This window comes from Rhizobium leguminosarum bv. viciae USDA 2370 (assembly GCF_002008365.1).
GTDB lineage: Bacteria > Pseudomonadota > Alphaproteobacteria > Rhizobiales > Rhizobiaceae > Rhizobium > Rhizobium leguminosarum.
Window position 1 is genome coordinate 55,023 of sequence record NZ_MRDL01000003.1, and the last position, 115,343, is coordinate 170,365.

99 protein-coding genes, 4 pseudogenes and 1 riboswitch (2 of these 104 cut by a window edge) are annotated in these 115,343 nt (G+C 61.0%); of the genes and pseudogenes, 50 read left to right on the forward strand and 53 right to left on the reverse strand.

What is annotated here, in order from left to right:
- The 10 genes from BS629_RS01990 to BS629_RS02035 form a co-directional block, all read left to right on the forward strand.
- A protein-coding gene (locus BS629_RS01990) for an ABC transporter permease (RefSeq protein WP_018246990.1) crosses the window boundary here: on the forward strand, window positions 1-27 show its final stretch. It extends 1,035 nt beyond the left edge of the window; 27 of the gene's 1,062 nt are visible here — the last part of the coding sequence; the start codon falls outside the window, past its left edge; its stop codon occupies window positions 25-27.
- Window positions 28-44: 17 nt separating this feature from the next.
- Entirely contained in the window at window positions 45-1,442 is a 1,398-nt protein-coding gene (locus BS629_RS01995) for an LLM class flavin-dependent oxidoreductase (protein ID WP_077987928.1), read from the forward strand.
- A 122-nt stretch (window positions 1,443-1,564) separates the two neighbouring features.
- Window positions 1,565-3,175 (forward strand): ABC transporter substrate-binding protein, encoded by a 1,611-nt coding sequence (locus tag BS629_RS02000; RefSeq protein ID WP_018246992.1) that lies wholly within the window; start codon window positions 1,565-1,567, stop codon window positions 3,173-3,175.
- A gap of 40 nt (window positions 3,176-3,215) precedes the next feature.
- The gene (locus BS629_RS02005) at window positions 3,216-4,205 is read left to right on the forward strand and encodes an ABC transporter permease (protein ID WP_018246993.1); all 990 of its coding nucleotides are present in this window, start codon (window positions 3,216-3,218) and stop codon (window positions 4,203-4,205) included.
- Window positions 4,202-5,035 carry an ABC transporter permease gene (locus tag BS629_RS02010; protein WP_018246994.1) on the forward strand — a complete coding sequence of 278 codons (834 nt, stop codon included), beginning with the start codon at window positions 4,202-4,204 and terminating at the stop codon, window positions 5,033-5,035. The genes BS629_RS02005 and BS629_RS02010 overlap by 4 nt, the downstream gene beginning before the upstream one ends.
- Window positions 5,032-5,826 carry an ABC transporter ATP-binding protein gene (locus BS629_RS02015; RefSeq protein WP_018246995.1) on the forward strand — a complete coding sequence of 265 codons (795 nt, stop codon included), beginning with the start codon at window positions 5,032-5,034 and terminating at the stop codon, window positions 5,824-5,826. The genes BS629_RS02010 and BS629_RS02015 overlap by 4 nt, the downstream gene beginning before the upstream one ends.
- Window positions 5,823-6,605, forward strand: a complete 783-nt coding sequence (locus tag BS629_RS02020) for an ABC transporter ATP-binding protein (RefSeq protein ID WP_018246996.1) — start codon at window positions 5,823-5,825, stop codon at window positions 6,603-6,605. The genes BS629_RS02015 and BS629_RS02020 overlap by 4 nt, the downstream gene beginning before the upstream one ends.
- 11 nt (window positions 6,606-6,616) lie before the next feature.
- On the forward strand, window positions 6,617-7,711 hold the full coding sequence (locus BS629_RS02025) for a pyridoxal-phosphate-dependent aminotransferase family protein (protein ID WP_018246997.1): 1,095 nt from the start codon (window positions 6,617-6,619) through the stop codon (window positions 7,709-7,711).
- A 71-nt stretch (window positions 7,712-7,782) separates the two neighbouring features.
- Entirely contained in the window at window positions 7,783-8,646 is an 864-nt protein-coding gene (locus BS629_RS02030) for a glycerophosphodiester phosphodiesterase (protein ID WP_172643996.1), read from the forward strand.
- Between the two features lie 128 nt (window positions 8,647-8,774).
- Window positions 8,775-10,433 (forward strand): tetratricopeptide repeat-containing diguanylate cyclase, encoded by a 1,659-nt coding sequence (locus tag BS629_RS02035; protein ID WP_018246999.1) that lies wholly within the window; start codon window positions 8,775-8,777, stop codon window positions 10,431-10,433.
- A gap of 75 nt (window positions 10,434-10,508) precedes the next feature.
- On the opposite strand, the gene BS629_RS02040 is transcribed toward BS629_RS02035, so the two are convergent.
- From BS629_RS02040 to BS629_RS02070, 7 genes are all read right to left on the reverse strand, one after another.
- A complete protein-coding gene (locus BS629_RS02040; protein ID WP_018247000.1) occupies window positions 10,509-11,318 on the reverse strand; it encodes an inositol monophosphatase family protein in 810 nt (269 codons plus the stop codon).
- On the reverse strand, window positions 11,318-12,322 hold the full coding sequence (locus BS629_RS02045) for a LacI family DNA-binding transcriptional regulator (protein ID WP_018247001.1): 1,005 nt from the start codon (window positions 12,320-12,322) through the stop codon (window positions 11,318-11,320). Before BS629_RS02045 ends, BS629_RS02040 begins: the two co-directional genes overlap by 1 nt.
- Window positions 12,306-13,085: a glycerophosphodiester phosphodiesterase gene (locus BS629_RS02050; RefSeq protein ID WP_018247002.1), complete on the reverse strand. Its 780-nt coding sequence runs from the start codon at window positions 13,083-13,085 to the stop codon at window positions 12,306-12,308. The genes BS629_RS02045 and BS629_RS02050 overlap by 17 nt, the downstream gene beginning before the upstream one ends.
- Entirely contained in the window at window positions 13,085-14,140 is a 1,056-nt protein-coding gene (locus tag BS629_RS02055; protein ID WP_018247003.1) for an ABC transporter ATP-binding protein, read from the reverse strand. The genes BS629_RS02050 and BS629_RS02055 overlap by 1 nt, the downstream gene beginning before the upstream one ends.
- Entirely contained in the window at window positions 14,140-14,982 is an 843-nt protein-coding gene (locus BS629_RS02060; protein WP_018448958.1) for a carbohydrate ABC transporter permease, read from the reverse strand. The genes BS629_RS02055 and BS629_RS02060 overlap by 1 nt, the downstream gene beginning before the upstream one ends.
- A gap of 2 nt (window positions 14,983-14,984) precedes the next feature.
- Complete coding sequence (locus BS629_RS02065) at window positions 14,985-16,286, reverse strand: carbohydrate ABC transporter permease (RefSeq protein WP_018247005.1); 1,302 nt, start codon at window positions 16,284-16,286, stop codon at window positions 14,985-14,987.
- Window positions 16,287-16,349: 63 nt separating this feature from the next.
- Window positions 16,350-17,696, reverse strand: a complete 1,347-nt coding sequence (locus BS629_RS02070; protein ID WP_018247006.1) for an extracellular solute-binding protein — start codon at window positions 17,694-17,696, stop codon at window positions 16,350-16,352.
- Window positions 17,697-17,942: 246 nt separating this feature from the next.
- On the opposite strand from BS629_RS02070, the gene BS629_RS02075 reads away from it, so the two are divergent.
- On the forward strand, window positions 17,943-18,401 hold the full coding sequence (locus BS629_RS02075; RefSeq protein WP_003549231.1) for a YbaK/EbsC family protein: 459 nt from the start codon (window positions 17,943-17,945) through the stop codon (window positions 18,399-18,401).
- 84 nt (window positions 18,402-18,485) lie between these two features.
- On the forward strand, window positions 18,486-19,481 hold the full coding sequence (locus BS629_RS02080) for a Tim44 domain-containing protein (protein WP_018247007.1): 996 nt from the start codon (window positions 18,486-18,488) through the stop codon (window positions 19,479-19,481).
- 131 nt (window positions 19,482-19,612) lie between these two features.
- Here BS629_RS02080 and BS629_RS02085 read toward each other — a convergent pair whose 3' ends face one another.
- On the reverse strand, window positions 19,613-20,644 hold the full coding sequence (locus BS629_RS02085; protein WP_018247008.1) for a hydroxyacid dehydrogenase: 1,032 nt from the start codon (window positions 20,642-20,644) through the stop codon (window positions 19,613-19,615).
- Window positions 20,645-20,920: 276 nt separating this feature from the next.
- Here BS629_RS02085 and BS629_RS02090 point away from each other — a divergent pair, with 276 nt between their 5' ends.
- From BS629_RS02090 to cydX, 7 genes are all read left to right on the forward strand, one after another.
- Window positions 20,921-21,520 (forward strand): HupE/UreJ family protein, encoded by a 600-nt coding sequence (locus BS629_RS02090; RefSeq protein WP_018247009.1) that lies wholly within the window; start codon window positions 20,921-20,923, stop codon window positions 21,518-21,520.
- Window positions 21,521-21,801: 281 nt separating this feature from the next.
- On the forward strand, window positions 21,802-22,380 hold the full coding sequence (locus BS629_RS02095; RefSeq protein WP_026188818.1) for a GbsR/MarR family transcriptional regulator: 579 nt from the start codon (window positions 21,802-21,804) through the stop codon (window positions 22,378-22,380).
- A gap of 4 nt (window positions 22,381-22,384) precedes the next feature.
- Window positions 22,385-24,130 carry a thiol reductant ABC exporter subunit CydD gene (cydD, locus tag BS629_RS02100; RefSeq protein ID WP_018247011.1) on the forward strand — a complete coding sequence of 582 codons (1,746 nt, stop codon included), beginning with the start codon at window positions 22,385-22,387 and terminating at the stop codon, window positions 24,128-24,130.
- Window positions 24,127-25,818: an amino acid ABC transporter ATP-binding/permease protein gene (locus BS629_RS02105; protein ID WP_018247012.1), complete on the forward strand. Its 1,692-nt coding sequence runs from the start codon at window positions 24,127-24,129 to the stop codon at window positions 25,816-25,818. Before cydD ends, BS629_RS02105 begins: the two co-directional genes overlap by 4 nt.
- A 76-nt stretch (window positions 25,819-25,894) precedes the next feature.
- Window positions 25,895-27,475: a cytochrome ubiquinol oxidase subunit I gene (locus BS629_RS02110; protein ID WP_018247013.1), complete on the forward strand. Its 1,581-nt coding sequence runs from the start codon at window positions 25,895-25,897 to the stop codon at window positions 27,473-27,475.
- 6 nt (window positions 27,476-27,481) lie between these two features.
- The gene (gene cydB, locus BS629_RS02115) at window positions 27,482-28,636 is read left to right on the forward strand and encodes a cytochrome d ubiquinol oxidase subunit II (protein WP_018247014.1); all 1,155 of its coding nucleotides are present in this window, start codon (window positions 27,482-27,484) and stop codon (window positions 28,634-28,636) included.
- A 99-nt stretch (window positions 28,637-28,735) separates the two neighbouring features.
- On the forward strand, window positions 28,736-28,858 hold the full coding sequence (gene cydX, locus BS629_RS02120) for a cytochrome bd-I oxidase subunit CydX (protein WP_017957645.1): 123 nt from the start codon (window positions 28,736-28,738) through the stop codon (window positions 28,856-28,858).
- A gap of 42 nt (window positions 28,859-28,900) precedes the next feature.
- Here cydX and BS629_RS02125 read toward each other — a convergent pair whose 3' ends face one another.
- From BS629_RS02125 to BS629_RS02145, 5 genes are all read right to left on the reverse strand, one after another.
- A complete protein-coding gene (locus tag BS629_RS02125) occupies window positions 28,901-30,904 on the reverse strand; it encodes an aldo/keto reductase (RefSeq protein WP_018247015.1) in 2,004 nt (667 codons plus the stop codon).
- A 38-nt stretch (window positions 30,905-30,942) separates the two neighbouring features.
- On the reverse strand, window positions 30,943-32,025 hold the full coding sequence (locus tag BS629_RS02130; RefSeq protein ID WP_018247016.1) for an ABC transporter ATP-binding protein: 1,083 nt from the start codon (window positions 32,023-32,025) through the stop codon (window positions 30,943-30,945).
- Between the two features lie 20 nt (window positions 32,026-32,045).
- Window positions 32,046-32,882: a carbohydrate ABC transporter permease gene (locus BS629_RS02135; protein ID WP_018247017.1), complete on the reverse strand. Its 837-nt coding sequence runs from the start codon at window positions 32,880-32,882 to the stop codon at window positions 32,046-32,048.
- Window positions 32,879-33,739, reverse strand: a complete 861-nt coding sequence (locus tag BS629_RS02140; RefSeq protein ID WP_018247018.1) for a carbohydrate ABC transporter permease — start codon at window positions 33,737-33,739, stop codon at window positions 32,879-32,881. The genes BS629_RS02135 and BS629_RS02140 overlap by 4 nt, the downstream gene beginning before the upstream one ends.
- Before the next feature lie 84 nt (window positions 33,740-33,823).
- Window positions 33,824-35,098 carry an extracellular solute-binding protein gene (locus tag BS629_RS02145; RefSeq protein ID WP_018247019.1) on the reverse strand — a complete coding sequence of 425 codons (1,275 nt, stop codon included), beginning with the start codon at window positions 35,096-35,098 and terminating at the stop codon, window positions 33,824-33,826.
- An 86-nt stretch (window positions 35,099-35,184) separates the two neighbouring features.
- On the opposite strand from BS629_RS02145, the gene BS629_RS02150 reads away from it, so the two are divergent.
- From BS629_RS02150 to atzF, 8 genes are all read left to right on the forward strand, one after another.
- Window positions 35,185-36,102, forward strand: a complete 918-nt coding sequence (locus tag BS629_RS02150; protein ID WP_018247020.1) for a helix-turn-helix domain-containing protein — start codon at window positions 35,185-35,187, stop codon at window positions 36,100-36,102.
- Window positions 36,103-36,313: 211 nt separating this feature from the next.
- A riboswitch (guanidine-I (ykkC/yxkD leader) is annotated at window positions 36,314-36,422 on the forward strand.
- A 74-nt stretch (window positions 36,423-36,496) separates the two neighbouring features.
- Window positions 36,497-37,570, forward strand: coding sequence for a putative urea ABC transporter substrate-binding protein (locus tag BS629_RS02155; protein ID WP_018247021.1), 1,074 nt, complete (start codon window positions 36,497-36,499; stop codon window positions 37,568-37,570).
- Window positions 37,571-37,635: 65 nt separating this feature from the next.
- Window positions 37,636-38,454 (forward strand): ABC transporter permease, encoded by an 819-nt coding sequence (locus BS629_RS02160; protein WP_018247022.1) that lies wholly within the window; start codon window positions 37,636-37,638, stop codon window positions 38,452-38,454.
- A complete protein-coding gene (locus BS629_RS02165) occupies window positions 38,451-39,281 on the forward strand; it encodes an ABC transporter ATP-binding protein (protein ID WP_018247023.1) in 831 nt (276 codons plus the stop codon). Before BS629_RS02160 ends, BS629_RS02165 begins: the two co-directional genes overlap by 4 nt.
- Entirely contained in the window at window positions 39,278-40,099 is an 822-nt protein-coding gene (locus BS629_RS02170; RefSeq protein ID WP_018247024.1) for an urea amidolyase associated protein UAAP1, read from the forward strand. Before BS629_RS02165 ends, BS629_RS02170 begins: the two co-directional genes overlap by 4 nt.
- A 12-nt stretch (window positions 40,100-40,111) precedes the next feature.
- Window positions 40,112-40,762: an urea amidolyase associated protein UAAP2 gene (locus tag BS629_RS02175; RefSeq protein WP_018516560.1), complete on the forward strand. Its 651-nt coding sequence runs from the start codon at window positions 40,112-40,114 to the stop codon at window positions 40,760-40,762.
- A gap of 3 nt (window positions 40,763-40,765) precedes the next feature.
- The gene (uca, locus tag BS629_RS02180; RefSeq protein WP_018247026.1) at window positions 40,766-44,305 is read left to right on the forward strand and encodes an urea carboxylase; all 3,540 of its coding nucleotides are present in this window, start codon (window positions 40,766-40,768) and stop codon (window positions 44,303-44,305) included.
- 1 nt (window position 44,306) lies between these two features.
- Window positions 44,307-46,112, forward strand: a complete 1,806-nt coding sequence (atzF, locus tag BS629_RS02185) for an allophanate hydrolase (RefSeq protein WP_018247027.1) — start codon at window positions 44,307-44,309, stop codon at window positions 46,110-46,112.
- A gap of 97 nt (window positions 46,113-46,209) precedes the next feature.
- Here atzF and BS629_RS02190 read toward each other — a convergent pair whose 3' ends face one another.
- The 3 genes from BS629_RS02190 to BS629_RS02200 are packed head-to-tail and all read right to left on the reverse strand — an operon-like array spanning window position 46,210 to window position 48,757.
- Complete coding sequence (locus BS629_RS02190; protein WP_018247028.1) at window positions 46,210-46,620, reverse strand: VOC family protein; 411 nt, start codon at window positions 46,618-46,620, stop codon at window positions 46,210-46,212.
- Window positions 46,621-46,638: 18 nt separating this feature from the next.
- Window positions 46,639-47,736 (reverse strand): Gfo/Idh/MocA family protein, encoded by a 1,098-nt coding sequence (locus BS629_RS02195; protein WP_018247029.1) that lies wholly within the window; start codon window positions 47,734-47,736, stop codon window positions 46,639-46,641.
- Between the two features lie 10 nt (window positions 47,737-47,746).
- Window positions 47,747-48,757 (reverse strand): Gfo/Idh/MocA family protein, encoded by a 1,011-nt coding sequence (locus tag BS629_RS02200; protein WP_018247030.1) that lies wholly within the window; start codon window positions 48,755-48,757, stop codon window positions 47,747-47,749.
- A 366-nt stretch (window positions 48,758-49,123) separates the two neighbouring features.
- On the opposite strand from BS629_RS02200, the gene BS629_RS02205 reads away from it, so the two are divergent.
- A complete protein-coding gene (locus BS629_RS02205) occupies window positions 49,124-50,284 on the forward strand; it encodes a fumarylacetoacetate hydrolase family protein (protein ID WP_018247031.1) in 1,161 nt (386 codons plus the stop codon).
- 63 nt (window positions 50,285-50,347) lie between these two features.
- Here BS629_RS02205 and scpA read toward each other — a convergent pair whose 3' ends face one another.
- A complete protein-coding gene (gene scpA, locus BS629_RS02210; RefSeq protein ID WP_018247032.1) occupies window positions 50,348-52,486 on the reverse strand; it encodes a methylmalonyl-CoA mutase in 2,139 nt (712 codons plus the stop codon).
- A 233-nt stretch (window positions 52,487-52,719) separates the two neighbouring features.
- On the opposite strand from scpA, the gene BS629_RS02220 reads away from it, so the two are divergent.
- Window positions 52,720-54,078, forward strand: a complete 1,359-nt coding sequence (locus BS629_RS02220) for an LLM class flavin-dependent oxidoreductase (protein WP_018247033.1) — start codon at window positions 52,720-52,722, stop codon at window positions 54,076-54,078.
- A gap of 1 nt (window position 54,079) precedes the next feature.
- Here BS629_RS02220 and BS629_RS02225 read toward each other — a convergent pair whose 3' ends face one another.
- From BS629_RS02225 to BS629_RS02245, 5 genes are all read right to left on the reverse strand, one after another.
- Complete coding sequence (locus tag BS629_RS02225) at window positions 54,080-54,733, reverse strand: methionine ABC transporter permease (RefSeq protein ID WP_032980232.1); 654 nt, start codon at window positions 54,731-54,733, stop codon at window positions 54,080-54,082.
- Window positions 54,714-55,799 carry a methionine ABC transporter ATP-binding protein gene (locus tag BS629_RS02230; protein ID WP_026188819.1) on the reverse strand — a complete coding sequence of 362 codons (1,086 nt, stop codon included), beginning with the start codon at window positions 55,797-55,799 and terminating at the stop codon, window positions 54,714-54,716. Before BS629_RS02230 ends, BS629_RS02225 begins: the two co-directional genes overlap by 20 nt.
- Window positions 55,800-55,888: 89 nt before the next feature.
- Window positions 55,889-56,728: a MetQ/NlpA family lipoprotein gene (locus BS629_RS02235; RefSeq protein WP_018247036.1), complete on the reverse strand. Its 840-nt coding sequence runs from the start codon at window positions 56,726-56,728 to the stop codon at window positions 55,889-55,891.
- A 243-nt stretch (window positions 56,729-56,971) separates the two neighbouring features.
- On the reverse strand, window positions 56,972-57,532 hold the full coding sequence (msuE, locus tag BS629_RS02240) for an FMN reductase (RefSeq protein WP_018247037.1): 561 nt from the start codon (window positions 57,530-57,532) through the stop codon (window positions 56,972-56,974).
- 219 nt (window positions 57,533-57,751) lie between these two features.
- Window positions 57,752-58,954 (reverse strand): MFS transporter, encoded by a 1,203-nt coding sequence (locus BS629_RS02245; RefSeq protein WP_026188820.1) that lies wholly within the window; start codon window positions 58,952-58,954, stop codon window positions 57,752-57,754.
- A 355-nt stretch (window positions 58,955-59,309) separates the two neighbouring features.
- Here BS629_RS02245 and BS629_RS02250 point away from each other — a divergent pair, with 355 nt between their 5' ends.
- Together BS629_RS02250 and BS629_RS02255 are read left to right on the forward strand one after the other, a co-directional pair.
- The gene (locus tag BS629_RS02250; RefSeq protein WP_018247039.1) at window positions 59,310-59,768 is read left to right on the forward strand and encodes a helix-turn-helix domain-containing protein; all 459 of its coding nucleotides are present in this window, start codon (window positions 59,310-59,312) and stop codon (window positions 59,766-59,768) included.
- A gap of 27 nt (window positions 59,769-59,795) precedes the next feature.
- The gene (locus BS629_RS02255) at window positions 59,796-60,233 is read left to right on the forward strand and encodes an AfsR/SARP family transcriptional regulator (RefSeq protein WP_018247040.1); all 438 of its coding nucleotides are present in this window, start codon (window positions 59,796-59,798) and stop codon (window positions 60,231-60,233) included.
- Window positions 60,234-61,088: 855 nt separating this feature from the next.
- Here BS629_RS02255 and BS629_RS02270 read toward each other — a convergent pair.
- Window positions 61,089-61,235, reverse strand: coding sequence for a DUF1127 domain-containing protein (locus BS629_RS02270; protein WP_003552150.1), 147 nt, complete (start codon window positions 61,233-61,235; stop codon window positions 61,089-61,091).
- Between the two features lie 816 nt (window positions 61,236-62,051).
- Here BS629_RS02270 and BS629_RS02275 point away from each other — a divergent pair.
- Window positions 62,052-62,981: a TauD/TfdA dioxygenase family protein gene (locus tag BS629_RS02275; protein ID WP_018247042.1), complete on the forward strand. Its 930-nt coding sequence runs from the start codon at window positions 62,052-62,054 to the stop codon at window positions 62,979-62,981.
- Between the two features lie 201 nt (window positions 62,982-63,182).
- On the opposite strand, the gene BS629_RS02280 is transcribed toward BS629_RS02275, so the two are convergent.
- On the reverse strand, window positions 63,183-64,559 hold the full coding sequence (locus BS629_RS02280; RefSeq protein ID WP_018247043.1) for an FAD/NAD(P)-binding protein: 1,377 nt from the start codon (window positions 64,557-64,559) through the stop codon (window positions 63,183-63,185).
- A 372-nt stretch (window positions 64,560-64,931) separates the two neighbouring features.
- On the opposite strand from BS629_RS02280, the gene cysE reads away from it, so the two are divergent.
- Entirely contained in the window at window positions 64,932-65,780 is an 849-nt protein-coding gene (cysE, locus tag BS629_RS02285; RefSeq protein WP_018247044.1) for a serine O-acetyltransferase, read from the forward strand.
- A 197-nt stretch (window positions 65,781-65,977) separates the two neighbouring features.
- Here cysE and BS629_RS02290 read toward each other — a convergent pair whose 3' ends face one another.
- From BS629_RS02290 to BS629_RS02315, 6 genes are all read right to left on the reverse strand, one after another.
- Window positions 65,978-66,265, reverse strand: coding sequence for a MurR/RpiR family transcriptional regulator (locus BS629_RS02290; protein ID WP_018247045.1), 288 nt, complete (start codon window positions 66,263-66,265; stop codon window positions 65,978-65,980).
- Between the two features lie 126 nt (window positions 66,266-66,391).
- On the reverse strand, window positions 66,392-67,384 hold the full coding sequence (iolG, locus tag BS629_RS02295; protein ID WP_018247046.1) for an inositol 2-dehydrogenase: 993 nt from the start codon (window positions 67,382-67,384) through the stop codon (window positions 66,392-66,394).
- Between the two features lie 42 nt (window positions 67,385-67,426).
- Window positions 67,427-68,230, reverse strand: coding sequence for a TIM barrel protein (locus BS629_RS02300; RefSeq protein WP_018247047.1), 804 nt, complete (start codon window positions 68,228-68,230; stop codon window positions 67,427-67,429).
- Between the two features lie 83 nt (window positions 68,231-68,313).
- A complete protein-coding gene (locus BS629_RS02305) occupies window positions 68,314-69,108 on the reverse strand; it encodes an ATP-binding cassette domain-containing protein (RefSeq protein WP_018247048.1) in 795 nt (264 codons plus the stop codon).
- Between the two features lie 2 nt (window positions 69,109-69,110).
- Window positions 69,111-70,232, reverse strand: a complete 1,122-nt coding sequence (locus BS629_RS02310) for an ABC transporter permease (protein ID WP_018247049.1) — start codon at window positions 70,230-70,232, stop codon at window positions 69,111-69,113.
- A 124-nt stretch (window positions 70,233-70,356) separates the two neighbouring features.
- Complete coding sequence (locus tag BS629_RS02315) at window positions 70,357-71,304, reverse strand: sugar ABC transporter substrate-binding protein (RefSeq protein WP_018247050.1); 948 nt, start codon at window positions 71,302-71,304, stop codon at window positions 70,357-70,359.
- Between the two features lie 175 nt (window positions 71,305-71,479).
- Between BS629_RS02315 and BS629_RS02320 the strand changes: the two genes are divergently transcribed.
- Window positions 71,480-72,475 (forward strand): LacI family DNA-binding transcriptional regulator, encoded by a 996-nt coding sequence (locus tag BS629_RS02320; protein ID WP_018247051.1) that lies wholly within the window; start codon window positions 71,480-71,482, stop codon window positions 72,473-72,475.
- Between the two features lie 164 nt (window positions 72,476-72,639).
- On the opposite strand, the gene BS629_RS02325 is transcribed toward BS629_RS02320, so the two are convergent.
- The 14 genes from BS629_RS02325 to BS629_RS02390 form a co-directional block, all read right to left on the reverse strand.
- Entirely contained in the window at window positions 72,640-73,044 is a 405-nt protein-coding gene (locus tag BS629_RS02325) for a type II toxin-antitoxin system VapC family toxin (protein ID WP_018247052.1), read from the reverse strand.
- Entirely contained in the window at window positions 73,041-73,274 is a 234-nt protein-coding gene (locus tag BS629_RS02330; protein WP_018247053.1) for an AbrB/MazE/SpoVT family DNA-binding domain-containing protein, read from the reverse strand. The genes BS629_RS02325 and BS629_RS02330 overlap by 4 nt, the downstream gene beginning before the upstream one ends.
- Before the next feature lie 452 nt (window positions 73,275-73,726).
- Entirely contained in the window at window positions 73,727-74,737 is a 1,011-nt protein-coding gene (locus BS629_RS02335) for an Lnb N-terminal periplasmic domain-containing protein (RefSeq protein WP_018247054.1), read from the reverse strand.
- Between the two features lie 520 nt (window positions 74,738-75,257).
- Window positions 75,258-76,304: an ABC transporter ATP-binding protein gene (locus tag BS629_RS02340; RefSeq protein ID WP_018247056.1), complete on the reverse strand. Its 1,047-nt coding sequence runs from the start codon at window positions 76,302-76,304 to the stop codon at window positions 75,258-75,260.
- Between the two features lie 11 nt (window positions 76,305-76,315).
- The gene (locus BS629_RS02345) at window positions 76,316-78,016 is read right to left on the reverse strand and encodes a beta-fructofuranosidase (protein WP_018247057.1); all 1,701 of its coding nucleotides are present in this window, start codon (window positions 78,014-78,016) and stop codon (window positions 76,316-76,318) included.
- Between the two features lie 2 nt (window positions 78,017-78,018).
- Window positions 78,019-78,912 (reverse strand): carbohydrate ABC transporter permease, encoded by an 894-nt coding sequence (locus BS629_RS02350; protein ID WP_018247058.1) that lies wholly within the window; start codon window positions 78,910-78,912, stop codon window positions 78,019-78,021.
- Window positions 78,905-79,837, reverse strand: coding sequence for a carbohydrate ABC transporter permease (locus BS629_RS02355; protein ID WP_018247059.1), 933 nt, complete (start codon window positions 79,835-79,837; stop codon window positions 78,905-78,907). The genes BS629_RS02350 and BS629_RS02355 overlap by 8 nt, the downstream gene beginning before the upstream one ends.
- A 72-nt stretch (window positions 79,838-79,909) precedes the next feature.
- Window positions 79,910-81,202 (reverse strand): ABC transporter substrate-binding protein, encoded by a 1,293-nt coding sequence (locus BS629_RS02360; protein WP_018247060.1) that lies wholly within the window; start codon window positions 81,200-81,202, stop codon window positions 79,910-79,912.
- Between the two features lie 40 nt (window positions 81,203-81,242).
- Window positions 81,243-82,253 (reverse strand): LacI family DNA-binding transcriptional regulator, encoded by a 1,011-nt coding sequence (locus tag BS629_RS02365; protein WP_018247061.1) that lies wholly within the window; start codon window positions 82,251-82,253, stop codon window positions 81,243-81,245.
- A gap of 412 nt (window positions 82,254-82,665) precedes the next feature.
- On the reverse strand, window positions 82,666-83,172 hold the full coding sequence (locus tag BS629_RS02370; RefSeq protein ID WP_018247062.1) for a DUF995 domain-containing protein: 507 nt from the start codon (window positions 83,170-83,172) through the stop codon (window positions 82,666-82,668).
- Between the two features lie 18 nt (window positions 83,173-83,190).
- Window positions 83,191-84,129 (reverse strand): glycoside hydrolase family 26 protein, encoded by a 939-nt coding sequence (locus BS629_RS02375; protein WP_018247063.1) that lies wholly within the window; start codon window positions 84,127-84,129, stop codon window positions 83,191-83,193.
- Window positions 84,130-84,148: 19 nt separating this feature from the next.
- Window positions 84,149-86,056, reverse strand: coding sequence for a glycosyltransferase family 2 protein (locus tag BS629_RS02380; protein WP_018247064.1), 1,908 nt, complete (start codon window positions 86,054-86,056; stop codon window positions 84,149-84,151).
- Window positions 86,053-87,039 carry a UDP-glucose 4-epimerase GalE gene (gene galE, locus BS629_RS02385; RefSeq protein ID WP_027690371.1) on the reverse strand — a complete coding sequence of 329 codons (987 nt, stop codon included), beginning with the start codon at window positions 87,037-87,039 and terminating at the stop codon, window positions 86,053-86,055. Before galE ends, BS629_RS02380 begins: the two co-directional genes overlap by 4 nt.
- A complete protein-coding gene (locus BS629_RS02390; protein ID WP_018247066.1) occupies window positions 87,039-88,085 on the reverse strand; it encodes a UDP-glucuronic acid decarboxylase family protein in 1,047 nt (348 codons plus the stop codon). Before BS629_RS02390 ends, galE begins: the two co-directional genes overlap by 1 nt.
- A 354-nt stretch (window positions 88,086-88,439) precedes the next feature.
- Between BS629_RS02390 and BS629_RS02395 the strand changes: the two genes are divergently transcribed.
- Entirely contained in the window at window positions 88,440-89,585 is a 1,146-nt protein-coding gene (locus BS629_RS02395) for a helix-turn-helix domain-containing protein (protein WP_020572886.1), read from the forward strand.
- A 16-nt stretch (window positions 89,586-89,601) separates the two neighbouring features.
- Here BS629_RS02395 and BS629_RS40435 read toward each other — a convergent pair.
- Window positions 89,602-89,944 (reverse strand): annotated as a pseudogene (locus BS629_RS40435) (helix-turn-helix domain-containing protein); the annotation flags it as partial.
- A 649-nt stretch (window positions 89,945-90,593) separates the two neighbouring features.
- On the opposite strand from BS629_RS40435, the gene BS629_RS02405 reads away from it, so the two are divergent.
- Together BS629_RS02405 and BS629_RS02410 are read left to right on the forward strand one after the other, a co-directional pair.
- Entirely contained in the window at window positions 90,594-91,511 is a 918-nt protein-coding gene (locus tag BS629_RS02405) for a recombinase family protein (RefSeq protein ID WP_018247068.1), read from the forward strand.
- Window positions 91,512-91,710: 199 nt separating this feature from the next.
- Window positions 91,711-92,576 (forward strand): annotated as a pseudogene (locus BS629_RS02410) (Fic family protein); the annotation flags it as partial.
- Window positions 92,577-92,668: 92 nt separating this feature from the next.
- Here the strand turns inward: BS629_RS02410 and BS629_RS02415 are convergent.
- The 4 genes from BS629_RS02415 to repA all read right to left on the reverse strand — a co-directional run bounded on the left by BS629_RS02415 (window position 92,669) and on the right by repA (window position 98,789).
- On the reverse strand, window positions 92,669-92,935 hold the full coding sequence (locus BS629_RS02415) for a DUF2277 domain-containing protein (protein WP_018247069.1): 267 nt from the start codon (window positions 92,933-92,935) through the stop codon (window positions 92,669-92,671).
- Between the two features lie 2,106 nt (window positions 92,936-95,041).
- The gene (gene repC / locus BS629_RS02420) at window positions 95,042-96,307 is read right to left on the reverse strand and encodes a plasmid replication protein RepC (protein ID WP_020493455.1); all 1,266 of its coding nucleotides are present in this window, start codon (window positions 96,305-96,307) and stop codon (window positions 95,042-95,044) included.
- 239 nt (window positions 96,308-96,546) lie between these two features.
- Entirely contained in the window at window positions 96,547-97,587 is a 1,041-nt protein-coding gene (repB, locus tag BS629_RS02425; protein ID WP_018247072.1) for a plasmid partitioning protein RepB, read from the reverse strand.
- Window positions 97,572-98,789 (reverse strand): plasmid partitioning protein RepA, encoded by a 1,218-nt coding sequence (repA, locus tag BS629_RS02430; protein ID WP_018247073.1) that lies wholly within the window; start codon window positions 98,787-98,789, stop codon window positions 97,572-97,574. Before repA ends, repB begins: the two co-directional genes overlap by 16 nt.
- Window positions 98,790-99,271: 482 nt before the next feature.
- Between repA and BS629_RS40440 the strand changes: the two are divergent.
- A pseudogene (locus BS629_RS40440) lies at window positions 99,272-99,322 on the forward strand (hypothetical protein); the annotation flags it as partial.
- 288 nt (window positions 99,323-99,610) lie between these two features.
- Complete coding sequence (locus tag BS629_RS02440; RefSeq protein WP_077987933.1) at window positions 99,611-99,877, forward strand: WGR domain-containing protein; 267 nt, start codon at window positions 99,611-99,613, stop codon at window positions 99,875-99,877.
- 114 nt (window positions 99,878-99,991) lie between these two features.
- Here BS629_RS02440 and BS629_RS39555 read toward each other — a convergent pair.
- Both BS629_RS39555 and BS629_RS02450 read right to left on the reverse strand, forming a co-directional pair.
- Window positions 99,992-100,132, reverse strand: a pseudogene (locus BS629_RS39555) (DUF736 family protein); the annotation flags it as partial.
- A gap of 113 nt (window positions 100,133-100,245) precedes the next feature.
- A complete protein-coding gene (locus tag BS629_RS02450) occupies window positions 100,246-100,686 on the reverse strand; it encodes an RbsD/FucU family protein (protein WP_026188826.1) in 441 nt (146 codons plus the stop codon).
- Window positions 100,687-100,885: 199 nt separating this feature from the next.
- On the opposite strand from BS629_RS02450, the gene BS629_RS02455 reads away from it, so the two are divergent.
- From BS629_RS02455 to otsA, 5 genes are all read left to right on the forward strand, one after another.
- A complete protein-coding gene (locus BS629_RS02455; protein ID WP_018247078.1) occupies window positions 100,886-101,884 on the forward strand; it encodes a LacI family DNA-binding transcriptional regulator in 999 nt (332 codons plus the stop codon).
- The gene (locus BS629_RS02460) at window positions 101,881-103,398 is read left to right on the forward strand and encodes a sugar ABC transporter ATP-binding protein (protein WP_018247079.1); all 1,518 of its coding nucleotides are present in this window, start codon (window positions 101,881-101,883) and stop codon (window positions 103,396-103,398) included. Before BS629_RS02455 ends, BS629_RS02460 begins: the two co-directional genes overlap by 4 nt.
- On the forward strand, window positions 103,398-104,441 hold the full coding sequence (locus tag BS629_RS02465; RefSeq protein WP_018247080.1) for an ABC transporter permease: 1,044 nt from the start codon (window positions 103,398-103,400) through the stop codon (window positions 104,439-104,441). The genes BS629_RS02460 and BS629_RS02465 overlap by 1 nt, the downstream gene beginning before the upstream one ends.
- A gap of 53 nt (window positions 104,442-104,494) precedes the next feature.
- Complete coding sequence (locus BS629_RS02470) at window positions 104,495-105,484, forward strand: substrate-binding domain-containing protein (RefSeq protein WP_018247081.1); 990 nt, start codon at window positions 104,495-104,497, stop codon at window positions 105,482-105,484.
- Window positions 105,485-105,968: 484 nt separating this feature from the next.
- Window positions 105,969-107,360, forward strand: a complete 1,392-nt coding sequence (gene otsA / locus BS629_RS02475) for an alpha,alpha-trehalose-phosphate synthase (UDP-forming) (RefSeq protein WP_018247082.1) — start codon at window positions 105,969-105,971, stop codon at window positions 107,358-107,360.
- Window positions 107,361-107,565: 205 nt separating this feature from the next.
- Here the strand turns inward: otsA and BS629_RS02480 are convergent, their stop codons facing one another.
- Both BS629_RS02480 and BS629_RS02485 read right to left on the reverse strand, forming a co-directional pair.
- A complete protein-coding gene (locus BS629_RS02480) occupies window positions 107,566-108,519 on the reverse strand; it encodes a sulfonate ABC transporter substrate-binding protein (protein ID WP_018247083.1) in 954 nt (317 codons plus the stop codon).
- A 330-nt stretch (window positions 108,520-108,849) separates the two neighbouring features.
- Entirely contained in the window at window positions 108,850-109,800 is a 951-nt protein-coding gene (locus BS629_RS02485) for a LysR family transcriptional regulator (RefSeq protein ID WP_018247085.1), read from the reverse strand.
- 95 nt (window positions 109,801-109,895) lie between these two features.
- Here BS629_RS02485 and BS629_RS02490 point away from each other — a divergent pair, with 95 nt between their 5' ends.
- The 6 genes in view from BS629_RS02490 to BS629_RS02515 are tightly spaced (at most 54 nt apart) and all read left to right on the forward strand, a layout consistent with a single transcriptional unit that may run on beyond the window.
- Window positions 109,896-110,759, forward strand: coding sequence for a dioxygenase family protein (locus BS629_RS02490; protein WP_018247086.1), 864 nt, complete (start codon window positions 109,896-109,898; stop codon window positions 110,757-110,759).
- Entirely contained in the window at window positions 110,756-111,814 is a 1,059-nt protein-coding gene (locus BS629_RS02495) for a maleylacetate reductase (protein WP_018247087.1), read from the forward strand. Before BS629_RS02490 ends, BS629_RS02495 begins: the two co-directional genes overlap by 4 nt.
- A gap of 54 nt (window positions 111,815-111,868) precedes the next feature.
- Window positions 111,869-113,149, forward strand: a complete 1,281-nt coding sequence (locus BS629_RS02500; protein WP_018247088.1) for an ABC transporter substrate-binding protein — start codon at window positions 111,869-111,871, stop codon at window positions 113,147-113,149.
- 51 nt (window positions 113,150-113,200) lie between these two features.
- Entirely contained in the window at window positions 113,201-113,920 is a 720-nt protein-coding gene (locus BS629_RS02505) for an ABC transporter ATP-binding protein (RefSeq protein ID WP_018247089.1), read from the forward strand.
- Window positions 113,920-114,639, forward strand: a complete 720-nt coding sequence (locus BS629_RS02510) for an ABC transporter ATP-binding protein (RefSeq protein ID WP_018247090.1) — start codon at window positions 113,920-113,922, stop codon at window positions 114,637-114,639. The genes BS629_RS02505 and BS629_RS02510 overlap by 1 nt, the downstream gene beginning before the upstream one ends.
- Window positions 114,626-115,343: the 5' portion of a branched-chain amino acid ABC transporter permease gene (locus tag BS629_RS02515; RefSeq protein WP_018247091.1), read on the forward strand. It continues 146 nt past the right edge of the window; 718 of the gene's 864 nt are visible here — the first part of the coding sequence; the start codon lies at window positions 114,626-114,628; its stop codon lies off the right edge, out of view. The genes BS629_RS02510 and BS629_RS02515 overlap by 14 nt, the downstream gene beginning before the upstream one ends.

Below are 115,343 nucleotides of genomic sequence, written 5' to 3' on the forward strand. Positions count from 1 at the left end.
TACGGCCTCGGCCGCAGCAATCCCTAATTCCAAGGAAGAAAGACATGACCCGCGAAATCAGGCTGAACGCCTTCGACATGAATTGCGTCGGACACCAGTCGCCGGGGCTCTGGCGCCATCCGCGCGACAAGTCCTGGACCTACAAGGATCTCGACTACTGGGTGCATCTGGCAAAGACGCTGGAGCGCGGCAAGTTCGATGGGCTGTTTATCGCCGACGTGCTTGGGGTCTACGATGTGCTGCACGGCAATGTCGACGCCGCACCTCGCCATTCGGCGCAGGTGCCGGTGAATGATCCGCTGCAGCTCATCCCCACCATGGCCTATGAGACCGAACATCTCGGATTCGGCCTGACGGCGTCGCTCTCCTTCGAGCATCCTTATACCTTCGCCCGCCGCATCTCGACGCTCGACCATCTGACCAAAGGCCGTGTCGGCTGGAATATCGTCACCTCCTATCTCAACAGCGGCGCGCTCAATATCGGCCAGCCGGCGCAGACGAAGCATGATGACCGCTACGACCTCGCCGAGGAATATCTCGAGGTCTGCTACAAGCTCTGGGAGGGAAGCTGGGAGGACGGCGCCGTCGTTCGCGACCGCGAAACCGGCATCTTCACCCATCCGGAAAAAGTCCATCCGATCCGCCATTCCGGCAAGCATTTCAACGTGCCCGGCATTCACTTGAGCGAACCCTCGCCGCAACGTACACCGGTGCTCTACCAGGCCGGCGCCTCCAGCCGCGGCAAGGATTTCGCCGGCGCGCATGCCGAATGCATCTTCGTAGCATCCCCTTCGAAAGCTGTGCTGAAGCGCTATGTCGCCAATGTCCGCGAGGCGGCGGAACGGGTCGGCCGCAACCCGCGCGAAATCCTTGCCTTCAATCTGCAGACCGTGATCCTCGGCGAAACGGATGCGGAGGCGCAGCGGAAGTTCAACGAATACCGCAAATACGCTTCCTTCGAAGGCGCGCTGACGCTGATCTCCGGCTGGACCGGCATCGATTTCGGCCAGTTCGGGCCGGACGAGGTGCTGCGGCACCGTCATACCAATGCGGTGCAATCGGCCGTCGAGACCTTCACGACAATCGATCCCACCAAGGAATGGACGGTGCGCGAAATGGCCGACTGGGTCGGCGTCGGCGGTTTCGGCCCGGTTTTCGTCGGCTCGCCGCAGACGGTCGCCGATCTGATGCAGGAATGGATCGAAGACACCGATGTCGACGGCTTCAATCTTGCCTATGCCGTGACGCCCGAAAGTTTCGAGGACGCGGTCGATCTGCTGGTACCGGAACTGCAAAAGCGCGGCGTCTACAAGACCGAATATGCCAAGGGAACGCTGCGCGAAAAGCTCGGGGGAGCAGGGCCGCGGCTCGTCGCGCCACATCCGGGCGCGGCCTATCGCAATCTCTTCGGCGAGCCGGCACGTGTCGCGGCCAACGGCTGAGCGAATAATGGCTGGGTGACAAAAAATATCTCGCCCAGCCCGACCATTCGAATCTAACCTCTATGACAATTTGCATTTCGCCCTGAATATGGGCACTCGAATTTCACCGATCAGGAGGGGTCATGACCGTATCATCTATCTCGCGGCGCACGCTGATGAAGGGCACCGCCCTGCTCCTTGCCTCGACGGCGCTCGCCCGGCAGGCGCTCGCGCAGACCGCGCCCGCCGGCGGCCGGCTGATCGTTGCAGCCGATTCCGAGCCGAAGAACCTCAATCCTGCCATCGTCGCCTCGAACGGCGTATTTTTCGTCGCAAGCAAGGTGATCGAGCCGCTCGCCGAAGCGTCGTTCGATGGCAAGGATGGGCTTTCGCCGCGCCTCGCCACCTCCTGGGAAGGCTCGGCCGATGGCCTCTCCGTCACCTTCAAGCTCCGCGACGGCGTCACCTGGCACGATGGCAAGCCGTTTACCTCGGTCGATGTAGCCTTCTCGGCGCTCAACGTCTGGAAGCCGCTGCAGAATCTCGGCCGCCTGGTCTTTGCCAATCTTCAAGCCGTCGATACGCCCGACGATTACACCGCCATCTTCCGCTTCTCCAAGCCGACGCCGTTCCAGCTGATCCGCAACGCGCTCCCTGTCGTCACCAGCGTCGTCGCCAAGCACATCTTCGACGGCACCGATATCGCCACCAATCCGGCGAACAACACGCTGATCGGCACCGGTCCGTTCAAGTTCGCCGAACACAAGCCCGGCGAATATTACCGGCTGACGCGCAACGAGAATTATTGGGACAAGGACCAGCCGAAACTCGACGAGATCGTCTTCCGCGTGCTGCCCGATCGCGAAGCGGCAGGTTCGGCGCTCGAAGCAGACGAAATCCAGCTTGCCGCCTTCTCCGCGGTGCCGCTCGCCGATCTCGACCGCATTTCGAAGGTCGGCGGCATCAAGGTGATCTCAAAGGGCTACGAGGCTTTGACCTATCAGCTCGTCGTCGAGATCAATCATCGCCGCAAGGAACTGGCCGATCTCAGAGTCCGTCAGGCGATCGCGCAGGCGATCGACAAGAAATTCGTGGTCGACACGATCTTCCTCGGTTACGCCGCCGCCTCGACCGGTCCGGTGCCGAAGAATGCGCCGGAGTTCTATACATCAGATGTCGCGGCCTATGATTTCAACCCCGCAGCGGCGAACGATATCCTCGATAAAGCAGGATACAAACAGGGGGCAGACGGCAACCGCTTTACGCTGAAGCTCCGCCCCGCGCCCTATTTTAACGAGACCCGCCAGTTCGGCGATTACCTTCGCCAGGCGCTTGCCGTGATCGGTATCGATGCCGAGATCGTCAATGCCGATGCGGCCGCACATCAGAAGGCAGTCTATACCGACCACGACTTCGACCTCGCCGTCGGTCCGCCGGTCTTCCGTGGCGATCCGGCGATCTCCACCACCATTCTCGTCCAGTCCGGCACCCCTGATGGTGTGCCCTTCTCCAACCAGGGCGGCTACGTCAATCCGGAGCTCGACAAGATCATCAAGCAGGCCTCCGAGACGGTCGACACTGCGGCGCGCACCGATCTCTACCGCAAGTTCCAGCAGCTCGTCGTCGGCGATCTGCCGCTGATCAACGTTGCGGAATGGGGGTTCATCACCGTCGCGCGTGAAACCGTGCTCAATGTCGCAGACAATCCGCGCTGGGCGGTCTCGAACTGGGGCGATACCGCGCTGCAATCGTGATAGAATCGGCGGCAATTCTCTTCCAGAGGCCCTGTCCGGCGTGAAACGTGCAATCATCCTCCTGAGGCGCAGGGCGATCAGCAGCATTCCGGTGCTGCTGATCGTGGTGATCTTCACCTTTTTCCTGCTCGAAACCGCCTCGGGCGATGCCGTCGACGCCTATCTCGGCTCGATCGGCGGCGGCGATGCCGCACTTAGGCAGTCGCTGCGCGAGAGCTATGGCCTCGACCAATCGATGCTCGCGCGCCTTTGGCTCTATCTTTCCTCGCTCGCACGCTTCGATCTCGGCTGGTCGGTCGCCTTCAACAGGCCGGTCGGTGCGCTCATCGCTGAACGGCTGCCCAATACGCTGCTGTTGATGGGCAGTGCGACGGCCCTTTCCTTCGGTCTCGGCTCGGCGCTCGGCATCCTTGCCGGGGCGCGGCCGGGTAGCCTACGGGACCGGCTGCTGTCGATCGGCTCGCTGATTGTTTACGCCATTCCGAGTTTCTGGCTCGGCCTGGTTCTGAGCATCGCTTTCTCGGTGAAGCTGCGCTGGTTTCCGATCGCTGGCGTCGAGACGATCGCTTCCGGCAAGACGGGTTTTTCGCGCGCGCTCGATATATCAGATCATCTGGTTCTGCCGGTGAGCGCACTGGCCCTGATCTATCTCGCCTTGTTCCTGCGGGTGATGCGCAGCGGCATGGCGGAGGCGTGGAAGCTGGATTTCGTGCTCTTCGCCCGGGCCAAGGGCCTGTCGCGCAGCCGCATCGTGCTGCGTCACGTGGCGCGTAATGCGCTGCTGCCGCTCGTCACCATGCTCGGGCTGCAATCGACCGCCATGCTCGGCGGCAGCGTGGTGATCGAGAGCGTCTTTGCGATCCCGGGTTTCGGCCGGCTGGCGCAGGAGGCGGTCAACGGCCGCGACGCGCCGCTGTTGATGGGCATCGTCGTCACCAGCGCCGTCCTCGTCATCTCGGTCAATTTCCTCGTCGATCTCGTCTATGCCGCACTCGACCCGCGCATCGGCACTTCGGAGGGCGACGTATGAGCTGGCTGCGACGCCTGTTGCGCACGCCGGAAGGTGTGGCCGGACTTGCGATCCTTTTCGTCCTGCTTGCGGTCGGGCTGCTCGCTCCCGTTATTTCGCCGGGCGATCCGCTGAAAATTGCCGGCCGCGCCCTGCTGGCGCCATTCGCCGATCCGGCTTTTCCGCTCGGCACCGACCGGCTCGGCCGCGACGTCCTGGCGGGGTTGCTCTACGGCGCGCGAACCTCGCTCGCCGTTGGTCTGGCTGCGGCGTTTTCGGCCATGGTGCTTGGGCTCTGCGTCGGCATGGCGGCGGGTTTTGCCGGCGGGCTGGTCGATGAAGCGCTGATGCGCGTGGTCGATGCCTTCCAGATCGTGCCGGCTTTCCTGCTTGCCCTTGCCTTCGTGAGCACCATCGGGGTCTCGACGCCTGTCGTCGTCCTTGCCATTGCGCTCGGCACCTGGGCAGACCCGGCGCGGTTGACGCGAGCGCAGGTGCTTGCAATCCGCGAGCAGGATTACGTCGCCTCGGCAAGGGTGATCGGCATGCATCCGGCCGAGATCGCCTTCCGGGAAATCCTGCCAAACGCGTTGCCGCCGGTGCTGGCGCTCTCCGCCACCATCGTCGCCGGTGCGATCCTCACCGAGGCGGCGCTGTCCTTCCTTGGCCTTGGCAATCCCAATATCGCCACTTGGGGTTCGATGATCGCCGAAGGTCGCAGCGTGCTGCGTTCGGCATCCTATCTTTCAGTCATACCGGGCGCTGCGCTCGCCACGACCGTGCTCGGCGTCCATCTCTTCAGCGAGGGGCTCGGCAAGGTGCTTGGCGATGACGGTGTGAGGGCGACATGAGCGGCATTTTCTGCAGCCTGCGACAGCTTTCGGTCACCTATGGGCGCGACAGGAATAGCGCGGCCGCGCTCGATGGCGTCGATCTCGATATCGTCGCCGGCGAAAGGCTGGCGATCATCGGCGAAAGCGGCTCCGGCAAGAGCACGCTTGCCCGCGCGCTTGCCGGCCTGCTGCCGGAGGGAGCGAAGGTCGGCGGCGAGATGCTCTGGCCCGGACTTGGTCGTCCGCCGCGCCCAGGCCGCGACTTCGGCTTGGTTTTCCAGGATCCAGGCTCCAGCCTCAATCCCGTCCTGACGGTCGGCGAGCAGGTTGCCGAAGGCGCCAGGCGCCATCTCGGCCTCAGCTGGAAGCAGGCCTATGTCAGGGCATGGGAATTACTCGGGCGGGTGCGAATACCGCAGCCTGACAAGGCCATGCGGGCCTTTCCGCATCAGCTTTCCGGCGGCCAGCGCCAGCGTGTGGCGATCGCGGCGGCCATCGCTGCGCAACCTGCCCTACTGATCGCCGACGAGGCGACCAGTGCGCTCGACGTCGTCGTTCAGGCCGAGATCGTCCGCCTGCTCGACGGGCTGGTACGCGAGGACGGTATGACGCTGCTCTTCATCACCCACGACATCGCGCTTGCCTCCGGATTCGTCGATCGCATCGCCGTTTTCCGCAATGCCAAGCTGGTCGAGGCGGGCCCCGTCCGTTCAGTGCTTTCGGCGCCGAAAAGCGACTATACCGCCGCCCTCATCGCCAGCCATCGCGACCTCGCAACGCCGCCGCTGATCGCGGAGGTGCCGGCATGAACGATACCTTGCTTTCCGTCGAAAACCTGTCGAAAGGTTTTTCTTCTGCCGGCAGGCAGGTTGCCGCCCTCGATAATGTGTCGCTGACGATCGCGCCTGGGGAAACACTCGGTCTCGTCGGCGCCTCTGGCAGCGGAAAATCGACATTATCGCGTATCCTGCTGCGGCTCCTCTCGTCCGATGCCGGTTCGATCCGCTTCGAAGGGGCAGACTGGCTGGCACTTGATGGTGCGCCCCTGCGCCGCAAGCGGGCGCGCATGCAGATGGTGTTTCAAGATCCCCTCGCCGCCTTCAATCCGCTGGCGACCGTCGGCACGGTGCTCGACGATCCGCTTCGCATCCATGGCATTGCGGCGAAGGACCGGCGCCCCGGCGAGATCGTCATGCTGCTGGAGCGTGTCGGCCTCACCGCCGATCATGCCGCCCGGCCGGTGCGTTCGCTCTCCGGCGGCCAGCGTCAGCGCGTCGCGATTGCGCGGGCGATTGCGACAAAGCCATCGCTGCTCGTGCTCGACGAGGCGGTGTCCGCCCTCGATGTCACCGTGCGCGGCAGAATTCTGGAGCTTCTGGTCGACCTGCAGAAAGAACAGGGCATTGCCTGTCTCTTCATCTCGCACGACCTTGCCGTGGTCCGTGCCGTCTCCCACCGCATCGCCGTCATGGATGGTGGGCGGATCGTCGAGACCGGTCCGGCAGCGGCGGTCGTTGCGGCGCCGCAATCCGAGGCTGCCCGTGCGCTCGTTGCCGCCGTCCCCCGTCTCGTGACCGATCCCTGCTGAAGGAAGTATCCATGTCCGATCTTGGTTGGAATCCCCTGCATGGCGTGCCCTCCTATCCCGCGGAGCGCTACGCCGTCCTTGCCGACAGAATCGGCGACATCTTGCGCAGCCGCAACGATATATTGCTGGTGCAGGCCGAGGCGGTGGTGGCGCTGGAGGCGGCTGCCGTCAGCCTTGCGCGCCCCGGCCTCACAGCACTCAACATCGTCACCAGCCTCTATGGCGGCTGGTTCGGGCAATGGCTGCGGCGGGGCGGTGCGACGGTCGCCGATATCGTCGCCGAACCGGGCCTGCCGATCGAGATCGAAGCAGTCGCCAAAGCGCTCGACGCCGGTCCTCGCATCGATGTGCTCGCTCTCGTTCACGCGGAATCTGCAAGCGGCATCCTCAACCCCCTGCCCGAAATACTGGCGCTTGCCCGGGCCCGCGGCATCGTCACCATCGTCGATGCAGTGGCCTCGGTCGGCGGTCATGGTTTCGAAGTCGACAATCTCGGCATCGACATTGCGGTTGTTGGCCCGCAAAAGGCGCTCGGCGGGCCTGCCGGCGTGTCCGCACTCTCGGTCAGCCACCGCGCCTGGGATCTGATCCTGACGGATGGCGCACCGTGCGATTCGATCTTGTCGTTGGCCGATCTGAAGACCTGGGTCGACAGCGGCCGACGCGGCCTGCCGGGAACGCCGGCGCCGCTGGAATTCTTCGCGCTGGAAACGGCGCTCGACCGCGTCGAGGCCGAAGGCCTGGAGAATATCGTCGCCCGCCATGCGCTGGCGGCATCGGCGACACGGGCGGGGCTTGCCGCGCTCGGCGCCCCGGACTGGGTACCGGCAGCAAGGGCTTCGAACCTGGTGACGGCGGTGCCGGTGCCGGAGGCACTGGCGCCTGCCGCGCTGATCGCAGCCGTCGGGCAGTTGGGAGTCGAGCTGACCGAAGGCGTCGGAACTGGGCCGGCCCGTCTCTTGCGGCTGAACCACACGGGTCCGCGCGCCGCATTCCAGACGGTGCTCTCGAACGTCGTGGCGTATGGCGCGGCCCTCAGGCAGGCCGGCCATCCCTCGGATATATCAGCCGCTGCGGAGGCAATATCCGCAGCCTACAGCCGATGAAAACCGTATTCGGCCCTTGATAATCATGGCTCATCAAGGCAGGAGAGTGGTATCGCGGAGACTTGGTGCAGATGACGAAATTGCTGGATGCGCAGGGCCTGGAGATTTCACATGAGGGGCATCGCACCCGCCTGAAATGGCACCGATTGCGCAAGCGGTTTGCCGATCCGTTGTTCTCAGCCGAAGTGATGACGGAGGGATTTGCGTCAGGCGCCTCGATGGAGCTCGATCTGCGCGTGCGCGCCGATGGCGGTTTCGTCGTGCTGCACGACGAGGACCTCGAAGGTGAAACGACCGGGCATGGACCGATCACCGAAAAGAGCATCGGCGACCTCGGCGATATCAGGATGCAGGAGGGCGACCGGCCGCTGATCCTCAGCGAGGATCTCGCCGCCATGATGCAATCGACGAATCCGGCCGCGCTGCTGCAATTCGATATGAAGGACGACTACGAGGCGATCGGCGCCAGGGGCATTGAGCATCTTGCCGAGCATTTCCGCGATATCGCCGCCTCGGTGATCGTCAGCGGCGACAGTCTCGATCTCATCGTCGCGGTCAAGGAGAAGCTCCCGCATCTGCTGCGTGGGATCGACCCCACCGACAAGCTCTACGATATCAGCAAGGCTCGCGGCTGGAAGGCGGTCGAGGCGGAATTGCGCGCCGACCTGCGCGGCCCGACGGAACCGGACACGATCTATCTCAATTGGCGGCTGATCCTTAATGCCGCCAATGAAGGTCTCGACATGATCGCGCTCTGCCAGGAGCAAGGCAAACGCGTCGATACCTGGACCTTCACCCTGAAGGATCCAGAGGCCGGCTTCAGTGATGAGGAATGGCTGAGCTTTTCGGCGCTGATGGCCCTGAAGCCGAATCAGATCACCACCGACGAGGCGCCGGCGACCGAACGCGCCTGGGAACGCCGCATAGCGGATTAACCGGCGGGCGTCGGCGCATGGTGTCGAAAGATATGAGAGATTTTCGATAGCCTATTTCCGGGCTTGGCGCGTACTTTTTGCAATTTGCATCATTTTAAACTTCTGATGCTATCCATACCAGCAGACAAATGTTGGTGTTCGAGATGCAAGTTGTTGATACTGAAGCAGTTACTCAGCAGGCAAATCCCAACTTACAAGAAGCGTGGCATCTTGGATGTACAGGCCATTCGCTTGAGGCACTCGCACTGGCCGGCGAAATCCTTGCTGATGCCAAGGCGCGGGGCGACGATCGGCTCGCCGCGCAATGCGACACCGACATTGCCTGGTACTGTTTTCAAATCGGCAAGGCCGAACTTGGGCTGACGCATATCCGGCGGGCGGTAGACTTCTGGAAATTGAACGGGGAGCGCAAACAGGAAGCCTGCGCCCGGGCGTATTTCGGATGGCTGCTCTTGGAATTGGGCTTGCCGGAGGAAGCGATCGAAGAAGCGACCCGCGCCTTGGATCTGGCCGACAAGACAGCAGACCCGAAAGCGCAAAGCCTGGCGACCAACGTCGTTGGAATTATCTTCTGGTACAACAAGCAGCCCGACCGGGCCATCTTGATGAGCGAGAGGTCCGTCGAACTCGCCAGGTTGATTGGCGACAGAACCTATGAATGCTGGTGGCTGATCAATCTCGGCGGCGCTCATTCGGAAGGCGGATATATCGCGGAGGCGCTCGGCCGCCCGGAGGAAGGACACCAGATGCTGGTCAGAGCACTGGAACTGACCGAACAGGCGCTCGACATCGCAACCGAGATCGGCGACAGCTGGGCTGCTCGTATCTGCCTCGGCAACAAGGCCGAGTTCCACAGCCATCTGGGCGAGCATGACAACGCGCTGCAATGCATGGAGCGCTACCGGCTGTTTCAAGAGAACAGCTATGTCCGGGACAGGCAGCAATATCTCTACACCCTGGGCCAGATCTACAACAATTCCGGAAAATTCACGGAAGCCCTGTCGCCGCTGCTCGAGGCGCTGGAGCTGATCGACGCCGGCGGCAGTTTCGATTCCTATGTTCAGATCTATCTTTATCTGTCGCAGGCCTATGAGGGGCTGGGGCAGTTCGATCAGGCGCTGGAGGCACATAAGAAATACCACCAGGCCTATTTGCGCAATAGCGCCGAGAGTACCCAGCGGCGCGCACGTCTCGCCGAAATCTACTATGAAACCAAACGGTTCAAGGAAGTTGCCGAAACGGAGTCGAAGCGCGCAGAAACGCTGGAGGCCTCCTATCAGAAATTGCAGGAGCAAACCGATATCCTTGCCAATGCCGTCTATCTGGACGCACTGACCGGGCTCTATAATCGCAAATATCTCGACAGCCGGTTTAAAGCGCTGACATCTGAGAAACGTCCATATTCGATCGCGATGCTGGATGTCGATCACTTCAAGTCGATCAACGATAACTTCTCTCACATGATCGGCGACCGGGTCCTGAGTGCCATTGGAACTATACTGCGCGGCCAGCTGCGCATTACCGATCAGGCAATTCGCTTTGGCGGCGAGGAATTCGTCGTCTTGCTCGCCGGCACTCCCCGAGGCGCTACCGATATCTGCGAGAAGTTGCGTTCGGCCATTGAGCGGTGGGACTGGTCCGAGGTCTGCAACGGGCTGCATGTGACGATCAGCATCGGTGTCGCCGGTAGTACTCTATCCACCAATTCTCCGAACGAGATTTTGGCGATCGCAGATCAGAATCTCTATGCGGCGAAAAAGAGCGGCCGCAATCGCGTTGTTGCGTAACGGGCGTTCCGTAACTTTCGGGCGAAGTTCGCAGTCTCACAAATCGGGCGGATCGCGTCTGTGGGAGAGGTGTATCTATAGCCCCTCGATGTCGAGAATGAACGCGAATTCGCCGGCAAGCCCCGGCGAGTAGGCGATGACGGGTCCGCCCTGTGCAAGCAGCCTATCGACCGGCGGCATCGCCACCACAGCGCCGGCCTCTTCGGCGATCAGCGCGCCGGCGAGCATGTCCCAGGCATTGAGGTGGCGTTCGTAATAGAGATCGGCAGCACCCTCGGCGACACGAACGAGGTCGATCGCGGCCGCGCCCATGCGGCGATAATCCATGCCGCGTTCGTGGAGCCGCCGCGAGAGCGCGAGATGGTCGTCGAAGCTCGTCTTGCGGGAATGGCCGAGAATGACAAGCGCATTGGCTGGATCGGCGGTCGCCGCCGCATGGACCGGAATCCCGTCCTTGAAGGCGCCACCGCCGCGGACGGCGTGAAAGACTTTGTCTCCGGCGGCGTCGTAGACCACGCCGACCTCCACCTTTCCGCCGACGACCAAGGCGATCGAGACACCCCAGTGCCGGAAGCCCCTGATATAGTTGGTCGTGCCGTCGATCGGATCGACGACCCAGGTGCCGCCCTTACCCGATCGTCCGCCGCTCTCTTCGCCCATGAAACTATCATCCGGAAAGCGCGAGAGCAGCCCGTCGTGGATCGCCTGCTCGGCCCTCCTGTCGGCGATGGTGACGAAATCCTGCAATCCCTTGTTCTCGACGGTGAGGGTTCCGGGGTCAGAGTCGCGCCGAAACCGGGCCGTCTCCCGTCCGACCTCGAGGGCAACTGACATGGCGACCTCCGCCCGTGCGCGGATGGCAGCGGCGTCGAATGCGGAATTCATCAGGCAGTCCTTCTTCTGATCAGTGTCACCGGCGTGAATTCGACACGCGCCGTCAGGTCCGGCTCGGCCATCCGGCTCATCAGCAGGTCGACCGTCTTTTCGGCCTGGACGTCGCAGGGTTGGCGGATGGTCGTCAGATCGTAGGCGGTCCAGCTCGCCTGAGGAATGTCGTCATGGCCGATGATGCGCAGCGGCGGCGCATCATCACGGCCGCGGCCCTGCAAGACGCGGTCGATCACGCCGCAGGCCATGTAATCGTTGGCGCAGAACAGCCCGTCGATGCCGGATGCGGCAAGTTCGGCTGCCGCATCATAGCCGCTCCGGTAATCATTGATCCTGATCTGCAGGAACTGCGCCTCGACGCCGAGCTGCTTGCAGCGTGCGATGAAGGCCTCGCTGCGCCGCCGCGCCGTATAGGATATAGCGGGGGCGGCCATTACAGCGGGCTTTCGCACGCCGCTGTCGATCAGGTGGGTGGCGGCGAGATGGCCGGCCATGCGGTCGTCCGAGATGATGCGGTCGACGAAGGGGATGTCGTTGCCCTTGTTGATCAGCACGATCGGCACGCCTTCGGCCGCGCATTGCTCGCAGATCTCGGTCGGCGGGGCGTCCGAGGTGACGATGACGCCCGACACGGCGTAATGGAGCAGCTGGCCGATGACGGTCGAGGTGTCCGCCTCTTGCGAGGTCGGCAGCAGGATGGGACGGAAATTGCGGGCGATCAGCACTCTCGCCAGATTCTCGATCTGCAACGTGCGAAACGGATTGTCGAGGCCGGCGGCGACGACGCCGACGAGATCGGAGCGTTTGTTGGTCAGGCTTCGGGCAAGATAGTTGACCCGGTAGCCAAGTTCCTTGGCGGCCTGATAGACCTTCTCGCGCGTCTTCGGCGAGACGCTGGCATCCGGGGTGAAGGCGCGCGAGACGGCAGCGCGCGAGACGCCGGCCACACGCGCCACGTCGAAGGAAGTTGCCTTGCGTGGTCCCTTATCCCTGTCTGCCAACTGCATTTTCCTTAACCGCAGGCGGCCGCATCAGATCGGGCAGATCCGTGCAGATGCCGAGAACCGGAAGCTTCATGATGTCATCGAGAATGGCCCGCCGCTCCTCGTGCCAGAGCACGATCTCGCGGCCGGCATCGAAAGCGCGGCGCATCAGCGCGTCGGTCACCAGATCCTGCGGACGCTCGCCTGCCCTCTCCCAGCAGAGGTGCAGGATATCGGCGCCGGCCTCGTCGCCGAGCGCATGCGGATCGTGGCCGACACGGATCAGCACCGAGAGCGGAAAATCGCAGGCGGCGTCGCTGAGTTCGCGCACCTGCGCCGTGTCGAAGGAGCCGAGGCAGGCGAAACGCTGGTTCATCTCGACAAGGTGCCGCCAGCAGCGCATGCCGGTTCCAGGCGCCTTCAGCTCGACATAGAGACCGGTCCCGGTCTCGCGGCCGAGTGCGGCGACCTGCGAAAAACTCGGCACGTCGACGCCGTCAAGTGCGCCAAGCTCCGCCGCCGTCATTTCGGAAATGCGGCGGTCGATGCCGAAGACACGCTCGAGATGGTCGTCATGCGAGACGACGACCACGCCGTCCTTGGTCAGTTGCGTGTCGAGCTCCCACATCTCAGCGCCGAGTTCGGCAGCGCGGCGGAAGGCGGCAAGGGTGTTCTCGCGTTCATGGCCGCTTGCGCCACGATGGCCGATGCAAAAGGGAAGCCGACCCTTGCCTGACGGCCAGCCGTAACGCTGGAAAAATGCTGAGAAATCTCGGGTCATCAGAGCCTCCTGCCATTTTCGTCGAAGACGAATATGCCGCGGCTGTCGATCGCCCACCGGACGTCGTCGCCGACGTGAACATCGCTGCGCACCGGCTGGATGGAGCGCAGCAGCGGTCCGCCGGCAAGAGCCACGTCGTAGAGGTTCTCGCGACCTTGCGTTTCGGCGAAGGTGATCTTGCCGGGCACGGTGATGTCGCCTGCCGGCGTAAAATGTTCCGGCCGGACACCGAGCATCAGCTTCGTGCCCTCGGCGGCTCCGACGGTATCGGGCAGCGGCACGCGGATCTCGCTTTGCGGGATTGTGAAGGCGCCATTGTCCACAACGCCGCGCAGGAAGGTGATCGGCGGATTACCAAGGAAGCCGGCAACGAAGGCGGTCTTCGGATCATTGTACATCTCGGCCGGCGTAGCGATCTGGACGATCTCGCCTTCCTTCATGATGGCGATGCGGTCACACATGCTCATCGCCTCCACCTGGTCATGGGTGACGAGAATGGCGGTGATGCCGGTCTCGCGCTGCAGGCGGCGGATTTCCGATCGCATTTCGAGGCGCAGCTTGGCGTCGAGATTGGCGAGCGGTTCATCGAGCAGCAGCACATCTGGCTTGCGGATCAGCGCGCGCGCCAGCGCCACGCGCTGCTGCTGGCCGCCGGAAAGCTCGGCCGGCCTGCGGCCCATCAGGTTGCCGATCTGCACGAGGGCGGCGATACGGTCGACCTCCTTGCGGATCTCGGCGGCGGGCATGCCCTTCACCTTCAGCGGAAAACCGATGTTCTCGGTAACCGTCATGTGCGGATAGAGCGCATAGGACTGGAAAACGACGCCGACATTGCGAGCCTGGCTCGGCAGGTCGGTGACGTCGCGGTCGCCGAAGAGGATGCGTCCGCCGCTCGGCCGGTGGATGCCGCAGACGGAAAAGAGCGTCGTCGATTTGCCGCAGCCGGAAGGGCCGAGCAGCGCCAGCATCTCGCCGCTGCCGACTTCGAGCCGCATGTTCTCGATGACCTTGGTGGAGCCGAAGCTCTTCGAAAAATTGTCGAGGAGGATGCGCATCAGCCTTTGCTCCCGCCGCCGTAGATGTTCATGAGATATTTGTTGAAGAGCGCGTAAACGATCAGCACGGGAACGAGGTAGAAGACGCCGACCGCCTTGAACATGTTGAAATCATAGTTGTTGTCGTCGGCAAGGAAGGCCGCGAGATAGACCGAGAGCACCTGCACCTGATTACCAGGCGCCAGCACCTGCGGCAGGATGAACTCGCCCCAGCCGGAGAGGAAAGAGAATAGGCCGAGCGCCATGATGCCGGGCTTGACCTGCGGCAGCACGAGGCTGCGCCAGACCCGGAAGCGCGAGGCGCCGTCGACGACGCCGGCCATTTCGATTTCCCACGGCACGGTGTCGTAGAAGCCCTTCATCAGCCAGATGCCGAGCGGCAGGTCAATCGCCGCCTTCACCAGGATGACGCCGATCAGCGAATTGTAGAGACCGATCATCTGCAGCACGATGAAGATGGCGATGATCAGCGTCACCGACGGGAAGGCATGCAGCACCATGACGCCGGCAAGGAAGAAGCCGCGCGCCGGGACGTTCAGCCGCGATAGCACATAGCCCGCCATCGATGAGACGATGAGCACCAGGCTGGTGGTGCAGGCCGAAAAGAGCAATGTATTCAGCGTCACCTGCCAGATGTTTGCCTTGCCCTCCGTCGTCTGCCAGAGGAATCGCCAGTGACTAAGCGTCAAGCCGGAGGGCAGCAGAGCGTCCGCCTGCTTGACGGTCACCGTGTCTAGGAAGAGATAGACATACATCAGGAGCAGCGGCAGGCTGACGATGGTCAGCGCCGATATGACAGGCCAGCTGCGATAATTTGCCGAGGGCTGCGATCGTTCGGCCATGGTCAATCCTCGATCAAGGGCTTGGCGACAAGCGTGCCGTAGTTGAAGACGCGCAGATAAAGGAGCGACAGCATGACGCCGATGACGACGAGCACCAGCGCCATGGCGGCACCCAACCCGTATTCGAGATTGCCGGCATAGTTTCTGAGCGCAGTGTGATAGGCGGAGAGCGCCCAGACCTCGGTCGCGTTGCCCGGTCCGCCATTGGTGGCAAGCAGGATTTCATTGAAGGAGGCAAGGAGCGACAAGGTCTGGTAGCAGGTAACGAAGAGGATCGGCCAACGCATCTGCGGCAGGATGATGTAGCGGATCTGCTGCCAGCGCGAAGCGCCGTCGACCTCGCTCGCATAGAACTGGCTCTTCGGAATGGCCTTCATCGCCGAGGAGAAGACCAACATGCCCATCGAGGCGCCGATGAAGCCGTTGATCAGCACGACGAAGAACCATGCGTTATAGGCGTTGTCGAGAAGGTAGTTCTTCGGCGGATAGCCGAACTTGCCCATCAGGATCGAAATGAAGCCGGTATCCCAGGCAAGCCACTTCCATAGCATGACGTAGATGACGACGGGGGTAATGCGCGGTAGGAGCCAGATGCCGCGGAAGATCGAGGCTGGCGTCGGCGGCATGTAATGCGTCCAGATGGCAAGCAGCAGCGCATAGCCGACATTGAACAGCATCAGCACCAGCGCGACGTAGAGCACGGTATTCAAGAGCACGCGCGCCATGTCGGGTGAGGTGGTCATGCGCGCGAAATTGTCGGTCGTCCAAACCCAGCCGGTATAAGTGGCCTTGGCGACCGTTTCCTTCTGCTCAGGTGTCAGTTTGAAACCCAGACCATCCAGCGCCGAAAAGAGTTGTTCCTTGCTGTCGAAGCGGGTGTTGAGGACGGAGCGGTTGAACTGTTCGGAAATCTGCTTGACGTCGCGCGTCGAAGGCCGGTCGGCGAGATCCTTGAGCATGCGCTCGACGTCGCGGCGTGCCGTGAACACCTCACCTGCATGTTTGGCGCGCAATTCCCCAGCAATCCCCGGCGCAAGCCCGAGACCTTCAACGGCCTTGAGGCCCGCCTCGTCGATCGCGTAGCGCGGTTCGGCCATCTCGGCGGCAATGTCTGGTACCGCCGATTTCAGCGCGATCAGGGAATTCGGTGCGATCTGGTAGACACCGCCGGATATGCCGGTCGCCGTCGTCATGCTGGTCATCGAGAAGACCGCCGTCAGAACGACCGGCATCAGGAAGAAGAGGATGATCATGATCGCGGCAGGCGCGATCATCACCAGTCCGAGCGTTCTGGACGATTTCATGGAAGCCCCCTCGTCGCGGACCGACCGGGCGGCGCTGCCGCCGCCCGGAAGAGTGCTTCAATCTTAACGGATGACGATCTTGTCGCCGAGCGTGCTCTTCAGCTCGCTCTCTGCATCACTGACCGCGGCGTCTACGGTCTTGGCGCCGGTCCAGGATGCTTCGAGGTTCTTCCACATGATGTTCCAATATTTGCCGAAATCGGAATTGTTCGGCATGGCATTGGCATGCGGCAGCAGGCGCTCGGTGGCTTCGCGGGTCCAGCGGTCAGCCGAGTAGAAGTCGACCGTCGATTCCGACTTGGAGATGCCGAGATGGGCTGATTTGACCGCATGCAGCGCGTTGGTGCGCGGCTCGGAGGCGATCTTGACCAGCTGGGCGGCGATCTCGGTGTCTTCCTTGTCGTGGCCTGCGGTCAGCAGGTAGACGAGTGGATGGGTCAGCGTGTTGGCCTTGCCGCCTTCGCCGGCGGGGATCAGCGTGAAGATCACGTTGCCGAAGAAGTCCTTCAGGCCTTCCTGGTTGACGAGGCGGGCATAGTGCCAAGTGCCACCATCCCAGATGCCGGCCTTGCCGGTGGCGACTTCCTTCCACCACTGGTCGCCCGGCATGCCGATGTGGTTCTTCTTGGTAACACCGGCCTTCACGGCATCGGCGAAGAACTGATAGGTGCGGGTCATCGCGGCCTTGTCGAAAACGAGCTTGCCGCCTTCTTCCATCGTGCCGCCGAAGCTGGTGTAGAACTGCCAGTAATCAGGGCCGTTGCTGGTGCGCGGATAAAATCCGTAGCCGGCCTGGACGAGGCCCTTGTCCTGCATCTTCTTGGCGTCTTCGAGCAGGTTCTTCATGGTGTACGTGCCGTCCTGGACGCTCTGCGGCAGCGCGTCCAGATCGGCATCGCTGTAACCGATCGCCTTCATGTAAGGCTTCCAGAAGAACATCGGGCGGGATTCAGCGTCCTGCGGGATACCATAGACGGTGCCGTTGTAGGACGCGATCTTCAACAGGTTTTCATAGATGTCGCTGAGCGGCCATGAATCGAGATCGACATAATCCTCGATCGGAACGATCAGTCCGGCCTGCGACCAGGGTGCGATGTCTTCATGGCCGCTGACGACGATATTCGGGGCGGTCTTGGCTTCGGCGGCAAGGGTCAGCGCCTGCTTGAAGTCCTCCCAGGCCGAATAGGGCTTCTTCTCGACAGTGATCTTCAGATCTTCGCCCTTGAGGGCGGCTTCACGCTGCAGCTGCTGGGCTGCGATCTCGATGGCGTCGAGGCGATAGACGTCGTTCGGGCCGGTGCCGCCGGCCCAGACGCTGATGTGAACGTCCTTGGCGAGTGCAATTGCAGAGGTCGACGCCAGGATGGCGGCTGCGACGGCAAAGGATTTCAGTGTCGGCAAAATGGTCATCTTCTTCGTCTCCCTAGAAGAGCAGTGTGAGGCCTCTTGACGGGTCAGCACTGCTGATGATGACCGCTCCGAAACCCCACGAAAACGTGGCGTACCCGCTCTAGGGGTTGAACGTAACGGCCGAATGACAAAATTGAGCACGTGTGCAAAATTATTATGACGATGTCTGCACGACTTGCAAGCGGCGGTTTTCGACGGGCGTCTTTTACGCTTCAAATTGCGCTTTTCCTGGTCTAGCATTGCGCCATGAGCCTTGAATCTGTCCGCGCCTTTCTCAGTGCCCACGCACCCGATATCGAAATCATCGAAACCGCCGAGAGTTCCTCGACGGTGGCACTTGCCGCCGAAGCCCATGGCGTCGAGCCGGCCCAGATCGCCAAGACGATCTGCCTGCGTGTCGGCGAGCAGATGATGCTGGTCGTTGCCGGTGGCACGGCGCGGCTCGACAATCGCAAGTTCAAGGACACGTTCGGAGCCAAGGGGCGCATGCTCGATGCCGAAGAGGTCGTAGCGGTCACCAGCCATCCGGTCGGCGGCGTCTGTCCCTTCGGCCTGCCCTCGCCGCTGCCTATCTATTGCGATATCTCATTGAAACGCTTCGATGAAGTCGTGCCGGCGGCCGGCTCGACGAACTCGGCCGTGCGCATCGAAACCGGACGGCTGGCTGAGCTGACTGGCGCCAGCTGGGTCGACGTCTGCCAGTAACGGAGCTGAAGAGCTTCACACGGAGGAAAGACTACCTATATTAGGTCTCAACATGCCGTGATTGCGCATGACAGGAGATCAGGAATGCCAAGTGCCGTTTCGCGTTTTGCCAAGATCGCGGCAATTGCCGCTCTGACGAGCGCTACCGTTTTTGCTTCCCTTGACGATGCCGAGGCGCGCCGCGCCGGAAGCGGCGGTTTCGGAAGCCGCGGCACGCGCACCTTCCAGGCACCGCCTGTCACCAGCACCGCGCCTGGAACCGCAGCACCGATCGAAAGGTCGATGACGCCACGTCCGCAGACCACCGCGCCTGCTACCGCGCAACAGCCCCTCGGCGCTCAGCGCCCCGGTTTCTTCGGCGGATTCGGCCGTTCGATGATCGGCGGCCTGATTGCCGGCGGCCTTCTCGGCATGCTGCTCGGTCACGGTTTCGGCGGCGGCTTCGGTTTTCTCGGCATGCTGCTGCAGATCGTCTTGATCGGCGGCGCCGTCATGCTCGCCATGCGTTATTTCGCCAACCGCCGCCAGCCTTCCTACGGCGTCGGCGGCCAGAGCCAGTCCTATAACATGTCGCCCACGAACAATTCGTCCTTCCAGATCCCGACGATCGGTTCGGGCGCCGGTTCCGGCCAGCCGTCGCGCGGCAATCGACCGAGCGACGAGATCGGGCTGGCGCAGGCCGATCTCGATCAGTTCGAGGAACTGCTCACCCAAGTGCAGACCGCTTACGGCGCCGAGGATTACGGCACCTTGCGCCGGCTGACGACGCCCGAGGCGATGTCCTATCTTGCCGAGGAACTCGGCGAAAACGCTACCAACGGCGTGCGCAACCGCGTCTCCGACGTCAAGCTGCTGCAGGGCGACATCGCCGAGGCCTGGCGCGAAGACGGCCAGGAATATGCGACGCTCGCTATGCGTTATTCCTCGATCGACGCCATGGTCGAACGCGACAGCGGCCGCGTGGTTTCCGGCGACGACCGCCGCCCGAGCGAAAGCACCGAGGTCTGGACCTTCGTGCGCAGGTCTGGCGCCGATTGGAAGCTTGCGGCGATCCAGGGTGTCGAACAGCGCGCCGCCTAACGCGACGCGCCAAATCAGCATTTTGCTCTAAAGCGCGTCGCAATCTTTCAGATCCGCTCCTCGCGCTTTAGATTCTAATCTTCACGCATGTCGTTATCGCAAAACCGCCGCACACTTTTGCGCGACATGCTTTAATTCACCGCGACCGGTTTGGAACGCATGCGTGAGACTGTTTCGCGTTCCGCCCGCTTGCACCGCATCGGCGGCAGGCCGCGATCCATCAGGTCCATGTCTTCGAGCACCATGTCGCCCATCTTCTTGAAGGCGCTGTCGAGTGCTCCGGCCCGATGCGCCGAGCGGATGAAACCCTTCAGGCTTCGCACCGGATGATCGGGAGGCAGCGGCTCTTGCGGGTAGACGTCGCTCGCCGCGACGATGTGGCCCGAGGAAACGGCCGCCATCAGCGCATCGAAATCGACGACATCGGCGCGGCTGAGGAGGATGAAGGCCGCGCCTTTGCGCATGCTGGCAAAGGCCTCCGTGCTGAGAAATCCCTTGTTTTCGCTGGTGACGGCGGCGACGACGAAGACGAAATCGCTCTTCGTCAGGACGTCCTCCAGGCTCGCCGGCTCGACGCCGTTTTCCTCGAGGATCGAGCGCGGCAGCCAGGGATCGAACACTCTGATACGGGCCCTGAAGCCGGACAGTAACCGGCGCAGCGCCTTGCCAAGATCGCCGAAGCCAACGATGCCGATCTCGGAACCGGCGAGCAGCCGCGCACTCGAATTGCCCTCGCCGCCCCAGAGTTCGGTGCCCTGACGGAAGGCGACGTCCGCATCGACGATGCCGCGCGCCAAGGCCAGTGCGAAGCCGAGGCCGATTTCGGCGACCGGCTCGGCAAAGACCTGGCCTGTCGTCACGACATGGATGCCGCGCTGGAAGAGCACCTCATAGGGCATGTTGTTGAGAAGATTGCTTTCGACATTCAGGATCGAGCGCAAGGCCGGCATACGTCCCAGCGTGTCGGCCGAAAGCGGCGGCTGCCCGATGATGTAGCGCGCCTTGCCGAGGATCTCGTCGCCGAGACTGGCGATGTTCTCGGGATCGGCCTCGACGATCTCATATTTCGCATGCAGTTCGGCGCGCGCGCTGTCGCTGAAGATCAGATCGAGCGTGCGCGGCTCGGGCGCGCTGATCGCCAGCGCCCGTTTGGTATTCGTCATGGCGTCTCCTCCATCACGGCGGTCTGCGCCGTCTCTGCCGGACGATTGATAGCCTCTGTGGGGGACCGTTTCCAGTTCGATCTTGAGTCGCTGGGCGTTGGAAGGAGCTATCGAAAGCGGCATCTGCCTATCAGATAAGCACTTGAATTGGCTTGTATTTCATGGAGTTTTCGTTGACGGCGAGAATTCTTTGAACTAGCGTAATGCGCGCGACTTGGAACCATGCCGGTGTTCGGCCGCCGCAGGATATTCGAAAACTCACGAGGGAATCGAGCAATGAAATCAGCAATCAAGAGCGGCCTGCTTGCCTTGGCTGCCGCAGCGCTTCCAGCCGTCGCCTCCGCCCATCCCGCCATCGGCGAAGCTGCCGGCTTCAGCCATGGCTTTGCCCATCCGATGTCTGGCCTCGATCATGTCCTCGCCATGGTGATGGTCGGTGTTTTCGCATTTCAGCTCGGCGGCCGCGCCACCTGGCTCGTGCCGACGACCTTCGTTCTGGTTATGGCACTCGGTGGTGCTCTCGGCGTTGCCGGCATTGCTGTTCCCTTCGTTGAAACGGGCATCGCGCTTTCCGTCGTCGTCCTCGGCGCCGTCGTTGCGCTCAACGTCAAGGCGCCGCTGGCCGCAGCACTCGGCATCATCGGCCTCTTCGCCATCTTCCACGGTCATGCACATGGCGCCGAAATGCCGGAAAATGCCGCTGGTGTCGCCTATGCTGCCGGCTTCATGGCCGCGACGGCGCTGCTGCATGTCGCCGGTCTCGCCATTGGTTACATCATCGGCCGCGCCGGTGAACGCCAGGGCGTCTTCGTGACGCGCACGGCAGGTGGCATTGCCGCCATTGCCGGCGTCGGCATCCTGGCCGGCTTGATCTGAGCCTGACGGTATTAACTAGGCCGCGGCCTAGACATCGCGAGCCGACAGAAACGCCCGGCATGCGTAACGCACCGCCGGGCGTTTCTGTGTCATCGCTGCAAAGTGCTGTGGACTTGACCCAAGTCAAATCCAGCCACGTCGCACCCGGCTATATCTAGCCAACGATCGACGAAGGGATATCCAAATTGACGCAGGCCTGCCTTGCCGATTGCCGGCGAGACGCGAAAGTCAGTATAGTGATTTCAGAAATTTCTGAAATCACAGACGCAACGGAAATGACCATGAACCTTCCGCCTCTCGTCCAGTCCTTCGTTCTCCATTTCGGCGAAATGGGATCGCGCTGGGGAATCAACCGCACGGTCGGCCAGATCTATGCCCTGCTCTTCGTTTCGCCCGCGCCGGTCTGCGCGGAGGAGATCGCCGAGTCGCTCGGCATCTCGCGTTCCAATGTTTCGATGAGCCTGCGCGAACTGCAGGCCTGGAACCTCGTCATCCTGAAACACAGGCCGGACGATCGTCGCGATTTCTTCACCACGCCGGATGATGTCTGGCACATATTGAGGACGCTTGCCGAAGAGAGAAAGAAGCGTGAAGTCGATCCGACGCTGTCGGTTCTGCGTGAGATCCTGATGCAACGGCCGGCCAGCGAAGCCGAGCGGCATGCGCAGCAACGCATGAGCGAGATGCACACGCTGATCGAGCAGCTGACGCATTGGTATGAGGACGTAAAACAACTTGAAACAGAAAGGCTTGCAACGCTACTCTCGCTAGGCGCGAAAGTGACCAAGCTTCTGGAAGCCAAGGACCGGGTCGTTTCGCTCGGCCGCAGCCGCCGGCCGAATCCTGCGAACAAGAGTTAGCGCCATGGGCACTGCTTTCTTCGACGCGAAGGACAGACAAGCGGCCGAGCCGTTGCCGGACGGCGATACAGTCTCGCCTGTCACCGGCCTAGATGATGCGAAAGGCGGGCTGCGCAGAGCGGCAATGCTGCAGGCGCTGGCCGCCGCCGTCTGGATCCCGCAGGCGGGGTTGTTGGCCGTCTCGGTTGGCCGCATCGCCGATGGCGGCGGATTGCATGACGTCCTCTGGCCAGCCCTCGGCATCCTCGCCCTCGGATTTGCAAGAAGCTGTCTCGACGCGGCTGGCGGCCGCCTGGCCTTTCAAGCCGCCCGCGGCGAGCTCAGCCGCAGGCGGCAGATTGCCGCCGCGGCACTTTCCATGTCGTCGCCCATCGATCGCGGCCGGCCTGCCTCGGGCAAAGCCGCGAGCGTGCTTGGCGAACAGGCCGAACTGATCGTGCCCTATCTTGCCCGTTTCCAGCCGGCGCGCATGAAGGCGAGCCTTGTGCCGCTCGTCATCCTTGCCTTCATCCTTCCAGTCTCCTGGATCGCCGCGCTGGTTTTGCTGTTCGCCGCGCCGCTGATCCCCATCTTCATGGCGCTGATCGGCTGGCGTGCTCAGGCGGCCAGCGAAAAACAGCTCGTCGCCACCGGCGGCCTCAACGGCTTCTTGCTCGATCGACTGCGCGGACTGGCGACCATCCGTGCGCTCGACGCAGTCGATGCAACGGCACTGCGCCTGCGGTCGGAGGCGGAGTCGCTGCGTGTGCGCACCATGGCGGTGCTGAAGATCGCCTTTCTGTCCTCAGCGGTGCTCGAGCTTTTCGCCGCACTCGGCGTGGCGATGATTGCCGTATATGTCGGTTTCAGCCTGCTCGGCGAGATCCGCTTCGGCACTTGGGTGGGCCGGCTCGATCTGACCGAGGGACTGTTCATCCTGCTGCTGGCACCGGCCTTCTTCGAGCCCCTGCGCGAACTCTCGGCTGTCTGGCACGATCGGGCGGCCGGCGAAGCGGCGCTGAAAGCCCTGGACGCCCTCGCTGCCGGCGGCCTGTCCATCCAAGGAACAGCCGAAGTCGCGCCAGCAGCATCTGCCGTCGTCGAAGCGCCGGCCATCCGTCTTGAGAATGTTGATTTCCGTTACAACGCCGCCGAGCCGTTGATCCTTGACGGTTTCAACCTCGATATCGCGACCGGCGAACATCTGGCGCTTCTCGGCGCAAGCGGTTCCGGCAAGTCGACGCTTCTTTCGCTCATATCAGGGCTGACGCCCTGTACCGGCGGACGCATCGTCATCGGCGGCATGGAACTTGCGGATGACACCGCTGCCGCCTTGCGGGCCAGCATGGCATGGATCGGCCAGAGACCGCATATTTTCGCAGGCACCATCGCCGGCAATATCGCGCTCGGCAGGCCCGGTATCTCAAGCGGCGACGTGACGGATGCGCTCGGCGCCGCCAGGCTCGGAAAGGTCGCCGCCGCCTATGGCAACCGGCCGCTTGGCGAAGGCGGGATCGGGCTTTCCGGCGGCGAGGCGCTACGGCTTGCGATCGCGCGGGCCGCCTGCAACCCGCGTCTCCGGATCATCCTGGCCGACGAGCCGACGGCGCATCTCGACGCCGCCACAGCCGCCGAGGTTGCCGAGAGCCTGCTTTCGCTCTCCAGGGGCCGTACTTTGATCGTTGCGACTCACGATCCGCTGCTTGCCGCCCGCATGCATCGCGCCGTGCGCGTCGATGCAGACATCGTCATGAGGGAGGCCGCCGAATGAGCGGATTTGCTGCAGACCTCAAGCCGATCCTGCGTCTGTTCCTTGCCGAGCGCCGGCGTGCGCTGCTGCTCGGCGCAGCCCTTTCGGCGGCGACGGTGACAGCTGGCATCGCCCTGCTCGGCCTGTCCGGCTGGTTCATCACCGCCACCTCGCTCGCCGGCCTTTCGGCCGCTGTCGCCATCACCTTCGACGTCTTTGCGCCGTCAGCCGGCATCCGCCTTCTCGCCATTGTCCGCACAGTCGCACGCTACGGCGAAAGGCTTGCGACCCATGATGCAACGCTCGGCGTGCTCGCCGCCCTGCGCGAAAGGCTGTTTCGCGGCTTTGCCGAACCGAGTGCTGCCCGCGCGCTAGCACACCGTCCCGCACGGCTGCTCTTCCGTCTGACGGCCGATATCGATGCGCTCGATTCCCTCTACCTGCGCATCCTCGTGCCGGCTGCTGTCGCGATCGGTGCAGCACTGGCGGCAAGCCTCGTGCTGGGGCTGATCCATCCCTTGTTCGGCCTGTGCTTCGGCCTTTTTCTCGCCGGTGCCGGCCTTGGCCTGCCGTTGATTGCCGGCCGGGTGGCGCGCAAACATGCCCGCCAACGCGCCCATGGCATCGAGGCGCTGCGGTCGCGGACGATCGATCTCGTCGCCGGCCAGACCGATCTGCTGATGGCCGGCCGGCTTGCGGCGCAGAGCAAGGCGATTGCCGCGGCCGATCGTTACGCCGCCCGCGCCGACGACCGGTTGAACCGCGTCGAGACCCGCCTGACATTCGGCTTCGGCCTTGTCTCCACCGTGCTGCTCACAGCATCGCTGCTTGCCGTTGCGGTACTTGCGGAAACGAAGGTGATTACCGCTCCTGTCGCCGCACTCGGCCTGCTTGTCGCCTTTGCGGCAGTCGAACCCTTCGCTGCGCTGCGCCGCGGTGCCCTGGAACTCGGCAGGACGCTGCTTGCGGCAAGGCGTATCGCGCCGCGGCTTGCCGTCGCGGCGGCACCTGAAGCATTGGTGGCGCCATTGCCGGGATGCGCTTTTTCGCTGGCGAAGGTATCAGCCTTGCATGAAAACTCTGCCGTGCCGGCGCTCCAGGGCATCGAGCTCGCGCTTGCACAAGGCGAACACCTGGCCATCATCGGCAGCAGCGGCGCCGGCAAGTCGAGCCTGCTAGCCGTCCTTGCCGGCGAATTGCCGGCAAGGACGGGAAGTGTTGCCGCGATGGCGACGACCTTGCTGACGCAACGGACGGAGCTCTTCGAAGACAGCCTGCGCGGCAACCTCTGTCTCGCGAACCCCAATGCAAGTGAGGCCTGCCTTCGCGAAGCGCTCGCTGCTGCCGGCCTGCTTGCCGATATTGAGGCCATGCCGGGGGGCATCGATACGCCGCTCGGCGAAGGCGGGCTCGGCCTTTCCGGTGGCCAGTCGCGCCGGCTGGCGCTTGCCCGGCTCTTCCTGCGCGACACGCCACTCTGGCTGCTCGATGAGCCGACAGAGGGCCTTGACGGCGTCACCGCCCGCGACGTGCTCCGCCGTCTCTCGGCAATGGCGGCGGGCCGCTCGCTGCTGATCGCCACGCATATCCGCCGCGAGGCTGCGATCGCAGACCGCATCGCGGTCATCGAAGGCGGTCGCATCACAGAAATTTCGCGCCGCGGCGAGGCGGCGTTCGAAAAGGCGCTCGACCTGCTTCGCCCGGACTGAGCAAGACTGCATGCCCTCACGCGCCGGTCGGCGCTGAGGAACGCCCTGTACCGCGTGGGACCGTGGGAGAAAGACAATGGAACTAGATATCGTAGCACTTTCGCGCTTCCAATTTGCGCTGACGGCGCTTTACCACTTCCTGTTCGTGCCCTTGACGCTCGGCCTGTCCGTGCTCTTGGCGATCATGGAAACCGTCTATGTCATGACCGGCCGCCAGATCTGGCGACAGATGACGAAATTCTGGGGCACGTTGTTCGGCATCAATTTCGTGATCGGCGTCGCCACCGGCATCGTCATGGAGTTCCAGTTCGGTATGAACTGGAGCTATTACAGCTATTATGTCGGCGACATCTTCGGTGCGCCGCTGGCGATCGAAGGGCTGATGGCCTTCTTCCTCGAGGCGACCTTCGTCGGGCTGTTCTTCTTCGGCTGGGACAAACTGTCGAAGGTCGGCCATCTGGTCGCCACCTGGGCTGTGGCGCTCGGCTCGAACTTCTCAGCGCTGTGGATCCTGATTGCCAATGGCTGGATGCAGAACCCGGTAGGATCGGCGCTCAATCCGCAAACGATGCGCATGGAGATCACAAGCTTCTTCGATGTGGTCTTCAACCCGGTGGCCCAGGCGAAATTCGTCCATACGGTATCGGCAGGTTACGTCTGCGCTTCGATCTTCGTGCTCGGCGTCTCGGCCTGGTATATAATCAAGGGCCGGCATATCGAACTTGCCAAGCGTTCGATGACGGTCGCCGCCTCCTTCGGCCTCGCTTCGGCGCTTTCGGTCGTCGTCCTTGGCGATGAGAGCGGTTATCTCGCGACCGAGAACCAGAAGATGAAGCTCGCGGCAATCGAGGGCATGTGGAAGACGGAACCGGCGCCGGCGGCCTTCACCGCCTTCGGCTTCCCCGACCAGGAAGCCCGCGAAACGCATTTTGCCGTGCACATTCCCTGGGTCATGGGCCTCATCGGCACGCGGTCGCTGACGACCGAAATCCCCGGCATCGACAAGCTCGAACAGCAGGCCGAAACCCGGATCCGCGATGGCATCAAGGCTTACGACGCGTTGATGCAGATCCGTTCGGCACCGGCGCAGGATCAGGTTGCGCAGGAAGTGCGCAGCTCCTTCGAGGATCTCGGCCATGATCTTGGTTATGCTCTTCTTCTGAAGCGCTACGTCGACGATCCTCGCCAGGCGACCGACGAGCAGATCGTTCAGGCCGCGCGCGATACCATCCCGCACGTGCCGACGCTCTTCTGGTCCTTCCGCATCATGGTCGGCCTCGGTATCTTCTTCATCCTGCTGACCGCCACCTTCTTCTGGCTGTCGGCGCGCCGCCATCTCGACAAATATCCGTTGCTTCTGAAGATTGCCGTGCTGGCGATCCCCCTGCCCTGGGTTGCCATTGAACTCGGCTGGGTCGTCGCCGAATTCGGCCGCCAGCCCTGGGTGATCGAAGGCGTGTTGCCGACGGCCGCGGCCGTCTCCAGCCTCGGCGCCGGCACCGTGCTTCTGACCATCATCGGTTTTGCGGCGCTCTACACGACGCTGATCGTCATCGAGATGGGCCTGATGATCAAGGCAATCAAGCAAGGACCGGAGCCGGACGACGAGCCGGAAGCGGTTCTGATTTCCGAAACCCTCGTCTCGGCCGCGGAGTGACCTGCCATGATCCTTCACGAACTCATCGACTATGAAACCCTGCGTCTCATCTGGTGGCTGCTGCTCGGCGTGCTGCTGATCGCCTTTGCGACAACAGGCGGTTTCGATCTCGGCGTCGGCACCCTTCTGCCTTTCGTTGCCCGGACCGATACGGAACGGCGCGTGGCGATCAACACCATCGGCGCCACCTGGGAGGGCAATCAGGTCTGGCTGATCCTCGGCGGCGGCGCCATCTTTGCCGCCTGGCCGCCGCTCTATGCTGTGTCCTTCTCGGGCTTCTATCTGGCGATGTTCGCGATCCTCTTCGCGCTCATCCTGCGCCCAGTCGGCTTCAAATATCGTTCGAAGCGGGAAAGCGCCAGCTGGCGGAGCGGCTGGGACTGGGCGCTGTTCGTCGGCGGTTTCGTGCCGTCGCTGATCTTCGGCGTCGCAGTCGGCAACGTGCTACAGGGCGTGCCCTTCCGCTTTGCCGACGATATGCGGATCTTCTACGAGGGCTCGTTCTTCGCCCTGCTCAACCCCTATGCTCTGCTCTGCGGCCTGCTTTCACTAGCCATGCTGACGGTGCATGGTGCGGCCTGGCTGGTGTTGAAGTCGAGTGGCCCGGTCGCAGTGCGTGCCAGAACCTATGGCAGCATCGCCGCCCTTGCCGTTATCGTGCTTTTCGCACTCGGCGGCCTCTTCCTGTGGATCGGTGTCGGTGGCTATCGCATCACCAGCGATATTAGCCCGATCGGTCCCTCCAATCCGCTGCTGAAGACCGTGGCGCTGGAGAAAGGCGCGTGGCTTACCAACTACGCCGCTCATTCCTGGATGATCATCGCGCCCGTCCTCGGCTTCGTCGGCGCGGCGCTGGCGTTCATCGCCATGCGGGTAAGGCGCGAAGTCATGACACTGCTCTTCAGCAAGGTGGCGATCTTTGGCATCATCTCGACGGTCGGCCTGTCGATGTTCCCGTTCATCCTGCCCTCCTCGCTTGATCCGCGATCGAGCCTGACGGTCTGGGATGCGTCCTCCAGCCAAATGACGCTGTTCATCATGCTGGTGGTGACGGTGATCTTCCTGCCGATCATCTTCGCCTACACAGCCTGGGTCTACAAGGTTCTGTGGGGCAAGGTCGATGAGAAGTCGATCACCGACAAGAACAGCCACGCTTACTAGAGCGATTCAGGAGAACCGCTCTAACCTTTTGTTTTTACGCAATTCCGGACGGAAAACCGCTTCGCATTTTCCTGGAATTGCTCTGAGGGAGACCAAACGATGTGGTATTTTGCATGGATCCTCGGCCTGCCGTTGGCCGCGGCTTTCGCCGTTCTCAACGCCATGTGGTATGAGCTGATGGACGACGCGGCCAGGAAGAAAGCTTCCGAGCCGCGCAAGTAGAAAAGCCAAGGGCGCGGTTCAAACCGCGCCCTCTCTATTGCGTCAGCCTTCCAGCCACTTCACCTGATCGGGCGTCAGCTTGATGTCGAGCGCCGAGAGACTGTCTTCCAACTCGGCGACGGTGCGCGGCCCGATCAGTGGAATGACCGGGAAAGGCTGGGCGATCACATAGGCAAGCGCGATATGGATCGGATTGCGGCCGAGTTTGCTGGCAAGCTCGATGGCGCGGTCGCGACGTCCGAAGTTGCGCTCGGAATACCAGACCCGCACGATTTCCTCATCATCCCGCTTGTCGCGGCCGGCACGATCGGTAAAGAAGCCGCGACCCTGGCTCGACCAGGCGAAGTTCGGGATCTGCTTGTCGTTCAGCCACTTTTTCCAGTCGTCATCGGAAGCGGCAACGCAGCCGGCCCAGATCGGGTCGAGCATCTCGGCGAGCGAGAAGTTGTTGGACAGCGCTGCCGGCGCCGTCTTGCCGGTCTTTTCGGCATAGGCGATCGCTTCGTCGAAGCGCGCCCGCGTCCAGTTCGAACCACCGAATATGCCGCGGATGCGTCCGCGCTTGACCTCGGCATCCATGGCATCGACGAACTCGCCGACGGGCACGTCGGTGTTGTCGCGATGCATGAAATAGATGTCGACATAGTCGGTCTTCAGCCGGGAAAGCGACTGGTCGAGCTGCTTTGCGATCATATCGGGATAGCAGAGCGGCGAATGCGCGCCCTTGCCGATCAGCACGATCTCCTCGCGCGGCACCATGCGGCTCGTGTGCCAGTCGCCGAAGATCGCTTCCGTCTTGCCACCGCCATAGACATAGGCCGTGTCAAAGGCATTGCCGCCGGCCTCGTAGAAGGCGTCGAGCGTCAGCGAGGCAGAGGCGAAGTTCGGAAAGAACTCGAAGCCGAGGGTCACGACCGAGGCCGGCTTGGAAATGCCGGGAATTTCACGCTGCGGAACGCTGTTGCCGCGCGCGATCGCGCCGCCGGCAATGTTTGCCGTGCGTTTGCTGGCTTTTTCCACGCCGTATTCGAGGCCGACCGAGGCACGCCACTGGTCGAGCACCCGCAGGTTTCCGATCGAATCTGCCCAGCTCATGCCTGGAGAGCTGAATTCGGTCTTGCCGGCACGGATGGCGTCGCCTGCCGCGTCCGCCTCAAAGGAATAGAGCCAGCGATCCTCCCTGAGTTCGACGGTTTCTCGGCTGCCGCCCTTGAAGATCTCGATCTTGCCGACGCCGCCCTTGTGGCCGGAGGCAAACCAGAAGTCCTGGACCTCGATCCGGCCCTCGGAGCCGATGATGCGCAACACATTGTCCTGCTGCGCCATGATCGAGCAGGAGACTTCGGCGATGATTTCGTTCGGGAACTTGAGCACGGCAGATGCCCATTCATCGACGCCGCTCTGGCCGAGATGGGCGACGCCCGAGACCTTCTCCGGTTCGAGGAAGGCCTTGCCCTCTGCGGCGCCGGCAATCAGTCTGGCCATCGAGACCGGATAACCGCCGACATCGAGAATGCCGCCGCCGGCGGTGTCGTTGGCGAAAAGCCGATGTTCCGGCTTGTAGCTGCCCATATTGAAGCCGAAGCTCGAGCGGATGATGCGAACGGTGCCGATGACGCCGCTTTTGACGAGTTCGACCAGTTTCTCCGTCTGCGGATGCACGCGGTACATGAAGGCTTCCCCGGCAAAGACGCCGGCTTTTTTCGCCTCGTAATAAACGGCTTCGGCATCATAGGCCGAGAGTGCGATCGGCTTTTCCACCAGGATGTGCTTGCCGGCACGTGCCGCCTTGATCGCCCATTCGGCGTGGCCGGTATGGGGCACGGAGATATAGACAGCATCAACCTCGGGGTCGGAAAGCAGCGCCTCGTAGCCATTGACGATGCGGGCGCCGGGGAAGTTTTCGGCAAGGCCCGGCTTTGCCGGATTGCGGGTAGCGATCGCCACCAGCTTCCCCGTGCGAGAATGGGCGACGCCATCGGCAAAGGTGCGGGCGATGGTGCCGGGGCCGATGATGCCCCACCGGATCGGTTGATCTGAAGTCATGGAAAATCCTCTTTCGTCTTTCTGTCCTGGGATTTGGTTCAGCGAAGCCGTTTACCGGCGCCGTCGAAAAGGAATGTGCGATTGGCGGGAAGGCCGACTGTCAGCGTCTCGCGATTGCCGGCGACGCGCGATTCCGGCCGCTCGATGATCAGTTGCTCGGGACCGATGGTGGCGTAGATGTAGCTGGTATTGCCGAGGTGTTCGGCGACGTCGATGGTGACGGTGAGGTCGGCATCGCCCATGCCCGCATCGACGAAATGTTCGGGACGGATGCCGAGCGTCACCTTTGCGCCGGCTTCGATCGGAACGGCGACAGGCAGCGGCAGGCGCGTATTGGCGTCACTTTCCAGGGCGATCACCACCCGACCCGGCTGCGTCTCAACCACCACGGCCTTCAGGAAATTCATCTTCGGCGAACCGACGAAACCGGCGACGAACTGGTTTGCGGGATCGTCGTACAGATCGAGCGGCGCGCCGATCTGCTCGATATTGCCGGCGCGCAGCACGACGATCCTGTCGGCGAGTGTCATCGCTTCCGTCTGGTCGTGGGTGACGTAGATCATCGTCGTGCCGAGCTGCTTGTGCAGTCTTGATATTTCGACGCGCATCTGCACGCGCAGTTCCGCATCGAGGTTCGACAAAGGTTCGTCGAACAGGAAGACTTGGGGTTCGCGGACGATGGCGCGACCGATGGCGACGCGCTGGCGCTGGCCGCCGGAAAGCTGCTTCGGTCGCCGCTTCATCAACTCGGTGATCTGCAGGATCTCGGCGACATGGCGCACGCGCCGCTCGGTATCGGCCTTCGGATTGCCGTTCATGCGCAGGCCGAAGCTCAAATTTTCCTCGACGGTCAGGTGCGGATAGAGCGCATAGGACTGGAAGACCATGGCGATGCCGCGATCAGCCGGCTCGACGTCGTTGACCACCCTGCCGCCGATCTGAAGTTCGCCTGATGTAATGTCCTCGAGGCCGGCGATCATCCTGAGCAGCGTGGACTTGCCGCAGCCGGAGGGGCCGACGAAGACGACGAATTCGCCGTCCTTCACCTCCAGATTGGCGCCGTGGATGATCTCAAAGCCGCCGAAGCGCTTGACGATATTGCTGAGTGAAAGCTCTGCCATGCGGCCTCCCTATTGTTCGATTATTTGATTGCGCCGGCCGCGATGCCGGCGATGAAATGGCGCTGGAGAGCCACGAAGACGACAAGGATCGGCGCCGTCAGCAGCACCGCGCCGGCCATGATGCCGCCCCAGGAGACCTTGGTGAGGCCGATCAGCGTTCCCAGTGCCACCGGCGCCGTCATCATTCCCGGTTTGGAATTGATCAGCAGCGGCCAGAGATAGTTGTTCCACGAGGCGAGGAACAGGATGATCGCCAGTGCCGCCATGGTCGGACGCGCCAGCGGCAGGGCGATGCGCAGGAAGATCTGCCATTCCTTGACGCCCTCGACCCGGGCGGCATCAAAGAGCTCGCCTGGCATCATCGAGAAGGATTGCCGCATGAACAGCACCCCGAGCGAATTGAACAGCGGTGGCACGATCAGCGCCACCCAGGTGTTTGCCAGCTTGAATTCGCGTGCCACCATGATGAATTGCGGGATCACCACCACCGAAAACGGCAGCGTGATCGTACCGAGGATGATGGCGATGACGATGGAGCGGCCGACGAAACGGTACCGCGCCAGCGCCCAGCCCGCCATCGAGGTCAGCAGTACCGACAGGACCGTATAGATGAGCGCGACGCCGACGGAGATCACCATGGCGCCGATGAAATCGGTATCGGCCTGCAGGTTCTTGAAATTCTCGACGAAGTTGGTCGATGGCCAGAGCACGATGTCAGGGCTGAAGATGCCGTTGTCGGGCATCGTCGAGAAGACGAACATCATCCAGAGCGGAAACAGCCAGATTATCGCAAGCGGCGCCAGTGCGGCATGCAGCGCGATCTGACGCAGCAGAAGGGATTGCGATTTGGATCTCATTTCGGATCCCTCCCGACCCAGAGATTGAGAAGCGAAATCGCCACGGCAAGGGCAGCCATCGTATAGGCGATCGCCGAGGCATAGCCGAAGTTCAGCGAGGTGAAGCCTTGGCGATAAAGTAGCAGGCCGAGCGTCTCGGTGCCGCCGCCGGGACCGCCACGATTGGTGATCAGGAAGGGCTCGGTGAAGAGCTGCATGGTGCCGATCACCGAAAGAACCACGCAGAAGAGGATGATCGGCTTCAGAAGCGGCAGGGTGATATGAAAGAATTGCTGTACCTTGCTCACCCGGTCGAGTGTCGCTGCCTCATAGACATCGTCGGGAATCGACTGCAGACCGGCGAGGATGATGATGGCGTTGTAGCCAGCCCAGCGCCATGTGACGGCGAGAATGATCAGCGCCATGGCGGCATTCGCATTGTCGAACCAGGAGACCGGGCTCAGACCGACGGCTGAAATCAGCTTGTTGATGATACCGAAATCGAGGCTGAACATCAGCCGGAAGACGGCAGCATAGGCGACCTCGCCGACGACGACAGGCGCAAAGAAGGCGAAGCGGAAGAGCGGTCGCGCTTTCAGCAGCGGCGAATTGAGCATTACCGCCATGACCGTCGCGAGTGCGATCATCACCGGTACCTGAATCAGCAGGATGATCAGCGTATTGTAAAGAGCATTGTAAAAGGCCGGGTCATAGAAGAGCCGGCCCCAATTGGCCTGGAAACTGAATTTCCACGGATTGATTCGGGTGTTCTGAAACGAAATCAGGAACGAATTGATGATCGGCCAGACCCAGAAGGTGGCAAAGACCAGCAGATAGGGGGCGAGGAACGCATAGGCGCTCCGGGTTCTGAACGGCATCAAGCCCTCCTCCTCACGAACGAATGACCGGTCGCTTTGCAAACCGGGGGAAAGCCGGGCGCCTGAAGCGCCCGGCATCGTCATTCATTGCGCGATAGGGAGGCCGGTCGCCGAAGCAATCTGCTTGGCGGCGTCGTCGAGAGCCGCCTTCGCATCGGGATAGCCGCCAGCGAAGAACTTCGTCTGCGTTGCCTTGAAGATGGCTTCCGCATCGCTCTGGAAGGCGGTGCCGCGGCTCGGTACGATCTTCGGCAGTGTCGCCAGAATATCGGCCCAGACCTTCTGGCCGCCCCAATAGGGTTGCGGCTCATTGACGAAGGGATCCTTCTCGGCCGAAAGCAGCGACGGAACCAGACCGAACTCCTTCAGCATGGTGATCTGACCCTCATCCGTGCCGAGGGCGTAATTGACGAATTTCCAGGCGGCTTCCTTGTTCGCGGATGTCGCCGAAATGGCGAGCGACGAACCGCCGAGATTGGCCGCATGCGGGCCATCGGCGGTCAGACTCGGCATTCTGTAGACGCCCCACTTGCCCTTGAGATCGGGAGAGGTCGAGCGCACGGTGCCCTCATACCAGCCGCCATATAGCTGGCTTGCGGCCTTGCCGGCGGTATTGGCCTGGATCTTTTCGTCCCAGTTGGCCGACGTCAGCGTCCCGGCATCCTTCATCTCCTTCACCTTTTGCAGCGAGGCGACGCAGGCCGGCTGGTTGATGGTGATGTTCTGACCGTCGGTCGAATAATAGCCGCAGCCCTGTTCGTTGGCGATCATGCGAAACCATTCGCTGTCGCCGTTGAAGTCGGCCTGCGCCATGACGACGCCGGGATTGGCGGCGGAAATCTTTTTGCCGGCAGCGATGAAATCGTCCCAGGTGCTGATCGTGCTCGGATCGACGCCGGCCTTTTCGTACAGATCGCGGCGGTAGAAGACGGCGACGGGACCGGAATCCCACGGCATGGCATAGGCGACATCGCCGACTTCAAGCTCGGTGCGCTTGAAATCAGGGAATTTCGCCTGGATATCGGCCGTATAGCCGAGCTCCTTCAGATTGGCGAAGCAATCCGGGAAACGGCTCCAGAAGATTTCAGCCTCGAAATTCTCGATGCTGACGATGTCGGGCAAGCCGTCGCCACCGGCAGCGCAGGCAGCGAGCGTCTTGTCGAAGACCTGGCTGTTGCCGAGGTCCTCGACGGTGATCTTGATATCGGGAAACTGCTTGTTGAAGCCTGGAAGCGTGGACTTCAATGCCGATGCAGCGACATTCCAGCTCCAGATGGTGAGATTGGCCGACTGCGCGAATGCGGAGCCGGAAGCAAGCACTGCGACAGCTGCGGTCGCAGCGAGAAGTTTGAAGCGCATTGAAAATCCTCCCTTTTCAATTGCCGATCTTTCACGAACGCGGTTAGACTATCTGTAAGGGAGCGGGTGTCTCCTAAAAAGGGAACATGAATTTGGCGGAAAGTAAGGTCGGCACACGTGCAATCTACCAGCCCGGCGCGAGCAGCATCGAGGGTTTGCCGACAGCGCTGCAGATGTTTCATGCTCATCCGCCTGTTATGGCCATGCCGCACTGGCACGCGCAGGTCGAGGTCAACTACGTGATGCGCGGCACCGTGCACTACCGGATGAGCGACCACGAATTCCGGCTGAACGCCGGCGAAATGTGCCTCTTTTGGGGTGGTCAGCCGCATCAGATGGACGAATCCTCGGATGATTCGCTCTATGCCGGCGCCCATCTGCCGCTCGTCTATTTCTTCCGGCTGCGCCTGCCGATCAGCGTTTCCAGCCGGCTGATGAAGGGCGAGACGCTGCTGACCTCGGCAACGGATGCCGCCGACAGGGAGAACTTCACCCGCTGGTTCCGCTATGCCAACTCAGGCGATCCCGCCAAGGCCCAGCACGCCGTCGACGAGCTGCTGCTGCGCATCGAACGGATCGCGCTCGAACCCTATTCGATGACGTCGCAGGCGACCATCAATCTCGACGGCGATCACCCGTATCCGCATTCCTCGCGCAGCGTCGCGCGCATGTGCGATTTCATCGCCGCCAATTTCCTGCACGACATCGATTCGGTCGATATCGCCCGCGCCGCCGACCTACATCCGAAATATGCGATGAACCTGTTCAAGCGATCGACCGGCATGACGCTCAGCAAATATGTGACGCTGCTGCGGCTGTCGCGCGCTCAGGCGATGCTGATGAGCGAGGGCGCCAACGTGCTGCAGGTGGCGATGGACAGCGGCTTCGGCTCGATCAGCGCCTTCAACAAATCCTTCCGCCACATCGCCGGCATGTCACCATCGGACTTCCGCCGTGATATCCGGCTGGTGACGACGGTTCCGGCCGGCGCTTTCCGGAACTAGCTCAGGGAAGCCACAATTCGGCGTTCTGTGCGTCTGCCTGCGACTTGTCTTTCACTGGGCAAAAAAGAACCAACGCCTAAGGTGACGGCAGAATACGCACATTTTCTGTGCAAGTGCATGCACTATTGCATTTGCCAGGGAATTGGTGCCATCGCACTCTCAATAAAATCAATGATTTATAAATTGGCACACACTTTGCTTCGATAGTTGCAGAGTTGGTGGCTAGGGTTCCGGCGTCGCAAGGCGTGGCTGGTCCGAGAGCTACCACCGGCAGGGGAGACATCCCGCCGGGTGCACGGCGGGACAAAAGCCCGGGAGACCTCGTAAGCCAAGGGATTGGCGGCACGATGGTCATTGCCGATCCCTTTTGAAGAAAAGCAAAAGGGGAATTTCAATGCAGACTTTTTCGAAGATTCTATCAATTGCCGCGCTGACGGCGTCCCTGGCGCTGGGACTCGGCTCCATCGCGAAGGCCGAACAGAAGACCGACTTCAAGGTCGCCTGGTCGATCTATGTCGGCTGGATGCCCTGGGGCTACGCCGCCGATCACGGTATCGTCAAGAAATGGGCCGACAAATACGGCATCAAGATCGAGGTGACCCAGTTCAACGACTACGTCGAATCGATGAACCAGTATACCGCCGGCGCCTTCGATGCCGTGACGCTGACCAATATGGACGGCCTGTCGATCCCGGCTGCCGGCGGCGTCGATACCACAGCCGTGATTGTCGGCGACTTCTCGAACGGCAATGATGCCGTCATCCTCAAGGACAAAGCGAGCCTTGCCGACATCAAGGCACAGAACGTCAATCTCGTCGAATTTTCCGTCTCGCACTACCTGCTCGCCCGCGCGCTCGAAAGCATCAAGCTGACCGAGCGCGATGTGAAAGTGGTCAACACCTCCGACGCCGATATGGTCGCCGCCTACAAGACGGCTGACGTGACCGCGGTCGTCACCTGGAACCCGCTGGTCTCGACCATCCTCGAGGATCCCACGGCCAAGAAGGTCTTCGACAGCTCGCAAGTGCCGGGCGAGATTATCGACCTGATGGTCGCCAATTCAGGCGTGCTGAAGGACAATCCGAATTTCGGCAAGGCGCTCGCCGGCATCTGGTATGAAACCGCAGCATTGCTGACTGCCGACAGTGCCGACGGCAAGGCTGCACGCGAGGCGATGGGCCAGGCATCGGGTACCGATCTCAAGGGCTTCGAATCCCAGCTTGCCGCCACCAAGCTGTTTGCCAAGCCGGCCGATGCCGTTGCCTTCACTGCCTCGGGCAGCCTGCCGAAGACAATGGATCTCGTCCGCAACTTCCTGTTCGAAAAAGGCCTGCTCGGCAATGGCGCGCCGTCCGCCGACGTCATTGGCATCGAAATGCCGGACGGCAAGATCCTCGGCGATAGCGGCAACGTCAAGCTGCGCTTCACCGAGACCTACATGAAGGCCGCCGCCGACGGTTCGCTCTGAGCGATCTAAAAGCCGCGGCGCGGCGTTGACCGCGCCGCCCGACCTTCATCAGCGGAGCTTTCCTCATGCGCTGGATCAACACAAGGCCGAGCCGGGGCGCGCAGCTTGCCTTGACGCTGCTGCCCTTCGTGCTGCTGATCGTTGCCTACACTTTCGGCTCGGTGGCACGATTGGCGGAAAATGCCAATGACAAGCTACTGCCCGGTCTTGCCGGTTTTGCCGATGCGATCGATCGCCTGGCCTTCATCGCCGATCCGCGCACCGGCGAATACCTGCTCTGGTCCGATACCGGAGCGAGCCTGGTGCGCCTGTTTGCCGGCCTTGGCATCTCCACGATCACCGCGCTCGTCATCGGCATGCTGATCGGCATGCTGCCTTATATGAGGGCTCTGCTCTCCCCTTTCGTCGCCGTTATCTCAATGGTGCCGCCGCTGGCGCTGCTGCCGATCCTGTTCATCGCCATGGGGCTTGGCGAAGCCTCGAAGATCGCGCTCATCGTCATCGGCGTTGCGCCGACGATGATCCGCGACCTTGCGCTGAAGGCGCTGGAGCTGCCGCGCGAGCAGATCGTCAAGGCCGAAACGCTCGGCGGCTCCTCCTGGCAGATCGGCCTTCGTGTCGTGCTGCCGCAGATCTTGCCGCGGCTGATCACCTGCCTCAGGCTTCAACTCGGTCCTGCCTGGCTGTTCCTGATCGCCGCCGAAGCGATTTCGTCGGATTCCGGTCTCGGCTACCGCATCTTCCTCGTCCGCCGCTATCTCTCGATGGACGTCATCTTTCCCTATGTCGTCTGGATCACGCTGCTCGCCGTGATCATGAATTATATCCTCGATCGCATCCGCATCGCCGTCTTCCCCTGGTCGGAGCTGGAGAAGCAGGCATGAGCGAACTGGTGGTCGAAAAGGTCTGGAAGGAATATGGCGACCAGATCGTCCTCGAAGATGTGTCGCTGACCGTCGCCTCGCGCGCCTTCGTCGCGCTCGTCGGACCGTCCGGCTGCGGCAAGTCGACGTTCCTGCGCATGCTGCTCGGCCAGGAGCGGCCAACAAGAGGGACCATCCTGCTGGACGGCGAAGCTCTGCCGCAGGAGCCAGGTCCGGATCGCGGTGTCGTCTTCCAGCGCTACTCCGTGTTCCCGCATCTGACCGTGCTCGGCAATGTGCTGCTTGGGCGCGAACTCTCAGGGTCTCGCTATAAAGCCAAGCTTTTCGGCGCTGCCCGTCGCAACGCCGTCGATGAAGCCCGGCGGCTGATTGTCGAAGTCGGTCTTTCCGGCGCCGAGGACAAATATCCGGCGCAACTGTCAGGCGGCATGCAGCAGCGCCTGGCACTGGCGCAGGCGCTGATCATGAAGCCGAAGGTGCTGCTGCTCGATGAGCCCTTCGGCGCGCTCGACCCTGGCATCCGCGCCGAAATCCACACATTGATGAAGCGGCTCTGGCACGAAACGCAGATGACCGTCGTCATGGTGACGCACGACATGCGCGAGGCCTTCACGCTGGCGACGCGCGTTGTCGCCTTCGAGCGTCGGCGTGACCGCCCGGAGGAAAAGGAGCGCTACGGCGCGACGATCACCAAGGACATTTCCATCTGGCCGCCCAGGCTTGCCGGCGCGCCCTCCGTCTTCAGCCCCGACCGGGACGGCCCGGTCATTTCTCTGGGCCTTCGCCGGGACGACCCGGCTTCCAGTCCGTCAGGAGAAAAGCCATGATGCATGTCAGACGTTCGCCCGAAGAGATCGCCGCCAACCGGCAGCGTTATGAGGAACATCAGAAGAAGGGGCTGGAATTTGCGCCGAAGGCCTTGCCGGCGCCGAGCCCCCTTCCCGCCACCGCCATCGATGCGGCTGCGATCATCCATCAGGAAACCATCCCCGGCGGCTGGTACTGGTCGACCGCGCTGAAGCGCGGCGAGGCGCTCCGCATTGATCAGGGCGAAGGCGGATCGACTGTGGCGCTCGTCGCCTGGAACGCCGCTGACACGAGCGAACGGCTCAATCTCGTCGATACGGTCAAGGTGCAGTGGACGACCGCCCTCGGCAAGGGCCGCGTCATCTTCTCAGACATGGGCCGGGTGATGTTTTCGCTGATCGAGGATAGCTCCGGCGCCCACGACTGCCTGATGGGCGGCTCGACGTCAGCTTCGAATGCCGCAAAGTATCCGGGCGTCAAGACCCGCAATACCCGCGACAATCTCGTGCTCGTCGCCGGCAAGCTTGGTCTTGCCAGGCGCGATATTCCTGCGATCCTCAATCTCTTCGCCCCGGTCCGCGTCGACGATGACGGCGGCTTCCACTGGCGCGGCAAACTCTCCAACAGCGGCGATTATGCCGAGCTGCGCGCCGAAATGGACATGATCGTCGGCCTTTCCAATTGCCCGCATCCGCTCGATCCCGACCCGGTCTATGCACCGAAGCCGATCATCGTCACGCGCTTTCGCGCGCCCGCACCCGCAGTCGACGATCTCGCGCGCACGGCAACCGCCGAAGCCCTTCGCGGCTTCGAGAACAACGCCTCGATGCTGGCCTGAGGGAGGATGACGATGACCGATTTCATCAAGACTTCAGCTTCGCGCAGCCTCGAAAACGCCGTGCAGGAACATTTCATCCCGGCCGAAGCGCCGTGGTCCGGCATCGTGCGCAAGGGTCAGACCATCCGCATCGAGGACAGCTACGGCCAACAGGCAATCGATACACTGTTTTATCGCGCCGATGACTTTGCCGAGCGTTATTCCAACCAGGATACGATGCGGGCGCAAGGTGGCGCCTATATCGGCACCGGCACGAAGATCATCTCGAACGAGGGCAACGTCATGCTGGTCATGACGGCCGATAGCTGCGGCCGGCACGATACATCAGCCGGCGCCTGCTCCTGCGAGAGCAACACGGTGCGTTTTGGCCACGGAACCAAATACCTCCATGCCTGCCGCGACAATTTCGTGATCGAGGTGACCAAACACGGCATGAGCAAGCGCGACATCGTGCCGAACATCAATTTCTTCATGAACGTGCCGATCAAGCCGAACGGCGAGATGACCATCGTCGACGGCATTTCCGCGCCTGGCGACTATGTCGAACTGGTGGCGGAGATGGACGTGCTCTGCGTCATCTCCAATTGCCCGCAGATCAACAATCCCTGCAACGGTTTCGATCCGACGCCGATCCGGGTGCTGATCTGGGACGGCGAGGACTGATCGATGTTCACCAAGGTTCTTATCGCCAATCGCGGCGAAATCGCCGTCCGCGTCATCCGCACATTGAAGAGGATGGGCATTGCCTCAGTCGCCGTCTATTCCGATGCCGATCGATTCTCGAAGCCGGCGCTGACCGCTGATGAGGCCGTCCGCCTCGGCCCGGCGCCTGCTGCCGAAAGCTATCTTGACGTCGATGCCGTCATTGCCGCCTGCAAGGCGACGGGCGCTGAGGCCGTGCACCCAGGCTACGGCTTCCTCTCGGAGAATATCGGCTTTGCCGAGCGGCTCGCCGCTGAAGGCATCGCCTTCATCGGCCCGCGCCCAGAGCATCTGTCGGCCTTCGGCCTGAAGCATACGGCGCGCGAATTGGCGAAAGCGAGCGGCGTGCCGCTACTGCCCGGCACCGATCTCTTGCAGAGCGTCGACGAGGCGCTTTCGGCTGCCGAGACCGTCGGTTATCCCGTCATGTTGAAAAGCACGGCCGGCGGCGGCGGCATCGGCATGCAGCTCTGCGCCGATGCGGCCGGCCTCAAGGCCTCCTTCGAAAGCGTGCAGCGGACCGCGCGCGCCAGCTTCGGCGATGCGCGCGTTTACATCGAGCGTTTCGTTGCCGAAGCGCGCCATGTCGAGGTACAGATCTTCGGCGACGGCAAGGGCGGCGTGATTGCGCTCGGCGAACGCGACTGCTCGCTGCAGCGGCGGAACCAGAAGGTCGTCGAGGAGACGCCTGCGCCTGGTCTTACCGCGGAGACAAGGGCGCGGCTGCACAAAGCGGCGGTCGATTTGGGAAGCTCGGTCTCCTATGAATCGGCCGGCACCGTCGAGTTCATCTACGATCCCCAGCGCCAGGAATTCTATTTCCTCGAGGTCAATACCCGCCTCCAGGTCGAGCATCCCGTCACGGAAGCTGTCTTCGGCATCGACCTCGTCGAATGGATGATCCGTCAGGCGGCCGGCGAGGATGTGCTCTCGGGTGCTGGGGGTCTGACGCCGAAGGGTGCGGCGATCGAGATGCGGATCTATGCCGAGATGCCGCATGCCGATTTCCGCCCGAGTGCCGGCCTTTTGACCGAAGTCATTTTTCCGGAAAGCACCCGCGTCGACGGCTGGATCGAGACGGGAACCGAGGTCACGCCCTTCTACGACCCGATGCTTGCCAAGCTGATCGTGGCGGCGGCAGACCGGCCGGCGGCGATCGAGAAGCTTAAGGCGGCACTCGCCGAAACATCGATATCGGGCATCGAGACCAATCTCGCTTATCTCAGGGCGATCGCCGCTTCCGAATTGCTTGCCAGCGCCAAAGTTAAGACGACGGCGCTACGCGACTTCGCCTTCGTTCCCGATGTCGTCGAGGTTCTCGCGCCCGGGGCGCAGTCAAGCATCCAGGAACTGCCGGGCCGGCTCGGCCTCTGGCATGTCGGCGTACCGCCGAGCGGGCCGATGGACGAGCGCTCCTTCCGTCATGCCAACCGGCTGGTCGACAATGCCGATTTGACGGCTGCGCTGGAGTTGACGGTTTCCGGTCCGACCTTGCGGTTTTATGCCGACCAGACGATCGCGCTTGCCGGCGCGCGGATGCCAATGACATGCGACGGCGTAAAATTGCCGCATGACGCCCCGGTGACAATCCGCGCCGGTCAGACTTTATCTATCGGTTCAATCGAAGGACCGGGACAACGCGCCTATCTCGCCGTCGCCGGTGGTTTTGCCGCTCCCGTTGTGCTCGGCTCGCGCGCGACCTTCGGCCTTGGCCAATTCGGCGGTAACGCCACCGGCACCCTGAAGACAGGGCATGTGCTGCATTTTGCCCGGCAGGTGCCGGCCGAACCGGTGAGACCGGCGACGGAGGCGGCGGCCTTGACGCGCGAATGGGATGTCGGCGTCGTCTATGGCCCGCACGGGGCTCCCGATTTCTTTCAGGACAGCGATATCGAGACGCTGTTTTCGACGGCTTATGAGGTGCATTTCAACAGCGCCCGCACCGGGGTGCGCCTGATCGGCCCAGCCCCGCAATGGGCACGAAGCGACGGCGGTGAGGCGGGGCTGCACCCCTCCAACCTGCACGACAACGCCTATGCGATCGGGGCGATCGATTTCACCGGCGATATGCCGATCATCCTCGGGCCCGATGGTCCAAGCCTTGGCGGCTTCGTTTGCCCGGCGGTGATCGCCCGCGAAGAGCAGTGGAAGATGGGCCAGTTCAAGCCCGGCGACCGTATCCGTTTTCATGCGCTGGCGCGGCCGGAAGACCCGATCGCCGGCCCGGCGGTGCGGCGGCCCTCGGAAGAAACAGGTTCGCCGATCCTCGGTATCAGCGAGGATGGCCCGGTTTCTGTCGTTTATCGCCGCCAGGGCGACGACAATCTGCTCGTCGAATATGGGCCGATGACGCTCGATATCGCGCTGCGGCTGCGGGTGCACCTGCTGATGCAGGCGGTCGTCGAGGCCCGCCTCCCTGGCGTCGTCGACCTCACCCCCGGTATCCGCTCGCTGCAGATCCATTATGACGGCACGCAGCTCACGCGCCGGCGCCTGCTCGGGCTGCTCTCCGAGATCGAGGCCACCCTTCCGGCAGCCCAGGACGTCACGGTGCCGAGCCGCATCGTGCATCTGCCGCTCTCCTGGAACGATCCGGATGCGGAACTTGCGATGCGCAAATATCAGGAGCTCGTGCGCCCGAACGCGCCCTGGTGCCCGTCGAACATCGAGTTCATCCGCCGCATCAACGGTCTTTCCGACGAACAGGCCGTCCGCGATATCGTCTTTGATGCCAGCTACCTGGTGCTCGGTCTCGGCGACGTCTATCTCGGTGCGCCGGTTGCGACCCCGACTGATCCACGCCACCGCCTCGTGACGACGAAGTATAATCCCGCCCGTACCTGGACGCCGGAAAATGCCGTCGGCATCGGCGGCGCCTATATGTGCATCTACGGCATGGAAGGACCGGGCGGCTACCAGCTCTTCGGCCGCACCATCCAGGTCTGGAACACCTGGCGGGAGACGCCGGCCTTTGCCAGGGGCAAGCCCTGGCTGCTGAATTTCTTCGACCAGATCCGTTTCTTCCCGGTCAGCAATCAGGAATTGACGGAGGCGCGTGCCGCCTTCCCGCATGGCGGTTATCCGATCAGGATCGAGGAGACGGAATTCTCCTATGCCGCCTATGAGAGGGAATTGCAGGCTAACGCGGCGTCGATCGGCCGTTTCAAGGCAACGCAGCAGGCCGCCTTCGATGCCGAACGCCAGCGCTGGAAGGACGCCGGGCTCGACAGCTTCGTCACCGATGAAGGCACCGGCGAAAGCCCGGATGGGGATATTCCCGACGGCTGCTTCGGTGTTGCCAGCGCCGTGCCCGGCAATATCTGGAAATTGCTGGTCGAGCCGGGCGCCCCGGTTGCGGCTGGCGATACACTTGCCATCATCGAATCGATGAAGATGGAAATCAACGTCACCGCCCATGCGGCAGGCCGCGTCCGCGATCTGCGCGCCGGGCCGGGAAGAAACGTCAAAGCCGGCGATATCATCGTCGTTCTGGAGGAATGCTGACATGCTGCCGACCATCCTCGATCTCTCAAGCCTTCGCGCCGCCTATCAATCCGGTCTGACGCCGCTCGATGCCATCGAAGAGGTGATCTCCCGCCGCGCCGCCGCGAAAGATCCGGCAATCTTCATCACCCCGGTGCCGGATGAGGAGCTGCGCGCTGCCGCCAAAGCCTTGATGGCACGCGCGCCTGAGGCAAACAGCCTGCCGCTCTGGGGCGTTCCCTTTGCCGTGAAAGACAATATCGATGCCGCCGGCCTGCCGACAACTGCCGCCTGCCCGGCCTATGAATATCGGCCGGAGGCGGACTCGACCGTCGTTGCCCGGTTGAAGGCGGCCGGTGCCATCATCATCGGCAAGACCAATCTCGACCAGTTCGCGACCGGCCTCAACGGCACGCGCTCTCCCTATGGCGCGCCGCGTTCGGTCTTCGATGCGGCCTATATCTCAGGCGGTTCGAGTTCCGGATCGGCGGTCACGGTGGCCTCCGGCCTTGCGGCCTTTGCGCTCGGCACCGATACGGCCGGCTCCGGCCGGGTGCCGGCTGCCTTCAACAATCTAGTCGGCATCAAGCCGACGCCGGGCCTCCTGCCGAATACCGGCGCTATACCGGCCTGCAAGAGCGTCGACTGCATCACCATCTTTGCTGCGACCGTCGGCGACGGTGTTGCGATCCGCAAGGTCGCCGAAGGCTTCGATGCCGCCGATGCTTTCTCGCGTCGCGCCGAACCGGCGAACCTGCCTGTGTCGGGCTTGCGCATCGGCGTCCTGACCGACGCCGAGCGGGAGTTCTTCGGCGACAAGGAGGTGGAGGCGCTCTACGATCAGGCGATCGAGCGGGCCAGAGCGCTCGGCGCGACCATCGTGCCTTTCGATTACGCGCCATTCCGCGAGGCCGCCGCCCTTCTCTATGACGGGCCGTGGGTCGCCGAACGTCTGGCGGCGGTCGAGACCTTCCTCGCCACGAACGCGGCCGATTTCGACCCGACGGTGCGGGGGATTATCGAAGGCGCCAAGGGCAAGACCGCGGTCGAGGCTTTCAACGGCCGATACCGGCTGGAAGAATTGCGTCGCAAGACCGAGGCCGAATGGGAAAAGGCCGACGTGCTTCTGCTGCCGACCGCACCGACCACCTACACCGTGGCGGACATGCTGGCCAATCCCGTCGTGCTCAACGGCCGCCTCGGTCGCTTCACCAATTTCGTCAACCTGCTCGATTGCGCAGCGATCGCCGTTCCGGCCGGCTTCGGCAAAGGTGGGCTGCCGGGCGGCGTTACCGTCATTGCACCTGCCTTCACCGACGATGCGCTGGCGCCGCTTGCCGATGCGCTGCACCGCGCAGCAAGCTCCGGCATGGGCATCGACCGGCAGGCAGCGATCCCCGAAGCAAGCCGTGTTGTGCCTGGCGATGACGGTTTCATCGAAATCGCGGTTGTCGGTGCGCATCTGACCGGCATGCCGCTCAATCACGAACTGGCAGGCGCCGGCGGGCGTCTGGTCAAGACCTGCCGCACGGCCGGCGACTATCGCCTCTTCGTTCTGCCTAATACCACGCCAGCGAAACCAGGGCTGCTGCGCGAACCCGGCCATAAGGGTCAGGGGCTGGAGGTCGAGGTCTGGGCACTGCCGGCCGATGCTTTCGGCAGGTTCGTCCAGAAGATTCCGGCACCCCTCGGCATCGGTAAGCTGACGCTCGAAGACGGTTCCAGCGTCTCCGGCTTCGTCTGCGAGGCCCATGCGGTGAAAGGTGCCGAGGAAATCACCGCACTTGGCGGCTGGCGCAACTACATCAGTGCCAAGCTGGCGAGCTGAGGAGAGCCTTGCATGGCAGCAAAACTTGTCCGGCGCCTGATCGATCTGCTGCGGGACGGTCTGACCGCCCGCAGCGAAGCGATCGGCAGCACCTGTGTCAGCCCTGGCGGCTCTGAGAGCGTTCGGCAAGCTCGACAATGATGCCGTCGGGATCGCGAACGAAGGCGATCTTGTTCAGCATCTCGGAGTGGACGGCGAAGCGCGGCCGCTCCTTGATCTCGACGCCCGCCTGTTCAAGGCGGGCAAAGACCTCGTCGACACTGTCGAAATGAAAGGTGAGGTGGCGGACGCCGGCCGTATCTTCAGCCACGTCGACCGCCCTCGACGCGCCGCCGGGCGGCGCAAAGACCTCCAGCATGCCGCCGCCTGCATCGAGGAACGCTACCTGCATGCCATTCGCCATCGTCTTGCGCAGCACGAGGCTGAGGCCGAGCAGGCCACAGTAGAAATCGACGGTGCGGTCCATGTCGCTGACCGTCATGCCGACATGCTCGAAGGATTTCAGCATGGGAAAGCCCTTCCCGGTTCAGACGGTGGCCGCAACACGCCATTCCCCGGCCGGAAGCCAGGAGCGATAGAGCGGATGATCGGCGGCGATCGGCATCGGCGTCGGTTGTCCGGTTCGCTGCGAGAAATAAGCGGCCGTTACCAGTTCCAGCGAATTGCGGGCGTCCTGCAGCGTCACCGGTGGGTCGGTATCCTCGACGATCGCCTTGTGGAAGAGCTCGAACTGACGGGTGTAGCCATCCTCGCCAGGCACATAGGCGGCGAGCACTTCGTCGATCCGCGCCTGATGTTCCTCTGTCCCGGCGACGAAAGTCCACGGGTCACGGCCCATCGTATAGGGTTCGATGATGCTTTCGGCGACGAGGTCGTTGAAGCAGAAGCGCAACCGCGAGATCTCCTTGCGCGAACCCAGCGTCATCGACAGCGTCGCCAGCGAGCCATTCTGCATCTTCACCGAAAGGGCTGCCGTATCCTCGACCTCGATCGGATTGACCAGCGTCGCCCCATAGGAAAACACCTCGGCGCAGGGGCCATGTACATAGTTCAGCATGTCATGAGCGTGGATGGCGTGGCCGAGAAGGCCGCCGCCCAGTTCGCTCGCCCATTTGCCACGCCACGGCACGGCATAATAATCCGGACCGCGCCACCAATGGGTTTCGATCGTTGTCAGGAACGGCTTACCGGCCAGGCCGCGCTCGATCAGCAGCTTCAACTTCTGCAGGCCGGAGCCGTAGCGATACTGGAAGATCGGCATCAGCTTCCTGCCGGGGTAACGATCGAGGATGCGCCCCATCTCGTCGACCTCGGCGATCGAGCCGAAGAGCGGCTTCTCGCAGATCACATGCTTGCCGGATTCGATGCCCTTGCGGCAAAGTTCGAAATGCGAGCTCGGCGGCGTCGAAATGTCGATGATGTCGAGATCGTCGCGGGCAAACAGCGCATCCGCATCCTGCGTGTATTCGCCAATGCCGTATTCCTCGCACAGCGCCTTGCCGCGTTCCTCGTCGAGCGAGCAGAGCACAGGAACCTCGAAAAGCTCCTTGTTCCAGCCGAAGCCGGCCAGATGCCGCGCAGCGATGCCTGCGCCGATGACGCCGACGCGCAATTTCCTGGTCATGATATCCTCCTCAGCGAGCGCCGATGCGCGCGGCTTTCGCCTGGGCTTCGAGCGAAAGACGGCAGACTTCAAAAACGTGATCCTGGGTCATCGCCGTCTGCGTGCGGTTGCCAACGTCGGCGGTGAAAGCGTCGAAATAATCGAGCTTTTCGCCGCTGCAATCGATATGGGTCATTTCCTTGCCGTTGACCAGGAAGAGGTGATCCTTGCCCGGCCGGCCGGCAATATCGATATACTTGCGCAGCTCGATGTAGCCTTCGGTGCCGAGAATGGTCAGGCGCCCGTCACCCCAGGTCGGCAGCGCCTCCGGCGTGAACCAGTCGACACGGACATAACCCGCCGCCTTGTCGGAGCGCAGAAGGACCTCGCCGAAATCCTCGAAGGCGGGCTTGTCAGGCATGCCGAAATTGCCGATCGAGCTTGCGATAACCTCGCCTGTGGTCGAGCCGGTATAGAACAGGAACTGGTCGACCTGGTGTGAAGCTATATCGACGATGATGCCGCCAAAGGCCTCGGGATCGAAGAACCAGTCCGGCCGGGTCGGCAGTTGCAGCCGGTGAGGACCGACGCCGAGCGTCTGGATCACTTTGCCGATCGCGCCTTCGGCGACGAGCTTGCCGGCCTTGACGGCGGAGCGCACGCAGTGGCGCTCGGAAAAGCAGATCGAGAAGATCTTGCCTGTCTCGGCAACGGTGCGCCTGACATCCTCGAGTTGGGCGAAGGTCGTCACGCCGGGCTTGTCAGTCATCACGTCTTTGCCCGATCTCATCGCGCGAATGGCAAGTCCGGCACGATCGCGGGGGATTGCGGAAATGCAGATGACGTCGATCGACGGATCGTCGAACAGCTTTTCCCGGTCAATCTGCGGCGCGTCAGGATAGGTCTTCTCAAAGGCCTCGCGCAGTGCCGGCACCGAGGTCTGCGGGCAATAGCCGACGAATTCGCCGCCTGAAGCAAGCAATCCCTTCACGTGATCGAACGTATGCCCATGGTCGATTCCGACGACGGCAAATCTCAACATCGCTACAATATCCTCCTGGGATTTTCGTGTGGCCGGCTGACGCCAGCCTCCTCCATGTTGGGCAAAACAGATAACGAAAGCCGGCTCCTGTCAAGGCGAGATAGAGGGCAAAATCGTCACAGCCTGTATTTAAATATTTGAAATATAACAGTTATTTTGTATCTAAATAGTTATTTTGTGGCCTTTTGCAATTGGATTCCCGAGGAAGCCCGCCGCTTGAGCCGAACAGGCAAAGGTCTTTTTCCCCCGCGCATCTTGCCCCGTCTTCATGAATGTGATCGATTTTGGTCGTCGCCGGGTCGGAGGGCGGCAACACCCCGCAATTTTTAAAAGAGCTCTTCTCGCTCGCCTTGATGGAAGATCACCATGTCTCAAGCTCTTCTCGATGTCGCCGCTTCGGGTGGTCTTTTTGTCGGTCGAATCTGGAATCCCGAAGTAGAGGGACCGAGCATTGTGACGTTACGCGAGGGCATGCTGCTCGACATCACGTCGCGGGAGGCGCCGACGCTGAGCGCTCTGCTCGAGCGGCAGGATGCCGCCGCCTTCGTCCGTGCAGCAAGTGGCAAGGCGGTTGGCTCGCTGGCGGACATCGCCGCCAATAGTACCGGAGCTCCGGATCAAACGCGCCCTTATCTCCTTGCGCCCGTCGACCTGCAGGCAGTCAAGGCCTGCGGCGTTACCTTTGCGCAGTCGATGATCGAGCGCGTCATCGAGGAGAAGGCGGCCGGCAATCCGGAGCGTGCCGCCTCGATCCGAGAGCGTGTCAGCACGCTGATCGGCGGCAGCCTCACCAATCTCAAAGCCGGCTCGCCGGAGGCTGTCAAGGTCAAGCAGGCGCTGATCGACGAGGGCATGTGGTCGCAATATCTCGAGGTCGGCATCGGGCCGGATGCCGAAGTCTTCACCAAGTCGCCGGTGCTTTCCTCCGTTGGTTGGGGTGCGGATGTCGGCCTGCATCCGATCTCGACCTGGAACAACCCCGAGCCGGAAATCGTGCTCGCGGTCAACAGCCGCGGCGAGATCAAGGGGGCGGCCCTCGGCAACGACGTCAACCTGCGCGACGTCGAAGGCCGCTCGGCACTGCTGCTCGGCAAGGCCAAGGACAACAACGCCTCCTGCTCGATCGGTCCTTTCATCCGCCTGTTCGATGCCGGTTACAGCCTGGATGACGTACGCAAGGCCGAACTCGACCTGAAAGTCACCGGCCAGGACGGTTTCGTGCTGCACGGCAAGAGTTCGATGTCAAAGATCAGCCGCGACCCGACCGATCTCGTCAAGCAGACGGTCGGCGCCCATCATCAGTATCCCGATGGTTTCATGCTTTTCCTCGGCACGCTGTTTGCGCCGACGCAGGACCGCGACGCGCCAAAGCAAGGCTTCACCCACAAGATCGGCGATGTCGTCGAGATTTCCTCGGCAGGCCTCGGTGCGCTCGTCAACACCGTGCGCCTTTCCACCGAATGCCCGCCCTGGACCTTCGGCATTTCGGCACTGATGAGCAACCTCGCAAAGCGCGGGCTGCTCTAATTCTTTGATTTTGCGCATTTCCGGGCGGAAAATCGCGTCGCACTTTTCCTGGAAATGCTTCAGCTACTGGTTTCTTCGCCTGCCCTGCAGCAGATCGAGGACGGAGTTTGCCGCCTCGAGAACATTTGTCCCCGGGCCGAACACGGCTGCGACGCCGTGTTCGTGCAGGAACTCATAGTCCTGACGCGGGATGACGCCGCCGCAGACGACGATGATATCGCCACCGCCCTGTTCCCTCAGCCTGTCGATCAGCTGTGGTAGCAGCGTCCTGTGACCGGCCGCCAGCGACGAGACGCCGACGACATTGACCTTTTCGCTGAGTGCGACGCCGGCAGCTTCCTCCGGTGTCTGGAAGAGGGGACCGGCGAGTACATCGAAGCCGATGTCGCCGAAAGCCGAGGCGATCACCTTGGCGCCTCGGTCGTGTCCGTCCTGACCGAGCTTGGCGACCATGATCTTCGGCCGGTGCCCCATGGCTTCCGTCACCTCCGTCATGCGGGTCTTGAGCACGGCGAGTTCCGGCTCATTTTCATAGGCCTCGCCGTAGACGCCCTTGATGACTTCAGGGGTCGCGGCATGATCGCCGAAGGCAGCGCGCATGGCGTCCGATATTTCGCCGACCGTGGCGCGGGCTCGGGCCGCCGCGATGGCGGCTTCCAGCAGGTTGCCCTTGCCGCTCTGTGCGATCTCTACCAGGGCCGCCAGCGCCTCGCGCACGGCTCCGCCATCGCGGCGCCGCTTCGTTTCCTCGATACGTCTGATCTGCGCTTCGCGCACCGCGCTGTTGTCGATCTCCAGAATTTCGATCGGCTGCTCGGTGTCGAGCCGGTAGCGATTGACGCCGACGATGACCTCGTCGCCCTTGTCGACGGCCGCCTGGCGGCGCGCGGCCGCTTCCTCGATCAGCCGTTTCGGGAGGCCTTCCGCTACGGCCTTGGTCATGCCACCCAGTGCCTCGACCTCCTCCATCAAGGCCCAGGCCTTGTCGGCAAGCTCGGCCGTCAGGCTTTCGACATAGTAGGAGCCCGCCAGGGGATCGACCACTTTTGTCACGCCGGTTTCGTGGCTCAGGATCAGCTGAGTATTGCGGGCAATGCGTGAGGAGAATTCCGTCGGCAGCGCAATCGCCTCGTCGAAAGAATTGGTGTGCAGCGACTGCGTACCGCCGAGCACGGCCGACATCGCCTCGAAGGCCGTGCGTATGATGTTGTTGTAGGGGTCCTGCTCCTGCAAGGAGACGCCGGAGGTCTGGCAATGGGTGCGCAGCATCAGCGAGGACTGTTTCTTCGGATGAAACCCTTCCATGATCCGCGTCCAGAGCAGGCGGGCGGCGCGCAGCTTGGCGGCTTCCATGAAGAAGTTCATGCCGATGGCGAAGAAGAAGGACAGGCGGCCGGCGAATTCGTCGACGCTCAGGCCTTTGGCGATGGCGGCGCGGACATATTCGCGGCCGTCGGCCAGTGTGAAGGCCAATTCCTGCACCAGCGTCGCGCCGGCTTCCTGCATGTGGTAGCCGGAGATCGAGATGGAGTTGAACTTCGGCATCTCGCGGGCGGTATAGTCGATGATATCGGCAACGATCCGCATTGAGGGTTCGGGCGGATAGATATAGGTGTTACGGACCATGAACTCCTTGAGGATGTCGTTCTGAATGGTCCCCGAGAGCTCGGCCTGGGGAACGCCCTGCTCTTCGCCGGCCACGATGAAGGAGGCGAGGATCGGAATGACGGCGCCGTTCATGGTCATCGACACCGACATTTCGCCGAGCGGAATGCCGTCGAAAAGGATCTTCATGTCCTCGACGCTGTCGATTGCCACACCCGCCTTGCCGACGTCACCCTCGACGCGCGGATGATCGCTGTCATAGCCGCGGTGGGTAGCAAGATCGAAGGCGACCGACAGGCCCTTCTGGCCGGCCGCCAGATTGCGGCGATAAAAGGCGTTCGATTCCTCTGCCGTCGAGAAGCCGGCATATTGGCGGATCGTCCAGGGCCGGCCGGCATACATCGTCGCCCGCGGGCCGCGGGTGAAAGGCGAAAAGCCCGGAAGCGAACCAAGGTGCCCGGCGCCGTCGAGATCCTCGGCCGTATAGAGCGGCTTGACGGCAATGCCTTCCGGCGTCTGCCAGGTCAACGTTTCGGGCGAGGTGCGCAGTTCCTTTTGCGCCAGCTCCGCCCAATCCGACAGCGTCTTCTTCGTCATGCGGTTCCTCCGGCTTTTTTCATCCCAACCCTACCATTTCACAGGCTCCTCGTGCGATAGAGCCCGAACAGGATGATTTTAGGCCGAGCCGGCCTAAAATCTGAATCCTGTTCTACATTATATAGTTAGAGCATGATGTCGTCCGAAAACCGCTCACACTTTTCGGCATCATGCTCTTGGATAATTAATGCGGCAAATCCTTGATTTCTATTGCCGGCTTTGGAACCCGCCTCATGAAGACCATGCAGATCTATGCCTTCGACATGAACTGCGTCGGGCACATCAACCACGGCCTGTGGACGCATCCGCGCGACCGCTCAGCGCATTATACCGATCTCGACTACTGGACCGAGCTTGCCAAGACCGCCGAACGCGGCAAGCTGGACGGCATCTTCATGGCCGATATAGTCGGTGTCTATGACGTCTACAGGGGCAGTCCGTCGCCGGTGATCGAGACGGGCGCGCAGATCCCGGTCAATGATCCGCTGATCCCGATTTCGGCGATGGCTTATGTGACGAAACATCTGGGTTTCGGCGTCACCGTCAACACCACCTATGAGCCACCCTTCCTGCTGGCGCGGCGCATGTCGACGCTCGATCACCTGACCAAGGGACGGATTGGCTGGAACATCGTCACCGGCTATCTCGACAGTGCCGCCCGCAGCATGGGTTTCGACAAGCTGCCGGAACATGATGCGCGCTACGACGCCGCCGAAGAATATCTCGAGATCCTCTACAAGCTCTGGGAAGGGAGCTGGGACGACGATGCGGTACTGCGTGACAAGGCAGGCGGCATCTATGCCGATCCCTCCAAAGTGCGCACTGTTCGTCACGACGGCAAATATTACCGGATGGAAGGCATCCATCTTTCCGAGCCCTCGCCGCAGCGCACGCCCCTGCTCTTTCAGGCCGGCGCCTCGGCACGCGGGCGGGATTTCGCCGCGCGCCACGCCGAATGCGTCTTCATCGCGGGGCCCAATCCCAAGGCGGCCAGGTCGACCGTCGATGCGCTGCGGGCGAAGGCGGAGGAATTCGGCCGCGGCGCCGACGCATTGAAAATCCTGAGCCTGATCACTATTGTCGTCGGGCGGACGGAGAAGGAAGCACGGGACAAGCTGGAGGGGTACCGCCGCCATGCGAGCGTCGAGGCCTCGCTTGCGCATTACTCCGCCTCCGTCGGTATCGACTTTTCGAAGTATGGATTGGACGACGTCATCGACCAGAGCTCGACCAACGCCAATCAATCCGCACTTGCGGCCATCACGAAACAGGCGGCGAAGCCGGTAACGTTGCGTGACATCATCGACCAGATGGTACTGGGCAGCCGGATGAAGCCGATGGTTGGCTCGCCGGAGCAGATCGCCGATCATCTGGCGACATGGATCGAAGAGGGTGGCATCGACGGCTTCAATCTGGCGCGGACAGTGGCGCCGGAAAGCCTGCGCGATTTCGTCGACCTGGTCGTCCCGGTGTTACAGGAGCGCGGCATCTTCAAGGCGGACTATGCTGCAGGACCCTTGCGGCAGAAGCTTTTCGGCGGCGGGAACGGCAGGTTGCCCGCCGCTCATCCCGCCGTCCAATTCCGGCGCTGATTTATCGGTGGTCCAGCCTGGCGACCAGCCGGTCGCCAAGCCACTGGATGCCGCAGACGAGCACGATGAGGACGGCCACCACCGCGATCATCACACTGGTTTCGAAACGCTGATAGCCATAGCGGATGGCGAGATCGCCAAGGCCGCCGGCGCCGATCGCGCCCGCCATGGCCGAGGCGCCGATCAGCGTCACCAGCGTGACGGTGAAACCGGCGACGATGCCAGGCAGCGCTTCGGGCACCAGCACCTCGCGGATGATTGTCCAGCGGTTGCCGCCCATGGCGCGCACGGCATCGATCAGCCCGCGGTCGACCTCGCGCAGGGACACTTCGGCGATGCGGGCGTAATAGGGCGTTGCGGCGATGGCGAGCGGCACGATGGCCGCCCAGGTGCCGAGCGCGGTGCCGACGATCAGCCGCGTCAGCGGAATCAGCGCCACCAGCAGGATGATGAAGGGCACCGAGCGGAAGCCGTTGATGACCCCGCCGAGCACGCGGTTGATCCAGAGGTTTTCGGCAATGCCGCCGCGCGCCGTCGCGACCAGAGCAAGGCCGAGCGGCAGGCCGGCGACGAGCGAAATCACTCCCGAGGCGACGGTCATCAGGATCGTCTCCCAAAGGGAGCGAATAAGCAGTTCAAGCATGATCGGTGTCATAACCAAGCACCTCCACCCGGGCGGACCGGGCCGTCAGGAATTGTTCGACCTTTCCGGCAAGCGCGGGGTCGCGCGCGGGAACGGCGATGAAGAACCGCGCCACCGGCTGGTTCTGGATGTGGTCGATGCCGCCATGGACGAGGCGGAAGGAATGCGGCAGCGCCGCCGAGAGTTCGGCAAACAGCGCGCCCTGCGCCTGCGGCCCGGCGAGATCGACGCTGAGGATCGCTTCGCTTCCCGCCGTCGCCGACAGCCGGCCGGCGATATGCTCAGGAAGCTGCGGCCGGATGCCGCCGAGCAGGCTCCCGGTGATATCAGCCTGCGGGTTGGCGAAGATCGACCAGACCTGTCCCTCCTCGACGATCCGCCCGGCATCGATGACCGCGACGCGATCGGCAATGCCGCGGACCACTTCCATCTCATGGGTGATCAGCAGAATGGTCAGCCCGAGCTTACGGTTGATGTCCTTGAGCAGCGCCAGGATCGACCGGGTCGTTTCCGGATCGAGCGCCGATGTCGCCTCGTCGGACAACAGCAGTGCCGGGCGTGCCGCGAGCGCCCGGGCGATGCCGACGCGTTGTTTCTGGCCACCGGACAGCGATGAGGGATAGGCCTTCGCCTTGTCGGCAAGACCGACGAGCTCGAGCAGCTCATGCGCCCGTTTCAGGCGCTCACTCTTTGCAAGACCCTCGATCTTCAGCGGCAGCGCGACGTTTTCCTCGACGGTCTTGGCGGAAAGCAGATTGAAATGCTGGAAGATCATGCCGATGCGGCGGCGCAGCGGCTGCAGCTCCTGTTCTGAAAGTCCGGTGATATCTCGGCCTTCGATGAGGATCTCGCCGCTATCGGCGCGCTCCAGGCCGTTCAAGCAGCGGATCAGCGTCGATTTACCGGCGCCGCTGCGGCCGATGATGCCGAGGATTTCGCCTCTCTTCACCGTCAGCGAAATGCCGTCGAGTGCTGCAGTGGTTCCGAACCGCCGCTTCACGTCGGTCAGCCTCACCACCTCTTCGGTCGCCGTTTGCGGCTCTGCCTCGATCGCCGTGGTGGAAACAAAGGAATTCATGTGTTTTTCCTTACAAATGCTGAAGGCGGCCCGGGCAAAGAACGCCCGGACCGCCTCTCGGCAGGCCTTAACCCCAGCCCTGCTCCGGATCAATAGGCGCTGAGACCCGTCCCCTTATAGACCTTGTCGAACTCGGCCTTGACGGTCTCGTTCTGATAAGAAGACACAAGCGTCTTGACCCAGTCGGCATCCTTGTTCTCGTCCTTGACGGCGATGAAGTTGCGGTATGGATTGTCGGCGATCGGCTCCTGGGCAATGCGTTCGGCCGGAGAAAGACCGCTTTTCAACGCCCAGTCGGTGTTGACGATACCGGCATCCAGATCGTCGATCGAGCGGCCGACGATGCCGGCGTCGAGTTCCTTGATCTCGATCTTCTTCGGATTGTCGGTGACGTCGGCGACGGTCGCAAGAATACCGGTGTCGTCCTTGAGCTTGATCAGGCCTTCGTTCTGGAGAACGCGCAGCGCACGGCCCTCGTTCGAGGGATCGTTCGGCACGCCGATGACGGCACCTTCCGGGATCTCGGCGACGGACTTGTACTTCTTGGTGTAAAGGCCGATTGGCCAGACCCCGGTATAACCGACGCGAACGATGTGATAACCGTGCTGCTTGATCTGGTTGTCGAGATAGGGCTGGTGCTGGAAGGCGTTGGCGTCGAGTTCGCCGCGTTCCAGCGCTTCATTCGGCTGCGTATAGTCGTTGAAGGTGATGGTCTCGATCTTGAGACCCTTCTTCGCCGCCTCGCTCGCGACCACGCGCCAGATGTCCTCCTCCTCGCCGGCCATGATGCCGACCTTGATCGACTTGTCCTCGGCAAAGGAAGGAGCGGGTGCTGCAAAGGCAAAGAGTGCGGCAGCGGAAACGGCCACGGCGGCAAGAGCCGCCCGGCGCGAAAGGTGGAAGCCGTGAAGATTTTTGTTCTTGATCATTTTATATCCCGTCTGACTGAATGAGGCCAACGCCCCGAGCAGGCCGATCATTGCAAATGCGCGTATCGGAGGCGAAGCACGAATGTCTGATGTGGAAGAAGGGCTGGAAAAACTCTTGCCCTGCCATTGCTATCGGCAGGATAAATTTCCATCAAATTTGTGGACTATGACGACTTGAAAAGGACAGTCTTAAAACGAAAACGGCGCCTCCATGGCGCCGTTTCAAGCCTATCCCGACATTCTTCATTCGGCAGCGATAAGCGCTTGATTCCGGCTGGGGAAGAAGGCCGTGAGCTCGCCGATGACCTCCCCGATCCGATTGGAAAGCGGGTCGGATGAGACACGGTAATTGGTGAAGTCACGGTCGGACGCGTAAACGGCGGTCGGCAGCGTGTGCGCCATGAAGAAACCGAAGAGCGGGCGAAGCTGGTGCTCGACCATCAGCGCGTGCCGGTCGCCGCCGCCGGTCGCGGTGATGATGATCGGCTTGGCGCGCAGCTCATGCGGGTCGATCAAGTCGATCAGATGCTTGAAGAGGCCGGGATAGCTGCCCTTGTAAGTTGGCGCTCCGATGACCAGCACGTCGGCATTGACGATGTCGTCGATGACTTCCTTGGCGCGACTGTCGAGATCGTCACGGCGCAGCGCCTGGCCAAGCGAAGGGCCGACATCGGTCAGGTCGTAGATGGTGTTGTCGAAGCCGTATTTCTCGGCGGCGAGACCAGCAATGTTTTCAACAAGCGCAAAGGTCTTCGAGGGGCGGTTGAAACTACCCGCAAGGCCGACCAGTTTGGGAGCAGACATGCCATTTCCTTCCAATATCGTGCCGAAACCGACGTCATTATTGGACGAATATTATCTATAAAAATAGTGGATTAAAGGAATGGTGATCCCTCTTCCCCATATGAGGAGAAAAATACGTTCGGGCCTGTGGGCGATGGCGACGTGCGAAACTGCATGATGCATCGAACCGGAGTGTCGGTGACATTCCGGCTCGATCGATTGTCCGTAAGCGGTATCGCCTCAGACTGGTTTCCGCTTGGGAATACGCGGCAGGAAGACTGTCAGGAGACCGAGCAGCGGCAGGTAGGAGCAGATGCGGTAGACGAAATCGATGCCGTGGGTATCGGCGAAATCGCCGAGCAGCGCAGCACCAAGCCCCCCTGCCCCAAATGCGAAGCCGAAGAAGACGCCGGCAATCAGCCCGACGCGCCCGGGCACCAGTTCCTGTGCGAAGACGACGATGGCCGAGAAGGCCGAAGCGAAGATCAGGCCGATGACGATGCTGAGCACGCCTGTCCAGAAGAGGTTTGCATAGGGAAGCAAGAGTGCGAAAGGAATGACACCAAGGATCGAGAACCAGATGACGAAACGTGCGCCGAAGCGATCGCCGATCGGCCCGCCGAGGAACGTGCCGACGGCGACCGAGCCAAGGAAGAGGAAGAGCATCAGCTGTGCCTGCTGCACGCTGAGCGCGAACTTGTCGATGACATAGAAGGTGAAGTAGCTCGACACGCTGGCCATGTAGACATTCTTCGTTGCCGTCAGCAGCACGAGAATCAGCAGCGCCCAGATGACCCGGTTCTGCGGCAGCGGCAGGGTCCGGCTTATTGCTGGCTTGCTGGCATTCTGGCGCCTGTGACTCATGTACCAGTTGCCGACCCAGCTCAGCACGACCATGCCGACCATAGCGATGGCGGCGAACCAGGAGACGCTGTGCTGGCCGAGCGGCAGCACGATGAAGGCGGCAAGCAGCGGACCGATCGCCTGGCCGGCATTGCCACCGACCTGGAAGAAGGATTGCGCGAAACCGTGGCGACCGCCGGAGGCAAGACGGGCCACGCGCGAAGATTCCGGGTGGAAGACTGCCGAGCCGAAGCCGATCAGGCTTGCGGCAACCAGCAGCAGTTCGAAACTGCCGGCATTGCCGAGCAGGATGAGGCCGCAAAAGGTACTCGCCATACCGACCGGCAGCGAATAGGGCATCGGCCAGCGGTCGGTGACGATACCGACCAGCGGCTGCAGCAGCGAAGCCGTGACCTGGAAAGTCATGGTGAGGAGGCCGATCTGCACAAAATCGAGATCGTAGTTCGCCTTGAACAGCGGATAGAGCGAGGCGAGCAGTGACTGCATGATGTCATTCAGCATGTGGCAGAAGCTGACCGCCATGAGGATGGACATCGTTGTTTTTTCGAAACGGGGCGCGCTCTCGGCAACGGTTGCCATCAATGCTTCTCCTGCACAGGCCCGGCCGGTGCCGTGCCACGTCGCTTTGTTCGATGGATTTTCGGGCGATCGGGGCTGGGAAGACTCTCGGGCGACGGTCGCTGAAGTGGATTTAGCGTAAGCCGGGACGCAATTACAGCCCAGTTCTATCCGTATTGGTACGGATTTTGTTCGATTTTCTCTCCGGACAAGTGATTTCTGCCTAACTTAACGTCTTTCCAGGCGGGCTTTCATATCACAGTCGGTCGCGATCATCACATATCCAGTATGCTATGTGAAAACAACCATGGAAAAGCCATGCAGGGGATACTACAGCTTCCCCGATTGAAAAAGCGATCGAGGCTGAAAACACACGATGAATGTCAAGACAGCGAATGCGATAGACAGCTATGTCGGAGCGCGCATAAGAATGCGTCGGCAGTTGCTCGGGATGAGCCAGGAACGGCTTGCCGAGCAGATCGGCGTGACCTTTCAGCAGGTTCAGAAATACGAGAAGGGCATCAACCGCATCGGCGCGAGCCGTCTGCAGCGGATCGCCGATGTGCTTCACACGTCGGTGAGTTTCTTCTTCGAACAGGAGAACTCCGAGCCGTTGACGCTGCAAGGGCTGGATCTGTCGGCGAATACTGATCCAGTTGCCGAATTCCTGCGAACGAAAGAGGGATTGGCGCTCAATCGCGCCTTTCTGAAGATTGCCGACCGAAATATCCGCGAAACGGTCATCGCGCTGGTGAAGGCGATGGCGCAGGCGGAAAGTCGCGGCGTAACATTGGGAGCCTCCGTAGCGGATATCACTCTTCCGCTCGGAGAATAGCCAGGGATATCGGCAGGCAGTATCCGCATGAAGCTCAGGCTCGAGTCATTTGGTGAGTTGCGGCTGATCGATCTGGCCGGGCAACCTGTGGCGTTCCCCGAAAAGGGTCTGCTTACGATTTGCTATTTGCTGGATCGTTATCTGCAGGAAAGAGCCGGGAGCGAATATCCGCGCTCGGCGTTGGCTCGGTTTCTGTGGGACAGCCATGACAATCCCGACATCATGGCCAACCTGCGCAAGAGCATCTCACGCATTCAGGCGCGCCAGATCGAGCTCGGCACCGAACTTCTGGTCTTCACGGCGACCGGCGTACGGATCAAGCCGGATGCATTTGTTTGCGATCTTTCCGAGCTCGCCAACGCCGATATCGGAGGCTTTCTTGAAAAGCTGCGGCGGCTGGTTGGCGTCCTGCGCCAGGACTTCCTGGCTGTGCTCGCCGACCAAAGCGTCGGCGGACGGTTATGAACTCTTCGAATTTCAGACTGGCCCGTTCCTGATTGGTTCGAATGGGGGCCCGACCGCTTATGGATTAATCGGCGAAAATTTTATTTCGATTCCGTTTGTCTTTGCCGGCGCATGGTCAGATGAGGTCCGCGTGCTTGGAAAAACATTCGACGAGTTCATTGAAGCCATTGAGGCGGGCGAAGGTTCATAGCGATCCGCATTGCCTGCCGGCACCTCCTTCATGGATGATGTCATAGCCGACAGCCACTTCACCAACGCCGTTTCTGGGACGCCGGATTACTCGCGAAACCGAGACATTCGGTGGGTCAGCTGTTGGGCGGATATCGCGCCAAAGCGGGACCCGGCCCCCGGCAAACAGACCTCCTTTTAGGACGACAGAGTCCGAGGGTCTGCGACAGGCGCCTCCAGGGAACCCCAGCCGGTCCCAAGGAAGACGCCTACGATTGAGTGGGTGACGCGACGTGGGAACAGGCGCACTCAATCGATCTGCAGCAGGGAAGGTTCGGGATACGAAAAAGCCTGCCGCGGGAGGAGGTGCGGCAGGCTTTCTGAAAACCGAACAGCGACTGGGAGGAGGAGTGCCGCTGTTCCGACAGACGTCCCTTGGGAGGAGGATTGGGCCATCTGAAAGTCGAAGCTTTGCGGGAGGAGGTGCATTGCTTCGATGGGTCTCATCATACACCGACCATGGATAGTGCCAATGCCTTATGCTGCACTGCAGCTATGCAAGAAATACAAGTCGGATATCTTGCAATACGAACGAGGATTAAACCGACCTAAGCCATGGCATTCGACGCAAAAACGCCCGCGTCAGGAGCGGGCGTCAAGCAGTATTAAATACCAAGTGCTGTGCGATTAGCGCGCGATCGATGCGCGGGCAACGCTGCGGATGTCGGCGCGGTCGATACCGAGGTCCTGCAGCTCACGGCTGGACATGCGGCCGAGTTCGGTGACGGTCTGACGGAACTTGCGCCAGTTGTTGAAAGAGCGTGCTACGTTCATGATAATCCCCTTTCCTGAGGGCTGTATGACGTCAGCAACCTTGCTTGGCTCCGGCGTCGTTTCGATGGTTGGAATATAGGCGGTTCAATCGGTTTAAAACAGCGACAATCTCTCACTTCAGCTATGCGACAAACGCATAGGATGTTTCTTTTTTGCGCGAAATAGTCTCTTTTTAAGCCGCGAGGTGAAAGCCGTCGGACCGGCGGGGTTCGTGTCTCGCATCATAGAAGCGAAGCCGATGCTGGGAACAGTTCTTGATGACAGGTGTTGAGTTCCGAGCGCCCGAAGTATCCGACATATCCGGACGGAAGCGCTCAGCGGCATATCCCAGCGCCACGGCGTGACGATATCGGGGCCCAAATTCTCCGAAGTGACAAGCAGGATCCCCGCCACGCTGAGCGTCTTGCTGAACAAATCGGTGGCCAAGGCGCTGCTGGTCTGCGGACCCTGATTTGTGGGAGCGACGTTTTAGTTCAAGTCGCGAATCTGCGAGCTTTTTGATGGGTGATTGCCTTGCCTGCGTGTCATTCAGGGGTCACGAAAGTTGGGAGCTCCCAACTTCTGGCACGAGCGCGTTCGGTGAAACGATGCATCGCTGAAGGCCCCAAGTGAGGAATTCATCGGCGAGAAGGAACTATCGAAGGTGGCTGTTTCGGGCAAACGGACAAAATTAGAATATTTTGTCTATTGATTTTATAGATTATAGCGTTCCATAGCCCTGTAGATTTTAACAATGAGATTTTCGAACGCCCGGCGGATGCTTCGTTGGGCGCATGTGACTTGCCGTCTTCTTCCAAGATCAGCCAGGAGGTTTCCATGAGCAATCCAGTTCTCGTCAATCAGATCATCCGCGCGTCCGATGTCGTGCCGCTGACCGGCCGCGTCGGAGCCGAAATCAGAGGTATTCGCCTCGGCGGAGACCTTTCGGACGCAACGGTGGCGGCCATCAACCAGCTTCTCCTGAAACACAAGGTCATCTTCTTCCGCGACCAGGAACATCTTGACGATGCCCAACAGGAATCATTCGCACGCCGCCTGGGCGACCTTGTGCCTCATCCAACCCAGGGTCCGGTGACCGGCACGGCCTCCATCCTCAATCTCGATTCCAGCCGCGGCGGCGGCAGGGCGGACCAGTGGCACACTGATGTCACCTTCGTGGATGCCTATCCTAAATTCTCGGTCCTTCGCGGCGTCGTCATTCCGGCGGCTGGAGGTGATACGATCTGGTCCAACACCCATGCCGCATACGAAAGTCTGCCGGCATCGCTCAAATTGCTAGCGGACAATTTATGGGCCATTCACAGCAATGCCTATGACTACGCAGCCGTGCGTCCTCGTGCTACCGCTGAAGAGAAGAAGCATTTCGAGGAAGTTTTCACCTCGACCATCTACGAGACCGAGCATCCAGTCGTGCGTGTCCACCCCGAAACCGGCGAAAGATCGCTGCTGCTCGGCAATTTCGTTCAGCGCCTGATCGGCGTGTCGAAGAGCGACTCCGCGAAACTCTACGAGGTGTTCCAGTCCTACGTTACCGCCCCGGAAAATACCGTGCGCTGGCGCTGGAGAGCTGGAGATGTGGCGATCTGGGATAATCGCGCGACCCAGCACTATGCCGTCAACGACTACGGCGACCAGCACCGGGTCGTGCGCCGCGCCACCGTTGACGGCGACGTCCCCGTCAGCGTCGACGGCCGCCGCAGCATAACCCACGTCAAGGCCGCCAAGCCGAAAGCAAAGGCCGCGTGAGCGCGGCCGGACAGGCGACGACCATGCAGCTTCATATCGCGCGGTGCTTGCCGCCGCTTGCGCCACCGACAGTCATCCAGGCATCGCGAACAGCCTGACGGCACCCCATTCCCGACGCGCTGCATCGCCCGGCGCGGCGATGCAGCTTTGGTCGGCTGTTGCCATCCATTCACAGGTTGGGACAATAACTCTCACACGTCGTCACAGGCTTTGACGACGTCTTGCGCTTTTAGCCACTTCACCAATCCAGCTGTTGAGCAACGACGCAGCCGCATGGCTTTGCTGGACGATCTGAGGCACCAGATCGATATCCGGAAGGCTGCCCAGGCCAAGCGGTCCCATCGCGAACAGCCCATGCAAGGCGCTCGCCTTGGTCCGCCCGCATTCGTCTACGACGATACCGATCTCGAGTTCGTCCCGCGTTGCAAGACCCGCAATGATGATCGAGCGGACAAGCGGGCTATCGGTTCCGGACGGCCGGAAACGGCAGTCTATCGTCAGTTCCGCGGGAAGGACCTCAAGCCCGGTCGGGGCCGAAAACAGCACGCCGTTTGTAGCGATACAATTCACTTTTCCCTTCCTCACGGTGATCGCGCCGCTGGCGATCGCATGATGCAGGCGCTGATAGTGCTCAGGCGGCAAGCGGTTGCGATGACTGTCGTAAATAGCCTTCACATGGCGTTTGAACCGTGCACGCTCTTCTGGCGTCAGTCCCGCCCAGAGGTCGCGCGCGCGTGAACGAAAGCCGTTCATGATGCCTTGCCAACCCGAACCTTCCAGATCAGCCCTGTTGGCGGCTTCGCGCAGAAAACGGAACGCGCCGCGTAGCGTTCCCGGCATGGGTTGGTCCGTGACAATAGCTCCGACGGCGGCTGGAGTATGTGACTGAGGCAGGAAGCCCGATTCCGAGATCAATGTGACATGGGAAATCTTCGAGTCCGCCAGCAATCCAAGCGCCCTGTCGACCGCGTGGATGCCGCCGCCGATCACGACGGCGCTTTGCGTTTCACCGGCAGGCGCCGCGTCAGAATTTTCCCGCATCCCGTAACCCGTCGCGAGAAACACCGCGTCAAAGCGGGTTCGCTGCTCCGCTCCAAGGAAAACGGAATATCCTCCGTCCAGATGCCTATCGATCGCCGTTACGGTATCCGAGCCAAATTGCACGATGACATCAGGCCGATCGGACAGGGCCTCGGCGAAGCGTTTGTACACATAGGTGCTGAAGATTTCTCCGGGCACAAAGGCGTGTTCGAGACCGGCAGGATCCGAGATCAGGCGATCGCGCCATGTGTCATCCGTTTCCAGCCACCGGCGATAATCGCCCGGCAGTCCGGGATCAACGGAAAGGTCGCGAACGCGGCTGGTCAGCACCGTCGACGCGGGCTGACTTATGCCCTCGCCGATATCTATCTTTGCTCGCGGATCGAACATCACCAGATGGAAAGGCCGATCAACTCTTTTGAAAAGAGCGATTGCGGTCATGATCCCCGTGAAGCCTCGGCCGACAATCGCAATCCTTGCGAGATGGTCCGCATTCTGGCTCTCCGAATTCGAAGAACGTGACGAGAGAAGAGTCATTCATCGGCTCCTTCTGCGTTGGACCGGTCCGCCTACATCCGCCCGATCCGCCCAGTCGCATAATTCTCTACCAAAATAATAGAAAATGATATCCGGAACGCAAGCACTATTCGACTTGGAACGATGACTGCGTGGTTTTGGCGTCTGGCGGGCCTTGGCCTCCCTTCTGGCTGCCGGCTTTGTGCATTCCGGAGCACGGCTGACGGGCGATGCAGTGACTTGGAAATAATTTCCCGGTTCTTGCGAAAAAAGAGAGGAATTTTAGAGTGGCTGCAAAGATCCACGTAATTTTAGACCATCTATCGCGGGCGAGATTAACCTAACGTCTCCATGCCGGATGTCGCGTCATCCCGCATGCAGAAGGAAGCTAGCATGACGGTTCCACTGGTCAGCTTGAGCAATCTGTCGACGGAGCCATCCCCCTCGCCTCAGGTCGCCGCTATCTGGGAGGCTCTTTGCGCGGAGGCCGTCAATGCTTCGGCCAAGGATGCAGCACTCACGCGCGCCATGAATTCCGCAGTGCTTTATCATGCGAGTTTCGCCCAGGCGCTCGCTCAGCGGGTCGCAATCAAACTGGCCAATCACGACCTCGACCATGACGAGTTGCTGGCGGTGATTGCCCAGGCATTCGTCGGCAACCGCAATATTGTCGCCGATGCCGCCGCTGACCTGACCGCGATCAAGGAACGCGATCCATCGAACACGGAAATCCTGACGCCATTCCTGTATTTCAAAGGCTTTGTAGCTCTGCAGGGACAACGGGTCGCCCACTGGCTTTGGCATCATGACCGCCTCCATTTGGCGCGCCACATCCAGAGCCGAATTTCTGAAGTTTTCGGTGTGGACATTCACCCCGCCGCAAAGATGGGGAAGAGCATCATGCTCGATCACGGGAGCGGCCTGGTCATCGGCGAGACTGCGGTCGTCGAAGACGACGTCTCCATACTCCAGAATGTTACATTGGGAGGGACAGGCAAGGAAACCGGCGACCGGCACCCCAAGGTACGACGCGGCGCTCTTATCGGAGCGGGTGCCAAGATTCTCGGCAACATCGAAATTGGCGTTGGCGCCAAGGTGGGTGCAGGCAGCGTGGTCATAAATGCCGTTACAGCCTATACATCGGTCGCCGGCATTCCGGCGAGGCAGGTGGGCAAGCGCCACTTCAACCTCCCCGGAATCACGATGGACCAGACCTTGTCTGAACCGGAGTATACGATCTAAGGGCGAAGGGCGCAGTGCGTATCTCACTTGCTCCTGGGCGTCTCCATTTGCAACGCTGATGCTGCCCGATGGCAGTCAGCCATGCACTTGTCGCAATGTAATATAAATCCAGTGCTTATTTTTCGGCCATTATGGTCGACGCAGCCTTCTCGGGGCTCGGATCGAAACCCAGAGTGAATTCGACCACCTTCGCTCCTCTAGCGATGATTTGCGGAAATCTTGCGAAGATGATCTCTTATCATCGCGCGAAACTCGCCAAATGTTCGAAACCCGATGTGCTGTGCAAGTCGGTGAACCGTGGTTTGAGAAACCTTACAATTGCGCGCAATCGCAGCGGCACTTTCGAATGCAATCATTTCCGGCTGCGCTAAGATCTGTTTAGCGACTTGTTCCAGACGATCGGGGAAGACGATCTGGCGCTTGGCGATCTGGTACTTCAGTTCCTCCAATGTTGTTGGAGGACAATGAATCCTGTCCTGCATCATGGCACTTCACCTCGCAAAGCCGCCCTACGGCAATGTACTGGCGACCCGGAAGCCTATTAAAAGGAAGCGTCACCTCCGGTAGCAGTGCGGCAATGTGACGACATTTCCGCATCGCATCGAAGCTTGTTATTCGACCTCAACTGGCCTGCCCTTCTGCCAGCTGACGGTAGCGGCCTCCGCCAGTTTCTGAGCCTGGAGTCCATCAAGCCCACCGGGCTTCGGCGAGCGGTCGCCGCTGTCGATCGCGTCGATGAAGGCATTGATCTCGTTGGCATAGGCCTGGGCGTAGCGTTCAAGGAAGAAATATTGGACGGGATCGCCGCTTACGCCGTTCGCATTGGAAAGCTCGACGCTCGTTGCTTGAATATTCCTCGCCGCAAGCATGCCGGCGGACCCATGGACTTCGACGCGCTGGTCGTAGCCGTAAGTCGCCCGGCGTGAATTGGTGATAACGGCAATGCGCCCGGAAGCCGTCTGCATCTGCACGGCGGCAGTGTCCACATCGCCCTCGGCGCCGATCGCCTTGTCGACGAGCGACGATCCAAGTGCATTCACGACGACGAATTCCTCCCCGATGAGGAAGCGGGCCATGTCAAAGTCATGGATCATCATGTCGCGGAACAGACCGCCGGAGGATTTAACGTAATCCGCCGGCGGCGGTGTGGGATCTCGGCTAGTGATCGTCACAATCTCGATTTCGCCGACATCGCCCCGGCGCAGGCGCGCTTCCACACTGGCGAAGTTCGGGTCAAACCGGCGATTGAAGCCGATCATCAAGGTCGACTTGTTCTTCTCGACGACGTCGAGGCAGGCATTGATGCGCTCGACCGACAGGGACACCGGCTTTTCGCAGAGGATTGCCTTACCGGCCCTCGCGGCCGCCTCGATGAGATCGGCGTGGCTGGGTGTCGGCGTCGCGATCAGGATCGCGTCGACGTTTGAGGACTTGATGACATCTTCCGCATCGGCAACCTCGGCGCCCGTCTGCGCGGCCAGCGCCTCAGCCGATGCTCTGAAGGCATCCGCCACGTAGACGAGCTTGGCCTTGGGGTTCGCCGCAATGGTTGCGGCATGCACCTTGCCTATCCGGCCGGCACCAATCACTCCAAATCTGATCATTGATATTGCTCCGTGATATGTAAGTTTTGACTATCGAAATCTTCAAACCGTGAAGGCGTCGCGGAAACGGGCAAGCGCCGTCTCATCATCGCCGGAGGCCCAGGCCTCCATGCCGATCGTGCCGCGATAACCCATAGCCTTGAGCGCACGAGCGATTGCCTTGTAGTTGATCTCTCCGGTGCCCGGCTCCATGCGGCCGGGAACATCTGCCACCTGTATTTCCCCGATATGAGGCAGCGCGCGACGGCACAGCTCGATCAGGTTTCCTTCGCCGATCTGGGCGTGATAGAGGTCGAGATTGAGCCTCAGCGCCGGTCGGTTTACCGACGAAACGAGCGCAAGCGTATCTTCAGCCTTGGCAAACGGTGTCTTGGGGTGATCGACTGCTTCATTGAGGTTTTCGAGCACGAAGGTGACGCCCTCTTTCTCGCCGAGGTCGGCGATGCGGCTAAGCGTGTCGTGCGCCTTGAGCCACATGGCGCCCGTCACCTTCTCGGCCTTGACCACCGGCAGGCCCTGACCGTCGAGACCGGTCCCATGCAGGTTGAGGCGGGGGCAATTCAGCTCCCTGGCGATCGGGATCGATTGCTTCGCGGTTCGCAGCAATTCGTCCGCACCATCGTCATCCGCTAGCGTGCCGGTTACATAGCCCGTCATCGACGAGAAGACCGCTCCTGATCTTGCGAGGGCAGCGATGTCATGTTTCGTCCAATCCCAGATCTCGACGTGAAAACCAAGTTCAGTGATACGCTTCAGCCTGTCGACGACAGGAAGCGACTTGAAGACCATCTCGGCGCAGACCGCGAGCGTGAAGGGGGATGAGGCATTCGACGAACCGTCGTTCATGACCGTATTCCATGATTAATGATTGAGTGAAAAGCGACGACGAGTTTGAAAACCGCTCGGTCGCCGCCTCGGAAGCAAGCCGGCTAGATCGTACCGCCGAGCTCTTCGGACAATTGCTGCAGCTCCTTGCCGCCGGCCATGAGGTTCTGCAGCGCATCCATCGCGATATCCGCCTTGGCATAGGTGCCAAGCGTCTGGCCCCGATTGAGGATGGTGAAGCGGTCCGCCACCGCATAGGCATGGCGGACATTATGGGTTATGAAAATGACGCCCAATCCGCTCTGTCGAACTTGGTGGATGTATTTCAGCACCATCGAGGTTTGCGCCACGCCGAGCGCCGAAGTCGGCTCATCGAGAATGAGGATCTTGGCGCCGAAGTAGACCGCACGCGCAATCGCAACGCATTGGCGTTCGCCGCCAGACAGAGTGCCCACTGCCTGATTGGGATCGCGGATATCGATGCCGATCTTACGCATCTCTTCCCGCGTTACATCGTTGCAATGCGTAAGGTCGAGGTGACGGAAAGGGAAGAAGCCCTTGCGAGGCTCCCGCCCCATGAAGAAATTACGGGTGATCGACATCAGCGGGATCATGGCAAGGTCCTGATACACGGTCGCAATCCCTGCATCGAGCGCATCGCGCGGACTGCGGAAATTGACCGGCTTGCCTTCGACCAGGAAGGCACCGCCACTTGGGCGGACGACACCGGACAGCGTCTTGATCAAGGTGGACTTGCCAGCGCCATTGTCTCCGAGCAGACAAAGCACCTCTCCGGCCGACACTTGCATTGAGACACCGTTGAGAGCGATCACGGAGCCGTAGTGCTTGACGATATCAGTTACTTCGATAATCGGCGTTCGACTATTGACATCAGACATGATCAGCGCTCCCCGGTAACCTTGCGGCGGATGAAATTGTTGAAGAGGACAGCCAGCAGCAGCATCGAGCCGAGGAAGACCTGAAACCAGTCCGAGTCGAACTTGGTATAGGTCAGGCCAATGGAAACCGAGCCGAAGATGATCGCGCCGAAGAAAGCGCCGATCGCCGAACCATAGCCGCCTGTCAGCAGGCATCCGCCAATGACGGCGGCGATAATCGCCTCGAACTCTTTCTGAAAGCCGCGTCGGGCGTCGGTCGAGCCAGCATCGAGCACGGTAATGATGGCGACCAGTGCGGCCGCGCATGCCGTCAAGGCGAACAGGCCGGTCTTCACCCTATGGACAGGGACGCCTGAGTTTCTCGCTGCATTCGGATCGCCACCGGCTGCGAAGATCCAGTTGCCCATGCGGGTGCGCAGGAGCACCCAGGTTGCAGCCAGGGCAAGTGCGACGAACCACAAGACCGACACGGGGATACCTGTGACCTTCGGCATGCCGTTCGGAAATTTGTCGATCAGATCGTGATCTGCGAGCCAGAGGAATACGCTCTTCAGCGCATCGCCGGAAAAGAGCCCGAGCAGCGGACTGTCCTTCACACGGTCGCCGATGCCGCGAAGCTGTGTCGAGCCGCCGGTCGCCCATTTCAGGCCGACGAGCGTCAGGCCACGGAGAATGAAGAGGAATGCCAGGGTCACGATGAAGGACGGAAGGCGCGTGTGAATGACGATCTGCCCATTGATCGCCCCCATGAACGCGGCGAAGAGCATCGTCATGACGATGGCAACCGAAAGCGGCTGGCCGAAATTCGTGAGGATGACGCCGAAGATCAATCCCGCAAAGGCCACCATCGAGCCGATCGAAAGATCGAACTCGCCGCCTATCATCAGAAGCGCTGCTGCAATGGCAAGGATTCCTAATTGCGACGCCGGCGCCATGATGGTCATCAGGCCGGAAAGCGAGAACATGGTACGGTCAGCGGTGAGAAAGAAAAAGACGATGACGAGAACAAGGCCCGCCACGGCACCAAGCTCAGGCCGCCGCATCATATGCGTCAGAACACTTACTTGTTTGACGCGCTCATCGGCCTTCGGCGCAGTCGCCGTTCTCTGCTCAAGCGAAGCCATAACTCCTCCCACGGATCATAATTTAGGGTAGCGTTGGCGCTGCTCGGCAGCGCGGTCAGTCAGCCAAACCTCCTCCCCCATCAAGGGGAGGAGATTCTGGGAGAATGCCTTTCGGCAATTCCAGTCAGCGAATGCCCTTGGCGGAAAGGTCCACGACTTGGGCGGCCTTTTCCTTGGTGATAAGGTTCGGGCCGGATGGAACATTACCCCCGGGGATAAGCCCGTATTTGGCATAGTTGGCTAGGAATACGACAGGCAGATAGCCCTGCAGGAACTGCTGCTGATCGATCGCGAAGGCTGCCTTACCGTCGGCCACGGCCTTCAGGAAATCAGCTGAAAGGTCGAATGTCGCCACCTTGATCTTGCCGGTCATCCCGACATCCTCGACGGCCGCGAGCGAAGGCTCGCCGGCCGTGCCGGCACCAAGCGCCATGACAGTATCGACACCCGTATTGGAACTCAGCGCCGCCTTGACCTTCGCACGGACATCAGCCGGATCGTTGCTGACGGGTAGAACCGTGACCTTGCCGCCGAAGCCGTCGGCAAAGCCCTTGCAGCGCAGATCGAGCGAAACATTGCCGACCTCCTGGTTCACGCACAGGCCTTCCTTGCCGCCCAGCTCATGCAGTTTCCCACCGGCGGCTTTGCCGGCGGTATATTCGTCCTGGCCGACATGCAGCAGCGCTCCCAGCTCCTTTGAAACGTCGGAACCGGAATTGATGGAAATAACCGGGATACCGGCGGCGACGGCCTTCTTGATGGATGGACCGAGTGCCGAGGCGTCTGGAATGGAGACGATGAGCCCGTCGGGCTTCTGATTGACGGCAGCATCGATGAGCTGCCCCATCGACACCATGTCGAAAGCTTCCGGAGCGCGATAATCGACGCTAATACCCATGTCCTTCGCCGCTGCGTTGACCCCGTTCTTGACGACGGACCAGAAAGGATCATTGGCCTGGCCGTGGGTGACGGCGACGATGCGAATGTCAGCGGCATTGGCGATTGCCGAAGAGCACATGAGCGCACCAGCAACGGCCGCGCTCGCGAGAAGCGATTTCAAACCGAATTTCATTTTACCCTCCCAAAAACAGTCCGCACTACGCGAACTCTCCCAATGCTACCGGTTGCAACTCCGCTTGCACCCGGTAGCAAGCTCGATAAAACTACTTTATTGTCGACAAAAATCAAGCATCCATTCCATTTTTATTTTTTTGTGGAATATTCATTCCAATCAGGAGGAGACGGCCATGCGCAAACGGGCGACGGCGAAAGAGGTGGCGGAAGCCGCCGGCGTGTCGAAATGGACCGTCATTCGTGCGTTCACGCCCGGTGCGTCGATTACGGACGCAAGCAGACAAAAAGTGCTTCAGGCGGCCGAGGTTCTGAACTATTCGCCTAACCTGCTTGCCCGCAGTCTTGCGACGAACACCACCCACCAGGTGGCCGTCTTCGTCGACGACTTCGCCAATCCGCACAAGCTTCCGGTTCTGGAGATGTTGACCGAGCGCCTGCAGGCGGAGGGTCTGTTGACCGTATTGATCAACATCAACCGCCATTTCGATCACGTTCACGCGTTGATCAACGCCGACCAACGACAATTCGATGCCGTTATCCTATTCGGGACCGCTTTTCGCGAGGAAACACTGGGTGATCGACGGCTCGGCCCAGGTTTCCCGCCGATGTTCGTTCTTGCGAGAGACAGCCAAATCCCCGGCGTTCCCGCGATTGCCTGCGATGCAGAACTCGCTCTCAGCGAGATCGTCGATTACCTCTTCGACAAGGGCTATCGCCGTCCCGGCTTTATGACGGGGGCGAGAACCCTGTCGACGGCGCTGGGCAGGCGCCATCACTATGCAAATTTCTGGCGACGGAAAGGTGTCGAAGGCGTCACAGAATTGGCCGCGGAAAGATACAGCGCTCAGGCCGGTGCCGAAGCGGCACGTAGTTATTTGAGTGCAACTTCGCCCGCGTCGCGCATCGATGTATTGATGTGTGAAAATGACATATTGGCGCTGGGAGCGATGGATGTCGCCCGGAGCGAATTCGGTCTTAAAGTTCCGCAAGACTTGGCAGTCGTCGGCTTCGACAACATCGAACTCGGCGGGGCTCCGGCCTACGAACTGACCAGCTACGAACAGCCCACCGACGAGATGATCAACGCCATGGTCGCAATGATAACGGGCAAGCGCAACGCCGAACTGGTTGTCATGCGGGGGCGGCTTGTGCCGAGGTCATCGGCATGAAGTGTCCCAAGGATCGTCCAATGAGCACTCGCGCTTCTGACCATCATCGAATGGCGTTCTAGATGATCGCCTTGATGATATTCGAACCATCGACCCCGTTCTTGAAAATTCAAGGGCTGGCCAAGGTGCCAAGGCTGCGATCTTGCCCCTCCCCCACGGTGAAATCACTGAGCCGGCGAGATCAACGCGACAGTTGGGAAGTATGACCGGTACCGACCAACGTCTCGCGTTAACAGCGGAAACTGCTGAACCGCAGCATGCGCGCCGATGAAGAAATCCGGCAAGACACCCGTCCGAGAGCCACCGGCCCGGCGATACCGCGTGAAGGCCTTTCCGGCAAGAAACAGCGCCGCCCGCGGAAACGGCGCGACGACCAGTCCCGCCTCGTCGATGAACGCGTCCAGTTCCTCGATGCGCTCATAGCGGACCGCAAGTTCGGCATAAACGACATCGTTGATCAGCAGCGGGCCGGCGAGATTGGCCGCTTCGAGCTGCTCAATCGACCAGTCAGCCCAAGTTCCGTCATTGGTCACGAGATCGAGCAGGACATTCGTGTCGATGAGCGTCACACGTCACCACGGGTGAGCGCCATGATCGCGTCGGTATTGAGCCCCTCTCCGGCGTGTCCCCGAAGCTTTTGAAAGCGGCTGGTGGGCTGCTTCCTGTCAGCTCTCGTCAGTACCACACTGCCATCTGCGGTCCGATGAAAATCGACCTCGCTTCCGGGAACAATCCCGAGCAATTCTCGAACCGCTTTAGGGATGGTGACCTGCCCTTTTGCTGTGACTGTGGTCGTCATGCCGAAACCTCGTAATACCGCTTTGGTATTAGGTATTACTATCCGGTTTCGATTTCAACATCGCCGTGTGAACCTTCTTATCGTCGCATACGGAGAGATTGCCAAGCCGCCGACTAGGCCAATGTGTGCTCAACAAACGGCGCGATTTGGTCGAGGGCGTTGGCATTGTCCTTGCCGCTCGTCGACTTTCCTGACGAGGCTGGGAACGCGGCGGCGCATTTCCCACGGGAAGCTGCGGCACCCTCAGGTTGCCTCGCGAACCATGTTTGGTGCCTAGGGCTTATAAGCCACCCGCCGCACTTCTACGAAAGGCAAACCACCACCGGCTATGCTGTGCGAAAAGGAACGCTTATGGCGCTGAGCCCGGAAAGCGGCGCCTATCTTAGTCAAAATCTCCGGAGGCATGATGTTGCTGCCCTAGCCGTTTTGCTTGCTCAACGCTTCGGCGGAGGTCACAACGCGCCCTGCGGCGACGGGACGCCGACGCGAATGGCCTGCGAGAAATTCGGCGAAAGACCGTCGTCGTGCGCCCTTGCAGCGATGTGCGCGGCCGACCGCAGTTGCGACAAGGAAACCGAGGTGTCCAGCGCGCCACGGTCATAGGCGTATTCCGGCAGATATCCGTTGACGATGAGGCGCCAGTCCGTCGGCACGGCGTCGCCTGCGACACGCATCATCTTGATGATGGTCGTCGTGCAGTTGGTCGTCAGCGAATTGTAGAAGGCGGGCGTGGCCGCAAGCGCGTTTGCGTCGGAGACGTACTCGCGCAGAAGAAGCCTCGCAGCCGCCGGCGACGCCCTCAGGCGGTAGATCTGGACGTCCTCACCGCGAAAATTGGAGCGGAGGCCGATCACATCCCTTTCGTCTGCGGCGAGGATGACCAGAGGACTGTTTTTGAAGAGGTCCGCCAGCGGTGAGAACGAACCTCCTGAAACGCGACGCACTTCGATAGACCACGCCAGATAGCGGCCGTCGTCGAAGCCGAAGCTCATGATGACATGCGCGATGGCCGGACCTGACCAGTACGACATGAACATGTCGACGCTCTTCAGCTTGTTCAGGTCGTAACTGCGCGTCGTCCATCGTTCCGTGAAGTCGGTGGTGCTGCGCCACTCGAAATCGCGGACATTGGTCAGCGTCAACAGATCACCGTCGAATTCGCCGGTGACCTGACGTGCGACGTCCGGAGCCCACACGCCATTTGCCTGCGGTTCGATCGTGCTCCACCAGACGAGAACCAGGACGAACGCGGCCGCAAACGCGAGGACCGCACGAAGGCGTCTCCTGCCAAAGAGCGCCACGACGACGGAGGCGCCAAAAAGCCCGAACAAGATGGCGCTGGCTAGCCTGCCGACCTCGGGCACCGGCAAGCGGTACCAAAGCGCGAGCGACGTCCAGGCCGATGCAAAGGCGACAAGCAACACGAGCACTGCAATGACGATCGCACGGACCGGTCGAACCATTTTGCTTTTCCAAACGAGTTTGAAGCGTCCGTCCTGATCATTGGACCCTATCGGTTTCCGGACTCGAAGCCCAGAACCCATGCGAAGCGACAGGCCGCCGGATCCTCCATTTCGGTATGCTTGAATTCCGCTGGCGTGAAGATATTCCTCCGCGAAATCATTCCTCTCCCTCGAGAGCGTCAAAGGACGAAGGGGAAGGCCCCCAACACGACGAATTCTCGCAGCTATCCGTCTTGACTCTGCGGGTCGCGTCGTGCGCAAGCGTGATCCGGAAAATGAGCGCCAGGTGATCCTTGGGGTGACGAATGAGGGGCAGTCAATGAAGGCGGAGGCGATAGCAGTATGCCTCGAGATCAATCGCGCGACGGGCCTTGCCGCGGCAACAGATCGCCGCGCAATTGGCCAATTCGATCAGTTGAAGGGCCGAACACCCAAACCAAGACGTCGCAAGGCTGGATGGAACCGGAACCGAACCACGCCCGTCAAATGACGGACGCGGCTCGGCGGGAGGCGCCCGGGATCAGTCTATCCGATTGCCTTCGGCGGAGAAGAGGTGGATTTTCTCGGATTTGGGCGCGAGGTGGATTTGCTGGTCGGGTTTTAAATCCAGCCGCCGGTGAAGTACGATCGTTGCCGTCTGCGTGCCGATACGCACCGAAAGATGGGTCTCCGCACCGGTCGGCTCGACAGTCAGCACGGTGGCCGGAATGCCCGTCTCCGCAATGTCGAGATCTTCCGGGCGAATGCCGTAGGTGCGCGCCGCGCTTTGGCTCAATTGCGGCGGAAGCGGCAGGGAAACACCGCCTTCGATACGGAAGCCGCCGTCGCTGACGCCACCCTCGAAGAGGTTCATCGACGGCGAGCCGATGAAGGCAGCGACAAAGGTGTTATCTGGGCGGTCGTAGAGATCAAGCGGCTTGCCGATCTGCTCGATGCGGCCAGCGCGCATGACGACGATCTTGTCGGCCATGGTCATCGCCTCGATCTGGTCATGGGTGACGTAAACGATGGTCGTGCCAAGGCGCTGATGCAGCTCCTTGATCTCGCTGCGCATGGTCACCCGCAGCTTGGCGTCGAGGTTGGACAGCGGCTCGTCAAAGAGGAACACTTTCGGATGGCGTACGATGGCGCGGCCCATGGCGACGCGCTGGCGCTGGCCGCCGGAAAGCTGTTTCGGCAGGCGCTCCAGCAGGGGTTCAAGTGCGAGAATGCCGGCGGCTTCGCTCACCAGCTTATCGATTGTCGCCTTATCGCGCCCCTGCAGCTTCAAGGCAAAGCCCATATTTTCGCGCACCGTCATGTGCGGATAGAGCGCGTAGGACTGGAACACCATGGCGATATCGCGCTCCTTCGGCGCGACGTCGTTGACGACGCGGCCGTCGATGCGGATTTCACCGCCGCTGATATCCTCCAGCCCCGCCAGCATGCGCAGAAGCGTGGACTTGCCGCAGCCGGACGGCCCGACGAGCGTGACGAACTCACCGTCCTCGATATCCGCGGAAACCCCGTGGATAATGGAGGCCGCGCCGTATTGCTTCAGAACCCGGTCGATTGCTACCGATGCCATTGTCTGTCCCCTCACAGTTTCAATTGCCAGACGCCGGCCTCGGCGACGGCGCCGGTGAGCGTTGCCGAACGTGCGGCGGCAAAGCCCGGAATGCGTTTGGACCCCGTCCAGCGGCCGTTGTCAGCGAAGACTTCGATGGAGCCGGCATCGAGGAAGATGCGCAGGCTCGACGGTTTCGCGCCGGTGGCGACGTAGCGTGGCGGCGTCTTGCCGGTGCGGGCGTCGAAGACAATCGCCAGACCATCGGCATCGAGTTTCACGCCTAGATCGACATCCGGATGATCGAAGGTGAGATCGAAGGCGGCGCCCGGCTCGGTGAGATCAAGTACGATCTCGACGGCGCCGGTGCCGAGCGGCACGGTCTTGCCGGCGGCAAGCGCGGTGTCGTCCAGCAACTGATGGCGCAGGCTTTCGACGGCTGCGACCGGCGGGGTCAGCACCGTGTCACCGTCGAGAAGCACGCGGCGCGGCAGGGTCATAGTCGTCGGGAAATCGTCCTTCTTGGAAAAATCCGACCAGTTGGCGAGCCAGGCGATGCCGACCGGCTCGTCGCCATCAACGAAGGCCTGGAAGGCATAGGCATCCGAACCGAAATCCAACTCCTGCTCGAATTCCGCCGTGAAGGTGCGGCCATCGAAACTGCCGACGGTGACGGAGGTGAGGTTGCGGCGGCCGGTGGCCGGGTCGCGGCTGGTGAGCAGACCGAAGATCAGCGCCCAGCGGGTTTCTGCGTTTTTGCCGCAAAGCGGCACCATGCAGGGGCATTCCGCCGCTGTCATGCCGAAACCGTCCTCGCGATGGATGATGCCGAGGAAGGTCCAGCCATCGGCGCCTTGCGCGTCTGCGGTTTCATAGAGCAGTACGACGCCGCCCTGCCTGTCGCGGCTGCCGAGCAGCATCTTCCAGCGGCCGTCCGGGCCTTTGAAGACATAGGGGTCGCGGAAATCGGTGGTGAGGTTCAAGCCTTCCGGGCGCAGCGGCATCACGGTTTTCGACGGGCCGGCGACGATGCCGTCGCGGCTGACGGCGGAAAGCTGGATTTGCTCTTCCGGTTGCCGATCACGCACATGCTCGGTGTAGAAGACGCGGATTTCCTCGCCTTCTGGGCCGGCGCCGGGGATCGCCGAGCCGGAGAAGGCGCCGCCGCGGCCATCGTCCTTTTCCGATAGATGCGCCGCCGGGAAGAGGAACATGGGCAGATGCGTCCAGTGGACAAAATCCTTCGAGACGGCATGGCCCCAGTGCATAGTGTTCCAGCGCGGCTCATGAGGATAATGCTGGTAGAAGAGGTGGGCGTTTCCGCCGAACCGTCCAAAACCGTTCGGATCGTTCATCCAGCCGAAGGGCGGGCGGAAGTGGTAGCTGTCGGGCACGTTGGGGGCGGCGGTGCGGGCATCGCTGTGCAGGACGCGGATGCCCTCCTTCATCACTGTTTCCGGCCGGAAGGCATAAGCGACGGAGAGCGCTGTGGTTGTCGCATCATAGGACAGCGTGGCATGACCGCCCTTCGCGAGCGTCACAGCGAAGAACTCAAATTCCCCCGTGCGGCGGGTCGAGGGCTCGCCGATGTCGTTGCCATCAACAGCGACGAAGAGCTTCGCCTCGCCGCCGGCATGGCGCGCCTTCAGCCAGAGATGCAGCACCGTGCCTTCGGGCAGCTCCGCTTCGATGGTTTCAGGTGCTGACGTTTCGGATTTTGCCTGCAGAGACATGATCAACCTTTCACGGCGGAGCCGACGAATGAACTGACGAACCAGCGCTGGAAAGCCAGATAGAGAATGAGGACGGGGATCATCATCAGCACCGAGGCGGCCATGGCGCGGTCCCAATAGATGCTGTCCTGTCCGAAGAAGGTGGCGATGGCCACGGCAATCGGCCGAGCATAGTCGGTCTGGGTGACCAGCGTCGGCCAGAGATACTGGTTCCAGCTTTCGATGCCCATGAGGATCGAGACCGTGGCGAGCGCCGGCAGGCTGAGCGGCATGTAGATTGACCGGTAGATGCGGAAGACCGATGCACCATCCATTTCCGCCGCTTCATAGAGTTCCTTCGGCAGCTGCGCGAAGAACTGGTAGAAGAGGAAGACATAGAGCGGGCTTGCCACCCAGGGCAGGATCTGCACCGCGAAGGTATCCGTCAGCCCCGCCCGCGACATCATGACGACGAGCGGCATGATGATGCTTTCCTGCGGGATGACATAGAGGGCGACGACCAGCGCCAAGAGCGCCGCCTTGCCGCGCAGCGAGCCCCAGGCCAGAACGAAGCCCGCCATGGAATTGATGATCAGACCCGAGACGACTGTGGCGACGAGGATCACCAGCGAATTGAAGAGATATCGGCCATAGGCCAGCTCGCCGGAGAAATGGGCGATCTCCTTGTAGTTCGACAGCGTCGGGTCGCTGACCCAGAAGGCGCGGAAGCTGCCCATATCGGCGAGGATGCGGAAACGGTCGTCCTTCAGGCTGGCGATCAGCAGCATGAACAGCGGCGAGATCATCACCAGCGCGATGACCAGGATGCAGAGGCTCTGCACGACGCGCAGGCTTCTCTTGCCGTTGCCCCTTGCGATTGCCAGCGGGGCGGGCTGGCTCAAAGCGATATCAGACATCGAAGCGCCTCAGGAGTTTGCGTTGCAGGAGCGCGATCAGAAGAACGATGACGAAGAGGATGACGGAAACGGCCGATGCGTAGCCGAGTTTCTGCTCCTCGAAGCCGGCGCGCACCATGTAGTGGACAACGGTTTCGGTGCTTTCCTTCGGGCCGCCCTGGGTGAGGATCGCCACCTGCGTATAGAGCTTGAAGGCCTGGATGGTAGTGATGACCAGCACGAAGACATGCGTCGGGCGAAGGCCGGGCATGGTGACGTGCCAGAAGCGGCGCAGCGCGCTTGCCCCGTCGATGCGGGCGGCATCGTATAGTTCTTCGGGAATGCCCTGCAGGCCGGCGAGATAGATGATCATCTGAAAGCCATAGGCCTGCCAGGCTGAAAGCAACACGATGGAGAACATCGCCCAGTTGGGGTCGCCGAGCCAGTCGATCGGCTGGATCGTGCCGCCGGAAAGGAAACCGACGATCTGGTTGAGCGGGCCGCTCGGATACTGGAACAGCGTGCCCCAGATGACGCAGACCACCACCATGGAGGTGATCGCCGGCAGGAAGAACAGGCCGCGCAGCAGGTTTTGCATCGGCAGCTTCTGGTGCAAGAGCAGCGCGGTCAGGAAGGCGAGGCCGCACTGCACTGGCAGCACCCAGAAGGTGAAACGCGTAACGTTCCACAGCGAGGTCCAGAACAGCGGATCGGTGAAGACGCGCTCGAAATTCAGGAGGCCGACAAAGCGCACCGGCGTCGGGCGCGGCACGAGCGGCTGGTTGGTCATCGCCGTCCAGAAGGACAAGAGGAACGGCGTGATCAGGAATATCGCCAGAAGCAGAAAGGCAGGCGCGATCATCGCCATTTCCTGCCAGAGCCGCTGCTTGTCGCGGCGTTTCGCCGGACGCCGCAAAGCGGGCGTGGAGGTCTGTTGCAAAGTCATTGTTTCCTCCTCATCGGTCATCCTCCCGAGATAGTCCAGGGCCGGCCGGAGAACCGGCCCCGTCAAAACCCCTTACTGCTGCTCGTCGAAGGGCGGGTAGCCGGCGTTGTCCTCGATATCCTCGTCAATCTTCTTGGCAGCGGCCGTCAGCGCTTCCTGCGCGTCACCACCGTTGAAGATCTTGTCGACGGCTTGCATGAAGGCCGAGGTGATCGTCGGATAGGCCGGGTGCGGCGGACGGGCGATCGCGGTCTTGGAAGCCTGCTCAAAGGCGATGGCGAGCGGACCGCCTTCCGCATAGAGCGGAGATTCGGCGGCGAAGCTCTTCAGGCCCGGATAGGCGGACTGGGTCTTGGCGTATTCCCGGTACGCCTTGTCCTTCAGCAGGAAGCTCAGGAACTTGCCGGCGATCTCGGGGTTTTCCGAAGTCGCGGAAATGCCCCAGATCCAGGTTCCGTTCGGGCTCACGCCCTTGTCGCCGATCTTCGGCAGCGGCATGACCACGATATTGTCCTTCATCGCTGCCGACGCCTCCGCGTAGAACCAGTGGCCGCCCATGGCCAGCGCGGCCGGCTGTCCCTCGGCGTAGAACTGGTTGGTGCCCGACGAAGTCGGTACGACCCAGCCCTTCTTCACCCAGTCCTGCATCATCGTCAGCGCCTTGACGCAGGCCTCGCCATCGAGCGTGCCGCTGGCCTTCCAAGTCTTGCGGTCGATCAGGTCGCAGCCGGCGCTTTCGAGCAGGGGGCCGTAGGCATAGGTGATCCACTCGGTCTTGATGCCGTAACCTCGGAAGGTGTCGATCGGCCACTTCACGCCTTCGAGCTTGGAAAGCTTTTCGAGATAGCCTTCGAATTCCTCGCGGGTCCAGGCATCGTCGACCGATTTCGGAATGCGGGCGCCAATGGCTTCAAGATATTTCTTGTTGCCGTAGAGCACGACCGAGGAGTCGGTGAGGCCGATCGCATAGAGGTCCTTATCGATCGGATAGGTGCCCTGGGCGATATTCGAATCCGTCATGTCATCGAGCAGGTCCTTGTCAATGAGCGGCTTGACCGGCTGCAGATAGCCGGACCAGACATAATTGGCGAGGAACGGAGCATCGAGTTCCATGATATCGGGCAGCTGCTTGGCCATGACGGCGGCGCTGAACTTTTCGTTATAGGCATCGTGCGGCGCGTAGATCATCTCGATATCGACATCGGGATTGGCGGCCTCGAAGCGGGTGGCAACGTCGCCATAGGCCTTCACCCAGCCGGGATCGCCCTGGTGCATAACGTGGATGACGGTCTTTGCCTCGGCAAGACTGGCGGTTGCAACCAGCGCGGCGGACGCGAAGAGTCCATAAAGTAAACGATTACCCATTCTCATTGATATTCTCCTCCTGTTAGACACTATTCGATGTTCAGACGGATGCCCGTTCGACCAGATGGAACGGCAGTTTCCGCAGATGCGGCGGTTCGGGCTGCTCGGCCAGGAGGATCTCCATGGCAAGGCGGCCCATGGCGCGGTGCGGCAGGGCCATCGTCGTCAATGGCGGGTCCAGCCGCGAGGCAAGCTCGACCTGGTTGTCGAAGCTTGCCACCGCGATATCATCCGGAATGCGAAGGCCGGCGCGGGCAAGCGCCGCATAGACTTCCATCGCCACGCGGTCATTGCCGCACAGGATGGCGTCAGGCCGTTGACCGGATTTCAGAAGCGCCTCCACATGAGAGGCAACGAGGCTCGGCGCGCGGTCGCTGTAGACGCTGCGGCGCACCGCCGGCAACACGCCGACGGGGTCGATGCCCCCCTCCTCAAGCGCCGCACGAAACCCCATCTCGCGTAGCGTGCCGGCGAGAATGCCCGGCAGGTTGATGAAGGCGATGCGCCGGCGGCCGGCGGCGAGGAGATAACGCACGATCTCCCGCGCGCCGCCCTCTTCGTCCGGCACCAGCGCGGTGACGCGGCCGGCAGCCTCGCGGCAGTTGATCATGACGCCGACGGCGCCCGTCAACCTGTCCGGCAGGGCCACATGCTTGTGGTACATGGCGGCATAAGCAACGGCGCGTGGCCGGAACTGCTGCACCTCGTCGAGCACCGAGCCGATAGACTGGCCGCTTCTGTGGTTGACCGCAAAGACCGCCATGCCGGCGCTGCGGGCTGCCCCGTCGAGGCCACGCACGATCTCGGTGGCGAAGGGCGAAGTGATGAGGCCGTCGGAGACGACGCCGACCAGCGGCAGCCAGCCCTGACGCACGCCACGCGCCGCAAGGTTGGTCACATAGCCGAGTTCTTCCGCAATGGCCTTGATCTTCTGGCGCGTATCGTCGGACATGCGGGCGGAGCCGCCGTGCAATGCGCCGGAAACCGTCTTTACCGAGACGCCCGCACGTTCCGCGATGTCAGAAAGCGATACTGCCACGATCTTCACCATCCTCCTTGGGTGATCGATTACCCAATAGTGGCAGCGGACGCGTTTTGTCAAGCGGCTTTTACGTGCACTGCTCGGTGTTCCGAACACCTATCTGTCAATCGGCGCACAAGACTGACCCCTTACCGGCGTGCAATCTTGGCTCTGACGCAGATTTGGTGCAATTGACTCATGTCGAGCCGATCAGGCGGGCTTGAAGAAGATCAGTTTTCCGCGCCCGTACATCTGGCGCTTTACCAGCTTGAGCTTGGTGATTTGCCCCTCGGTTTGTCCGTTGGACCACGATGAGACGATCGCTGCCCGGACTGCCTGTATGTCTTTGAAGCGATCTTTTATGAAAAGGGTTGCGCGCAGGCATCGGCTCCTACAAGGACACAGATGGCGCCTCGGCCGCGCGCAACCCCCTGCTTCGCCTTTACTTGGCCTTACTGACGCTCGCCTCAATCCTCCCCAATTGAGAGCTCACGTAGTCGCCGTGGCGAAGCTTTGCGAATTCGTCGGTGGCTTGTGCCCGTCTGCTCTTGAAAACGTACCATTGACCGTCCGGTTCGCGTTTCTGATAGATCAGGCCGCCCTTCTTGCGGTGGCTGAAGCAGGTGATTGCCGTCGCCGTTCCGGTCTTGGCGTGCCAGTCGGCGTTGAAGCAGAGTTTACCCGACTCCGTGATGAACCAGCGGCCCATACCGAAAGACGGCGAGCCGTTTTCCCGCGACCAGGCGGTAAAGCGGCGCGCCTTTGTGGAGAAGTAGCCGGCACCGGCTTTCCACATCCAGGAATTCTGGTTGTAGAGCTGATAGATTTCCGCACTGCTCATCGGCTTTGCGGTCTCGATCCCCGCAGGCTCATTGGTTCCGGCAGCGGACGCGGCCGTGGCGATACCGCTGAGGGCCACGGCCAGGAGCATTTTTTGAAGCATGGACATGTTCAGCTTCCTTCTTGTTCAATTGATGCTTTCGCGGACGACCCGCCAGTCGGGGCGGCCATAGCCGTCCGGCCACGGATAGACTTCACGGTCGTTGAAGTAGATAACGGCGCTCAGGGCCGGGAACTGGGGATAGCGTTTCGTTATGCTCTCAGCCCAGTTTCGCACGTATGAATCGTCGCCTTCGTAGCCGAGTTCGGCAACCATGATGGGCTTGCCGTAACCAGCGACACGGGCGTATCCGGGCGCAAGGTGCGCTGCAAACGTCTGATCCTTGCCAGTCTTGTCCCTGTCGTATTGCTGCAGGCCAAAGACCGAGAGCCCGATGAGATCGACGACATCGTTGCCGGGATAAAAGGCTTGAAGCCCCTCATTACCCTTCGGTGACCACATGTATTTTGCCGTCTTCAGGTGGACCTTGCAGACCTCCACCATCCGCCGATAGGCCTTGGCATAATCGGCGCCCTGCCAATGCGACCAGGAGAACTGGCTGTCGGTTTCGTCCATTTCCTGTCCCCAGCGAATGATGACCGGACTTTTCAGCTTGGCGGCAGTCGAGCAGACGGCGGCCATGTTCGCATCGCGCGAACCGTCCAGGATGCTGTGCAGCAGTTCCTGCGAGGTTTGGCGCCAATCGGATGACCAGGTCCAGGGCTCGACCGAGATCAGCAGGGTGCGGCCACGCGCTTGCGCATAATCGTCGGCCAGGGCGAGCGTGCGCAGATCGACGTCTTCCCAGGGCAGGAAGAGGTGTTCGATCTTCGAATCGGGCGACGCGGCTAAATCTCCGTGCGGATCATAGGCGCCGAACGTGATCGACTCCTTCGTGACGACCGGCATTTTGGTCGGCGGCGCGATGGACGATGTCGTCATCGCAAGCGGCTGCCCCTCGGCAAAACTGCCCAGAGCGGTCGGCAGGACCGCAACTCCCGACAGCAACAGGCCGGTTAACGACAACAGGGCTATTTTGGATGGGCTAGACATTGTGTACTTCCTCCAGGCTCGGCCGCAAATCCGGGTGAGCGGCATCCGTTCTCAGTTGGATCTCTTCCGGATCGGAAATCCATCGTGGTTTGAAGAAGATCGTGCGCAGGGCGGTCCCGCCCCGGCCTGCACCGGAGGCGGCGTAGCGCTCTTCGAACAGCTGAAGGCGGCCACTACCCCAGGCGAGTGCCTCGGCCGCATCCTTTCCGCGCATGATGGTTGCAACCCCCGGCAGCGCGACGAGCGCAAGAAGCACGGTCGCCATCGCCGGACGGTAGAAACGCGGGGCCGCCGCAATCGTATTTTCCTTCGAATGGCGCCCAACGATGACCAGAAGCAGCACGCAGTAGATTGTCGCGTTCAGGACGGTAAAGAAGTAGCCCCCCTTGGAGGCGCCGGCATGGCCGATCGCCAGGGCGGGCAATACCGCCATCAGCGCCAGCACAGCGTAGGGCGCCAGGACACGCGCCGGCAGCAGATCGACTTCGGACCGCCCTTTCGGCGTGACGCGGAAATCGACGAAGGAGCCCGTGAGAAAATCGTGCACCGCAGCCAGCGTACCGGCGAGCGCCCAGGGCCAGCGCGCGAAGAGAAAGAGCATGCATTCCCAGCTCAGGATCTTGGCGTCGTACGGGCGGAACGAACTGCTGGCGCGCCAGCGATAAGCCATCACCACGAGAGCGATAGAAAGCGGCGCGAAATGCGTGAGGAAATCGAGATAGGTCACCGTCACGAAGTTCTGGCCGCGCACAAGCGCGATGATCGGCATCGCAAACATGAGCAACATGAAGAACGCAAAAAGCGGATACCAGAGTTGCGAAAAGAGGAACTGGAACTTGAGCCGGGGCGGCAGCCGGCCGACGAGGCTCGGCGAGTACCGCAACAGCACCATGACCAGGCTGCGCGACCACTGGAATTCCTGCGTCACGAGATCGCTGAAGGTTCTGGGGCCGTCACCATGGGCGACGGCATCCAGCGCATGCACACCCCGCCAGCCGCCGGCATTCATCATCATTGTCGTCGAGTGGTCTTCAGCCAACTCCGGACCGAGGCCGCCGATCTGTTTGAGGGCGACGGTACGTACCGCGTAATGCGACCCTATGCACAGCGGCGCCAGGCCGCCATTGTAACCGGCTTGGAGCGAGCCATGCATGCTGGCCTCGGCATAGAGCCTTCCACGTGCCGACCAGCTTTCGGAAGCGTTCTTGTCGCAAATGCTGGGGGCCGAGACATAGCCGACCGTTGGATCGGCGAACGGACGCAGCATGTGGAAGAGATAGTCGGGCGCGGGAACATGATCCGCATCGAGTTGCGCCACGAAATCGTAGCGGCTGTAGCCGTAGTGGTCGTAAAAGAAGGCGAGGTTGCCTTCCTTGCACCGCGTGCGTCGGGGCCACGACGTCCGATGGTAATCGGATCGCCCCTTGCGGGTCGAGACGAAGACCCCGTGAGCGGAGCACCAGTCGAGAGTCTCGGGGGAAGGGTCTTCGTCGGCAAGCCAGGTGTCGTGTTCCACCTCCTGGGCAAGCATTGCCAGCAGGGTTTCACTGACGACCGAGAAGGGTTCCGCCGGCGCCTTGGTCACGACCATGGCCACTCGGCTGCCCGCCGGCAGGCGCAAGGGACCGTTCGGTCTTGCCGCCCGATAGAAGACGACGATGAAATAGGCCGGCAGAGCGGTAACAAAGGCAAGAACGAGGCTCACCGTAATTGTCCCGAAAGCATCGACGTGATGGTGCGGCTCCAGCCACCAAATCCAGAAATAGGCGAAGGCGCAGGCCCATACGGCGGCCAAGAACAAATATTCGGCCCGCCGATATCCGGTCAGAACCGGGACAAGAAACGGCTCCTGGGAGGGTTCCGGAGCATGCGTCGCTTGGTTGATCGCAAGTTCGGTCACGCGCGCACCTCCAGTCCGAAGAACGGAGCCGCCGTCCGCACGATGGTTTCGAGGTCGGAATATCGAGGCTGGAAGCAGAGTGTCTCGCGGGCCAGGCTGGCGTCGGCATAGAGGCTGGGCGGATCGCCCGGCCGGCGCGGATTGATGACGACCGGGACTTCGCAGCCGGTCGTTTCCTCGATTACGCGCAGCACTTCCCTGATGGAAAAACCCCGCCCGGTGCCGAGGTTGACAGCGAGGTTTGCTCCGCCTTTGGCGAGATGGGTAAAAGCCTGAACATGGGCGCGCGCGAGATCTGCGACGTGAATATAGTCCCTTATGCAGGTCCCGTCAGGGGTGTCGTAGTCATCGCCGAATATCTCCAGGTGCGGAATCCGGCCGGCCGCGGCCAGCAGCGCCCGCGGAATGAGATGGGTTTCCGGAACGTGCCATTCGCCAAGCTCGCCGTCCGGATCGGCTCCACAGGCATTGAAGTAACGCAGGGCAACATAACGCAGGCCGAAGGCCGCCGAATAGTCGGCGAGCATATTCTCGCCCATCAGCTTGGTCCTGCCGTAGGGATTGATCGGAGCCTTCGGCAACGTCTCATCGATCGGCAGCACGGAGGAAACGCCGTAGACGGCACAACTCGATGAGAAGATGACGTTCTGAAGCCCCGTCTGCCGGCAGGCATCGATAAGCGACAATGCACCGCAGACATTGTTGTTGTAATATTTCGCCGGGTTCTGCACGGACTCGCCCACGTAGGCCGAGGCGGCAAAGTGGATGACGGCATCGGGCGCATATTTCTCGATGGCCTCGATCAGGCATGGCGAGTCGAGGACGTCACCTTCGACGAAAGGGCCCCAGCGCACGGACGACCGGTTTCCGGTCGTAAGATTGTCGTAGACGACAGGCTCAATCCCCTCCGAGCGGAGGAGCTTGGCGGTGTGGCTGCCGATATAGCCGGCACCGCCCGTGACAAGGACCCGGGGCGCATCCATCAGACGGCCTCCAGCTCGCGTGCTGGACGGGTGAGAAGGCCATCGAAATAGTCGATCGTCTGACGCAGGCCGCTCGACAAGTCGATCTTCGGCCGCCAGTCGAGTTCCTGCATGGCAAGCGAAATATCCGGGCGACGCTGACGAGGGTCGTCAACCGGCAGAGGGCGATGGATGATTTGCGACCGGGAGCCGGTCAATCCGATCACCTGCTCGGCCAGCTCCCGGATCGTGAATTCGCCCGGATTGCCGAGATTGACGGGCCCCGTCAGCGACGACGGCGAGGCCATCATGCGGACCATGCCGCCGATGAGATCATCGACGAAACAAAACGAGCGGGTCTGCGAACCGTCGCCATATATCGTGATGTCTTGCCCCGTCAGGGCCTGAACGATGAAATTCGAGACGACGCGGCCGTCGTCCGGACGCATCCGCGGGCCGTAGGTGTTGAAGATGCGGATGATCTTGATCTCGACGCCGTGCGTGTTGTGGAAGTCGAAGAACAGCGTCTCGGCGCACCGCTTGCCCTCGTCATAGCAGGAGCGCGGCCCGAACGAATTGACGTTGCCCCAGTAGCTTTCGACTTGCGGATGGACGTTCGGGTCGCCGTAGACTTCGGAGGTGGATGCCTGGAGGATGCGTGCACCGGTGCGCGCGGCCAGCTCCAGAAGGTTGAGGGAGCCCAGCACGCAGGTCTTCGTCGTATGGACCGGATCGGCCTGATAATGCGGGGGCGATGCCGGGCAGGCGAGGTTATAGATCTCGTCGACTTCCAGATCGAGTGGCTGGACGATATCGTGGGCGACGGCATTGAAGCGATCGACGCCCTTCAGATGGGCGATATTGCGCCGCATGCCGGTGGAAAAGTTGTCGAGGCAGATCACCTGGTGTCCGGCGGCCAAAAGCGTCTCGCACAGATGGGATCCTAGGAAACCTGCGCCGCCGGTGACAAGAACTCTCTTGGGCGCACGAGATTTTCCGGATGAATAACTTGCGTAATGAGACGAAGCTTGCGCAGAGCGCGCACGAATCTTACCAAGGTAGTTCATGACTATCCCCCGTGTTTTTTAGATTTTGCTGTGGAATTTTCTATATTTACTTCGACATTGCGCGATACTAAGTCGTTCGATCAGGCGAATGCTTTATTATTCCGTTTTTTCTTATGGAAAAAACCGATGTTTATTTAGATACAGCCAAGGGAGGCAATTGTCGTTATCCCCACATCCTGAAAATTATCGCTCCGTACATTTCTGAGCGGAAAGGAATATGATAAGCAACTTATGGAGGTGGCTCGTCGGGCGCTTCCGCTTTTTCAGACAGAGTTCTCCGGGGATTTCAGCCGCAAAAACAATTGCTTTTCTGAATTTCCATGGCTTGGGTCGGGTTATGCGCTGGAGGAATTAATGGCTACAGGGTCTGAATCCGACGATGATCCTGCCGCGGAACTGCGGCCGGCGCAGATGGAGCGGCGGCGTTGGGCACGTGAACCGGCCATGCGCAAGGAACGACCACCCCATGCCTCCCCTGCACTCGTGCCACTGCGCTTCTCGACGCGGGACCTGCCACCGGCAGAACAATTCCAGGCCTGGAGGGCACATATGGCGCCGCTCGCGGATGTTCATTTGCCGGAGGGAAAATCACCGGAAGACGGGTTCCTCGCGGAGCAGATCGGCTGGCATCTCGGCAATATCCTCATCGTCCAACAGCGCGCGCAGGCCCACAGATATATCCGCGATCAGGCCATGCTTCGATCCAGCCCCATCGACCATTGGAACGTCGGCCTAATGCGCAGCGGCCAGGCCTGGACCGAGGTCAACCGTCGTGTCACCGAGACCGGTGCCGGCGAGATATTGTTCATGTCTCTCGGCAGCCCCTATCGCGGACGGATGACAGATACCGAAGCTTTGCTCGTGTTCCTGCCGTATGAGCTGCTGGCGCGCGATGCGAGCCTTCTCCAGAGCGCCGGCAACACGGTTCTTTCGGGCAGCCACGCCGAGTTGCTCACGGGCTATCTCACGGGCCTCGAAACGAACCTCGGCAATCTGACGATAGAGGAAGTGCCCCGGATCATCCAAACCATCGGCGATATGGTCGTTGCGGCCGCCGCATCGTCCGCAAGGACTGATACCGGTCAAAACCAGACCAACATGGGACTGATGGAGCGGGCGCACCGCTACATTCACGTCAATCTCCATTCGGAAAACTTGACACCGGACATGATGTGCCGCGCATTGGGGATTTCGCGTACGCGGCTTTACCAGCTGTTTGAGGCGAGCGGAGGCGTGCTCAATTATATTCGCAAGCGGCGATTGCTGCAGGCCTATGCGGATCTCAGCAATTCGGCCGACCACAGGCCGATTTCAGAAATCGCAGAAGCCGCCGGTTTCGAGGTCGCCGCCAATTTTACGCGCGCCTTCATCCACGAATTCGGGCTGAGCCCGCGTGAAATCCGAAGGACAGTGGCAACCCAACAGCGACCAGCTCCGGCCATCGGCTCCACGCGGCGCTACGGAAAAACGATCGGGGATTGGCTGGCCCTGACGGGTTGATCCGGCATGCCGCTTGCTAAGGGCCGTTTCTCAACTGAGCCGGAAATCTCCCCCTCCCCGTCATCTCCCGCAAGCCGAGCTTCCCCACAATCCGCCGCGCCGCCTGGCGGCGTCACCCCGAGCGCTTTTTCGACCATGCCTGCCGAGACAAGCGGTTTTGCCATGACCCGCTCCGGCAGCTTTGACGACGTCGGCCTCCCATCCAGCTTCCGTTCAATCATTAGTCGCGTCGGCGCCAGCCGGTCATGCTCCTTCAGTCCGATTTCGGCAGCCGCATTCAGCCCCTGGGCAATGGCCAGCAGCCGGGTTTCGCGATCGCGATGCCCGCGCTGATCGACGGGAATGGTTTTGAGATTGACGGCCATATCGCGGGCGTCGTGGAAGACAAGGTCCTCGAGGTGGACGAGTTCGCCGCCGAGCCACAACCAGGTGCAGGCGTCAATGAAGTGGGATCGTTCGATCCAGCCCACGCCGACCGGCGAACGGGCGATGCGCCCGTCGAGACGCACCAGCGCGATCCCGGCGTCCGCAATCGGCCACAGGAGGCTGGTCAGGTGATTTTCGTAGAAACGTAACACATTGACATCATGGTAAACGCGTCCTTAATTGGAAGTGATCTCCGGTATTACTTCCGCGATCGATGACGATCGCGACGGCGGCGTTTCACTTCCGATAACTACCAATTGTCGATGGTGACGCAATCAAAGTCCGCGCAATTCCCTTCGGCTGCTCTTGGCTCGAAGATTTGGCGGCGGCTTTTCAGCGTCAAAGCCTGCAATCGAGCAAGAGGCTGTGCCTAACCTCCTCCAGATCCTCGGATTTCGGGCTCTTTGCCCATGGCAAGCCCCCAGCGCGTGTTCTCGGCCTCCGATGAGCCGTCCTCCATCTCGACCTCGTTTCCGCGCCCGACGGCTTCCTATTCTGATCATAAAACACACTTGCAAAGGAACGTTTACTGACGCATGCATTATCTGTACAAACCGCTGCTATAGACGACATCGGAGTTCCATGGCGAGACCCGCAATCCCCAATCCCCATCCTGCTCCCCAGAGGCTGATTGGATACGCGCGTGTATCGACAGAAGACCAGATCAACGACGCCCAGGTGGACGAGTTGCGAGCGGCTGGTTGCTATCGCATCCATCAGGAGCACGGATCCGGGGCATCAAGGGTGAGGCCCATCCTGAGGAAGCTTCTCCGCGAACTTGTCGCGGGCGACGTGCTCGTTGTCGTCCGGTTGGATCGGCTGGCGCGCTCCGTTAGCCATTTGCTTGCTGTCATCGAAGACCTAGAGAAAAGGGGCGTTCACTTCCGGTCCCTCCGTGATCCAATTGACACCTCGACGCCGCAAGGCATGTTTTCTCTGCAGGTATTGGGTGCCGTAGCCCAGCTCGAGCGTGCGCTCATCGCAGAGCGAACCAAAGCCGGCATGAAGGCGGCTAAAGCGCGGGGGCGGCTCGCCGGCAATCCAGGACTTCGCGAGCGCCGACCGGAAGCTATCCGTGCTGTCTCTGCCGCCCGCAATCGGGCCTATCTGGACGAACTGATCTCATCGGCGCAGACATGGTTGCCGACTGTTCGCAAGCTGCGGCCGCAACATAGTTGGGACAATGTGGTGCTGATCCTTAATCGCATGGGCCACAGCTGGACGGTCGAACGCTTGCGCCGGGCAGTTCACCGGATGGTACGCGAAAAACTTGCGGAGCCAGAACTGCTCGCCCGCTCTCCTCGGCGGCCGCCCGAGGACAATCTGATGAAGTTGGTCGCCGCGATCGCGATCGCCGATCCCGACCTATCGCTTCGAGAGATTGCTGCGCAGTTGGACCAGATGCATGAGCGACCGCCGCGTGGTGGCCGGAAATGGCAGCCGTCTTCAGTGAGGGCGCTGTTGGACGAAGCGCGCCGCTTCGGACTCATACGCTTATGAGTGCTGGTCGTGACGCGGCTGAACGAGGCGCGCTTGATTGGCGACATATGGTTTGCCGCCCTTTTGGATATAGTCGATTCTAACCTTTCAAGGTGCTCTCTGGGTCTCCGCGACAGCCTTCGAGCATCACATGAGCGAGAGGATTCATTTCTATCACTCATCGCAAGGGATTATGGTGAGTTATAGAAAGGGTGCCTATAACCGCCAATTTGGCCTCGATGCCGACAATCGGCCATCAACGCCGCAAGAGCGCGGCATCGCGGAAATGATGCTCGATGTGTACGACACTTGGTCCGCCCCGCTCAACGACGAAACCTGTTTCGCTGGCACGGCATGATGATGACAGGCAATCGCCATCTTGGAGCGATCGGCGCATATCGAACGCATGAAGATGCCATGCAGATTGTGCCCGGCCGTCAGGACAATCCGACCGTCCACTATGAAGCCCCACCATCAAGGCGGGTCCCCGCGGAAATGGCGGCCTACACCAAGTAGTTCAACAAAACGGCGCCACCCGGTTAACTCCCCTTGCCCGATCTTACCCGTGCCGGCGTAGGCCATTTGTATTGCGAAAGCATCCGTCCGTTTGAAGATGGAAATGGAAGGCTTTGCCGAGCGTTCGCTGAAAAATCGCTTGCCCAAAACATCGGGCAAACCGAGCTTTGATTGCGTTTGTCCACACGATCGAGGATGGCCGGAAAGCCTATTACGATCAGCTCGAACGGCATCAGCGCATGCTCGAGATCACCGAATGACTGTGTATTTGGCGGGAACCATCCTTGATGCGCAACAGACCACCTTGACTCGGGTGGCCTTCTATATCCGCAAGGCGAAATTCAATCACCGGTTCCGCGGGCAATTCAACGACCGCCAGGAGAAGGCCATCACTCGGATGTTCCGGAAAGGCCCTGGGGGGTTTAAAGGTGGACTAAGCGCTGAGAATTACATTTCGATCAGGCGGACCTCGCGACAGCGACACGCGATCTTCATGACTTGTTGGAGAGAGATGCTCTCACGCGCACCGGCGAACGCCGGCACGCACGCTACGCACTAAATCTGCCCTGATTACGAATAAGAGACAGAACTCAACCGCCGCGTCCCTTTTGGACAAAGGACCGAAGAGGCTGAACCAGCTGCCCGACACGCGGGCCTCAAAATCATGCAAACCGGGTCAGGTTTCTCGACCGCGCTTTTGCAGCTACTTCCTCGCGATTGTGCGGCGGATGTGAAGTCTCGAGCGAATCGAGCAATTCTCGCGCGCATGCGGCGATTGAAACGATTGCGTGTTCAAATGCTGCCTCATTGCGTTTCGACGGCTTGGTCGTTCCACTCAGCTTTCGTACGAACTGTAATGCCGCATCACGTATTTCCTGATCGGTCGCCGGCGGATCGAAATTGAAAAGTGGTTTTATGTTTCTGCACATGGACTGCTCCCAGTCATCTTCGCTTGACACGTGGCCTAGGGCCGGCCGGACGGTGGCTCATCTGCACCGGGAGACTTCAAAACACGATGCGCCTTCTCTCGGTGCGACCACTCCCGTGCCCATCCCATCCTCGCCTCCCCCTCAATCCGACAGTCCTACCCCTCTGTCGCTCGGGCTGACAACACCTAGATACCGAAAAAGACGCCACAAGTCATTCTGTCAGCCACCGCTCCTGGCATCGGGTGCACGCGCCATGGCGTCGAGGTCACCACTGACGCCGATTTTGCCGTCCGCGTCGGATGGTTCCATGTCCCTTTCGCCTTGAACGTCAGACCGCTCGGCACTCACCCTTAACGTCGAAGCCCCGGAAGTTGTCTCGCAAGAGGTAACAGCTGTTGCCTTTTGGACCCCGGCTATCAAGATCGCCTCGATCGCCCAACACGAGCGACAGAAATCCTACCATTGATGCCACCGCAAACGCGCTTGTCGAGCGGCCCTGCCCCATCCCTTTCTGTCCCAAAGTTATGGTCGCTGCCATCGCTCCGTGCATGAAGTGCACAGCACGCCACGCGCCATTGGTGACATCGTTTGACCGCCCGCGTCGGATCCTTCCACGGCCCCCATGTTTAAAACGTCAGACAGCTCGGCATTTATCCGCAACGTCCGAAGTTCCCGGAAGCTGTGTCGCCTTTGGTAATTGAGCTTTCTTGAAGGAGGAGAGGGGTCCATCCTGTCGGCACGCTCCACTCCAAAGGTAACAGCTGTTACCTTTGGGTCCCAGTAGGGCTGCCTGGTTGGTCAAACCCAGGCGATAATAACATTAACGTCGATGCCGCCCAAAAATGGCGTATCGATCCGACCCTGCCCTGTCCCTCTCTGTCTCCAAGTCATTGTCGCTGGCATTGCTGCAGGCACTCACTGCGCAGGACGCCGCAGCGGCGACGTCACCAGTTGACGCCGGTTTCTGCCCAGTCTGCGACTGGACCCTTCCACGTCCCTTTTGCAACCGCTCGGCACTTACTCGTAACGGCCGACGTCCCCGAAGTTATCTCGCTTTTGGTGATTGAGCCTTTTCAAGGAGGAGAAGGGTCATCCTTGTCGGCCGCCCCACCCAAAAGGTAACAGCTGTTACCTTTCGAGCCCATCGAACCAAGCTCGCCTGGCTCGTTGTCGACCGGATCCTGCCCCGGCCCTCTCCGTAGGTGGATAGGCAGATTACGTTCGACAGGGAGGAAGAACGAGGTGGCGATAGGTAACCCCCCACCACGTCCATCGCTCCCCGCAGCGAGACAGCCTGCAGCACCCGGCCCGCGCAAACGCCATTGCCGGCCTTCATGGAACCTCTTCTGCTCTGCGGGTGCCGCAGATGCCGACTGCCTCTCCGTCCTTTAGGCAGCAATGCACAATGATTCCGGACGAGTCACAAGCTGGCCGAACGGGTGGCATGGCTTCTTGAATGAACATTCGGAGACCACCTTCGTCACGGCTCGCACTCATTCTCTCCCTGATCAACGTCCATTGCTCGCGCACGCTCAGCTGCCGGCAAAGTTGGACGAACCCAGCGTGAAGCGACTCGGTTGGGTGGCCAAAATGCCCGAACAGAGGAACCGCCCAGGATCATGGATGCTGTGCGCTCGGCCTCGCCCAATGCCCTCGATACGCGCCACCCCGCTCCTTCGAATTCGTTTACGCCCTCCAACACCCATGTTCTTCTTCGAGCCGAGTGGCTCCAAGGACGCGCAAAGATTTCGCCTCCGATCGGCAACACATTCAGAACGGAGGGTGCCCCGGATAGGCAGGTTAGTTCTCAATGAACAGGAGGAACGGGACTCCCCAGCCACAGCTATCTCGCCCGTCCTTCAGGGCAGTTGTACCGCCCTCGCCGTCTTGCGGAAGCCAGATGGACTATGGCTGCACCACGGCGGGCGCAAACCGATACCTGGCGAAACGACCGCTCTTTCTGGATACACCCGCCCCATTGCCGCTCATGCGACCCAGAGGGCGAAGCCACGCCCAGAAATCGAACTATTCCTGTAGCGGCGTCAAGGTAAACCTCGTCGCCGGTTCCGCATGCCCAAGCGCGGAATAACAGCTGTTACCTTTCGCCTATCTATCCCGTGTATTCATCCCGCTTTCGGCAAGACCGTAAAGGCTTTTTGAAAGGTGAAGACTCCCATCGACCGCCCGGTCGACCATTGCACGGAAATAGCCCCCCGGCTTTACAATCAGCTCCGGGTCACGCAAGGATTTTTCGAGCACAGTCGCCAAGATGGCGGACGCAGCATAACGGCCGACCCTCCCTACACCGTCTACCCATGCAGCCTCCGAAAGGCCGATCATGCGCCGCATCATTTCGGCCGCGCCGACAACATCGGACCAGCCGTCAAACTCCACACTGATACATTCCTGCGCCGCGCGGCACCCAACCTGCAGCAAGCCAACCGGCACCGCAGCTAGAACAGCACCCTGGATATCACCAACCGTCTTCTCTGCCTGCCGCAATCGGGTTTGCATGTCACCAACCGCCGCTTCAGGCTCATTTTCATAAGCCATTTCGACGGCGGAGCCGTCGTCAGTTTGTTTGATGCCTCGCTCGGGAGAGCGAGTCCGTTCATTACTTTCAGAAAGGTTTTTAGGGGTTGTATTAATAATAGAGGTGACGTCAATGTCACCCGCGCATGACATATTATGCTCACCGAAGCGAGCTTCAGCATATTCAAGAACCTCGGAATGCAGTGATTCGAGCTTGCTTGCTTGCTCAGCGCGGCTCGCCATCGTCTCCATGATCGCCTGTGCAGCGCACCTCCAGCTATCCGCCTTCTCCGGGAATGCTTCGCAGGCATCGATGATTGCCCTGGAAAACCGCGTAACCGCACGCCGCGCATCCAGGGTGGCCTTCAGTTCCCTTTGATAGTTGTCAACGCTCTCCTTGATCTCCGCAAGCCGCACGCGTGCGGGCGTGAAATCGAGCCCGAAGCCGCTGGCAACCATCCCGTCATTGTCGCGGTACACGAAGCGCCGGCCCGTTGGGCTGTCGCGGTAGGCAGCGATCCCAGCTTCAACGATCCTGCGGAGGCACCGCGTAACCGTGCGCTCGGAGCGCAGCGTGTATTCTGCGAGCTTGGCGTTCGAAATTGCAACGATCGGCCTGCCGGCCCCTTTCCAGTCATCGCCGCGCGAGAGGCCAAGGAGAATGTCCAGGACATGATAGGTCGTGCCGTCGATCCCAAGGATCGGCGCTGCTTTCTTCAACAGGAGGGAGATCTCCGATTTCGAGGTGTCCGGTATGTCGTTGGCCATCGCCATTCGCGCGCTTGCGAGAATGGCCGGACTGACGCGTCTGAACGATGCGATTGCCGTTGCTTCTGTCATTAGCTAGCCTGCCCGCAGCGCCTTAGCGTGCGGCTCCATCGAGATTCTTGTTGATGAAAGCCAGCAGACGGGCACAGTTTTTCGTTCCCAGCTGTTACGCAGGGGTTGATTGTGCCAGCGGTCCGTCATAGAATCAGTTTGTTAGAGCTGATGTCGACGGGACGTTTTCGTACTGTCGGCTAGGATTTTAAGGGTTCGCCGATTGCCGTCGGTGAGCCCTTTCCTATTTCTGAACCAGCCTACCGCATCGGCGTCTCCACGTTTTGTTGCCGGTACTCGTCCACCAGTGCCGGAAGCTTTTCGATGAGCCAGGCTGACAGGCCTGGCATCTTGCTTTCCGGAATTGTAATGAGCGTTGAGGAACGCGAGGATTTCGCAGTAATCACCGCGCCGCCACCGACCTCGATCTCTTCGCCGCGATCTCCGCTGGCTGCCTTGTGTTCCAGGGCGTTCATCAGCGCGGCGAAGCGCTGATCGCTTGGGGACGCAACCCATGTCCTCGTCGACGTCACCTGGTCAATGATAAGCTGGGCTGCGGCCGGAGCCCTACCGTCCTTGAAATGGGCGGCGAGCTTTTCCCACTTCGGCCGGCCAATTGAAGGCGCCGAACCGATCCTGGCGATCAGTTCGGCCGGGAACTGTTCTGCGATCCCAATCAGCATCGAAATATAGGTCAGCTTGCCGTCTGCCCTACCGAGGGCGGCAGCAATCGTCTCCCGGCGGAAGCCGCGCGACTTGAGGGTTGCAGCAAACAGCGCCTGCTCGATGAACGAGAGATTGGCGCGCTCGGTATTCTCGATCCCCTGAGCGACCACCAACTCGTCGTCGGTGAGCTCACGGATGATCGCTTTTACCGGCCGTTCAAGAATCTGACAGGCCCGCAAACGCCTATGGCCATAAGCGACCTGAAAGTAGCCTTGCTTGTCAGGGGAGGGGCGAACGAGGATGGGAAGTCTCTGGCCGCTTTCGCGGATGCCCTCAACGAAACCCTGAAATAACGGATCTCCCTCGATGTCGAGGCGATCCCTGACAAAGGAGGGAACGACATGGGCGGAGTCAATTTCGACAATTGCTTCAGAACCGCTCAGTTGTTCACGAAGGCGGTCGTTCTCCTCTTCCACGGCGACAAAGGCCCGGTCCATGGACTTGACGGCTCCAGATCCAACTTTGACCGCGGGACCTGCCGAGATCTGTTTGGCAAGCTCAGCGGAATCGACATTCCCAAAAAGGGATTTCATCCGATTGGAGCGTTCTTTGGCATTGGTCATGACCGTCCCCATACCGATTTGATGTGGTTGAAGATCTCGAGATTGACAGCATCGACGGAATCCAAGGCGCGTGTGAGGGTGTCACGACCGACAGAACCGCGTGCCATTTCGTAAAGGCTCTTCTTCTCCAAGCCGGCGCTGGCGATTGCCGTCGTGTCCACCACAGCTGGCGCCAGCACGTCCTCGCCAAACAGTGAGCGCAGGAGTGCGACGACATTCACCTGAGGAACATCGTTCGGATTATGCCTAGTGATGACATATCGAATGAAATCGTGTTCAAGAATACCGCCACGTTCCTCTATCACGTGCATGACATCGCTCAACATTGCCAGGAACTGGTTCATGCTGGCGACGTCGATCATCGCCGGATGAACGGTGATCAGCAGCGAGGTGGCGGCACAGAGAGCGCCCAGCGTAAGATAACCCAGCTGCGGCGGCGCATCGATCACCACGACATCATAGTCGTCCGCGACGCTGTTTATGACGGCGCCGAGCCGCCGGAAAAAGATCCCGTCGCCGCGGCCGCCGCCGCTTGCAATCGCCTGGGGCGTCTCATGCTCGTATTCCATGAGTTCCAGGTTGCCCGGTATCAGATCGATGCCGTCAAAATAGGTATTGCGGATGATGTCGCGCATCGGCCGTCGGTTGTCTTCGTCATAGCGAATGGCCGCATAAATGGTCTCGTTCTCGCTGACATCGAACTCGGGCTGATAGCCGAACATGGCCGACAAGGATGCCTGCGGGTCGAGATCGATTGCCAGCACTCGCAAACCGGCCAGCGCGAGATAATGGGTAAGATGGACGGTCGTCGTCGTTTTGGCGGATCCGCCCTTGAAGTTTGCAACCGCGATGACCTGCAGCTTCTCGCCGGGGCGCCGGCGCGGCAAGAAATCCAACGCTTCCACAGGACGTTTGGCTGCCAGGTATCGTCGGAGTTCATTGACCTGGGCCAGCGTGTAGCTCCTGCGGCCATTCTCCAGCCGCTCCGGCATTGCACCTTCGCCGTCCAACGACATTTGGCGGAGGGTTGATTCTGCGATCCCGAGCATGCTGGCAACGTCGCGTGATGTGAACGTGCGCAACGATTTCATCGCTTCGGGCGGATACATATGTGTCCGAAGCGACTGCAATTGCGCTGACAACATCTGCGCTTGGCGTGTAATCTTCGCAGCGGAGGATTCGCTCGTTTGCTTGCGTGTCGTCATCTGATCCATTTTCACCTCGCGACGGTTTTTCACCGATGATCGCGCATTTTCCGTCGCAAAGGTTGCAGGTATCGCGTGAGTCGTCAAACCTTCTTTGGTTAACGAAAATTTAATAAACAACTTGCTGCCGACACCGTCATCCGGCGCTCCACCATATTTTTCAACGACTTGAAGGCGTGGAGCGTCACTGAGCGGTTGTTTTCATGCCCGCACTTTTGCGGGTGGCGGTACTATGTGCACGGGCCGCCTTGGTATGGACAAGGCACCACATCCAGCGGCAGCGACGAGCGACTCGCAGATTTGCGACTGGAATCAAACCGCTTCTTTGCGCAAATCACGATCCGCGCACCAGCACAATTGCGGAGCGGGATCATGAAGCTGATAGCAATCCAGGCGCCGACGTCGAGCAAGGACGCAGCGCTTCTCGCGTCGGCGCGGACCGGCTCGCCTGAAACGTCTCCAGATCCAATGGTCGGGAGCGCGATCAATTCGACGAAATCGAACCGACCTATATTCTTGCCTTATCGGATAGGGGATATTGACGTGGTGATCGGTTGCGCACGGCTGCTGCCCGCCAATGGCCTGACCATGCTTTCGCCAGGGCGGCTCGACGCACATCCGTCATGATCGAAAGCTCGCGCTTCTACGTCGATACTGTTTGTCCTCGTGAAGCCGGGGAGGGGGCCTTGCGCCACGTCACGTTCGGTATGTTTGCAGATATCCTACGGCCACTCGCCCAAGTACCATCCTTCACGGAAATGAATCAGTCGCATGTGATTGATTCAAATGTGTCGTTGGACGTCGCCGTCCCGTTTGACGATGATGCCAACATGACTGTGCAGCCCTACCACCTCTATATCGAACGAGCGGATCCGGCGAAGAACATGGCGCGCTACTACGCCATAGAGATTGGGCAGACGCTGTTTGGAGAGCCCTGCCTGACGCGGCGATGGGGACGGATCGGCAGGCGTGGGCAGGAAAAGCACCATGTCTTCGAACGGGAGGAGGAGGCAGTTCGACTGTTCCTCGACCTGGTGAAACAAAAACGTGCTCGCGGCTACCGACCGAAATCAACTGTCCGGTATTTGTGGGGCTGACCTCGTTCATCTTCTTTCCTTCATAGCCGAAGCGAGGGTGCCCCGCAGCCTCCCGAATGGATGTCTGTGTCAGCAGTTCGGCCCCGCCTGAGCGGCGGGGGCCTTAGCGGGCTCTTAGTCGCGGTTGGGGCGGGACCAGATCAGCTGGTAGCCGTCCTCGCCTTCGATCTCGGAGAGCGTTGCGTAGATCGGAGCTGGGAAGCTTGGATCGTCCAGCTTGACCGAGAGATAGTCGCGGTCGCTCTCGCTGAAGCGCCCTTCACGGCCTCGATGGCTGTCACAAGGATCGGTGACGGTCGGACGGCACCTGAAGAGGCCGCAAAGCAGCAAGGGTGGCAAGTCGCAGATTTGTTAGTCGAAGAGAACCCTCAGACCACGCCCTTCTTAAGGATGAAGTTCCCATAGGCGCGCGATTCCGCCGTCTGGATGACTGCAAACGATCGCATCGCGATGGGATAGTACGCAGACCTCTCGACCGGTTGGCTCGCTATCGAACGGCCCTCTGCTTCACTGCAAACGGCGAGGACGTCTTTGTGTACTTCCAGCAACTCGCCTGGCGCGTCGACGGCCTCCATGTGCATCAGAGGCGTCTCACTAAACGTGTCCAAGGGCATCATCTGAAGGATCCCGCGGACTGCAGTCGGTGCATCGACACCCTCTAAGATGAGAAGCTTTCCGCTCGTGGTTTGGGTCGCTACACGAAAACCGGAGAAGTTTCGATCCACGATTGCCAGTTCGTCGCCGTGACCCATGGAGGCCATGACCCACAACAGGTCGGCCGTAATGAACGGCGGCACACCCTTCAGCATGGCGTCTCCCTCCCAAGAGATTAGCAGCGACAAGAACGATGAACGATTAGCAGAAAAAAACGATTGCGCAAACGTTTCGATGGCGCTAGCGTTATTACATAGCGGATCCTGGGAGAGCCTCTGGAGGTTGGAATTTCGCTTGGGAGGATCTTTTGAAAAACTTGTTCGTTGCGCTGCTAGCGAGAGCTGGAGTGCGCTCATGACGACTATTTCCGAGGTGGCAAAGGCGGCCGGGGTCTCAGTCTCCACGGTTTCGCACGTTCTCAATAAGACGCGCTACGTCTCGCCCGAGAAGGTCAAGCTCGTCCTCGAGTCCGTGGAGGCGATCGGATATATCCCCAATACAGTCGCTCGCTCGCTCAAATTGTCATCGACAGGTACCGTCGGCCTCGCGATTTCCGCAATTTCGAACCCTTATTTCAGTGACATCATCTGTGCGATTGAAACCGAGTGTTCCAAACGGGGCTTGATCGTGTTCCTCTGTGACACGCAAGATGACCCGGTCCGGGAGCTGGAACTGGTCCAGCATCTGCATCAACGCCGAGTCGACGGGATTATACTTGCGCCTTCGGGCGATCCTAAAAAAGCGCTGGACTATCTCATCCGGTCCGACCTTCCCTGTGTGCTTGTTGACAGGCTGTCGGACAACCGTTTCGACCAGGTCGGGACGGATAACGTCGCCGCAATACAAACGCTCGTCGATCATCTCGTGACGCTGCATCATCGACGGGTTGGGATCATTCTCGGTCAACCCGGCTTTGCGACGACTGTGGAGCGCGCAAAGGCCTTCCGCGCAGCGATGATCGAGAAGGGAATAGAGGTAGAGGACAATTTAATCAGCGACGGCAATCGCAGCACCGCCGACGCCACGGCTTCGACGCACCGTTTGCTGGAGCTGAAGGAGCCGCCGACAGCGATTCTTGCTTCGAACAATCTGGCGATGATCGGGGCTATGAGGGCTATCCGGGAGCGGAAGCTGCGTGTTCCCGCGGACATTTCTGTGCTTGGAATCGATGATTTCGAATGGGCAGATTATTTCGAACCGCGCCTGACGCTGATGGCCCAGCCTTGCGATGAGATTGGCAGGAAGGCGGCGGACTTGCTGATCGAGCGGATAGGCAACAAGCTCCGCCCCCGCGAGACCATTCGACTGTCGCCAGTTTTGCGGGTGCGTGAATCGTGTGGAGAGGCAGCATGAGCCACGTTGTTCTTTCAGCGAAAGGTGTGGTCAAGCGCTTCGGCGGCGTTCAAGCGCTTCGTGGCGTGGATTTCGAACTAAAGGTTGGCGAAATCCATGCGCTGCTTGGTGAAAATGGTGCCGGAAAGTCGACGTTGATGAACCTGTTGTCCGGTGTGAATACGCCGGACGAGGGAGAGATATTCATCGACGGCAAACCCGCGCGATTTCACAGCCCACGTGATGCACAAGCAGCGGGAATCGCAACGATCTTCCAGGAGCTGGACCTCGTTCCGAGCCTGACAGTGGCCGCCAATCTCTTTCTCGGGCGCGAGCTTGTCCATCGGCATGGCATGCTCGATGGCAAGGCGATGCTGCAAGAGGCGCGCAAAAGACTGGAAGCGATCGACCGATCGATCGATCCCACCCAGTTCGTCAGTGAGCTTTCGATCGGCCAGCGCCAGGTCGTCGCCATCGTCAAGGCGCTTTCCTACGCATCGAGAGCCCTCATCATGGATGAGCCGACGGCTGCCTTGACCGTTGGCGAAGTGGATCGATTGTTCGACATCATGCGTGGCCTGGCGTCCTCGGGCGTTGGCATCGTCTATATCTCGCATCGTCTTGAGGAAGTGCCGCAGATCGCTCACCGCGTAACGGTCATGCGCGACGGCAAGGTGGCTGGCGTCACCAAACCAGATGCTCCGCAGGCCGAACTGGTGCAGCTTCTCGTCGGACGTCCTTTGAACGAGCTTTATCCGCGCCGCGCCCATAGTGTTGGTGACGTGCTCCTGCGGATGCGGCAGGCTTCCTTCCGCCCACATCGCGCGTCTCCCGGGTGGCAAGCGCCCATCAAAGTCGATCTCGATGTTCGTAGCGGCGAAATCGTCGGGCTCGCTGGCGTTATGGGGGCGGGTCGAACCGAGCTCTTGAGCGCACTCTACGGAACAGGCGTGCCGGGCCAATGGCACGGGGACATTACGATTGGTGGCAGACCGACCAGGCTTAAATCGATCGCGGCTGCTCGCAGGGCAGGACTGGCATTCGTAACCGATGACCGGCGTGGAGCCGGTCTCATGTTGCGTATGTCTGTAGGTCTCAATCTGGTGATGTCGATCATCCGCTGGATATCACCAAGAGGCTTTATGTCTGCGCGACGCCAAGAGGACGCGATCAAAAGTTCTTTCGGCCAATTCGACATCCGTCCCAAGAATCCCGGGATCGCGGTCGGGGCACTTTCGGGGGGGAATCAACAGAAGGTCGTCCTCGCAAAGGAAGTGCTGGGAAATCCGCGCTTGTTGCTTCTCGACGAGCCGACGCGTGGCGTCGACGTCGGCGCAAAGGGGGAAATCTACGCCCGCCTGCGCAAACTTGCTTCAGAGGGATTGGGCATTCTTGTCGCTTCGAGCGAGATGCCCGAGCTGATCGGCCTGTGCGATCGAATAGTGGTTTTGCGCAACGGCAGCAGCGTTGCTGAGTTTTCTGGCGGCGTCGACGAACACGAAGTCCTGGCGGCCGCCAACGGGAGGGAGGCCTGATGTCCGAACAGCAAATTACATCCAATCCAGCCATTCAGCCCGCCAAGCGGATGGATCCGCTTGCGGTGTTGGTCCGCTTCCAAAGCTTGATCGGCCTTATACTCGTTTTCGCCGGGGGCATCATTTTCTCACCGCGTCGGCACGGTGTCATCCTGTTCATTCAACCCGACAACATCGCCAACATCGTCCGTGCGGTGTCTGAGACTGGCATCATCGCGATCGGAATGACGTTCGTGATCATCACGGCCGGAATTGATCTCTCGGTTGGGGCGACACTTGGTCTTGCGAGCGTGGTAACAGCAACATTGATGGTCTCAGGCGGTTTTGGGCTGATCACGACGGTGCTGGCAGTGCTGCTGATGGGCATTTGCTTCGGGTTGGTCCAGGGAGCGATCTCAAGCAAGTTTCGACTTGAAGCGTTTATCGTGACTCTCGCCGGTCTACAGGCAGCCCGCGGGCTTGCACTCGTTGTGTCGGACAATCAATACATCAATATCTCTTATGGTGATGGTCCTGGGCTCGCTCCGCCCATCTTTGCCATTCTGGGCGGTCGGCTATTCGGCAACGTCGTTCCCGTGGCTACGATCGTCTTCTTGATCTTTGCCTGCATCGCCACGCTGGTGCTGAACACGACCAGATTCGGCCGTTACGTCTATGCCGTCGGCGGAAATGAGCGCGCCGCCCGCATCTCAGGTGTTCCGGTCTCAGCAATCAAGATCGCCGTTTACGCCATTACCGGCTTTGCATCCGCGCTTGCTGGCATCGTCCATGCCGGGCAATTCAATTTTGGGAGTGCCAATGATGGGACCGGATATGAATTGACGGCCATCGCGGCTGTCGTCATCGGAGGAACCAGCCTGTTTGGCGGGTCAGGTTCAATGGTCGGAACAATCGCCGGTACGATCATGCTCGGCGCTTTGGCCAATATATTGCAGCTGAACAACATCACGCCAGCGATGCAGTTGCTTGCCACAGCGGCAATTATCGTTCTGGCGGCAGTCCTTCAATCCCTCGTTCGTCGCCGCGAAGGATTGGGCAGGTAGTGTGGCGGCATCACCCGGAGGGTGGATCCGGGATCAATGTGGAGGAGAAAGTAATGACACAGAATGCACTTCGACTGTCGCATGCCGGACGCATGGCGCTCCTGGCCGGGTCATGCCTTGCTATTGCCGGCGTGGCTCACGCTGCCGATCCGCTGGTGAAGGCTTGTGCCAAGGATGGCGAGTTCGTCATCGGCTTCTCGCAGGCCAACAATGCGGAGCCCTATCGCCAGCACGTCAACGATGAACTAGAGGCAGCCGCCAAGGCAGTCCCGCAGTTCACGCTGCAGATCGCTGACGGCGCGGGCAACGTCAACACCCAGACATCGCAGGTCGACAATTTCATCACCCAAAAGGTTGACCTTCTGTTGATCTCGCCTTTCGAGGCGGCTCCGCTTACGCCCGCCGTCAAGCGGGCAATGGACGCGGGTATCCCGGTCATCGAACTTGACCGCAAGACAAACGGTGAGGCTGGCAAGGACTACACAGCTTTCATCGGAGGAGATAACTACAAAATCGCGTTGGCCGCCGGCGAATATACGAGCAAGACGCTTCTGCCGGATGGCGGCGAGGCGGCCGTGCTGCAGGGGCTGCCGAGCTCGACACCAGCCGTCGAACGGCTCAACGGCTTCAAAGATGGCGTGAAGGCAAACCCCAAGATCCAGATCGTGGCGGAACAAGCGGCTGACTGGTTGCCGGATAAAGCGCAGACCGCCTTCGCGGCAATGCTGCAGGCTCATCCCGATATCAAGATGGTCTATGCCAGCAACGACATGATGGCGGCGGGTGCGCTACTTGCTGCGAAAGGTGCCGGTAAGAGCGTGAAGATCATCGGCACCGACGGCTTGCCGGGTCCAGCAGGCGGGATCGAGGCAGTCGCAAAGGGCGACTGGTCAGCGACCTTCACTTATCCGACAGGAGGCAAAGAGGCGGTCGACATGGCTAAGTCGATATTGCTGGACTGCGCATCGTCGGTGCCGGCGACAGTAACGGTCGATACCACCGCCATTACGCCCGAAAACGCGAAGCAGATGATGGGTAAGTAAAGCTCCAGACTCAACCCGGCCGGACGCGTCCGTTCAGCCGGGTTGAACCATATCCACCGGTTGGCGCGTCTGACCGAGTCGTCGCGTCATTCGACCAGTTGGTCGAAAATTTCAGCAGCAGCCGGCCTAAGTCTTCTTACTGTCCCGCGGGGCTGGTGAGGCGCCAGCCGTGACAGAATGTCAGGTCCGAGTTGGGCCAAGATCGCGAAACTGAAAAGCCAAACCTGAAAACGTCACCGAACATTGATGACCCAAAGCGATGGAATCGCCGCTAGCCTGATCGTCATGTGGCAGAAGGCGTCTGGACTGGTCATCACCGACGATGTTACCGACCAAGTATTGGTTGGCGAAGTCAAAAGAGGTAAGTCTAGCAATTCGTCGACTCGCGTCTGCGCGTCTCGGTCTCCTGCCATGTCGGCAGCTTCGCGGACTGATCGGATCATTGGCCATTCGCGGCTAGAACACTCCATGAAAGGACTTTGCAATGGCACGGCTTGTTGTCGTTTCCAATCGAGTGCCGATTCCCGATAAAGACGGCGTGGCACCGGCAGGCGGTCTTGCCGTCGCCTTGCAGGCCGCTCTCCAGGAACGAGGGGGTATCTGGATGGGGTGGTCGGGCAAGTCGAGCGGGAGCCGAGAACCGGAGAGGCTCTCGCGGCGGCAGCAGGGTAACATCACCTATGCCGTGACCGACCTGACCGATACCGACGTCGAGGAATATTATCACGGCTTTGCCAACCGCGTTCTCTGGCCGGTTTGCCACTATCGGCTCGATCTTGCGGAGTATGGCCGCAAGGAAATGGCCGGCTATTTCCGCGTCAACCGCTTCTTCGCACAGAGGCTGGCGCCGCTGATCGAGCCGGACGACGTCATCTGGGTGCATGATTATCATCTCATTCCGCTGGCGGCGGAACTGCGCCGGATAGGGCTGAAAAACCAAATCGGTTTCTTCCTGCATATCCCCTGGCCGTCAGCCGACGTGCTCGTCACGATGCCGGTGCATGAGGAAATCATGCGTGGATTGTCGCATTACGACCTTCTCGGCTTCCAGACCGACCATGATCTTCAGAATTTCGCCGGTTATCTCACGCGGGAGGGCATCGGTAACGACCTCGGCGACGGCTTATTTGATTCACACGGACGGACGTTCAAGGCAGCTGCCTACCCAATTGGGATCGAGACCGCGGCTTTCGCTGAACTCGCAGGCAAGGCTTCGGCAAACATCATGGTCCGCAAGGCCCGGCAGAGCGTCGAGGGACGCGACTTGATCATCGGCGTCGACAGGCTCGACTATTCGAAGGGCATTACCCAGCGTCTGGACGCTTTCGAACGTTTCATCACCAGCAATCCAGCCTATCAAAACAAGGTGACATACTTGCAGATCACCCCCAAATCGCGATCCGAAGTGCCTGAATATGAACAGATGCAGCGAATGGTGGCTGAACAGGCGGGCCGGGTAAATGGCGCGATAGGAACCGTGGATTGGGTGCCGATCCGCTACATTAATCGGTCCAGCAGCAGAAATGTGCTCGCTGGCCTCTACCGTCTTGCGACAATCGGATTCGTAACGCCGTTGCGCGATGGGATGAACCTGGTCGCGAAGGAATATGTCGCGGCGCAAGACCCCGATCGCCCGGGCGTCCTCGTTCTTTCCCGCTTTGCCGGCGCAGCCCGCGAGTTGAAAGGTGCGCTGCTGGTTAATCCCTATGATGTCGAAGGCACCGCCAATGCCCTTGCCAAGGCACTCACGATGTCGATCGAAGAACGCCGCGAACGCTGGCGGGGAATGATGGATCATCTGCTCGAACACGACGTCTCTCGCTGGTGCAATGACTTTCTGAGAGATTTGATCGTGAAGACGCCTGCCGCCAATTAGGTTTTCCACGCAAACCGGACGATCGAACCGCGCCGGATCGCCGGCGCCAAAACTCACGACTGAGAGGGTTGCGTTTTGATTTGCGGCCCCTCCCAATGCACCGCGTCTCAGCTTCACACGGAGCCCGGTGTCCCGGCTGAGTGTCATGCGAGAAGGCGGCCAGACCTTCTCGCTCGAGCCAGTGCTCAGATCCTGAAGATGGGCATCACGCCTTGCCCTTGCGGACGACGTCCGCAATCGTCACCTCTTTGGGAATGAGTTTGAGTTTGAAAAAGGTGTCGGCGATGCTCTGCTGCTGCGCGACGACCGTGTCATCCAGACTCTTGATCCCGTAGGACTGACGTTCGAGCGCCTTGACGAGGACAGGTTCGGGGACGCCGACCGACGGTGATAGCTCCGCAGCCGCAGCCGCGGTGTCGGACTTGGTCCATTCGTCGATCTCGGAAATGGCGTCGATCAAGACATCGATCGCCTGGGCATGGCCGTCAACCAGCGAAGTCGTGCCGAGATAGAACTGGTGGTTGGGAACGATGCCCTCGCCGTTTCTGAGCTCTCGCGCTTCGATCGCCACTTCCGCAGCTGCCTGGAAGGGATCCCAGATGACCCATGCATCCACCGCGCCCTTTTCGAAAGCCGCGCGGCCATCGGCTGGGGCGAGAAAGGATGGCTCCACGTCCTCGTAGGTCAAACCGGCTTCTTCGAGCGCCTTAACGAGCAGGTAGTGCACGTTCGAGCCTTTGTTAAAGGCGACCTTCTTGCCCTTCAGGTCGGCAACGGACTTGATGGGACTATCCTTCGGGACAAGTATGGCTTCACCGCGCGGGGCGGGCGGCTCGTGTGCGATATAGACAAGCGGAGCGTTCGCCGCCTGGGCGAAGATCGGCGGCGTTTCCCCGGTCGATCCGAAATCGACAGCACCAGCGTTCAGGGCTTCGAGGAGCTGGGGACCACCCGGAAATTCAGTCCATTCAACGGTGTAGTCGATGGATTTGAGTTTCTTCTCCAGCAACCCTTTGCCCTTGAGAAGCACCAGAGTTCCATATTTCTGGTAACCGATGCGCACGACCTTGTCAGCCGCGCCAGCCAGTCGAACCTGCATCAAAGGTGTCGCGATGGCACCTGCCACCACCGCAGTGAAAGCGCGTCTTGTGATCTTCATCATACCCTCCGGAATAGACGACGTTAAAATAAAGTATGTCTACATTTTTCCTAGAGTATACGTGCTCCCGCGTCCCCTTCTTCCGGATTCGCTTTTTTGTTCTGACGCAGTAGCGAGCAAAAAGAACCGCGCATATTGCTGGCCCGATTTCGAGCGACGATCGGAGCGTCGAGGCGTTGCTAAAACAGCGGGTGGCTGCCGTCTTTACCGATGACGGTTTCCTTGACGAGGAATATGGCCATGAGGAAGGACAACCCGGCTGTATCTGGGTCGTCGATGTGAAGTCGAATGTGTAGTGGCGCCAACCTACACCAAATTCTTGCATTGTGTTTATGAGCCCCAGACCACTGACTGCTCATGCCGCTTGATCAGGTGCTTGAGGTTATCGAAGCCCGTGCGGATGTGGCGGGCGAAATGATCTACGGCGGGCGTGCGAGGTGCGTCCGAACGCTTCAACAGACCGAGCGCGCGTTCCGGATGGGGGATGGGGACGGGCAGGGCTGTGATGGATTTTTCGTTACGCAATGCGAAGACGACGCTGTGCGGCATGATGGTCAGTGCATCAGCCGCCTTCATGTAGTGGACGACGCTCATGAGGGAGCCGCCCGAATAGCGAATCTTGACTTCGGTTGCGCCGAAAGACAGGAGCATGCTGCGCAGATCGGTAAGCAGCGGGCTGCCTGGCGGTGGTGCCACCCAGGGAAAATCGAGCAGGTGTGCCGGTTGAGGCCGCCGCTTCAACAGCAATGGATGGGTGACCCGGCAGGCGATGACGTTGCGGCCGGGCAGGATTTGCTGGAATTCAAGGCCGGAGCCTTCGTCGAGAATATCGATTGGACAGATGGCAAGGTCGATCTGGTCGGCATTGAGCGCGGCCCGGAGGTCTGGGAAATAACCATAGGTCTGGTCGATGCGCACGTCTGGATGCAGGTTCTGGAACTCGGCGACCATCCCGGCGATCAAAGCGTCCATGAAAAAAGGCGTGCCGCCGACACGCACCACGCCGCTCCTGCCGACCCGAAAGCTTTCGACGACATCGGAGGCCTTGCGTGATGCCGACAACATGGTCTGACCGTGATCGGCCAGCGCTCGTCCCAATGGTGTTGGCTGCAGCGGCCGTCGCCCCTTGACGAACAGCGGTTCGCCGATGCGGGCTTCGAGCATCGAGAGCGTGCGCGAGACGGCCGGCTGCGATAGGCCGAGCAGGGCTGCTCCCTCGGTGACCCCGCCGGTTTTAACGACTGCGGCAAGCTGGACAAGGTGGCGTTCGTCTATCTTCATAACGATATGATATATTAATCGTGAATAAAATCATTATCGGTTCGGCGCGTTTGCACTAAATTGATCTCCACCAGCCATTGCTTTGGAGGAGACGCATGACGCCGGGTCCGATGGCGCTGAATTTCAGCGAGGCCAACTCGCATGACATGTTCGCGCAACGACTTCCGCCATCAAAGGACAACAGCCTGCCGCAGGTTCTCGCGGCGGCGGTGACGCATCTTCATGCCCTCATCCGGGAATTGCGGCCGACCCAGGCGGACTGGCGCCAGGTGATCGAATTTCTGACCGATGTCGGCCACGCCAGCGACGAGCGGCGCCAGGAGTGGGTGCTGCTGTCAGATCTGCTCGGCGCTTCGGCACTGGTCGAGGAGATCAACTCGCGCCGTCCGAAGACGGCCACCCCCAACACCGTGCGCGGACCTTTCTTCCGCGCCGACGTTCCGCAACTGCCGCTCGGCGCCAATATTTCGCTCGACGGAATCGGCGAGACACTGGAGGTTTCCGGCCGCGTGCAGGATCTCGATGGCGATCCTATCGCGAATACCGAAATCATCACCTGGCAGGCCAATGATCAAGGGCTCTACGAAAACCAGCAGCCGGACCTGCAACCGGAATTCAATCTGCGCGGCAACTTCCGCACGGATGCGGACGGACGTTTCCACTATCGGACCATAAAGCCATGTGGGTATGGCGTGCCCGACGATGGTCCGGTGGGAAAGCTTCTGCGGGAGGCGGGTTATCCGCTGCGCCGCCCGGCACATCTTCATTTCATCATCAAGGCGCCGGGCTTCGAGACGATCACCACGCATATCTATGACGGCAGCGATCCGCATCTGGCCGAAGACGCGATCTTCGCCGTCAAGCCGGAGCTGGTGCGAACCTTCGAGCAGCAGGGCGAGGAATGGTTGTTGAAACTGATTTTCATCATGGTCCGCGCCAGGCAGAGAGGCGACACATGAGCCGCACTTTCATCTATAGCGGCAGCCCCGCCCATATCGTCTTCGGCGAAGGCAAGAGCGCTGCCGCCGGCGAGTGGGTGGAAAAGCTCGGATGCGCCAAGGCGTTCGTCCTCTCGACGCCGCAACAGAAGGCCGACGCCGAAGCGCTGGCCGCGCGGCTGGGCTCTCTCGCCGTCGGCGTCTTTGCCGGCGCCGTCATGCACACGCCAGTCGATGTCACCGAAGAGGCGATGGAGGTGGTTCTCCGAACGCGGGCCGATTGCGTCGTTTCGCTCGGCGGCGGATCGACCACCGGGCTTGGCAAGGCAATCGCCTATCGCACGGATCTGCATCAGATCGTCATTCCGACCACCTATGCCGGATCGGAAGTCACGCCTATCCTCGGCCAGACGGAGGGCGGGCGCAAGACCACCGTGCGCCATGCGAGCATCCTGCCTGAGGTGGTGATCTACGACCCCGCCCTGACGCTCGGCCTGCCGGTTGGCATGAGCGTCACCTCGGGCCTGAATGCCATGGCCCATGCGGTCGAGGCGCTCTACGCGCAGGATCGCAACCCGATATCGACACTGATGGCGGCGGAGGGGCTGCGGGCCTTCAAGACCAGTCTGCCCGACATCGTCGCTGTGCCGCGGGCTGCCGATGTCCGCGCCGATGCGCTCTACGGCGCCTGGCTCTGCGGCACCGTGCTCGGTACGGTCGGTATGGCCCTGCACCACAAGATCTGCCACACGCTGGGCGGCACTTTCGATACGCCGCACGCCGACACGCATGCGATCATGCTGCCCCACACCGCCGCCTACAATGCCGCTGCCGTGCCGGAACTTCTGGCGCCTGTCGCCGATATCTTTGGCGGTTCGGTCGGCGGCGGGCTTTGGGATTTCGCCAGTCAGATCGGTTCACCGCAGGCGCTGAAGGATCTTGGCCTCAGCGAAACCGATCTCGATCGCGCAGCCGAGATCGCCACCGAAAATCCCTACTGGAATCCGAGGCCGATCGACCGGCAATCCATTCGTGCCCTGCTACAGGATGCCTGGCAGGGCAAACGGCCGGCATGAGTTGACGACAGACATCACGCTCTCTGGGAGGAGAGAAAAATGGGAGGAGGAAACATGTTTACGAGACGCGATTTTCTGAAGACGACGGCCGCCACCGGGGCACTGGTGGCGACATCCGGGCTTGCCGCCCCCGCAATCGCACAGGATGCTGCGATCAAGCTCGGTTATGTCAGCCCGCAGACGGGGCCGCTTGCCGCCTTCGGCGAGGCCGACAAATTCGTCATCGACAGCTTTCTGACGACCACCAAGTCGATGGGTCTCAACTATGAGGTCGTCGTCAAGGACAGCCAGTCCAATCCGAACCGGGCGGCGGAGGTCGCCAAGGAACTGATCGTCACCGATGAGGTGAACCTGATCCTCGTCGCCTCGACGCCGGAGACCACCAATCCGGTGGCGACCACCTGCGAGGCCGAGGAAATGCCCTGTATTTCGACGGTGGCGCCCTGGCAACCCTGGTTCATCGGCCAGCAGGGCAATCCCGGCGACCCCACCTCGTGGAAACCATTCAACTATGCCTATCACTTCTTCTGGGGTCTCGAGGACGTCATCTCCGTCTTCACCAATATGTGGGCGCAGATCGAGACCAATAAGAAGGTCGGCGGCTTGTTCCCCAATGATGGCGATGGCAATGCCTGGGGCGATAAGGTCGTCGGCTTCCCGCCGGTGCTGGAAAAGATGGGCTATGGCCTGATCGACCCCGGCCGCTACCAGAATATGACCGACGATTTTTCGGCGCAGATCAACGCCTTCAAATCGGGCCAGTGCGAGATCATCACCGGCGTGGTGATCCCGCCTGACTTCACCACCTTCTGGAACCAGGCCAAGCAGCAGGGTTTCGCCCCGAAAATCGCCTCGATCGGCAAGGCGCTACTCTTCCCGCAGACCGTGGAGGCGCTTGGCAATGCCGGACATAATCTGTCGTCGGAAGTCTGGTGGACGCCGAGCCATCCGTTCAAGTCGTCCTTGACGGGGGAAAGTGCGGCACAGGTGGCAGCCGCCTTCACCAAGGCGACTAACAGGCCCTGGACACAGCCGATCGGTTTTGCCCATGCGCTGTTCGAGCTGGCGGTGGATGCGATGAAGCGGGCCGGAGACCCCAAGGATGGGGATGCCGTCGCGCAGGCGATTGCGGCGACCAAGCTCGATACGCTGGTCGGGCCGATCGCCTGGGACGGCAAGGGTCTGCCGCCGTTTGCCGCCAAGAACATTGCCAAGACGCCGCTCGTCGGCGGCCAGTGGCGGCTCAAAGACGGCGGCGGCTACGATCTCGTCATCACCGACAATAAGACGGCGCCGAACATTCCGGTCGACGGAAAGATGGAAGCTATCGCCTGATTTTGGGCGCGGGGCCCGCTAGAGGCCCCGCCTGTTCTGGGAGGAATGGGTTTGGCAATTCTCGAACTCGATGGTGTCTCAAAGAAATTCGGAGCGTTGACCGTGGCCGAGCAGATTTCCTTTGCCGTCGGCGAAGGCGAGGCGCTGGGGATTATCGGGCCGAACGGCGCCGGCAAGTCGACGCTCTTCAATCTGATCACCGGCAATATCGCCGCCGATAGCGGCAGCATCCGCTTTCTCGGCAGCGATGTGACGCGCACGCCGCCGATGGCGCGCTGCCTGTCGGGAATGGGCCGCACCTTCCAGATCCCGCAGCCGTTCGAGAAGCTGACGGTCTTTGAAAACCTCCTGGTCGCCGGCGCTTTCGGCTCGCGGCGGCGCGAGGCCGAGGTGTCGGACCGCTGCGCCGAAATCCTGGTGGATACAGGGCTGATCGACAAGGCGAATGTGCTGGCCGGAGGCCTGTCGCTGCTACAGCGCAAGCGGCTGGAACTGGCGCGCGCGCTGGCGACGGAACCGAAGCTGCTGCTGCTCGATGAAATCGCCGGCGGACTGACCGAGGGCGAATGCCGGTCGTTGGTTGCCACGATCCGCGCCATTCATGCGCGCGGCGTTGCGGTCATCTGGATCGAGCATGTGCTGCACGCGCTGAATTCCGTCGTCGAGCGGCTGCTGGTGCTGCACTTCGGCAGGGTCATCGGCATCGGCAAGCCGCAGGACATCATGGCCTCGCGCGATGTGCGCGAAATCTATCTGGGGATCGAGATCTGATGGCGCTGCTCGAAACCAGAGGCTTGACTGCCTCCTACGGTGATTTCCAGGCGCTGTTCGGTGTCGATATTACGGTCGGCGCCGGCGAAACCATCGCCATCATCGGCGCCAACGGCGCCGGCAAGACGACGCTGATGCGCTCGATCTCGGGCGTGCTCGCCAATGCGGCTTCGTCGATCCTTTACCGCGACGAGCCGATTGGCGCGCTGCCGGCGCCTGACATTCTGGCGCGCGGCATTGCCATGGTGCCGGAAGGGCGAAAGCTCTTTCCATCGCTGAGTGTCGAGGAGAACCTGCTGATCGGCAATTATGGCCGCAAGGTCGATGGGCCGTGGACGCTCGAAAGCGTCTTTTCGCTGTTCCCGGTCCTCAAGGAGCGGCGCGGCAATCCGGCCACAGCACTTTCCGGCGGGCAGCAGCAGATGGTGGCGATCGGCCGCGGGCTGATGTCCAATCCGGCGGTGCTGCTCTGCGACGAGATCAGCCTCGGTCTGGCGCCTGTCGTGGTCCGCGATATCTACGCCGCCTTTCCACGAATCCGCGAGACCGGCGCTTCGATCGTCATCGTCGAGCAGGACATCGCCCAGGCGCTGAAGGTGGCCGACCGCGTCTACTGCATGATGGAAGGGCGGGTGACACTCTTCGGCCGCGCCGCCGATCTTAGCCGCCACGACATCCACAAGGCCTATTTCGGGACGGGTCACCATGAACTGGCTTGATACCATTCTCCAGGGCGTGCTGCTCGGCGGGCTCTATGCGCTGTTTGCTGCGGGGCTCAGTCTCGTCTTCGGTATTATGCGGCTGGTCAACCTCGCCCATGGCGACCTGATCGTGCTTGCCGCCTTCCTGATCCTGATGCTGGTGACGACACTCGGGCTCGACCCGTTTGTTGCCGCCCTGATCGCGATGCCGCTGATGTTCGCCATCGGTTGGGGCCTGCAATATTTCCTGCTCAACCGCACGCTCGGCAAGAATATCCTGCCGCCGCTGCTCGTCACCTTCGGCCTGTCGATCGTCATCCAGAACGGCTTGCTCGAAGGTTTTTCCGCCGATAGCCGCCGCGTCTTTGCCGGCAGCCTCGAAAGCGCCTCCGTGAATTTGGGCCCCGTCACCGCCGGCATCATGCCGCTGATGACCTTCTTTTCGGCGGTCGCCGTCATCGTCTGTCTCAACCAGCTGATCTATCGCACGTCCGTCGGCCGCGCCTTCCGGGCAACCTCGGACGATCCGGTGACAGCAGGGCTGATGGGCATCCGGCCGCAATTTATCTTCGCCATGGCGACGGGACTTGCCATGGTCGTGGTGACGATCGCGGCTCTCTACCTCGGGACGCGAGCAAATTTCGATCCGACATCAGGACCGGCGCGGCTGATCTATGCCTTCGAGGCGGTAATCATCGGCGGGCTTGGCTCGCTCTGGGGCA

Excerpts from the sequence above, each read along its gene's own strand:
- BS629_RS01995 (WP_077987928.1), top strand. The coding sequence starts at position 45 with ATGACCCGCGAAATCAGGCTGAACGCCTTCGACATGAATTGCGTCGGA.
- BS629_RS02000 (WP_018246992.1), top strand. The coding sequence starts at position 1,565 with ATGACCGTATCATCTATCTCGCGGCGCACGCTGATGAAGGGCACCGCC.
- BS629_RS02010 (WP_018246994.1), top strand. The coding sequence starts at position 4,202 with ATGAGCTGGCTGCGACGCCTGTTGCGCACGCCGGAAGGTGTGGCCGGA.
- BS629_RS02015 (WP_018246995.1), top strand. The coding sequence starts at position 5,032 with ATGAGCGGCATTTTCTGCAGCCTGCGACAGCTTTCGGTCACCTATGGG.
- BS629_RS02020 (WP_018246996.1), top strand. The coding sequence starts at position 5,823 with ATGAACGATACCTTGCTTTCCGTCGAAAACCTGTCGAAAGGTTTTTCT.
- BS629_RS02025 (WP_018246997.1), top strand. The coding sequence starts at position 6,617 with ATGTCCGATCTTGGTTGGAATCCCCTGCATGGCGTGCCCTCCTATCCC.
- BS629_RS02030 (WP_172643996.1), top strand. The coding sequence starts at position 7,783 with ATGACGAAATTGCTGGATGCGCAGGGCCTGGAGATTTCACATGAGGGG.
- BS629_RS02035 (WP_018246999.1), top strand. The coding sequence starts at position 8,775 with ATGTTGGTGTTCGAGATGCAAGTTGTTGATACTGAAGCAGTTACTCAG.
- BS629_RS02040 (WP_018247000.1), bottom strand. The coding sequence starts at position 11,318 with ATGAATTCCGCATTCGACGCCGCTGCCATCCGCGCACGGGCGGAGGTC.
- BS629_RS02050 (WP_018247002.1), bottom strand. The coding sequence starts at position 13,085 with ATGACCCGAGATTTCTCAGCATTTTTCCAGCGTTACGGCTGGCCGTCA.
- BS629_RS02055 (WP_018247003.1), bottom strand. The coding sequence starts at position 14,140 with ATGCGCATCCTCCTCGACAATTTTTCGAAGAGCTTCGGCTCCACCAAG.
- BS629_RS02060 (WP_018448958.1), bottom strand. The coding sequence starts at position 14,982 with ATGGCCGAACGATCGCAGCCCTCGGCAAATTATCGCAGCTGGCCTGTC.
- BS629_RS02065 (WP_018247005.1), bottom strand. The coding sequence starts at position 16,286 with ATGAAATCGTCCAGAACGCTCGGACTGGTGATGATCGCGCCTGCCGCG.
- BS629_RS02070 (WP_018247006.1), bottom strand. The coding sequence starts at position 17,696 with ATGACCATTTTGCCGACACTGAAATCCTTTGCCGTCGCAGCCGCCATC.
- BS629_RS02075 (WP_003549231.1), top strand. The coding sequence starts at position 17,943 with ATGAGCCTTGAATCTGTCCGCGCCTTTCTCAGTGCCCACGCACCCGAT.
- BS629_RS02080 (WP_018247007.1), top strand. The coding sequence starts at position 18,486 with ATGCCAAGTGCCGTTTCGCGTTTTGCCAAGATCGCGGCAATTGCCGCT.
- BS629_RS02085 (WP_018247008.1), bottom strand. The coding sequence starts at position 20,644 with ATGACGAATACCAAACGGGCGCTGGCGATCAGCGCGCCCGAGCCGCGC.
- BS629_RS02090 (WP_018247009.1), top strand. The coding sequence starts at position 20,921 with ATGAAATCAGCAATCAAGAGCGGCCTGCTTGCCTTGGCTGCCGCAGCG.
- BS629_RS02095 (WP_026188818.1), top strand. The coding sequence starts at position 21,802 with ATGAACCTTCCGCCTCTCGTCCAGTCCTTCGTTCTCCATTTCGGCGAA.
- cydD (WP_018247011.1), top strand. The coding sequence starts at position 22,385 with ATGGGCACTGCTTTCTTCGACGCGAAGGACAGACAAGCGGCCGAGCCG.
- BS629_RS02105 (WP_018247012.1), top strand. The coding sequence starts at position 24,127 with ATGAGCGGATTTGCTGCAGACCTCAAGCCGATCCTGCGTCTGTTCCTT.
- BS629_RS02110 (WP_018247013.1), top strand. The coding sequence starts at position 25,895 with ATGGAACTAGATATCGTAGCACTTTCGCGCTTCCAATTTGCGCTGACG.
- cydB (WP_018247014.1), top strand. The coding sequence starts at position 27,482 with ATGATCCTTCACGAACTCATCGACTATGAAACCCTGCGTCTCATCTGG.
- cydX (WP_017957645.1), top strand. The coding sequence starts at position 28,736 with ATGTGGTATTTTGCATGGATCCTCGGCCTGCCGTTGGCCGCGGCTTTC.
- BS629_RS02125 (WP_018247015.1), bottom strand. The coding sequence starts at position 30,904 with ATGACTTCAGATCAACCGATCCGGTGGGGCATCATCGGCCCCGGCACC.
- BS629_RS02130 (WP_018247016.1), bottom strand. The coding sequence starts at position 32,025 with ATGGCAGAGCTTTCACTCAGCAATATCGTCAAGCGCTTCGGCGGCTTT.
- BS629_RS02135 (WP_018247017.1), bottom strand. The coding sequence starts at position 32,882 with ATGAGATCCAAATCGCAATCCCTTCTGCTGCGTCAGATCGCGCTGCAT.
- BS629_RS02140 (WP_018247018.1), bottom strand. The coding sequence starts at position 33,739 with ATGCCGTTCAGAACCCGGAGCGCCTATGCGTTCCTCGCCCCCTATCTG.
- BS629_RS02145 (WP_018247019.1), bottom strand. The coding sequence starts at position 35,098 with ATGCGCTTCAAACTTCTCGCTGCGACCGCAGCTGTCGCAGTGCTTGCT.
- BS629_RS02150 (WP_018247020.1), top strand. The coding sequence starts at position 35,185 with ATGAATTTGGCGGAAAGTAAGGTCGGCACACGTGCAATCTACCAGCCC.
- BS629_RS02155 (WP_018247021.1), top strand. The coding sequence starts at position 36,497 with ATGCAGACTTTTTCGAAGATTCTATCAATTGCCGCGCTGACGGCGTCC.
- BS629_RS02160 (WP_018247022.1), top strand. The coding sequence starts at position 37,636 with ATGCGCTGGATCAACACAAGGCCGAGCCGGGGCGCGCAGCTTGCCTTG.
- BS629_RS02165 (WP_018247023.1), top strand. The coding sequence starts at position 38,451 with ATGAGCGAACTGGTGGTCGAAAAGGTCTGGAAGGAATATGGCGACCAG.
- BS629_RS02170 (WP_018247024.1), top strand. The coding sequence starts at position 39,278 with ATGATGCATGTCAGACGTTCGCCCGAAGAGATCGCCGCCAACCGGCAG.
- BS629_RS02175 (WP_018516560.1), top strand. The coding sequence starts at position 40,112 with ATGACCGATTTCATCAAGACTTCAGCTTCGCGCAGCCTCGAAAACGCC.
- uca (WP_018247026.1), top strand. The coding sequence starts at position 40,766 with ATGTTCACCAAGGTTCTTATCGCCAATCGCGGCGAAATCGCCGTCCGC.
- atzF (WP_018247027.1), top strand. The coding sequence starts at position 44,307 with ATGCTGCCGACCATCCTCGATCTCTCAAGCCTTCGCGCCGCCTATCAA.
- BS629_RS02190 (WP_018247028.1), bottom strand. The coding sequence starts at position 46,620 with ATGCTGAAATCCTTCGAGCATGTCGGCATGACGGTCAGCGACATGGAC.
- BS629_RS02195 (WP_018247029.1), bottom strand. The coding sequence starts at position 47,736 with ATGACCAGGAAATTGCGCGTCGGCGTCATCGGCGCAGGCATCGCTGCG.
- BS629_RS02200 (WP_018247030.1), bottom strand. The coding sequence starts at position 48,757 with ATGTTGAGATTTGCCGTCGTCGGAATCGACCATGGGCATACGTTCGAT.
- BS629_RS02205 (WP_018247031.1), top strand. The coding sequence starts at position 49,124 with ATGTCTCAAGCTCTTCTCGATGTCGCCGCTTCGGGTGGTCTTTTTGTC.
- scpA (WP_018247032.1), bottom strand. The coding sequence starts at position 52,486 with ATGACGAAGAAGACGCTGTCGGATTGGGCGGAGCTGGCGCAAAAGGAA.
- BS629_RS02220 (WP_018247033.1), top strand. The coding sequence starts at position 52,720 with ATGAAGACCATGCAGATCTATGCCTTCGACATGAACTGCGTCGGGCAC.
- BS629_RS02225 (WP_032980232.1), bottom strand. The coding sequence starts at position 54,733 with ATGACACCGATCATGCTTGAACTGCTTATTCGCTCCCTTTGGGAGACG.
- BS629_RS02230 (WP_026188819.1), bottom strand. The coding sequence starts at position 55,799 with ATGAATTCCTTTGTTTCCACCACGGCGATCGAGGCAGAGCCGCAAACG.
- BS629_RS02235 (WP_018247036.1), bottom strand. The coding sequence starts at position 56,728 with ATGATCAAGAACAAAAATCTTCACGGCTTCCACCTTTCGCGCCGGGCG.
- msuE (WP_018247037.1), bottom strand. The coding sequence starts at position 57,532 with ATGTCTGCTCCCAAACTGGTCGGCCTTGCGGGTAGTTTCAACCGCCCC.
- BS629_RS02245 (WP_026188820.1), bottom strand. The coding sequence starts at position 58,954 with ATGGCAACCGTTGCCGAGAGCGCGCCCCGTTTCGAAAAAACAACGATG.
- BS629_RS02250 (WP_018247039.1), top strand. The coding sequence starts at position 59,310 with ATGAATGTCAAGACAGCGAATGCGATAGACAGCTATGTCGGAGCGCGC.
- BS629_RS02255 (WP_018247040.1), top strand. The coding sequence starts at position 59,796 with ATGAAGCTCAGGCTCGAGTCATTTGGTGAGTTGCGGCTGATCGATCTG.
- BS629_RS02270 (WP_003552150.1), bottom strand. The coding sequence starts at position 61,235 with ATGAACGTAGCACGCTCTTTCAACAACTGGCGCAAGTTCCGTCAGACC.
- BS629_RS02275 (WP_018247042.1), top strand. The coding sequence starts at position 62,052 with ATGAGCAATCCAGTTCTCGTCAATCAGATCATCCGCGCGTCCGATGTC.
- BS629_RS02280 (WP_018247043.1), bottom strand. The coding sequence starts at position 64,559 with ATGACTCTTCTCTCGTCACGTTCTTCGAATTCGGAGAGCCAGAATGCG.
- cysE (WP_018247044.1), top strand. The coding sequence starts at position 64,932 with ATGACGGTTCCACTGGTCAGCTTGAGCAATCTGTCGACGGAGCCATCC.
- BS629_RS02290 (WP_018247045.1), bottom strand. The coding sequence starts at position 66,265 with ATGATGCAGGACAGGATTCATTGTCCTCCAACAACATTGGAGGAACTG.
- iolG (WP_018247046.1), bottom strand. The coding sequence starts at position 67,384 with ATGATCAGATTTGGAGTGATTGGTGCCGGCCGGATAGGCAAGGTGCAT.
- BS629_RS02300 (WP_018247047.1), bottom strand. The coding sequence starts at position 68,230 with ATGAACGACGGTTCGTCGAATGCCTCATCCCCCTTCACGCTCGCGGTC.
- BS629_RS02305 (WP_018247048.1), bottom strand. The coding sequence starts at position 69,108 with ATGTCTGATGTCAATAGTCGAACGCCGATTATCGAAGTAACTGATATC.
- BS629_RS02310 (WP_018247049.1), bottom strand. The coding sequence starts at position 70,232 with ATGGCTTCGCTTGAGCAGAGAACGGCGACTGCGCCGAAGGCCGATGAG.
- BS629_RS02315 (WP_018247050.1), bottom strand. The coding sequence starts at position 71,304 with ATGAAATTCGGTTTGAAATCGCTTCTCGCGAGCGCGGCCGTTGCTGGT.
- BS629_RS02320 (WP_018247051.1), top strand. The coding sequence starts at position 71,480 with ATGCGCAAACGGGCGACGGCGAAAGAGGTGGCGGAAGCCGCCGGCGTG.
- BS629_RS02330 (WP_018247053.1), bottom strand. The coding sequence starts at position 73,274 with ATGACGACCACAGTCACAGCAAAAGGGCAGGTCACCATCCCTAAAGCG.
- BS629_RS02335 (WP_018247054.1), bottom strand. The coding sequence starts at position 74,737 with ATGGTTCGACCGGTCCGTGCGATCGTCATTGCAGTGCTCGTGTTGCTT.
- BS629_RS02340 (WP_018247056.1), bottom strand. The coding sequence starts at position 76,304 with ATGGCATCGGTAGCAATCGACCGGGTTCTGAAGCAATACGGCGCGGCC.
- BS629_RS02345 (WP_018247057.1), bottom strand. The coding sequence starts at position 78,016 with ATGTCTCTGCAGGCAAAATCCGAAACGTCAGCACCTGAAACCATCGAA.
- BS629_RS02350 (WP_018247058.1), bottom strand. The coding sequence starts at position 78,912 with ATGTCTGATATCGCTTTGAGCCAGCCCGCCCCGCTGGCAATCGCAAGG.
- BS629_RS02355 (WP_018247059.1), bottom strand. The coding sequence starts at position 79,837 with ATGACTTTGCAACAGACCTCCACGCCCGCTTTGCGGCGTCCGGCGAAA.
- BS629_RS02360 (WP_018247060.1), bottom strand. The coding sequence starts at position 81,202 with ATGGGTAATCGTTTACTTTATGGACTCTTCGCGTCCGCCGCGCTGGTT.
- BS629_RS02365 (WP_018247061.1), bottom strand. The coding sequence starts at position 82,253 with ATGGTGAAGATCGTGGCAGTATCGCTTTCTGACATCGCGGAACGTGCG.
- BS629_RS02370 (WP_018247062.1), bottom strand. The coding sequence starts at position 83,172 with ATGTCCATGCTTCAAAAAATGCTCCTGGCCGTGGCCCTCAGCGGTATC.
- galE (WP_027690371.1), bottom strand. The coding sequence starts at position 87,039 with ATGGATGCGCCCCGGGTCCTTGTCACGGGCGGTGCCGGCTATATCGGC.
- BS629_RS02390 (WP_018247066.1), bottom strand. The coding sequence starts at position 88,085 with ATGAACTACCTTGGTAAGATTCGTGCGCGCTCTGCGCAAGCTTCGTCT.
- BS629_RS02395 (WP_020572886.1), top strand. The coding sequence starts at position 88,440 with ATGGCTACAGGGTCTGAATCCGACGATGATCCTGCCGCGGAACTGCGG.
- BS629_RS02405 (WP_018247068.1), top strand. The coding sequence starts at position 90,594 with ATGGCGAGACCCGCAATCCCCAATCCCCATCCTGCTCCCCAGAGGCTG.
- BS629_RS02415 (WP_018247069.1), bottom strand. The coding sequence starts at position 92,935 with ATGTGCAGAAACATAAAACCACTTTTCAATTTCGATCCGCCGGCGACC.
- repC (WP_020493455.1), bottom strand. The coding sequence starts at position 96,307 with ATGACAGAAGCAACGGCAATCGCATCGTTCAGACGCGTCAGTCCGGCC.
- repB (WP_018247072.1), bottom strand. The coding sequence starts at position 97,587 with ATGGGGACGGTCATGACCAATGCCAAAGAACGCTCCAATCGGATGAAA.
- repA (WP_018247073.1), bottom strand. The coding sequence starts at position 98,789 with ATGGATCAGATGACGACACGCAAGCAAACGAGCGAATCCTCCGCTGCG.
- BS629_RS02440 (WP_077987933.1), top strand. The coding sequence starts at position 99,611 with ATGACTGTGCAGCCCTACCACCTCTATATCGAACGAGCGGATCCGGCG.
- BS629_RS02450 (WP_026188826.1), bottom strand. The coding sequence starts at position 100,686 with ATGCTGAAGGGTGTGCCGCCGTTCATTACGGCCGACCTGTTGTGGGTC.
- BS629_RS02455 (WP_018247078.1), top strand. The coding sequence starts at position 100,886 with ATGACGACTATTTCCGAGGTGGCAAAGGCGGCCGGGGTCTCAGTCTCC.
- BS629_RS02460 (WP_018247079.1), top strand. The coding sequence starts at position 101,881 with ATGAGCCACGTTGTTCTTTCAGCGAAAGGTGTGGTCAAGCGCTTCGGC.
- BS629_RS02465 (WP_018247080.1), top strand. The coding sequence starts at position 103,398 with ATGTCCGAACAGCAAATTACATCCAATCCAGCCATTCAGCCCGCCAAG.
- BS629_RS02470 (WP_018247081.1), top strand. The coding sequence starts at position 104,495 with ATGACACAGAATGCACTTCGACTGTCGCATGCCGGACGCATGGCGCTC.
- otsA (WP_018247082.1), top strand. The coding sequence starts at position 105,969 with ATGGCACGGCTTGTTGTCGTTTCCAATCGAGTGCCGATTCCCGATAAA.
- BS629_RS02480 (WP_018247083.1), bottom strand. The coding sequence starts at position 108,519 with ATGAAGATCACAAGACGCGCTTTCACTGCGGTGGTGGCAGGTGCCATC.
- BS629_RS02485 (WP_018247085.1), bottom strand. The coding sequence starts at position 109,800 with ATGAAGATAGACGAACGCCACCTTGTCCAGCTTGCCGCAGTCGTTAAA.
- BS629_RS02490 (WP_018247086.1), top strand. The coding sequence starts at position 109,896 with ATGACGCCGGGTCCGATGGCGCTGAATTTCAGCGAGGCCAACTCGCAT.
- BS629_RS02495 (WP_018247087.1), top strand. The coding sequence starts at position 110,756 with ATGAGCCGCACTTTCATCTATAGCGGCAGCCCCGCCCATATCGTCTTC.
- BS629_RS02500 (WP_018247088.1), top strand. The coding sequence starts at position 111,869 with ATGTTTACGAGACGCGATTTTCTGAAGACGACGGCCGCCACCGGGGCA.
- BS629_RS02510 (WP_018247090.1), top strand. The coding sequence starts at position 113,920 with ATGGCGCTGCTCGAAACCAGAGGCTTGACTGCCTCCTACGGTGATTTC.